This is a genomic window from Isoptericola sp. F-RaC21 (assembly GCF_038593535.1).
Taxonomy (GTDB): Bacteria; Actinomycetota; Actinomycetes; order Actinomycetales; family Cellulomonadaceae; genus Isoptericola.
In genome coordinates this window covers 563,269-675,767 of the sequence record NZ_JBCFYX010000004.1, presented here as the reverse complement: position 1 = coordinate 675,767, position 112,499 = coordinate 563,269, and the positions used below count along the sequence as shown (strand labels likewise).

At 74.3% G+C, this 112,499-nt stretch carries 103 protein-coding genes (2 of these 103 only partly in view); 58 read left to right on the top strand and 45 right to left on the bottom strand.

The features are described 5' to 3' along the window. On the bottom strand, positions 1 to 1,267 hold the 5' portion of the coding sequence (locus tag AAG589_RS17950) for a 5-oxoprolinase subunit B/C family protein (protein WP_430568639.1). The gene continues 497 nt to the left of window position 1, outside the view; only the first 1,267 of its 1,764 coding nucleotides appear in the window; the start codon lies at positions 1,265 to 1,267; its stop codon lies beyond the left edge, outside the window. Further along, positions 1,264 to 2,067, bottom strand: coding sequence for a LamB/YcsF family protein (locus AAG589_RS17945; RefSeq protein ID WP_430568638.1), 804 nt, complete (start codon positions 2,065 to 2,067; stop codon positions 1,264 to 1,266). The genes AAG589_RS17950 and AAG589_RS17945 overlap by 4 nt, the downstream gene beginning before the upstream one ends. Before the next feature lie 232 nt (positions 2,068 to 2,299). Between AAG589_RS17945 and AAG589_RS17940 the strand changes: the two genes are divergently transcribed. The 7 genes from AAG589_RS17940 to AAG589_RS17910 all read left to right on the top strand — a co-directional run bounded on the left by AAG589_RS17940 (position 2,300) and on the right by AAG589_RS17910 (position 10,099). Then, a complete protein-coding gene (locus AAG589_RS17940; protein ID WP_430568637.1) occupies positions 2,300 to 4,633 on the top strand; it encodes a PASTA domain-containing protein in 2,334 nt (777 codons plus the stop codon). Then, positions 4,630 to 5,190 carry an aminoacyl-tRNA deacylase gene (locus tag AAG589_RS17935; protein ID WP_430568636.1) on the top strand — a complete coding sequence of 187 codons (561 nt, stop codon included), beginning with the start codon at positions 4,630 to 4,632 and terminating at the stop codon, positions 5,188 to 5,190. Before AAG589_RS17940 ends, AAG589_RS17935 begins: the two co-directional genes overlap by 4 nt. A 120-nt stretch (positions 5,191 to 5,310) precedes the next feature. Next, a complete protein-coding gene (locus AAG589_RS17930; RefSeq protein ID WP_430568635.1) occupies positions 5,311 to 5,679 on the top strand; it encodes an STAS domain-containing protein in 369 nt (122 codons plus the stop codon). A 3-nt stretch (positions 5,680 to 5,682) separates the two neighbouring features. Then, entirely contained in the window at positions 5,683 to 6,840 is a 1,158-nt protein-coding gene (locus AAG589_RS17925) for a winged helix DNA-binding domain-containing protein (RefSeq protein WP_430568634.1), read from the top strand. Between the two features lie 104 nt (positions 6,841 to 6,944). Next, positions 6,945 to 8,228 (top strand): FAD-binding protein, encoded by a 1,284-nt coding sequence (locus tag AAG589_RS17920; RefSeq protein ID WP_430568633.1) that lies wholly within the window; start codon positions 6,945 to 6,947, stop codon positions 8,226 to 8,228. A gap of 120 nt (positions 8,229 to 8,348) precedes the next feature. After that, complete coding sequence (locus AAG589_RS17915; RefSeq protein WP_430568632.1) at positions 8,349 to 9,935, top strand: sodium-dependent transporter; 1,587 nt, start codon at positions 8,349 to 8,351, stop codon at positions 9,933 to 9,935. Continuing rightward, entirely contained in the window at positions 9,932 to 10,099 is a 168-nt protein-coding gene (locus AAG589_RS17910) for a methionine/alanine import family NSS transporter small subunit (protein ID WP_430568631.1), read from the top strand. Before AAG589_RS17915 ends, AAG589_RS17910 begins: the two co-directional genes overlap by 4 nt. A 129-nt stretch (positions 10,100 to 10,228) precedes the next feature. Here AAG589_RS17910 and AAG589_RS17905 read toward each other — a convergent pair whose 3' ends face one another. Further along, positions 10,229 to 10,651, bottom strand: coding sequence for a hypothetical protein (locus AAG589_RS17905; protein WP_430568630.1), 423 nt, complete (start codon positions 10,649 to 10,651; stop codon positions 10,229 to 10,231). 103 nt (positions 10,652 to 10,754) lie between these two features. Here AAG589_RS17905 and AAG589_RS17900 point away from each other — a divergent pair, with 103 nt between their 5' ends. Genes AAG589_RS17900 through AAG589_RS17875 form a run of 6 tightly spaced genes read left to right on the top strand, consistent with a single transcriptional unit; the run spans position 10,755 to position 15,480 of the window. Next, entirely contained in the window at positions 10,755 to 11,057 is a 303-nt protein-coding gene (locus AAG589_RS17900; RefSeq protein ID WP_430568629.1) for an urease subunit gamma, read from the top strand. Continuing rightward, positions 11,054 to 11,596, top strand: coding sequence for an urease subunit beta (locus tag AAG589_RS17895; protein ID WP_430568628.1), 543 nt, complete (start codon positions 11,054 to 11,056; stop codon positions 11,594 to 11,596). The genes AAG589_RS17900 and AAG589_RS17895 overlap by 4 nt, the downstream gene beginning before the upstream one ends. Next, positions 11,593 to 13,302, top strand: a complete 1,710-nt coding sequence (locus tag AAG589_RS17890) for an urease subunit alpha (RefSeq protein WP_430568627.1) — start codon at positions 11,593 to 11,595, stop codon at positions 13,300 to 13,302. The genes AAG589_RS17895 and AAG589_RS17890 overlap by 4 nt, the downstream gene beginning before the upstream one ends. After that, on the top strand, positions 13,303 to 13,995 hold the full coding sequence (locus AAG589_RS17885) for an urease accessory protein UreF (RefSeq protein WP_430568626.1): 693 nt from the start codon (positions 13,303 to 13,305) through the stop codon (positions 13,993 to 13,995). It begins immediately after the preceding gene. Next, on the top strand, positions 13,988 to 14,713 hold the full coding sequence (gene ureG, locus AAG589_RS17880) for an urease accessory protein UreG (protein ID WP_430568625.1): 726 nt from the start codon (positions 13,988 to 13,990) through the stop codon (positions 14,711 to 14,713). The genes AAG589_RS17885 and ureG overlap by 8 nt, the downstream gene beginning before the upstream one ends. Next, the gene (locus AAG589_RS17875; protein WP_430568624.1) at positions 14,710 to 15,480 is read left to right on the top strand and encodes an urease accessory protein UreD; all 771 of its coding nucleotides are present in this window, start codon (positions 14,710 to 14,712) and stop codon (positions 15,478 to 15,480) included. The genes ureG and AAG589_RS17875 overlap by 4 nt, the downstream gene beginning before the upstream one ends. A 7-nt stretch (positions 15,481 to 15,487) precedes the next feature. Here AAG589_RS17875 and AAG589_RS17870 read toward each other — a convergent pair whose 3' ends face one another. The 7 genes from AAG589_RS17870 to AAG589_RS17840 form a co-directional block, all read right to left on the bottom strand. Next, a complete protein-coding gene (locus tag AAG589_RS17870; RefSeq protein ID WP_430568623.1) occupies positions 15,488 to 16,357 on the bottom strand; it encodes an EamA family transporter in 870 nt (289 codons plus the stop codon). 36 nt (positions 16,358 to 16,393) lie between these two features. Beyond that, positions 16,394 to 16,825, bottom strand: a complete 432-nt coding sequence (locus AAG589_RS17865) for a hypothetical protein (protein WP_430568622.1) — start codon at positions 16,823 to 16,825, stop codon at positions 16,394 to 16,396. Between the two features lie 153 nt (positions 16,826 to 16,978). Continuing rightward, positions 16,979 to 17,245 carry a helix-turn-helix domain-containing protein gene (locus AAG589_RS17860; protein ID WP_430568621.1) on the bottom strand — a complete coding sequence of 89 codons (267 nt, stop codon included), beginning with the start codon at positions 17,243 to 17,245 and terminating at the stop codon, positions 16,979 to 16,981. Between the two features lie 72 nt (positions 17,246 to 17,317). Next, on the bottom strand, positions 17,318 to 17,992 hold the full coding sequence (locus tag AAG589_RS17855) for an ABC transporter ATP-binding protein (protein WP_430568620.1): 675 nt from the start codon (positions 17,990 to 17,992) through the stop codon (positions 17,318 to 17,320). Next, complete coding sequence (locus tag AAG589_RS17850) at positions 17,976 to 19,739, bottom strand: dipeptide/oligopeptide/nickel ABC transporter permease/ATP-binding protein (RefSeq protein ID WP_430568619.1); 1,764 nt, start codon at positions 19,737 to 19,739, stop codon at positions 17,976 to 17,978. The genes AAG589_RS17855 and AAG589_RS17850 overlap by 17 nt, the downstream gene beginning before the upstream one ends. Next, on the bottom strand, positions 19,732 to 20,730 hold the full coding sequence (locus AAG589_RS17845; protein ID WP_430568618.1) for an ABC transporter permease: 999 nt from the start codon (positions 20,728 to 20,730) through the stop codon (positions 19,732 to 19,734). Before AAG589_RS17845 ends, AAG589_RS17850 begins: the two co-directional genes overlap by 8 nt. 16 nt (positions 20,731 to 20,746) lie before the next feature. Continuing rightward, positions 20,747 to 22,411 carry an ABC transporter substrate-binding protein gene (locus AAG589_RS17840; RefSeq protein ID WP_430568617.1) on the bottom strand — a complete coding sequence of 555 codons (1,665 nt, stop codon included), beginning with the start codon at positions 22,409 to 22,411 and terminating at the stop codon, positions 20,747 to 20,749. Positions 22,412 to 22,659: 248 nt separating this feature from the next. On the opposite strand from AAG589_RS17840, the gene AAG589_RS17835 reads away from it, so the two are divergent. From AAG589_RS17835 to AAG589_RS17825, 3 genes are read left to right on the top strand one after another with little or no spacing between them, the layout of a single operon-like run. After that, entirely contained in the window at positions 22,660 to 23,589 is a 930-nt protein-coding gene (locus tag AAG589_RS17835; protein WP_430568616.1) for an ABC transporter substrate-binding protein, read from the top strand. A gap of 5 nt (positions 23,590 to 23,594) precedes the next feature. Next, positions 23,595 to 24,572 (top strand): amino acid ABC transporter permease, encoded by a 978-nt coding sequence (locus AAG589_RS17830; protein WP_430568615.1) that lies wholly within the window; start codon positions 23,595 to 23,597, stop codon positions 24,570 to 24,572. Further along, positions 24,569 to 25,378, top strand: a complete 810-nt coding sequence (locus AAG589_RS17825; RefSeq protein WP_446719759.1) for an amino acid ABC transporter ATP-binding protein — start codon at positions 24,569 to 24,571, stop codon at positions 25,376 to 25,378. The genes AAG589_RS17830 and AAG589_RS17825 overlap by 4 nt, the downstream gene beginning before the upstream one ends. Positions 25,379 to 25,477: 99 nt before the next feature. Here AAG589_RS17825 and AAG589_RS17820 read toward each other — a convergent pair whose 3' ends face one another. Continuing rightward, entirely contained in the window at positions 25,478 to 26,209 is a 732-nt protein-coding gene (locus AAG589_RS17820) for a hypothetical protein (protein WP_430568614.1), read from the bottom strand. 119 nt (positions 26,210 to 26,328) lie between these two features. Here AAG589_RS17820 and AAG589_RS17815 point away from each other — a divergent pair, with 119 nt between their 5' ends. Continuing rightward, entirely contained in the window at positions 26,329 to 26,862 is a 534-nt protein-coding gene (locus AAG589_RS17815; RefSeq protein WP_430568613.1) for an RNA polymerase sigma factor, read from the top strand. After that, a complete protein-coding gene (locus AAG589_RS17810; RefSeq protein WP_430568612.1) occupies positions 26,859 to 27,638 on the top strand; it encodes a hypothetical protein in 780 nt (259 codons plus the stop codon). The genes AAG589_RS17815 and AAG589_RS17810 overlap by 4 nt, the downstream gene beginning before the upstream one ends. An 18-nt stretch (positions 27,639 to 27,656) precedes the next feature. On the opposite strand, the gene AAG589_RS17805 is transcribed toward AAG589_RS17810, so the two are convergent. From AAG589_RS17805 to AAG589_RS17795, 3 genes are all read right to left on the bottom strand, one after another. Next, positions 27,657 to 28,694, bottom strand: a complete 1,038-nt coding sequence (locus AAG589_RS17805; protein WP_430568611.1) for an excalibur calcium-binding domain-containing protein — start codon at positions 28,692 to 28,694, stop codon at positions 27,657 to 27,659. Positions 28,695 to 28,788: 94 nt separating this feature from the next. Further along, the gene (locus AAG589_RS17800) at positions 28,789 to 29,979 is read right to left on the bottom strand and encodes an MFS transporter (RefSeq protein ID WP_430568610.1); all 1,191 of its coding nucleotides are present in this window, start codon (positions 29,977 to 29,979) and stop codon (positions 28,789 to 28,791) included. Further along, positions 29,976 to 30,635 carry a GntR family transcriptional regulator gene (locus tag AAG589_RS17795; RefSeq protein WP_430568609.1) on the bottom strand — a complete coding sequence of 220 codons (660 nt, stop codon included), beginning with the start codon at positions 30,633 to 30,635 and terminating at the stop codon, positions 29,976 to 29,978. Before AAG589_RS17795 ends, AAG589_RS17800 begins: the two co-directional genes overlap by 4 nt. Positions 30,636 to 30,787: 152 nt before the next feature. Here AAG589_RS17795 and AAG589_RS17790 point away from each other — a divergent pair, with 152 nt between their 5' ends. Beyond that, entirely contained in the window at positions 30,788 to 34,504 is a 3,717-nt protein-coding gene (locus tag AAG589_RS17790) for a TM0106 family RecB-like putative nuclease (protein ID WP_430568608.1), read from the top strand. Here the strand turns inward: AAG589_RS17790 and AAG589_RS17785 are convergent. Then, positions 34,501 to 35,280, bottom strand: a complete 780-nt coding sequence (locus AAG589_RS17785) for a hypothetical protein (protein ID WP_430568607.1) — start codon at positions 35,278 to 35,280, stop codon at positions 34,501 to 34,503. The genes AAG589_RS17790 and AAG589_RS17785 overlap by 4 nt on opposite strands. A 131-nt stretch (positions 35,281 to 35,411) precedes the next feature. Beyond that, positions 35,412 to 35,615: a transcription antiterminator/RNA stability regulator CspE gene (gene cspE, locus AAG589_RS17780; RefSeq protein ID WP_429734737.1), complete on the bottom strand. Its 204-nt coding sequence runs from the start codon at positions 35,613 to 35,615 to the stop codon at positions 35,412 to 35,414. A 281-nt stretch (positions 35,616 to 35,896) separates the two neighbouring features. On the opposite strand from cspE, the gene AAG589_RS17775 reads away from it, so the two are divergent. The 3 genes from AAG589_RS17775 to AAG589_RS17765 all read left to right on the top strand — a co-directional run bounded on the left by AAG589_RS17775 (position 35,897) and on the right by AAG589_RS17765 (position 39,444). Next, the gene (locus tag AAG589_RS17775) at positions 35,897 to 36,751 is read left to right on the top strand and encodes an aldo/keto reductase (protein ID WP_430568606.1); all 855 of its coding nucleotides are present in this window, start codon (positions 35,897 to 35,899) and stop codon (positions 36,749 to 36,751) included. Positions 36,752 to 36,912: 161 nt separating this feature from the next. Next, positions 36,913 to 38,202, top strand: a complete 1,290-nt coding sequence (locus AAG589_RS17770; protein WP_430568605.1) for an ABC transporter substrate-binding protein — start codon at positions 36,913 to 36,915, stop codon at positions 38,200 to 38,202. 354 nt (positions 38,203 to 38,556) lie between these two features. Beyond that, on the top strand, positions 38,557 to 39,444 hold the full coding sequence (locus AAG589_RS17765) for a hypothetical protein (RefSeq protein ID WP_430568604.1): 888 nt from the start codon (positions 38,557 to 38,559) through the stop codon (positions 39,442 to 39,444). Positions 39,445 to 39,692: 248 nt separating this feature from the next. Here the strand turns inward: AAG589_RS17765 and AAG589_RS17760 are convergent, their stop codons facing one another. The 4 genes from AAG589_RS17760 to AAG589_RS17745 are packed head-to-tail and all read right to left on the bottom strand — an operon-like array spanning position 39,693 to position 43,998. Further along, the gene (locus AAG589_RS17760) at positions 39,693 to 40,478 is read right to left on the bottom strand and encodes an ABC transporter ATP-binding protein (RefSeq protein WP_430568603.1); all 786 of its coding nucleotides are present in this window, start codon (positions 40,476 to 40,478) and stop codon (positions 39,693 to 39,695) included. Next, positions 40,475 to 41,473, bottom strand: coding sequence for an ABC transporter ATP-binding protein (locus AAG589_RS17755; RefSeq protein ID WP_446719758.1), 999 nt, complete (start codon positions 41,471 to 41,473; stop codon positions 40,475 to 40,477). Before AAG589_RS17755 ends, AAG589_RS17760 begins: the two co-directional genes overlap by 4 nt. A gap of 1 nt (position 41,474) precedes the next feature. After that, complete coding sequence (locus AAG589_RS17750) at positions 41,475 to 42,476, bottom strand: branched-chain amino acid ABC transporter permease (RefSeq protein ID WP_430568602.1); 1,002 nt, start codon at positions 42,474 to 42,476, stop codon at positions 41,475 to 41,477. A gap of 13 nt (positions 42,477 to 42,489) precedes the next feature. Beyond that, positions 42,490 to 43,998 (bottom strand): branched-chain amino acid ABC transporter permease, encoded by a 1,509-nt coding sequence (locus AAG589_RS17745; protein ID WP_430568601.1) that lies wholly within the window; start codon positions 43,996 to 43,998, stop codon positions 42,490 to 42,492. A 364-nt stretch (positions 43,999 to 44,362) separates the two neighbouring features. Between AAG589_RS17745 and AAG589_RS17740 the strand changes: the two genes are divergently transcribed. The 4 genes from AAG589_RS17740 to AAG589_RS17725 all read left to right on the top strand — a co-directional run bounded on the left by AAG589_RS17740 (position 44,363) and on the right by AAG589_RS17725 (position 51,501). Continuing rightward, positions 44,363 to 46,501 carry a S9 family peptidase gene (locus AAG589_RS17740; RefSeq protein ID WP_446719764.1) on the top strand — a complete coding sequence of 713 codons (2,139 nt, stop codon included), beginning with the start codon at positions 44,363 to 44,365 and terminating at the stop codon, positions 46,499 to 46,501. A gap of 151 nt (positions 46,502 to 46,652) precedes the next feature. After that, a complete protein-coding gene (locus AAG589_RS17735; protein WP_430568599.1) occupies positions 46,653 to 47,675 on the top strand; it encodes a 3-oxoacyl-ACP synthase III in 1,023 nt (340 codons plus the stop codon). Then, complete coding sequence (locus AAG589_RS17730; RefSeq protein WP_430568598.1) at positions 47,672 to 50,449, top strand: alpha/beta fold hydrolase; 2,778 nt, start codon at positions 47,672 to 47,674, stop codon at positions 50,447 to 50,449. The genes AAG589_RS17735 and AAG589_RS17730 overlap by 4 nt, the downstream gene beginning before the upstream one ends. Continuing rightward, positions 50,446 to 51,501: an NAD-dependent epimerase/dehydratase family protein gene (locus AAG589_RS17725; RefSeq protein ID WP_430568597.1), complete on the top strand. Its 1,056-nt coding sequence runs from the start codon at positions 50,446 to 50,448 to the stop codon at positions 51,499 to 51,501. Before AAG589_RS17730 ends, AAG589_RS17725 begins: the two co-directional genes overlap by 4 nt. Here AAG589_RS17725 and AAG589_RS17720 read toward each other — a convergent pair. Both AAG589_RS17720 and AAG589_RS17715 read right to left on the bottom strand, forming a co-directional pair. Beyond that, positions 51,481 to 52,398 carry a hypothetical protein gene (locus AAG589_RS17720; RefSeq protein ID WP_430568596.1) on the bottom strand — a complete coding sequence of 306 codons (918 nt, stop codon included), beginning with the start codon at positions 52,396 to 52,398 and terminating at the stop codon, positions 51,481 to 51,483. The genes AAG589_RS17725 and AAG589_RS17720 overlap by 21 nt on opposite strands. Positions 52,399 to 52,400: 2 nt before the next feature. Next, complete coding sequence (locus AAG589_RS17715; protein WP_430568595.1) at positions 52,401 to 53,432, bottom strand: SPFH domain-containing protein; 1,032 nt, start codon at positions 53,430 to 53,432, stop codon at positions 52,401 to 52,403. A gap of 164 nt (positions 53,433 to 53,596) precedes the next feature. On the opposite strand from AAG589_RS17715, the gene AAG589_RS17710 reads away from it, so the two are divergent. From AAG589_RS17710 to AAG589_RS17700, 3 genes are all read left to right on the top strand, one after another. Continuing rightward, on the top strand, positions 53,597 to 54,358 hold the full coding sequence (locus tag AAG589_RS17710) for an NUDIX hydrolase (RefSeq protein WP_430568711.1): 762 nt from the start codon (positions 53,597 to 53,599) through the stop codon (positions 54,356 to 54,358). 143 nt (positions 54,359 to 54,501) lie between these two features. After that, positions 54,502 to 55,773, top strand: a complete 1,272-nt coding sequence (locus tag AAG589_RS17705) for an inorganic phosphate transporter (RefSeq protein ID WP_430568594.1) — start codon at positions 54,502 to 54,504, stop codon at positions 55,771 to 55,773. Continuing rightward, a complete protein-coding gene (locus AAG589_RS17700; RefSeq protein ID WP_430568593.1) occupies positions 55,770 to 56,066 on the top strand; it encodes a hypothetical protein in 297 nt (98 codons plus the stop codon). The genes AAG589_RS17705 and AAG589_RS17700 overlap by 4 nt, the downstream gene beginning before the upstream one ends. Before the next feature lie 129 nt (positions 56,067 to 56,195). On the opposite strand, the gene AAG589_RS17695 is transcribed toward AAG589_RS17700, so the two are convergent. From AAG589_RS17695 to AAG589_RS17680, 4 genes are all read right to left on the bottom strand, one after another. Continuing rightward, the gene (locus tag AAG589_RS17695) at positions 56,196 to 57,014 is read right to left on the bottom strand and encodes a class I SAM-dependent methyltransferase (protein WP_430568592.1); all 819 of its coding nucleotides are present in this window, start codon (positions 57,012 to 57,014) and stop codon (positions 56,196 to 56,198) included. A 171-nt stretch (positions 57,015 to 57,185) separates the two neighbouring features. Continuing rightward, positions 57,186 to 58,409 (bottom strand): glycoside hydrolase family 3 N-terminal domain-containing protein, encoded by a 1,224-nt coding sequence (locus AAG589_RS17690; RefSeq protein WP_430568591.1) that lies wholly within the window; start codon positions 58,407 to 58,409, stop codon positions 57,186 to 57,188. Between the two features lie 77 nt (positions 58,410 to 58,486). Next, positions 58,487 to 58,960 (bottom strand): SRPBCC family protein, encoded by a 474-nt coding sequence (locus AAG589_RS17685; RefSeq protein WP_430568590.1) that lies wholly within the window; start codon positions 58,958 to 58,960, stop codon positions 58,487 to 58,489. A 40-nt stretch (positions 58,961 to 59,000) separates the two neighbouring features. Next, positions 59,001 to 59,897 carry a winged helix-turn-helix transcriptional regulator gene (locus tag AAG589_RS17680; RefSeq protein WP_430568589.1) on the bottom strand — a complete coding sequence of 299 codons (897 nt, stop codon included), beginning with the start codon at positions 59,895 to 59,897 and terminating at the stop codon, positions 59,001 to 59,003. A 179-nt stretch (positions 59,898 to 60,076) separates the two neighbouring features. Between AAG589_RS17680 and AAG589_RS17675 the strand changes: the two genes are divergently transcribed. Then, on the top strand, positions 60,077 to 61,330 hold the full coding sequence (locus AAG589_RS17675; protein ID WP_430568588.1) for an MFS transporter: 1,254 nt from the start codon (positions 60,077 to 60,079) through the stop codon (positions 61,328 to 61,330). 75 nt (positions 61,331 to 61,405) lie between these two features. On the opposite strand, the gene AAG589_RS17670 is transcribed toward AAG589_RS17675, so the two are convergent. Both AAG589_RS17670 and AAG589_RS17665 read right to left on the bottom strand, forming a co-directional pair. Continuing rightward, complete coding sequence (locus AAG589_RS17670) at positions 61,406 to 62,515, bottom strand: threonine aldolase family protein (protein WP_430568587.1); 1,110 nt, start codon at positions 62,513 to 62,515, stop codon at positions 61,406 to 61,408. A 46-nt stretch (positions 62,516 to 62,561) separates the two neighbouring features. Continuing rightward, positions 62,562 to 63,608, bottom strand: a complete 1,047-nt coding sequence (locus AAG589_RS17665; RefSeq protein WP_430568586.1) for a LacI family DNA-binding transcriptional regulator — start codon at positions 63,606 to 63,608, stop codon at positions 62,562 to 62,564. Between the two features lie 120 nt (positions 63,609 to 63,728). Between AAG589_RS17665 and AAG589_RS17660 the strand changes: the two genes are divergently transcribed. The 3 genes from AAG589_RS17660 (at position 63,729) to AAG589_RS17650 (ending at position 67,682) form a co-directional block, all read left to right on the top strand. Next, positions 63,729 to 64,883 (top strand): Gfo/Idh/MocA family protein, encoded by a 1,155-nt coding sequence (locus tag AAG589_RS17660; RefSeq protein WP_430568585.1) that lies wholly within the window; start codon positions 63,729 to 63,731, stop codon positions 64,881 to 64,883. 16 nt (positions 64,884 to 64,899) lie between these two features. Next, positions 64,900 to 65,994 carry a Gfo/Idh/MocA family protein gene (locus tag AAG589_RS17655; protein ID WP_430568584.1) on the top strand — a complete coding sequence of 365 codons (1,095 nt, stop codon included), beginning with the start codon at positions 64,900 to 64,902 and terminating at the stop codon, positions 65,992 to 65,994. 146 nt (positions 65,995 to 66,140) lie between these two features. Continuing rightward, positions 66,141 to 67,682, top strand: a complete 1,542-nt coding sequence (locus tag AAG589_RS17650) for an MFS transporter (protein WP_430568583.1) — start codon at positions 66,141 to 66,143, stop codon at positions 67,680 to 67,682. Between the two features lie 66 nt (positions 67,683 to 67,748). Here AAG589_RS17650 and AAG589_RS17645 read toward each other — a convergent pair whose 3' ends face one another. Both AAG589_RS17645 and AAG589_RS17640 read right to left on the bottom strand, forming a co-directional pair. Beyond that, positions 67,749 to 68,879, bottom strand: coding sequence for a ScyD/ScyE family protein (locus AAG589_RS17645; protein WP_430568582.1), 1,131 nt, complete (start codon positions 68,877 to 68,879; stop codon positions 67,749 to 67,751). Positions 68,880 to 68,989: 110 nt separating this feature from the next. Further along, a complete protein-coding gene (locus tag AAG589_RS17640; RefSeq protein ID WP_430568581.1) occupies positions 68,990 to 70,261 on the bottom strand; it encodes an endonuclease/exonuclease/phosphatase family protein in 1,272 nt (423 codons plus the stop codon). 111 nt (positions 70,262 to 70,372) lie between these two features. Here AAG589_RS17640 and AAG589_RS17635 point away from each other — a divergent pair, with 111 nt between their 5' ends. Next, on the top strand, positions 70,373 to 71,251 hold the full coding sequence (locus AAG589_RS17635) for a VOC family protein (RefSeq protein WP_430568580.1): 879 nt from the start codon (positions 70,373 to 70,375) through the stop codon (positions 71,249 to 71,251). 18 nt (positions 71,252 to 71,269) lie between these two features. Here AAG589_RS17635 and AAG589_RS17630 read toward each other — a convergent pair whose 3' ends face one another. Next, the gene (locus tag AAG589_RS17630; protein ID WP_430568579.1) at positions 71,270 to 72,049 is read right to left on the bottom strand and encodes a class I SAM-dependent methyltransferase; all 780 of its coding nucleotides are present in this window, start codon (positions 72,047 to 72,049) and stop codon (positions 71,270 to 71,272) included. 114 nt (positions 72,050 to 72,163) lie between these two features. Between AAG589_RS17630 and AAG589_RS17625 the strand changes: the two genes are divergently transcribed. The 5 genes from AAG589_RS17625 (at position 72,164) to AAG589_RS17605 (ending at position 76,494) form a co-directional block, all read left to right on the top strand. After that, the gene (locus AAG589_RS17625; RefSeq protein WP_430568578.1) at positions 72,164 to 73,372 is read left to right on the top strand and encodes a cobalamin-independent methionine synthase II family protein; all 1,209 of its coding nucleotides are present in this window, start codon (positions 72,164 to 72,166) and stop codon (positions 73,370 to 73,372) included. Between the two features lie 105 nt (positions 73,373 to 73,477). After that, positions 73,478 to 73,999, top strand: a complete 522-nt coding sequence (locus AAG589_RS17620) for a histidine kinase (RefSeq protein ID WP_430568577.1) — start codon at positions 73,478 to 73,480, stop codon at positions 73,997 to 73,999. Positions 74,000 to 74,075: 76 nt separating this feature from the next. Next, the gene (locus tag AAG589_RS17615) at positions 74,076 to 74,915 is read left to right on the top strand and encodes a DUF4097 family beta strand repeat-containing protein (protein ID WP_430568576.1); all 840 of its coding nucleotides are present in this window, start codon (positions 74,076 to 74,078) and stop codon (positions 74,913 to 74,915) included. Positions 74,916 to 74,944: 29 nt separating this feature from the next. Continuing rightward, the gene (locus AAG589_RS17610) at positions 74,945 to 75,730 is read left to right on the top strand and encodes an ABC transporter ATP-binding protein (RefSeq protein ID WP_430568575.1); all 786 of its coding nucleotides are present in this window, start codon (positions 74,945 to 74,947) and stop codon (positions 75,728 to 75,730) included. After that, entirely contained in the window at positions 75,730 to 76,494 is a 765-nt protein-coding gene (locus AAG589_RS17605; protein WP_430568574.1) for an ABC transporter permease, read from the top strand. The genes AAG589_RS17610 and AAG589_RS17605 overlap by 1 nt, the downstream gene beginning before the upstream one ends. Before the next feature lie 177 nt (positions 76,495 to 76,671). Here AAG589_RS17605 and AAG589_RS17600 read toward each other — a convergent pair whose 3' ends face one another. Next, positions 76,672 to 77,871, bottom strand: a complete 1,200-nt coding sequence (locus tag AAG589_RS17600) for an NAD(P)/FAD-dependent oxidoreductase (RefSeq protein ID WP_430568573.1) — start codon at positions 77,869 to 77,871, stop codon at positions 76,672 to 76,674. Positions 77,872 to 77,964: 93 nt separating this feature from the next. Between AAG589_RS17600 and AAG589_RS17595 the strand changes: the two genes are divergently transcribed. Then, positions 77,965 to 78,519 carry a nucleotidyltransferase family protein gene (locus AAG589_RS17595; protein ID WP_430568710.1) on the top strand — a complete coding sequence of 185 codons (555 nt, stop codon included), beginning with the start codon at positions 77,965 to 77,967 and terminating at the stop codon, positions 78,517 to 78,519. Between the two features lie 335 nt (positions 78,520 to 78,854). Here AAG589_RS17595 and AAG589_RS17590 read toward each other — a convergent pair whose 3' ends face one another. The 4 genes from AAG589_RS17590 to AAG589_RS17575 all read right to left on the bottom strand — a co-directional run bounded on the left by AAG589_RS17590 (position 78,855) and on the right by AAG589_RS17575 (position 83,870). Then, entirely contained in the window at positions 78,855 to 79,280 is a 426-nt protein-coding gene (locus tag AAG589_RS17590) for an Hsp20/alpha crystallin family protein (protein ID WP_430568572.1), read from the bottom strand. Positions 79,281 to 79,335: 55 nt separating this feature from the next. Then, positions 79,336 to 80,709: an APC family permease gene (locus AAG589_RS17585; protein ID WP_430568571.1), complete on the bottom strand. Its 1,374-nt coding sequence runs from the start codon at positions 80,707 to 80,709 to the stop codon at positions 79,336 to 79,338. Between the two features lie 43 nt (positions 80,710 to 80,752). Then, positions 80,753 to 82,222, bottom strand: a complete 1,470-nt coding sequence (locus AAG589_RS17580) for a pectate lyase family protein (RefSeq protein WP_430568570.1) — start codon at positions 82,220 to 82,222, stop codon at positions 80,753 to 80,755. A gap of 148 nt (positions 82,223 to 82,370) precedes the next feature. Then, entirely contained in the window at positions 82,371 to 83,870 is a 1,500-nt protein-coding gene (locus tag AAG589_RS17575) for a cellulose-binding domain-containing protein (protein WP_430568569.1), read from the bottom strand. A gap of 243 nt (positions 83,871 to 84,113) precedes the next feature. Between AAG589_RS17575 and AAG589_RS17570 the strand changes: the two genes are divergently transcribed. Beyond that, on the top strand, positions 84,114 to 85,283 hold the full coding sequence (locus tag AAG589_RS17570; RefSeq protein WP_430568568.1) for a DUF418 domain-containing protein: 1,170 nt from the start codon (positions 84,114 to 84,116) through the stop codon (positions 85,281 to 85,283). Positions 85,284 to 85,307: 24 nt separating this feature from the next. Here the strand turns inward: AAG589_RS17570 and AAG589_RS17565 are convergent, their stop codons facing one another. Together AAG589_RS17565 and AAG589_RS17560 are read right to left on the bottom strand one after the other, a co-directional pair. Beyond that, entirely contained in the window at positions 85,308 to 86,480 is a 1,173-nt protein-coding gene (locus tag AAG589_RS17565) for an FAD-dependent oxidoreductase (protein ID WP_430568567.1), read from the bottom strand. A 4-nt stretch (positions 86,481 to 86,484) separates the two neighbouring features. After that, the gene (locus AAG589_RS17560) at positions 86,485 to 86,787 is read right to left on the bottom strand and encodes a putative quinol monooxygenase (protein ID WP_430568566.1); all 303 of its coding nucleotides are present in this window, start codon (positions 86,785 to 86,787) and stop codon (positions 86,485 to 86,487) included. Positions 86,788 to 86,903: 116 nt separating this feature from the next. On the opposite strand from AAG589_RS17560, the gene AAG589_RS17555 reads away from it, so the two are divergent. Further along, positions 86,904 to 88,013, top strand: a complete 1,110-nt coding sequence (locus tag AAG589_RS17555) for an FAD-dependent oxidoreductase (RefSeq protein WP_430568709.1) — start codon at positions 86,904 to 86,906, stop codon at positions 88,011 to 88,013. On the opposite strand, the gene AAG589_RS17550 is transcribed toward AAG589_RS17555, so the two are convergent. The 3 genes from AAG589_RS17550 to AAG589_RS17540 all read right to left on the bottom strand — a co-directional run bounded on the left by AAG589_RS17550 (position 87,980) and on the right by AAG589_RS17540 (position 89,739). After that, entirely contained in the window at positions 87,980 to 88,876 is an 897-nt protein-coding gene (locus AAG589_RS17550) for an HNH endonuclease (protein WP_430568565.1), read from the bottom strand. The two genes, AAG589_RS17555 and AAG589_RS17550, sit on opposite strands and share 34 nt — an antisense overlap. 90 nt (positions 88,877 to 88,966) lie before the next feature. Continuing rightward, positions 88,967 to 89,305, bottom strand: coding sequence for a HepT-like ribonuclease domain-containing protein (locus AAG589_RS17545; RefSeq protein WP_430568564.1), 339 nt, complete (start codon positions 89,303 to 89,305; stop codon positions 88,967 to 88,969). Then, complete coding sequence (locus tag AAG589_RS17540) at positions 89,302 to 89,739, bottom strand: nucleotidyltransferase domain-containing protein (RefSeq protein ID WP_430568563.1); 438 nt, start codon at positions 89,737 to 89,739, stop codon at positions 89,302 to 89,304. Before AAG589_RS17540 ends, AAG589_RS17545 begins: the two co-directional genes overlap by 4 nt. Positions 89,740 to 89,855: 116 nt before the next feature. Between AAG589_RS17540 and AAG589_RS17535 the strand changes: the two genes are divergently transcribed. From AAG589_RS17535 to AAG589_RS17490, 10 genes are all read left to right on the top strand, one after another. Further along, positions 89,856 to 90,239 (top strand): nuclear transport factor 2 family protein, encoded by a 384-nt coding sequence (locus AAG589_RS17535; protein WP_430568562.1) that lies wholly within the window; start codon positions 89,856 to 89,858, stop codon positions 90,237 to 90,239. Between the two features lie 15 nt (positions 90,240 to 90,254). After that, positions 90,255 to 91,160, top strand: coding sequence for an oxygenase MpaB family protein (locus AAG589_RS17530; protein WP_430568561.1), 906 nt, complete (start codon positions 90,255 to 90,257; stop codon positions 91,158 to 91,160). Positions 91,161 to 91,310: 150 nt separating this feature from the next. Continuing rightward, positions 91,311 to 92,306: a carbohydrate ABC transporter permease gene (locus AAG589_RS17525; RefSeq protein ID WP_446719757.1), complete on the top strand. Its 996-nt coding sequence runs from the start codon at positions 91,311 to 91,313 to the stop codon at positions 92,304 to 92,306. Beyond that, positions 92,303 to 93,169, top strand: a complete 867-nt coding sequence (locus AAG589_RS17520) for a carbohydrate ABC transporter permease (protein ID WP_446719756.1) — start codon at positions 92,303 to 92,305, stop codon at positions 93,167 to 93,169. The genes AAG589_RS17525 and AAG589_RS17520 overlap by 4 nt, the downstream gene beginning before the upstream one ends. 47 nt (positions 93,170 to 93,216) lie before the next feature. After that, positions 93,217 to 94,560 carry an ABC transporter substrate-binding protein gene (locus tag AAG589_RS17515; RefSeq protein ID WP_430568560.1) on the top strand — a complete coding sequence of 448 codons (1,344 nt, stop codon included), beginning with the start codon at positions 93,217 to 93,219 and terminating at the stop codon, positions 94,558 to 94,560. Further along, on the top strand, positions 94,557 to 95,318 hold the full coding sequence (locus AAG589_RS17510) for a glycerophosphodiester phosphodiesterase (protein WP_430568559.1): 762 nt from the start codon (positions 94,557 to 94,559) through the stop codon (positions 95,316 to 95,318). Before AAG589_RS17515 ends, AAG589_RS17510 begins: the two co-directional genes overlap by 4 nt. 113 nt (positions 95,319 to 95,431) lie before the next feature. Further along, the gene (locus AAG589_RS17505; protein WP_430568558.1) at positions 95,432 to 97,510 is read left to right on the top strand and encodes a beta-galactosidase; all 2,079 of its coding nucleotides are present in this window, start codon (positions 95,432 to 95,434) and stop codon (positions 97,508 to 97,510) included. 135 nt (positions 97,511 to 97,645) lie between these two features. Next, positions 97,646 to 99,022, top strand: a complete 1,377-nt coding sequence (locus AAG589_RS17500) for a nucleobase:cation symporter-2 family protein (protein ID WP_430568557.1) — start codon at positions 97,646 to 97,648, stop codon at positions 99,020 to 99,022. Between the two features lie 126 nt (positions 99,023 to 99,148). Then, positions 99,149 to 99,718: an RNA polymerase sigma factor gene (locus AAG589_RS17495; RefSeq protein WP_430568556.1), complete on the top strand. Its 570-nt coding sequence runs from the start codon at positions 99,149 to 99,151 to the stop codon at positions 99,716 to 99,718. Then, a complete protein-coding gene (locus tag AAG589_RS17490; RefSeq protein ID WP_430568555.1) occupies positions 99,715 to 100,857 on the top strand; it encodes a hypothetical protein in 1,143 nt (380 codons plus the stop codon). Before AAG589_RS17495 ends, AAG589_RS17490 begins: the two co-directional genes overlap by 4 nt. Before the next feature lie 7 nt (positions 100,858 to 100,864). Here the strand turns inward: AAG589_RS17490 and AAG589_RS17485 are convergent, their stop codons facing one another. Further along, positions 100,865 to 101,260, bottom strand: a complete 396-nt coding sequence (locus tag AAG589_RS17485) for a YchJ family protein (protein ID WP_430568554.1) — start codon at positions 101,258 to 101,260, stop codon at positions 100,865 to 100,867. Positions 101,261 to 101,279: 19 nt separating this feature from the next. After that, entirely contained in the window at positions 101,280 to 102,491 is a 1,212-nt protein-coding gene (locus AAG589_RS17480) for an MFS transporter (RefSeq protein WP_430568553.1), read from the bottom strand. A 121-nt stretch (positions 102,492 to 102,612) separates the two neighbouring features. Here AAG589_RS17480 and AAG589_RS17475 point away from each other — a divergent pair, with 121 nt between their 5' ends. From AAG589_RS17475 to AAG589_RS17465, 3 genes are all read left to right on the top strand, one after another. After that, positions 102,613 to 103,581: a hypothetical protein gene (locus tag AAG589_RS17475; protein WP_430568552.1), complete on the top strand. Its 969-nt coding sequence runs from the start codon at positions 102,613 to 102,615 to the stop codon at positions 103,579 to 103,581. Between the two features lie 32 nt (positions 103,582 to 103,613). Continuing rightward, positions 103,614 to 104,243, top strand: coding sequence for a hypothetical protein (locus AAG589_RS17470; RefSeq protein WP_430568551.1), 630 nt, complete (start codon positions 103,614 to 103,616; stop codon positions 104,241 to 104,243). A gap of 179 nt (positions 104,244 to 104,422) precedes the next feature. Next, entirely contained in the window at positions 104,423 to 105,724 is a 1,302-nt protein-coding gene (locus tag AAG589_RS17465) for a serine hydrolase domain-containing protein (RefSeq protein WP_430568550.1), read from the top strand. Positions 105,725 to 105,827: 103 nt separating this feature from the next. On the opposite strand, the gene AAG589_RS17460 is transcribed toward AAG589_RS17465, so the two are convergent. Beyond that, entirely contained in the window at positions 105,828 to 107,414 is a 1,587-nt protein-coding gene (locus AAG589_RS17460) for a glycoside hydrolase family 53 protein (protein ID WP_430568549.1), read from the bottom strand. Positions 107,415 to 107,491: 77 nt separating this feature from the next. Next, positions 107,492 to 109,588, bottom strand: coding sequence for a beta-galactosidase (locus tag AAG589_RS17455; protein WP_430568548.1), 2,097 nt, complete (start codon positions 109,586 to 109,588; stop codon positions 107,492 to 107,494). 213 nt (positions 109,589 to 109,801) lie between these two features. On the opposite strand from AAG589_RS17455, the gene AAG589_RS17450 reads away from it, so the two are divergent. From AAG589_RS17450 to AAG589_RS17440, 3 genes are all read left to right on the top strand, one after another. Then, entirely contained in the window at positions 109,802 to 111,127 is a 1,326-nt protein-coding gene (locus AAG589_RS17450) for an ABC transporter substrate-binding protein (RefSeq protein WP_430568547.1), read from the top strand. Between the two features lie 93 nt (positions 111,128 to 111,220). Further along, on the top strand, positions 111,221 to 112,171 hold the full coding sequence (locus AAG589_RS17445; protein ID WP_430568546.1) for a carbohydrate ABC transporter permease: 951 nt from the start codon (positions 111,221 to 111,223) through the stop codon (positions 112,169 to 112,171). Positions 112,172 to 112,173: 2 nt separating this feature from the next. Further along, a protein-coding gene (locus AAG589_RS17440; protein ID WP_430568545.1) for a carbohydrate ABC transporter permease crosses the window boundary here: on the top strand, positions 112,174 to 112,499 show its 5' end (the start). The gene runs 604 nt beyond the window's last position; the window shows 326 of its 930 coding nt (coding positions 1–326); it begins with the start codon at positions 112,174 to 112,176; the stop codon falls past the right edge of the window.

Genomic DNA, 112,499 nt, shown 5'->3' with positions numbered 1-112,499 from the left:
GGGTGCCGGGGGCGAGGGGTGCCGGGCCCAGGCGGGCGAGGGTGTCGGTGGCGCGCGACCCGAGCATGGGCCCCGTGTCGATGCCGCCGCGGACGGCGAGACAGGTGCGCCACCCGCGGGCCGGGGCGCCCAGCGCGAGCTCGTCGCCGTCGCGCAGCCGGAACGCCCGGCCGAGCGGTGCGGCGCGGGCGTCGTCGGGGTCGCCCCCGCGGTGCACGACGGCGCCCGCGTCCGCCCCGGCCAGCGCGACGACGACGTCGCCGCGGGCGCGCAGCAGCAGCCCGCCGCCCACCGCCTCGATCGCGGCGGCGCCGACCGGGTTGCCCACCGCCCGGTTCGCGGCGCGCAGGCCGCGCGGGTCGGCGGCGCCCGACGCGGACACGCCCAGGTGCGCCAGCCCCGGGCGGCCGAGGTCCTGCACCAGCGCCTGCATCCCGGGCGTCACGACCTCGAGGAAGCCCGGTGATTGAGCCTGTCGAAATCCAGGGACCGAGGTTTCGACGGGCTCAACCAGCGGGGGGTGCGAGGTTTCGACGGGCTCAACCAGCGGGGGGTGCGAGGTTTCGACGGGCTCAACCAGCGGGGTGTTCCGTTGGTCGAGCTTGTCGAGACCCAGCGAGTTGCGCACCGCCCGGAACCGCACCCGGTCGCCGAGGGCCCACGGGGTGGGCGGGTCGCGGTCGGCGTCCCAGGTGACGACGTCGGTGCGCCCGACCAGCTGCCACCCGCCCGGGCTGGCGCGCGGATAGACGCCGGAGTACGGGCCGGCCAGCGCCACGGAGCCGGCGGGCACGCGGGTGCGGGGCGTCTCGCGCCGCGGCACGACGAGGCCGGCGTCGTCCCCGGTCAGGTACGCGAACCCCGGCGCGAAGCCGACGAACCCCACCACCCACGACGCCCCCGTGTGCCGCCGCACCACCGCCTCGGGGCTGCACCCGAGCAGCCGCGCGACGTCGGCGAGGTCCTCGCCGTCGTACACCGTGGGGATCTCGACGAGCGCCTCGGGCCGGTCGAGGCCCTCGGGACCCGGGGTTTCGACAGGCTCGACCAGCAGCCGGTCGCGCAGGACGGCAGCGAGGTGGCCGGGCGTGACGCGCCACGGGTCGAACGGGACCAGCAGCGTGCGCGCGCCGGGGACCGGCTGCCCGACGCCGGCCACCGGGTCGTCGCGCAGCGACGCGTCCAGCGCGAGCGCGTGCGTGAGGTCGTCGACCTCGACGAGCAGGGCGTCGTCGCGCGCGGGCAGCACGCGCATGCGTGCGGTCACGCCCCCGGGTCTCGGCGGGCTCGACCGGCGAGGGGCGTGGGCGGGGCGAACGCGGCGAGGGCGACGCCCGCGTCGTCGAACGCCGCGCGGACCCGGCGGGCCATCGCGACCGCGCCCGGTGTGTCGCCGTGCACGCACACGGAGTCGGCGGGCACCCGCACGACGCTGCCGTCGACCGCCTCGACCACGCCTTCGGTGACCAGGCGCAGCATCCGCCGCGCCACGACGTCCGGGTCGTGCAGGACGGCGCCCGGCTCGCTGCGGGGCACCAGCGTGCCGGCGGGCGTGTACGCGCGGTCGGCGAACGCCTCCGCCGCGGTGGGCAGGCCCGCGGCCTCCGCGGCGGCGAGCGAGAGGGTGCCGGGCAGCCCGAGCAGCACGAGGGACGGGTCGACGGCGGCCACGGCGGCGGCGACGTCGTCGGCCACGCGGCGGTCCACAGCCGCCCGGTTGTACAGGGCGCCGTGGGGCTTCACGTAGGTCACGCGGGTGCCCTCGGCCGCGGCCAGGGCCTGCAGCGCGCCGATCTGGTAGATCACGTCGGCGACGAGCTCGGCCGACGGGACGTCGATGTCGCGGCGGCCGAAGCCGGCCAGGTCGCGGTAGCCGACGTGCGCGCCGACGGCCACGCCGCGGGCGGCGGCCAGGCGCACGGTGCGGCGGATCGACGCGGGGTCACCGGCGTGGAAGCCGCACGCCACGTTGGCCGACGACACGACGTCGAGCATCGCCTCGTCGTCGCCCAGGGTCCAGCGGCCGAAGCCCTCGCCGAGGTCGCTGTTGAGGTCGACGGTGGTCATGCGCCCAGTCTGCCGCGCGGCGCCGGGGCCGGGGGACGTATCACGGTCCCGTGCGGCCGCTCCGGTCCTGGTGCGCGGATGAGCGTCGCGTGAACTCTTGTCGCAGGGGTGGCAGGAGCGTGGCGCGTGACGCACAGTGAAGGGACGGTCCTGTCGCCCGTGTCACACGACGACCCCAGGGTGTGGCAGGATCCGAGCGCCTGAGCAGTGCCGATGGGGGAGGTTCGTCGTCGTGAGGTCTCCGAAGGACACCGGCCGGCGCGTGCATGTCGGACGGGTGCTCGGCACCGTGACCGCCTCGTGCGTCCTCGCCGCGGGATTCCTCGCGGCTCCCGTGGCCGGCCTCCCGTGGAACGCCGGCACCTTCCAGAGCCTGGCCGCCGACCAGCACACCCCCGACGTCGGCCCGGGCAGCCGCGTGGGCGAGGGTGTCTCCGTGGGCGTGGTCGGGGCGTCGACGTCGACCGGCCCGACGACGCTCCAGGAGGTGCTGGGGGTCCTCGAGCGCGCGGAGCTCGCCGGCAAGGACGCGGGCCGCACGGTGACGCCCCGGGTGGAGCAGGCCGCCGCCGAGCTGGGCATGCTGCTCAGCACGTATCTCGCGCAGCAGGCGGCGTCGGCGCCCGACCGGCCCTTCGCGACCGCGGACGCCGAGGTGCCCGCGCCGGTCCTCCCGGCTCCCGAGACGACGACTCCGGCCCCGACGTCTCCCGTCCCGACCAGCCCCGACGACGCGCCGCCCGCGACCGTCGACGAGCCGGGGACCGTGGCCGTCTCGCGCGAGGTCGCGTTGGACCCCGCGGACCCCGAGCCCGCAGACCCCGACCCCGCGCCGACGACGCAGCAGCCGGCTACCGACCAGCCGGATGCCGACCAGCCCGAGAGCACGCACGACGGCGACGCGGTGACGTTCGACGACGTCGTCGTCGCCGCGACGCGCCTGGCGACGCTGCTGGACCCGGCGACCACGACGCTCGAGGCGGGCATCCTGCCCGCGGGGGCGGACGGGACGGTCGCGGCCCGCGCCACGCTGACGAAGGGCCTGCTCGCCGTGGTGGACCGGTACGGCGCGACCACGGCGGGCTACGCCAACGGCCGCATCCCCACGTCGGTGCTGTGCCCGCTCGACTTCGCCCCCGGCCACATGCTGCGCTGCGACGCCGCGGAGCAGCTCTCCGCGCTCAGCAAGGAGTACGAGAAGGAGTTCGGGGTGCCCATCCCGATGACCGACTCCTACCGCTCGCTGGACCTGCAGATCCGCGTCAAGGCCATCAAGGGGTGGCTCGCGGCGACGCCGGGCACGTCGAACCACGGCTGGGGTCTCGCCGTCGACCTGGGCTACCCGATCTCCACGTTCACGTCCGCCGAGCACGCGTGGATGCGCGTGCACGCCCCCGACTACGGCTGGGACAACCCGTCCTGGGCGCGCTCCACCGGTTCGAAGCCCGAGCCGTGGCACTTCGAGTTCTTCGCCGCGGGCCCGATCCCCGACCGGGCGTGGGACGCCGCCGACGTCGCGGGCGGCGGCGGCACCACGGACCGGGCCGAACAGGCCGGCAAGGGCGCCCACGACACGACGGGCGGCTCGCAGGCCACGGGCGGCAAGGACGGCACGGCGAAGGGCAAGGCCTCCGACAAGGCCTCCGACAAGGGCACGAAGGACAAGGGCACGAAGCCGTCCGGCTCCCCGTCCGACGGCGGGGCGAAGGGATCGGGCAAGGGTGGCGGCTCGTCCGAGCAGCCCGCCACGCCCGCGAAGGTCGCCGTGCCGGACGTCGCCGGCCAGAGCCTCGCCGCGGCGAAGAAGACGCTGCACGCGCTCGGCCTCGAGGTCCGCACGACCACGCGGGAGAGCGACAAGCCGAAGGGCCAGGTGCTCGCGACCCGCGACGCAGGCACGAAGGTCAGGAAGGGGACGACGGTCACCCTCGTCGTCGCGAGCGGCCCGAGGAGCCAGCCCGAGCCCACCCCGGAGCGGGTGGCGGTGCCGGCCGTGGCCGGCCAGGACGCCGGCGCGGCGGAGCAGGCGCTGCGTGACCTGGGGCTCGACGTGAAGGTCGTCAGGGAGCACAGCACGAAGCGGCCGGACGGCACCGCCCTGCGCACCGAGCCCGGCTCGGGCGCCACGGTGGACGTCGACTCGTCCGTGACCCTGGTCGTCTCGAGCGGGCCGGAGCAGGTGACCGTCCCGGACGTCACCGGGTGGACGGTGGCCGACGCGCGGGCGAAGCTCGAGGGCCTCGGGTTCGTGGTCGAGACGTCGGGCGACGTCGAGGACGACGACCTGGTCGTCGAGACCCAGGGTGCCGGCGACACGGTGGACAAGGGCTCCACCGTCCGCCTCACCGGCGGCGCGGCCGAGCCGGTGCCCGACGTCGCCGGAATGACCGTCGCCGCGGCCCGGGAGGAGCTCGAGGCGCTCGGCTTCGAGGTCGTGACCGAGGACGGCGTCGAGGACGACGCCGTGGTCTCGGAGACCGACGTCGCCGCGGGCCGGTCCGCGAGGCTCGGCAGCACCGTCACCCTCGTCGTCGAGACGGGCACCTCGACGGGCAAGGACGAGTGACCTCGCCCGCGCCGCCCGCGGAGACCCCCGGCGAGCGGCGGACGCGCGAGGTGCTGGAGGCGTCGGGCATCGCGTTCGAGATCGTCCGGCACGGCCCGGTGCGCTCGCTCGCCGAGGCGGCCGCGGCACGCGGCGTCGCGCCGGCGCAGGTGATCAAGACGATCGTGGTGCGCCGCGGGGACGGCGACTTCCTGTTCGTCCTGGTGCCCGGGGACCGCACCATCGCGTGGCCCCGGCTGCGCGCCCTGCTCGGGGTGTCGCGCCTGTCGATGCCCGACAAGGAGGTGGCGCGCGACGTCACCGGGTACGAGCGCGGCACCATCACGCCGTTCGGCTCGCTCACGCCCTGGCCCGTGGTCGCGGACTCACGGATCCCGGAGGCGGGGGCGGTGTCGGTCGGGGGCGGCGGGCACGGCGTGTCCGCGACGGTGGACGGGGGTGATCTTGCGCGCGTCCTCGACGCCCGGGTCGCGGACGTCACCGACCTGGACCACGCTGGACCGGCGGGCCCCGCCCGCACGACGCCAGCCGGGCCGGCGTCGACCCGCCAGGATTGATCGGATGCTGGACGAATCGGTCTGACGGGGGAACACTCGACGCGGGCCGTTCGCTGTACGGAGAGGACGCAGACCGCGTCCCGGGCAGCACGGCCCCACGCACGGGAGCATCACGAGCACATGGACATCGACAGCAGCAGCGACCCCGGGCCGAGCTCGGGGATCGCGTCCCGTACCACCGACGAGGCGACCGTCCTCACCCTGTGGGGCGAGGTCGACGCGGCGCTGCGCGAGGCGGCGAGCGACGCGATGGCGGCGCTCGCGGGGCGGGGGACCGCGCACCCCATCGTCCTGGACACCCGGGACGTCACGTTCATCGACTCCTCCGGCGTCGCGTTCATCCTGCAGGTGTACATGCTCGGCCAGGAGACGGGGACGTCCGTGAGCCTGTACCAGCCGTCCGAGGCGGTCGCGGAGGTGCTGGACATGGTCGGCATGGGGGGCCGCATCCCCCTGGCGGAGGCCGAGCCGGCCGGCCGGGCCGGCTGACGGTTGACCCACCTCCCGGCGCTCGACGGCGACGCCGTCCGGGCCGCCCGCCTCGCCGCCACGGGCCTGCGCGGCCCGCACCTGCCCGACGCGCCCGCCGTCGTCGACGCGCTCCTGGCGGTGCAGGGGCAGGAGCTGCAGCCCGCGCTGTGGGGTCTCTCGCGGCGCGTGGCGCCGTCGTCGCGACCCGGCCGCGCCGCCCTCAACTCGGCGCTCGCCGACGGCGAGCTGCTGCGCACCCATCTGCTGCGCCCGACCTGGCACCTGGTGCGGCCGCGCGACGCGCGCTGGCTGCTCGAGCTCACCGCGCCGCGCGTCGAGAAGCTCATGGCGTCGACGGAGAGGTCGTGGGCCCTCGGTGACCTCGGCCCCGGGACGGACGCCGTCGCCGCGGCCGTCGCGGACGGGCCGCGCACCCGCGCGGAGATCAAGGCCGAGCTGGTCGCCCGCGGCGTGCTCGACCCGGACGCGCCCGGGCTCGCGTTCACGCAGATGCTCATGCACGCGGAGCTGCAGCGGCTCGTCATCAGCGGGCCGCCGCCGGCGGGCCAGGAGCTCCGGCACCAGTCGTACGCGACCTTCGACGACCGCGTCCCGGCCGGCTACGGCCCGCTCGGCGAGCGGTTCGACGCCGAGGCCGCCGTCCTCGAGCTGTGGCGGCGCTACCTGCCCGGCCGCGCGTTCGCCACGGCGAACGACCTGCGTCAGTGGAGCGACGTCACGCTCCGCGACCTCAAGCCGGCACTGGCCGCCCTGGTCGACGGCGGCGAGGTGGTGCAGGTCCCGGGCGCCGGCGACCTCGAGGGCCTGACGCTCGTCGCGACCCCCGACGCGGCGGACGCCCGGTCGGACGCCGATCGCCAGCCCGACCGGGGGCACGGCAGCGGGCCCGAGGTCGACCTCCTGCAGGCGTACGACGAGCTGCTCGTGTCGTACCGCGAGACCCGTGGCGTGGTGCTCGACCCGGCGCTGTCGCCCCCGGACCGCGCCGGGGCGTACGTGCACCCGGTGGCGGTGGACGGCGTCGTCGCGGGCCGCTGGCGCTGGCCGTCGGGCCCCGGGCAGGGCGTCGACGTGCAGTGGCTGCGCGACCCGGCGCGCGCCGAGCGCACCGCGCTGGACGCCGCCGTCGCCGGCCTCGACGCCTACCTCGCCGGTTGAGCCTCTCGCCGCTGGTCGAGCCTGTCGAGACCCGGCCGCGTCTCGACAGGCTCGACCGACGAAATGCGGCGGGCTCCGGCCACGGGAGATGGCAGGGTGGTCCCGTGCATCGGAACTGGGCCGGGAACCTCACGTACTCCGCACGCTCCGTCGTGCGCCCCGCGTCGCTGGAGGAGCTCGCCGACGTCCTCGCGGGCGGCGGCCAGGTGCGCGCTCTGGGGTCGCGCCACTCGTTCAACGACGTCGCGGACACGGACGGCGTGCACGTCCAGGTGGACGGGCTGGACGACGGCCGCCCCGCCGTCGAGCCGCTGACGCCGGACGACGGGGACGAGGGCGACGTCGTCTCCGTCAACGCGGGCCTGCGCTACGGCGAGGTGTCCCGCGCCCTGCACGCGACCGGCCGCGCGCTGGGCAACCTGGCGTCCCTGCCGCACATCTCCGTGGCGGGCGCGGTCGCCACCGCCACGCACGGCTCCGGCGACACGAACCAGAGCCTCGCGAGCTCGGTCGAGGGCCTCGAGATCATGACGCCGGGCGGCGAGCTGCGGCGCATCACGCGCGCGAGCGACCCCGACGTCTTCCCCGGCACGGTCGTGTCGCTCGGGGCGCTGGGCGTCGTGACGCGCGTCGAGCTGCGCACCGTCCCGGCGTACGTGGTGCGCCAGGACGTCGCGGCCGACGTCCCGTGGGACACGTTCGTCGCGAGCTTCGACGCGATCACCTCCGCGGCGTACTCGGTGAGCGCCTTCACCAGCTGGGACGAGCCGGCGGTGCGGCACGTGTGGTTCAAGTCCGTGGCCCGGGCCGACCGGCCCCAGGTGCGCGGCCTGGCGCCCGACTTCCTGCGCTGGTCGGAGGTGCCGGTGCACCCCCTGCCGGGCGTGGACCCGTCCGCGACGACCGAGCAGCTCGGCGCCGACGGCCCGTGGCACGAGCGGCTGAGCCACTTCCGCCTGGAGTTCACGCCGTCGAACGGCGACGAGGTCCAGTCGGAGTACCTGCTGCCGCGCCGCCACGCCGCCGCCGCGATCGAGGCGATGCGCCGCCTCGGGCCGACCGTCGCGCCGCTGCTGCAGACCAGCGAGATCCGCACGGTCGCCGCCGACGACCTGTGGCTCAGCCCCTTCGACGAGCCGTCGGTGGCCTTCCACTTCACGTGGCTGCCGCGCGAGGACGACGTGCGGGCCGTGCTGCCCGCCGTCGAGCAGGCGCTGGTGCCGCTCGGGGCGCGCCCGCACTGGGGCAAGGTCAGCACGCTCGACGCGCGGACGACGGCGGCGCTCTTCCCCCGGTTCGACAACTTCCGGCGCCTGGCCGAGCGCTTCGACCCCGAGGGCCGCCTGCACGGCGGGCTGGTGGGGCGGCTGCTCGACGCCGGTAGCTGAGCTCGTGGGTTGAGCCTGTCGAAACCGGGGTCTCGACAGGCTCGACCGCCGGAGTTGAGGCAGCATCGAGGGGTGAGACACGTTTGACGTGACGCCCCTCACCGTGGAGGTTCGACGCCCGTGAGCACTACCACCACTGACACCTCGCCTCCCCGGGAGCAGTTCACGGGGCAGGTCGGATTCATCCTGTCCGCGATCGGCTCCGCCGTCGGGCTGGGCAACATCTGGCGCTTCCCCGGCGTCGCGTACGAGAACGGCGGCGGCGCCTTCCTGGTGCCCTACGTGATCGCGCTGCTGACCGCGGGCATCCCGATCCTCTTCCTCGACTACGCCCTGGGCCACCGCTTCCGCGGCGGGCCGCCCACCGTGTTCCGCCGCGTCAAGAAGTGGCTGGAGACCCTGGGCTGGTTCCAGGTGATGATCTGCTTCGTCATCGCGATCTACTACGCGGCGATCATCGGCTGGGCGCTGAGCTTCTTCGTCTACTCCTTCACGCTGAAGTGGGGCGACGACACCGCCGCCTTCTTCACGGGCGACTACCTCCAGCTCTCCGACACGGCGAACGGCGGGGCCTGGTTCACGCTCGACTTCGTGCCGGCCGTGCTGATCCCGCTGCTGCTGGTGTGGGTCGCGACCATCGTCGTCCTGGCGGGCGGCGTCGCGAAGGGCATCGAGAAGGCGAACGTCGTCTTCCTGCCGCTGCTCGTGATCGCGTTCGCGGTGCTGGTGGTGCGCGCGGTCTTCCTCGACGGCGCGACGGACGGCCTCAACGCCCTGTTCACGCCCGACTGGTCGGCGCTGGGCGACATGAACGTGTGGATCGCCGCCTACGGGCAGATCTTCTTCTCGCTCTCGGTCGCGTTCGGCATCATGATCACCTACTCGTCGTACCGGAAGCGCCGGGCGAACCTCACGTCGCCGGGCCTCGTGGTGGCGTTCTCCAACTCGGGGTTCGAGATGCTGGCGGGCATCGGCGTGTTCGCCGCCCTCGGCTTCCTCGCGAACGAGCAGGGCGTGGCCGTCGGGGACCTCGAGGGGATCTCCGGGCCGATCCTGTCCTTCGTGACGTTCCCCGCCGTCGTCTCGCAGATGCCGGCCGGGCCGCTGTTCGGCGCCCTGTTCTTCGGGTCGCTGGCGATGGCCGGCTTCACGTCGCTCATCTCGATCCTGCAGGTCGTGTCGGCGGGCTTCCAGGAGAAGTTCGGCCTCACGCGCCGCAAGGCGGTGCTGTGGATCGGCGTCGTCGCGGCCGTGCTGTCCGTGGTCGGCTTCTCGACGACGACGGGGCTCATCGCCCTGGACACGATCGACAACTGGTCCAACAACGTCGGCATCGTGGCGTCCGCCGTGCTCATGTGCGTGTTCCTGGTCTGGCTGCTGCGCACCAGCCCCGAGCTGCGCTACCACCTCAACGCCGTCTCGACGTTCCAGGTGGGCCGCTGGTGGTACGTGTGCGTCGGCGCGATCGTGCCGGCCGTGCTGCTGTACATGCTGATCTCGCGCATCGTCGACCTGGCCCGGAACGGGTACGAGGGCTATGACGAGACGTACCTGCTGTACGCCGGCTGGGGCACGCTGGTGTTCCTCGTCGTCGGGGCGGTCGTGCTGACGCTGCCGCGCTGGCGCCGCAGCCCGGACGACTTCGTCGCCTGGCCGACGTACCCGCCGGTCATGGCCGCGACGACCTCGAAGGGGGCGAACCGATGAACGGCTCCGCGATCATGCTGATGGTCCTGTCGCTGCTGATCGTGTGGGGCGGGCTGCTGGTGAGCATCCTCGCCCTGCGCGCCCGTCCCGAGCGGGCCGACTTCCCCGAGGGTGGCGTCGACGACCACCGCGAGGACGACGCCATCACCGAGCGCGACACCTGACCCTGTCGCCGAGGTAGTTCGAAATCGGCCGAGGTAGTTCGAGGGGCGGCCCGCACTGGTTGCGGGCCGCCCCTCGAACTACCTCGGCCGATTTCGAACTACCTCGGCGAGTCGTGAACTGCCTCGGCGCTACTCGTCCCTGTTCTCGCGGACCTTCTCCACGCCCTCCTTGAGCAGCCAGAGCGGCAGGAGGAACGCCGCCAGCATGCCCGCCAGCCACACGACGACCGGGCCGATGATCCACCCGGCGACGCCGCCGACCTCGAGCCCGTCGGTGAAGACCACGGCGACGAGGAGCGCGACGAACGTCGACAGCAGGCCCACCCCGCCGACCAGGGCCGGCGCGCTGTTGCGGGCCACCTTCGCGAAGAACGGCGAGATGATCGCCTGCGCCAGCGCGAAGACCACGATGGCCAGGATGAAGCCGAGCGGCTCCGACCAGTTGACGGAGAACGTCTCGAGGTCGAAGGCCGCGAAGATCCACGCGGCGATGAGCACGCCCACCGCCGCCGCCAGCAGGTAGACGGCCATCCGGAGCAGGAACCTGATCATCTTCGGAGCATAGGGAGACGCTGGCCACACGGCACCTCGGGGGTTTGGTCGGGCGCTTCCCGGCGGTGTATGAGAGGGGGAGCGAACTCCAGAGAGGTGATTGATGCAGCTGTTGCCGTCCGACACGGAAAAGCTCCTCCTCAGCGTCGCGGGCATGGTGGCCCGCGACCGCCGGGAGCGAGGGGTCCTCCTGAACCACCCGGAGGCCGTGTCGTTGTTGTCCTGCTGGGTGATCGAGCGCGCTCGGGAGGGCGCACGGGTCGCCGACCTGATGAACGACGGCCGCAGCGTGCTCGGCCGCCGCGAGGTGATGGACGGGGTCCCGGAGATGATCCCCAACCTCCAGGTCGAGGCCACCTTCCCCGACGGGCGCAAGCTCGTGACGATCACGGAGCCGATCCAGTGATCCCCGGCGAGATCCGCACCCGCCCCGAGCCGCTGGAGCTGAACGCCGGCCGCGAGCGCCAGAGCGTGGTGATCCTCAACGGCGGCGACCGCCCCATCCAGATCGGCTCCCACCTCCACCTGCCGGACGCCAACCCGGCCCTGCGCTTCGACCGCGAGGCCACCCGCGGCTTCCGCCTCGACGTGCCCGCGGGGACGTCGGTGCGCCTCGAGCCCGGCGTGAGCCGCACGGTGCAGCTCGTCGCCCTCGGGGGCCGGCGCTTCGTGCCCGGCCTGCAGATCCGTGACCTGGCGCGCGAGCCGGAGTCGGTCGAGCGCGAGCCGCGCCCGGTGGTGCCGTTCGGCACGCCCGGCGTGGACGTGCCGGAGCCGCTCAACGCGTCGGCCGCGCCGATGCGGGTCGGCGAGGTCGAGGCGCACGACGGCGACCCGGCCGACGTCGAGCCGTCCGACCCCGGCTCGAGCCCGCCCACGCACCCGACGAGCCGCCAGACCAGCAGCGAGACCAGCAGCCAGACGAGCAGGGAGGGGGACCGGTGACCCAGATCGACCGGCGCGCGTACGCGCAGCTCTACGGCCCGACGACGGGCGACCAGGTCCGCCTCGCGGACACGGACCTGTGGATCGAGGTCGAGCAGGACCTCACCGCGGGCGGCGACGAGGCGACGTTCGGCGGCGGCAAGACGATCCGCGAGTCGATGGGCCAGGGCACCACCCTGCGCTCGGAGGGCGCCCCGGACCTGGTGATCACCAACGTGGTGGTCCTCGACCACTGGGGCATCGTGCGGGCCGACGTCGGCGTGCGCGACGGGCGGATCGTCGCGATCGGCAAGGCCGGCAACCCCGACGTCATGGACGGCGTCCACCCGGACCTGCGGATCGGGCCGAGCACGGACGTGATCGCGGGCGAGGGCAAGATCCTCACCGCGGGCGCCGTCGACACGCACGTGCACTTCCTCAGCGAGATCGAGATGCGCGAGGCGCTCGTCACCGGCACGACGACGGTGGTCGGCGGCGGCACCGGCCCGACCGAGGGGTCCAAGGCCACCACGGTGACGCCGGGCGCCCGGTCGCTGACGATGATGCACCGCGCCCTGGACGACCTGCCGCTCAACGTGCTGCTGTTCGGCAAGGGCAGCACGGTGTCGCAGGACGCGCTGGCCGAGGAGGCGCTGGCGGGTGCCGGCGGCTACAAGGTGCACGAGGACTGGGGCGCCACGCCCGCGGCGATCGACTCCGCGTTGCGTGCCGCGGACGAGTTCGGGCTGCAGGTGGCCCTGCACGCCGACAGCCTCAACGAGACCGGGTACGTGCAGCACACGCTGGAGGCGATCGGCGGGCGCGGCATCCACGTGTTCCACGCCGAGGGCGCCGGCGGCGGGCACGCCCCCGACATCATCGTCACGGCGGGGGAGCGCAACATCCTGCCGGCGTCGACCAACCCGACCCTGCCGTTCACCGTGAACACGGTGGACGAGCACCTCGACATGCTGCTGGTGGTGCACCACCTCAACCCGCGCGTGCCGGAGGACCTTGCGTTCGCCGAGTCGCGGATCCGCGCGTCGACGATGGCGGCCGAGGACGTGCTGCAGGACATGGGCGCCCTGTCGATCACGTCGACGGACGCGCAGGCCATGGGCCGCATCGGCGAGCTGATCTGCCGCACCTGGCAGGTGGCGCACGTGATGAAGAACCGCTTCGGCACGCTGGGCTCCAGCCTGCCGGCCGACAACGAGCGGGCCCGCCGGTACGTCGCGAAGTACACGATCTGCCCGGCCGTCGCGCACGGCATCGACCACGAGGTCGGCTCCGTGGAGGCGGGCAAGCTGGCCGACCTGGTGCTCTGGGACCCGGCGTTCTTCGGCATCCGCCCGGCCGCCGTCGTCAAGGGCGGCGCGATCGTCGCCGCACCGCTGGGGGACCCGAACGGCGCGGTGCCCGCGCCGCAGCCGGTGTTCATGCGGCCGGCGCTCGCCGCGCAGGCGTCGTCGGCGCCCGGCCTGGCCGTGTCGTTCGTCGCGCAGGCCGCGCTCGACGACGGCCTCGAGGAGCGGCTGGGCCTGCGGCGACGGCTCGTGGGCATCCGGCCCACCCGCGACGTCACGAAGCTCGACATGCCGAACAACACGGCGCTGCCGCGCATCGACGTCGACCCGGAGACGTTCGCCATCAGCATCGAGGGGGAGCCCGTGCGGGCGCAGCCCGTGGACGTGGTGCCGCTCGCGCAGCGGTACTCGATGTTCTAGATGACGGCCGGACAGGCCGGCCTCGGCGCGCTGCTGCTCGCCGACGGCCGGCTCCCGGTGGGCGGCCTCGTGTACTCGGCGGGCCTCGAGCCCGGACTCGCGGACGGCATGACGCCGGCCGACGTGCCCCGGTACCTGCGCGCCCGGCTCCGCACGGCTGGGCTCGTGGACGCCGCGACGGCGGTGCTCGCGCACCGCGCCGCCATGCCAGACGCCAGGCCGGACGCCGGGTTCGGGCTGGACGACGTGCAGGAGGCGCTCGCGGCCCGGACCCCGAGCGCGCCGCTGCGCGACGCGCAGGCCGTGCTCGGCCGCGGCCTCGCCCGCCTCGCCGAGCGGCTGCGGCCCGACCACCCGGCGACCGTCGCCCTGCGCGGGCTGGGCCGGGCGCCGTTGCGCCCCGTCGCGCTCGGGTGCGCGGCCGCCGCCCTCGGCGTCGACGAGGAGGCGACGGCCCGCGCGAGCCTCTACGACGACGCGCAGGCCGTGGCGTCCGCGGCGCTCAAGCTGTCCCCGGGCGACCCGGCGGACGCGGCGGGCTGGGTGCTCGCCGCCGAGCCCGACGTCGCGGCCCTGGTGCGCTCCGCCGTCGCCGTCCGGCACCCCGACGACCTTCCCGCGACCACCGCCCCCCAGGCGGAGGGCTGGTCGCTCACCCATCAGCACAGAACCAGGAGAATCTTCGTTGCCTGAGAACCACACCCACGACCACACCCACGCCGCGCCGACCCGCGCCCTGCGCCTCGGCGTCGCCGGCCCGGTCGGTGTCGGCAAGTCCACCATCCTCGCCACGCTGTGCCGCGAGCTCGCGGACGAGCTGAGCATGGCCGTCGTCACCAACGACATCTACACGGACGAGGACGCGCGCTACCTGCGGTCGGCGGGCGTGCTGCCGGTCGAGCGCATCCACGCGGTCGAGACGGGCGCCTGCCCGCACACCGCCATCCGCGACGACGTCACGCCCAACCTGCTCGCCGTCGAGGACCTCGAGGACCGGTTCGCGCCGCTCGACCTCGTCGTCGTGGAGAGCGGCGGCGACAACCTCACCGCCACGTTCAGCCCGGCGCTGGTGGACGCGCAGATCTTCGTGCTCGACGTCGCGGGCGGCGGCGACGTGGCCCGCAAGGGCGGCCCCGGCATCGAGCGCGCCGACCTGCTCGTGGTGAACAAGACCGACCTCGCGCCGTACGTCGGCGTGGACGCCGAGCAGATGGTCGCCGACGCGACGTCGGCCCGCGACGGGCGCCCGGTGCTGGCCCTCAGCCAGCGCGACCCGGAGTCCGTGTCCCGCCTGGGCGACTGGGCGCGCGAGGTGCTGCGCACCTTCCGCGCGGGGCAGCACGTGGCACAGGACCCGGGCCCGATGGCGCCCCACACGCACGCCGACGGCACCACGCACGCGCACGCGTGAGCACGTCGACCGGCACCGACCGCGACTCTGCGGGGGTCTCGGCGGGAACCGCGCGGGTCACCGTCGAGCTCGTGGACGGGCGCGCCCGCCTCGTCGAGCTCGTCGGCAGCGTGCACCTGCGCCCGCGGCCGGTGCTGGTCGACGGCCCGCTCGCCCGCGTGGCGCTGGTCGGCACGTTCGCCCTGCTGCTCGCGGGGGACGACGTGCGCGTCGAGCTGTGCGTGGGCGCGGGCGTCGTGCTCGAGCTCATCGAGCCGTCCGGCGTCGTCGCGTACGACGTGCGCGGCGGCGACGGCGCGTCCTGGGCCGTGCACGCGACGGTCGCCGAGGGCGGCGCGCTCGTGTGGAAGGGCGCGCCGTTCGTCGTCACGGCGGGGGCCGACGTCGAGCGCAGCACCGCCGTCGAGCTCGCCGCGGGCGCCCGCGCGCTGATCAGCGAGACGCTGGTGCTCGGGCGCGCGGACGAGCCCGGCGGCGGGCCCCTGCGGTCCCGGTTCTCCGCGCGGCTCGAGGGCCGCCCGCTGCTGGTCGAGGACCTCGACCTGCGCGACCCGTGGCTCGCGACGTCCCCCGGCGTCGTCGGCGCCCACCGCGTGGTGGCGTCCGTCATGCTGCTGGGCGTGCCGCCCGACGTCGCCGACGGGCCGGGGGAGACGCCGCTCGCCGGGCCGGGCGCGCTGGGCCGGATGCTCGCGGCGCACGCGCACGAGGCGGACGCCGTCGTCGACGCGACGTGGGCGCGGTGGCGGCCGCTCCTGCCGCGCTGACGCGGCGTCAGAGCGCGAGCAGCGCGATGCCCGCCACGACGACGAGCGACCCGACGATCTTCACCGCCGGCCGCGGCTCCTTGAACAGCCACCACGCCAGCAGCGTGCCCACGACGATGCTCGACTCGCGGGCCGGCGCCACCAGCGCGACCGGCGACGTCTGCATCGCCACCAGCACGAGGATGTAGCCCAGCGGCGACAGCACGGCGACCAGGGCGATCTCCCGCACGTGCCGCCGGCCCATCCGGACGGCCTCCGCGCGGCGGCCGCGGTCGCGCAGGATCGGCGCCAGCGTGAGCGACTGCCACACGGCGTTGCACGCGAAGTAGGCCACCGGGTCGAGGGCGAGCGTCGTGACGGCGTGCCCGTCCCACAGCGTGTACGCGGCGATGGCGGCGCCCGTGGCCAAGCCCCAGCGCACCCCGACGAGGCCGCGCGACGGGTCGATGCCGGACGCGCCCGAGCTCGCGACCACCGCCACGCCCGCGATCACCACGAGGCCGCCCACCACGTTGACCGCGTCCACGTGCTCGCCCAGCACGGCCAGCGCCACGAGCATCGTGAGCAGCGGCCCGGTGCCGCGCGCCGTCGGGTAGACGACCCCCAGGTCCGCCCGCGCGTAGCCGGTGTTGAGGGCCACGCCGTAGAGGTTGTGCAGCACGCCGGAGACGGCACCCGCCAGCAGCAGCGAGCCCAGGTCCGGCCAGCCCTCGCGGGCGAGGATCACCAGGCCCACCGGCACCCACAGCACCGCCGACGCCGTGGCGTAGAGCCAGACGAAGACCCGCGAGTCACCGGTGACGCGCTTGGCGGCGACGTTCCAGACGGCGTGCAGCACCGCCGCGGTCAGCACGAGGGCGACGGATGCCGAGGTCACCGGCCTGACCGTACCCCCGGCGCGGCCGGTCCGGGATCAGTTCTCACCCCTCGCCGACGCAGCGATCGACGTCCCTCGGGCGCGGATGGCGGCGGGCACCGCCTCGGGGATGCCGCCCGCGTCATGCGCATCGACGGCTTCGACGAGGGCCTCGGCGGTGCGGACCACGCAGTCCACCGCCTGCCCGCGCCCCCACCCCCAGGACATCGCCTCCCCGACGAGATCGGCGCCCGTGATGAGGTCGAGGCGGTTCTTGCCGATCACGGCCATGCCGGACTGTCGGTAGGCGGGCGAGACGACGAAGACCGGCGCGGTGTCGTAGAGCGGCGCGATGCGGTAGGAGGCCTCGGGAGAGGCCATGCGTGCCACGGCGGCGAGCCGCCCCGGTGAGACGCCGGAGCGTTCGTACTTGTCGGCCGCAGCCAGGCCGAGCGCCTGGGCAAGGTCCTCCTGGTGAACCCTGCGCACGGCGCTCGGTGAGCGGCAGGGAGAGCGACAGCGGCTTGGCCCCCTCGCCCCAACGGTCGAGCGCGCTCTCGTCGTAGGCGAGCCGAAGGCGACCGTTCCGCAGCCGGCGGACCTCGGCGATCCGCGTGCCGCGAAGGAACAGGGTGAGCTCGCTCATGCGGGGGCGCCGTCCGTCGAAGCGACGGTCACCCGCGCACCGCGCGGCACGAGCACGATCTCGTAGCCGCAGGCGGTGGCGAGGTCGATGACCGTGCCGCTCGCGATCGAGGAGCCGCGCTCCGCCCTGGAGACCGTGGGGCGTGACGTCTCGGCCTGCTGGGCGAGCATCTCCTGGCTGAGGCCGGACACCTCGCGCGCGCGCCGCAGGGCGGTGCCGAGGGCTTCGGGAGTCCGTGCGCGGAACCAGCGCCGTGTGCTCATATCTGATTCATCCCATCGGCGGAGGTCGTTTGCATCAGAAATGATGCATCCGGTCCTCGGGGAACGAATGCGTCAGATATGAGCGGCGCGAAGGGAGTCCAGGTCGAGGCGCTCGTCGGCGAGCGCGTCGACGAGCGGGTGGTCGTGGGAGACCAGCAGGACGCCGGCCCCGTCGGCGGCGAGGTCGCGGAGCACCTGCGCGACGGCGGCGGTGGTGGCGGCGTCGAGCATGGCGGTCGGCTCGTCGGCGACGAGGTACCGCGGCCCCGCGAGCAGGGCACGTGCCAGGCACGCTCGCTGCAGCTGGCCGTCGGACACCTGGGCCGGGAGCCGGGTCAGCAGGTCGGGGGTCAGGCCGACGCGCAGGGCGGCCTCGGCGACCCGCCCTCGGCCGGCGGCACCGCCACGCTCCCGGCGCGGCAACGGTTCGGCGACGATGGCGCCGAGCGTCAGCCGGGGGCTCGTCGCCGCCCGCGGCGACTGGTGCAGCAGCCCGATGACGCCGGTCATGCGCCCGCGCCAGGTCGGCACGGGCTCGCCGTCGACGAGGACCGCGCCCTCCTGCGCCGGTTGCAGCCCGCACAGGATGCGCCCGAGCGACGACTTCCCCACGCCCGAGGGGCCCGTCAGCCCCACGATCCGGCCGGGCTCGACCGCGAGGCTCACGCGGTCCAGCACCAGGCCGCCGTCCGGGCGCGGGGCGCCCGCCGGGTACCAGCAGCTCACGCCGTCAGCGACGAGCGCCATCCGCCACCTCCTCGACGACCCGTGCGCCGCGACCGGAGCCCCTGAGCCGGTCGGCGAACGACGTCGCCGGGTCGAGGTCGCTCAGCTCGGGCGGGGTGCCGGGGATCGGCGCGAGCCCGCGCGAGGGCAGCGCACCGAGCAGCGCGGCCGTGTAGTCGTGGCGGGGCGCGCGCAGCACGGCGTCCGCGTCGCCCTGCTCGACGATCCGGCCCGCGTACATCACGGCGAGCCGGTCCGCGACGCCCGACGTCTCCAGCGCCTGCAGGTCGTGGGTGACGAGCAGGACGGCGGTGCCGGCGTCGGCGACGTCGCGCAGCAGCCGCAGCACCTGCGCCGTGAGCTCGGGGTCGAGGCCGGCGGTGGGCTCGTCGGCGAGCAGCACGGCGGGGTCGCCCGCGAGCGCCCCGGCGAGGGCGGCGCGCTGCGCCATCCCGCCGGAGAGCTCGTGCGGGTACCGGTCGCCGTCGTCGGGCCGGAGCCCGACCCGGCCGAGGAGGTCGGGCACCGACGAGGTCGAGCCGAGCGCCGCGAGCGTCTCGGCGAGCTGCGCCCCCACCGTGCGCACGGGCGTGAACGACGCCGCCGCCGACTGCAGCGACAGCCCCACCACCCGGCCGCGCAGGGGACGCCAGCGCCGTTCGGGGGCGCCGAGCAGCTCGTCGCCGTGCACCAGGACGGACCCCGTGGCGCGGGTGCCGGGCGGCAGCAGGCCGCACAGCGCGGACGCGAGCACCGACTTGCCGCACCCCGCCTCGCCCACGAGCGCGGTGACCTCGCCGGCGCGCAGCGCGAGGTCGACGCCGGTGGCCGCGTGCACCCACCGGCCGCCCGCGGGCAGCCGCAGCGTCAGCCCGCGCACCTCGACGACGTCGCCCCCGCCGTCCGCCGCCCCCGAGCTGCTGTGAGCGGGCGTCTGGCCCCCTCGTGGCGTGAAAACGGGGCCCAACGCCCGCTCACAGCGGGGGGCGGGGCGGCGCGTGGCGCGGGCGACGCCGGACACGGCCAGCGTGGTCAGCACCAGCGCCGCGGCGGGGAACGCGAGCGTCCACCAGGCGCCGGTGAGCACGTCGCCGCGGGCGATCTCGAGGAGGGTGCCGAGGCTGGCGCGGTCGGGCGGCAGGCCCAGGCCGAGGAAGCTCAGCGTGGCCTCGTGCCAGACGGCGTGCGGCACCAGCATGACCAGCGCGACCAGCGCCTGCGGGGCCGCCGCGGGCACGAGGTGCTCACGGGCCACCTGCCGGCGGGTCGCGCCCGCGAGGTAGGCGGCGTCGACGTACGCCGACGACCGCACCGCGAGCATCTCGGCCCGCACGACGCGCGCCACCTGCGGCCAGTGCGTCACCGCGATCGACGCCATGATCGCGACCAGCGAGCCGGGGAAGAACGCCACCACGACGATGCCGAGCAGCAGGTGCGGCAGCGCGTTCACGCCGTCCGTCAGCCGCATCACGACGGCGTCGACGAGGCCGCCGCGCGCCGCGGCGACGGTCCCGACGGCCGTGCCCACGGCGACGGCGACGACGGCGCAGCCGAGCGCGACGACCAGCGACACGCGCAGCCCCTGGGCCACGCGCACGAAGAGGTCGTGGCCGGAGTGGTCCGTGCCGAACGGGTGCGCGAGGCTCGGCGGCCGCAGCGCGGCGCCGAAGTCGACGGTCGTCGGGCCCGCGACCAGCGGCACCAGGACGGCGTAGAGGACGAGGACGCCCAGGCCGAGGGCGGCCAGGAGCCGGCGGGCGTCACGCATCGACGACCACCCGCGGGTCGAGGAGCAGCTGCGCGACGTCGGCCAGGTACGAGCCGAGCAGCACGGCCGCCGTCGTCACGACCGTCAGCGCGGCGAGCAGCGCCAGGTCCAGCGCCCGGGCGGAGGACACGACGGCGCCGGCGATGCCGGGCCAGCCGAAGACCTCCTCGACCAGCACGGCCCCGACCGCGAGCTCCGGCACCCGGGCGCCCACGACCATGACGAGCGGGCCGAGCGACACGGGCAGCACGTGCCGGGTCACCACCGCGCGCGGGGACAGGCCCCGGGCGCGGGCGCCGCGCACGGCGTCGGACGCCGCGGCGCGGGCGGCCGCGGTGCGCACGCCGAGCAGCATCCACGGCAGCATCGTCGCGGCGAGCACCGTGGCCGGGAGCGCGAGGTGCGCGGCCACCCCGGCGGCGGTGGGCGGGGCGCCCGGCTCGGCCACCCCCGCCACGGGCGCCACCTGCAGCGTGACGGCGAAGACCAGCACGGCGCCCAGCGCGACGACGAACGGCGGCACCGACTGCAGCAGCACGGCCAGCCCGCTCAGCGCGGCGTCGAGCCGCCCGCCGGGTCGTGCCCCGGCCAGCAGCCCGAGCGCCACCCCCACGACGAGGGCGATCGCCAGCGCCGTGCCGGACAGCAGCAGCGTCCACCCGACCCGCTGCGCGAACACGTCCGTGACCGGCATCGTGAACACGCGCGACCAGCCCAGGTCGCCGTGCAGCAGGTCGCCGGCCCACGCCAGCCAGCCCCGCCACCACGGCGCGTCGAGGCCGAGCGTCGCGCTCAGGGCCGCCCGGTCGGCGGCCGACGTGTCCTGGTAGCGCGCGCCGAGGTACGCGGCGAGCGGGTCCAGCGGCGAGTGCTCGGCCAGCACGAACACCAGCGCGGAGACGGCGAGCAGCACCGGCACCCCGAACGCGACGGCGCGCAGCGTGACGCGGCGCAGGTCGCCCCGGCGCCGTGCGAGGGCCCCGGCGCTCACCGCGGGCTCCGGCCGCTCACCGCCGCCAGCCGGCGACGTGCCACCACGGCCCCCACGAGACGCCGTGCGCGTGCGGCTCCAGCACCAGCGGGCCGCGGTCCCAGCCGGCGGTGTCGCCGTCGGGGCGCGTCACGTACGTGTGCTCGACGAACGCGAGGAACACGTGCGTCGGGTGCTGCACGTACGCCTCCTGCACGGCCCGGTACGCGGCGGTGCGCTCGTCGGCGTCGAGGCTGGCGCGGGCGCGGTCGAGCCGCGCGTCGACGCCGGGGATCTCGACGTCGCCCGGGTTGTCGTACGGCGAGGTGTCGTCGGCGCGGGTGTGCAGCACGTCGAACAGCTGGGTGTCGAGGTCGTACGGGCGCTCGCCGCCGCCGAGCAGGACGGCGGAGTCGGTGAGGTGGGTGTCCATCTCCGGCCAGTCGGCGCCGCGCAGCGTCACCTCGACGCCGATCGTCGCCATGTCGGCGGCGAACGCGGCCGCCATGTCGCGGCGCAGGCTGTCGGACGCCAGGTAGTAGAGGTCGAAGGCCGCACGCTCGCCGTCCTTGGCCCGCACGCCGTCGGCCGCGACGCGCCAGCCCGCGTCGTCGAGCAGACGCCCCGCGGCCTCCCGGTCGAAGGGGAACGTCGCGTCGGCGGCGAAGGCGTCGCCGTAGACGGCGCTCACGGGCGTCGCGGCGGGGCTGCCGTGCCCCGCGAGCACGCCGTCCACGATCGTGCCCCGGTCGACGGCGAGGTTCATCGCCTCGCGCGCGGCGGGGTCGCTCGCGAACGCGTTCTCGATCGGCAGCGAGACGCCGCGCCAGTCGGCGGTGTGCACCGACTGCACCCGCAGCCCGTCCTGGCCCTCGAACGACGCGGCCAGCACGGGTGGCAGCACCGTGCCGTCGACGTCGCCCGCCCGCACCCGCTGGGCGCGGGCGTTGTCGTCGGGCAGGTACAGGGTGACGAGCTCGGCGACCTGGGGCGCGCCGCCCCAGTAGTCGGGGTTGGCGGTGAAGACGGCCTGGTCGGCGTCGAGCCGGGCGAGGCGGTACGGGCCGGTGCCCACGGGCTCCGTGTTGAGCGCGGAGTCCCGGGCCGGGCCGCCGTCGAGCCGCTCCGATGGCGCGATCCCCAGCGTGAGGCGCGACGCGAACGCCGAGTACGGGTGCGTCAGGGTGAACCGGACGTGCCGGTCGTCGGTCGCCGTGACGGACTCGATCATCCGGTACGCCCCCGCGACCTCCGACGCCGACGCCGGGTCGAGCACCGCCTCGTACGTCGCGACCACGTCCGCGGCGTCGAGCGTCGTGCCGTCGGAGAACGTCACGCCCGCGCGGAGCGTCACGTCCCACACCGTGCTGTCGTCGCTCACGGCCGGCGGCTCGGCGGCCAGCGCGGGCTCCAGGTCCGGCAGCCGGTCGTCACCCGACGACGCGGGCCGCAGCAGCCCGTCGTACAGCGGGGAGACTCCCAGCTCGCCGTACCCGTTGACCGGGTTGTACCCGCCCAGCGGCTGCGCGTCGGCGAGCACCACGCGCGTGCTGCCGGTTCCCTCGGCCGCCCCGCCCCCGGCCGACGTCGCGCAGCCCGACAGGCAGACGGCGAGGGCGAGGCCCACGATCCCCGCGGCGGCGGGCCTCGTGATGCGCTCCGCGGCGGGCACGGCGAAGGACGACGGACGGGTACGCGGCATGCATCACTCCTCGGGCGGCGGGACGGGTGGGCCGCGTCGGTGCGGCCGGGTGCGCACCCGCTCGACCGGCGACGTCGCGGGTCCGGACCGCGCAGGAGGCGGGCGCCGGGGTGCGGTCCGAGTGTAAGGGTGGAGGCATGTCCCGGAACGGGCCCCGCGAGTCGGGTTCGTCACCAGGCGGTTTGGAGAATAATTCCTCGGGCTGCATACTCATGCATCGACCCCTCGCACGATCCTCGGAGCCCACCATGCGCACCCGCCACGCCCTCGCCGCGACCGTCGTCACCACGGCCGTCGCCGCTCTCGCTCTCACCGGCTGCACCACGGCCTCGCAGGACACCGGCTCGTCGCCGACCGCGTCCGGCAGCAGCACGGCCGACGCCGTCGACCTCGACGCGATCCAGAAGGACGACGCCGTCGCGGCGCTGGTGCCGGACGCCGTCGCCGAGGACGGCACGCTCACGCTCGGCTCCAACCTGCAGTACGCGCCGGTGGAGTTCCTCGACGCGGACGGCAAGACGCCCGTGGGCATCGACATCGACATCGCCACCGCGCTCGCCAAGACGATGGGCCTGGAGCTGAAGGTCGAGAACGCCGGCTTCGACTCGATCATCCCGGCCATCGGCAGCAAGTACGAGGCGGGCATGTCGGCGTTCTCCGTCACGCCCGAGCGCCTGAAGACGGTGAACATGGTCAGCTACTTCACCGCGGGCTCGCAGTACGCCGTGGCGAAGGGCAACCCCGACGGCATCTCGCCCGACGACCTGTGCGGCGTCAGCGTCGGCGTGCAGACCGGCACCATCCAGCAGGACGAGCTCGCCGAGCTCAGCAAGACCTGCACCGACGAGGGCAAGGACGCGGTCGACGTGCTGCCCTACGACTCGCAGTCCGACGTCACGACCAACCTCGCGGGCGGCAAGCTGCAGGCGATGTACGCGGACTCGCCGATCATCGCCTACGCCGTCGAGCAGACCGGCGGCTCCGTCGAGGCGCTGGGCGAGATCACGGACGCCGCGCCGTACGGCGTCGTCGTCGCCAAGGACGACGAGGAGCTCGCGAAGGCCGTCCAGGCCGGGCTGCAGAAGCTCATGGACGACGGCGTGCTCGCCCAGGTCGCCGACACCTGGGGCTCCGGCGCCGCCGTGCTCGACACGGCGGAGCTGAACCCGGCAGGCTGACCCGCATGGAAGACCGATCGTCCGGCCAGCTGCCGGAACCCCTGCACGCCCGGCCGGTGCCCCGGCCGGGCAGGTGGGTGTCGGCCGTGATCGTCCTCGTCCTCGTGGCGATGGCCGTCAACGCGCTCGTCACCAACCCCAACTTCCGCTGGGACACCGTCTGGCTGTACCTGCGCGACGTCCTCGTCGTGCGGGGCGTGGGCTGGACGCTGGTCCTCACCTTCGGGTCGATGGCGATCGCGATCGTGCTCGCCATCCTGCTCGCCGTCATGCGCCGCAGCGACAACCCGGTGATGCGCTGGGTGTCGTGGTTCTGGATCTGGTTCTTCCGGGGCACGCCGATCTACACGCAGCTGGTCTTCTGGGGCCTGATCTCGGTGCTCTACCCGCGGCTGAGCCTCGGCGTCCCGTTCGGGCCGGAGTTCTGGACGTTCACCACGAAGGACGTCATCACGGCGTTCTGGGCGGCGCTGATCGGCCTCGCGTTCAACGAGTCCGCGTACCTCGCGGAGATCGTGCGCGCGGGCCTGTCGTCGGTGGACCCGGGGCAGACGGAGGCCGCGAAGGCGCTCGGCATGAAGGACGGCAAGATCCTGCGCCGCATCGTCCTGCCGCAGGCCATGCGCGTCATCGTGCCCCCCACGGGCAACGAGACCATCTCCATGCTCAAGACGACGTCGCTGGTGCTGGCGATCCCGTTCACCTTCGAGCTCACGTACGTCACCAACCAGATCGGGTCGCGCATCTTCCAGCCGATCCCGCTGCTCATCGTCGCGGCGCTCTGGTACCTGCTCATCACGTCGATCCTCATGGTCGGCCAGCACTACCTGGAGCGGTACTACGGCCGCGGGTTCGACGGCGGCCGCACCGGCCGGGGGCGCGGCCGCGGGCCGCGCGGCGGGCGCGGCAAGCCGAGCAAGCAGGACCTCATCGGCGCGTCCGGCACCACCAAGGACGACCCCTTCCTGGAGGTGACGCCATGAGCGCGCAGCCCACGACCCCCGCCACCGAGACCGACGCGATGGTCCAGGTCCACGACGTGCACAAGGTGTTCGGCCGTGGGCACGACGGCGTGCACGTGCTCAAGGGCGTCTCCCTCGACGTCCCGCGGGGGTCGGTGACCGTCGTGCTCGGGCCGTCCGGCTCCGGCAAGTCCACGCTGCTGCGCTGCGTCAACGAGCTCGAGGAGATCACGGCCGGGTCGATCCACGTCGACGGCGACCTCATGGGCTACCGCCGCGACGACAAGGGCGTGCTGCACCGCCTGCACCCCAAGGTGATCGCGAAGCAGCGCTCGCGGATCGGGATGGTCTTCCAGCGCTTCCACCTGTTCCCCCACATGACGGCGCTGGAGAACGTCATGGAGGCGCCCATGCAGGTGCGGGGGCTGTCCAAGGCGCAGGCGCGGCAACGCGCGCTGCAGCTCCTGGAGCGGGTCGGGCTGTCCGACCGCGTCGAGCACTACCCGGCCCAGCTGTCCGGCGGCCAGCAGCAGCGCGTCGCCATCGCGCGGGCGCTCGCCATGGACCCCGAGCTCATGCTCTTCGACGAGCCGACCTCCGCGCTCGACCCCGAGCTCGTGGGCGAGGTGCTCGCCGTCATGCAGGACCTCGCGCGCTCCGGCATGACGATGATCGTCGTGACGCACGAGATCGGCTTCGCCCGCGAGGTCGCCGACCGCGTCGTCTTCATGGACGACGGCGTCATCGTCGAGCAGGGCGCGCCCGGCGACGTGCTGGACAACCCGTCCGAGCCGCGGCTGCGGGACTTCCTGGCCCACGTGCTCTGACCGGTTCCTCGCTGGTTGAGCCTGTCGAAACCCGGCCACGTGGGTTGAGCCGGTCGAAACCGCGACCCGGGGTTCGACCGGCTCAACCCACGGCCGGGGTCACAGCACCGAGCAGACGCCGCCCCAGTCGGTGTGGCCGATGGTGACCTTCTTCCAGATGTGCGCGGAGTAGCCGCCGGCCGACGTGCGGGTCTTGGAGATCGTGCGGGTGTCGCCGTTGCGCCACGTGCTGCTGCCGCCGGTCAGCCAGGTGGTGCCGGTCGGGCAGCCGCTGGCGCCGGACGAGACCCGGTAGATGCGCAGGAACCCGGACACGGATCCGGAACCCCGGTACTGCCACGAGGCGTAGATGCGCCCGCTGCTCTTGGACAGGCACATCGTGCCCGGGCCCGAGGTGGAGGCGCACCGGTTGCCGGACGGCAGCGCCAGGGTGCTCGCCTCGGACGTCGCGGCCCGGGACGCGGTGTCGGCGGCCGCGGCGTCGCCGCAGTCCTCGAGGAGGTCGACGCGGTGCGTCGCGAGGTCGGCGGGCGCGCCCATCGCGAGGTTGTAGTCGCGGTCGACCTCCTCGGAGATGGTCACGTCCTCGAGGGTGCAGCCGCGGGCCGCGGAGTCGGCCTCCCAGTCGGTGGCCTCGGCGTCGGCGCGCTCCTGCGCGGCCCACGACTCCCACTCGCTCGCGGGGCTGCCGGGCGCGGGCACGCCGGGCAGGTTCTCCTCCGTGGTCGCCGCCTGCGACGGGGCCACCGCCGTGAGGGTCGCCCCCAGCGCGAGGGCGGCCACGCCCAGGCCTGCGGCGATGGTCTTCCTGACGGTCCTGCCTCGGCTCATGTCGCTCCTCGGGTGGGGTCCGGCGCGCGGTGGTCGCGTCGTCGTCGACTCTCGCGGTGACTACCGTGTAGCACTCGGGGGGTTGCCGGCAACTCCAGTGGTAGACGAAAGGTTTCATCGTGGACGACGCCCACGCCCGTGAGCTGCTGACGCAGATGTGGGTGGAGCAGCACGAGGTGGTCACACGATTCGTGGCGCGTCGGGTGGAGGCGGGGCTGGTGGACGACGTCGTGTCGGAGACGTTCCTGGTCGCCTGGCGCCGTCTCGCCGACGTGCCGGACGACCCCAAGCCGTGGCTGCTGGGCGTCGCCCGCAACGTGCTCGCGACCCACCTGCGCACCCACGGCCGCTGGCGCGCCCTGGGCGTCCGCCTCGAGCGGGAGCCGGAGGCCGGCAAGGAGGGCACCGACGACCTGGCCGCCGACCGCACCGACCTGCGGCGGGCCTGGGAGATGCTCTCCGACGCCGACCGCGAGGTCATCGCGCTGGTGGCGTGGGACGGGCTCACCGCGGTCGAGGGCGCCAAGGTCCTCGGCATCCGGCCGTCCACGTTCTCCGTCCGTCTGACCCGGGCCCGGAAGCGGCTGCTGGCCTACTCGGGCCTGAAGTCCGACACCGCCGACGTGCTGCGCAACCTCCAGGAGGCGCGATGAAGTCCCCGATGCTGGCCGACCTCGCCGACCTCGACCCGGCGCGCGACCTGCGCGCACCCGGCCGTCCCGACGACGAGGCGCTCCAGGCCATCCTCGGCACCGCGCGGCGGGCCACCCCGATCCGCCGCTCCGCGCGCCCCGCCGTCCTGGCGGGTGCCGCGGCCGCCGCCGTGGTGGCGGTGGCCGGCGTCGCCACGGTGTGGTGGCCGACGTCGCAGCCGGCGTACGCGTCGTGGACCGCCGTCCCCACGGGCCTGACGGCGTCCGAGGTGTCGGCCCGGGCCGGGGCCTGCCCCGCGGCGGCGCACGGCATCACCCAGGGCGACGACGGCCCGCAGGTCGACGACGTGCCGATCGGCCCCGTCCTCGCCGAGCAGCGCGGCGACTACACCTACGTGCTGCTCACCGGCGACGGCGCGGCGGGCGAGTGCCTGGTCACCGTGCAGGCCTCCGGCGCGACCGACGTCGTCGCGGGCGACGCCGTGCTGAACGCCGCGCCCGCCGTGCCCGGGCCCCGAGACGTCACGACCCTGCAGTCCGGCACCGCCTCGTGGTCCGAGGGCGACACCGGCGACGGCGCGCTCACGTCCGCCTACGGGCGCGCGGGCGCCGACGTCGCGTCCGTCTCGCTCACGCTCACCTCCGGCGAGCGGGTCGAGGCCACCGTGCAGGACGGCTGGTGGGCCGTCTGGGCGCCGGGGGAGGCGTCGCTGCGCAGCACCGCGGAGGTCACGCTCACCGACGGCGCGACGGCGGAGGTCGCGCTGAGCCGGTGACGTACGGCGGGGTCGCCGCTACTCGCCGTCCTCGCAGGCGACGCCGTTGCCGTTGGGGTCGAGCGCGCCGCGGTAGGCGGGCTGGCCGTTCTGGATGGGCGCAGCGCCGGCCTCGCGCGCGGCGTTGCAGTCCCAGTAGAACCAGGCCGAGTCCTGCTGCTGTTGCTGCTCGGCCTGCTGCTGCGCCTGGGCCTGCTGGTCCTGGGCCTGCTGGTCCTGGAACGCCTTCTGCTGGCTCGCGAGCTCGGTCTCCTTGGCCTCCGCGGCCTTCTCGCGCTCCTTCAGCGCCTGCTCGCGCTTCTGCAGGTCCTTGCTCCGGTCGCTGATGTCCTGACGCGCCTGGTCCACCTCGGCCTGGGCCTGCTCGGCCGCGGCCTCCTTGCGGTCGGCGTCCACGAGGGCCTGCGCGGCGTCCGAGCTGCGCATCATCGAGATGGACACGCCGAGGATGCAGCCGAGGGCCAGGCACGCGACGGCGACGCCCGCGATCAGCGGCCCGCCCCGCCGCGCCCGCCCGCGCGGGCCGGAGCGGGGGCGCGCGGGCGCGGCCTCGGCGGCCGCGGCCTGGTCGGCGGCCTGGCGTGCCGCGCGGCGGCCGCTGCTGGTGCGGATCCGGTCGCCGACCGTGCGCAGCGCCGCGGAGACGGTCGCGACCGCCCCGCGGTCGTCCTCGGCCCCGAGGGGGCCGGGCGGGGGCGTGGTGGCGGGGATCGCCGCGGGCGGTGGCGGGGGCGGGGAGGAGACGGTCGCCACGGGGGCGCCGTAGGTCGCGGCGGGCGGCGCGGGGGGCTGCGGGGGCAGCGGAGGCAGCGGAGGCATGGCGTTGACGGTCGTCGTCGCGGCGGGTGCGACGGCGCTCGCCGGGACGGGCGCCATGACCGTGGTCGCCTCGGCCGGCGACTCGGGCCGTGACGGGCGCGCCGACGCCGCGTCGTCCACCCAGTACTCCCAGCCCTGGGGCGCAGGCGGCCACGCGGGGTCGGGGACCCACCCGGCGTCGGGGCGGAACCCCGGGGGCACCCGCCACCCCGGGGGCGGGTTGAATCGCACAGCCATGACACTCCTCCGTCGTCGAGCGGCCCCCACTATGGCGGAAACCGGGCGATCCGGTCCACGTCCGTCCTGGTCGCGGACGGTCGCGGACGACGGCTCAGGCGCTCGGGAGGTGCTTGCGGTAGTGCGCGACGACCACTCCGGTGGACACGACGCCGAGCGCCACGAGGACGACGAAGAGCTGCGTCGTCGTGAACGGGGGAGTGATGGCCGCCATGATCGCGGGCGTGAGGAACCCGGCGTACGCGACCGCGTAGAACACGCCGGTGAGGCCGGCGAGGTGGCGCGGCCCGGCGATGCGCTGCACCTCCAGGAGGCCCGACGACAGGCCGATCCCCATGCCCGCGCCGCCCACGACGGCGGCGCCGATCCCCCACCAGGGCGAGCCCGACGTCACGACCAGCCCGACGCACGCCACCGCGAGGGTGAGCGCGCCGGCGGCGACCGCCAGGCCCCGCGCCGAGTCGACGGCGTCGAGCCGCTTGGCGGCGGGCTGCACCACGGCGGCCACGCCGAGCGCGACCACGGTGAGCAGCGTGGCGTACGCCACGCCGAAGCCCTGCGTCTGGTCGCGCAGCAGGACGGGCGCGTACCCGTAGGTGAGCGCCGCGACGACGAAGATCCACGGCGCCACCACCGCGACGACGCGCGTGAACCTCCGGTGCCCCGCCGGGGGCACCCGCAGCCCGCGCCACCACGGCCCGGCCTCGCCGCCGAACGCGTTCGACTCCGGCGTGCGCAGCACGACCAGGAGGAACGGCGCCGTGACGACCAGGTGGACGACGAACGGCAGCACCTCCGGCCACGGGCCCCACTGCGCGAGGCCGCCCGCGACGAGCGCGCCCAGCGCCGAGCCCAGGGTGAACGCGAGGGACGCGCGGCGCGCCCCCGACCCGGCGTCCGCCTCGCGGTCGTACGGGACCTGCGAGAGCTCCTTGATCCAGCTGGTGCCGACCGACGTCGCCGTCCCGACCGTGATCCCCGCGAGCAGCCGCCCCACGAAGATGGGGACGGGGCCGAGCGCGCCGAACGCCAGCACGGCGCTGGCGGCCATGCCGATCGCCGTGCCCGCGAGCATCACGGGGCGGCGCCCGAACCGGTCGGACAGCGTCCCGGCGACCAGCAGCGCCGGCGCCAGGCCGAGCACGTACACGCCGAGGAATGCGTTGACCGTGGCGTCGCCGTAGCCCTGCACCTCCTCGTACATGAGGAGCACGGGGGTGAACTGGTTGCCGGCCCACGAGGACACGAACAGCGCGGCGAACGCGCCCAGCCACGGGCGCCTCACAGGATGCCCCGGTGGCGGCGGACGTGGTCGTGCACGAGGCCGCACAGGGCGTCCGCGTCGCCGCGCTCGACGGCGGCGAGCATCGCCTCGTGGTCGGCGAGGGACGACGCGACCTGGTCGGCCCCGACGTGCAGCAGCTGGGCGCGCAGCCGGTGCTGCTTGTCGCGCAGCAGGTCGTAGAGCTGGACGGCGGTCTGGTTGCGCGACGCCGCCACGAGCAGGGCGTGGAACTCGCCGTCGGCCCGGACGAACGCGTCGACGTCGCCGGCCGCGGCGGCCGCGCGCTGGGCGTCGACGTTGGCGCGCAGGGGCTCGAGGACGGTGTCCGCGGGCGCGCCGTGCGCCAGCGCCCGCCGGGCGGTGGACAGCTCGATCGCCTCGCGCATCTCGAGGACGTCGCGCGCCTCGTCGGGGGCCATGGGCAGGACGGCGGCCCCGCGCCGCGGCGCGACGGCGAGCAGGCGCTCCGCGTCGAGGCGCAGGAACGCCTCGTGCACGGGGGTACGGCTGATGCCGAGCTCGGCCGCGACGTCGCCCTCGGACAGCAGGCGGCCGCCCGCGACCTCGCCCGAGAGGATCTTCGCCTTGGTGTGCTGGTACGCGCGCTCGGCGGCGCTGAGGGGCGACGGCGGCGGAGGTGTCGAGGGGACGGTCACCCGGGGCAACTTACGTTGCATCCAATCTTGCATGCAAGCCGCCCGGCCTTCCACCAAGCGATCCCTCGCGGCACAGGCGGCGTTGCCGCGAGAGATCGCTTGGTGGAAGGCCCGGGGGCAGGGGTGTCGGTCGCCGCTGGTAGACCGGGGTCATGTTCCTCCTCGACCCGGCCCGGCCGACCGACCCGCCCACGGTGGTGCACTCCGCGAGCGACCTGGTCGTGGCCGCGGAGTGCGAGTTCCGGCTGCTGCGACGGCTCGACGAGCTGCTCGGCCGGGTCCCGCGACGCGAGCAGGAGGCCGACGTCATGCTCGAGCGGACCGCCGCCCTCGGGGACGCGCACGAGCGCCGGGTGCTCGACGAGTACGTCGCCCGCTTCGGGCGTTCCGACGGCGGGCCGGGCGGCGTCGTCGAGGTCGAGCCGGCGGCTCGGCTCACCCGCGAGGCGTTGGAGGCGGCGCACGGCGCGACCCTCGCCGCCGTCGAGGCGGGGGCCGACGTCGTCGCGCAGGCGTCGTTCTTCGACGGCGAGTTCCACGGCCGGGCCGACTTCCTCGTGCGCGACCCGCTCGGCGACCCCGACGTCGGCCCCGGCCGCCCGGGGGAGCACGCCGTCGCGCCGCTGCCGCGCTACGCCGTGCTCGACACCAAGCTCGCCCGGCGCGCCAAGGTGACCGCGCTGCTGCAGCTCGCGGCGTACGCCGACCAGCTCGCGGCGGCACACGTCGACCCGACCGACGCCGTGCACCTGGTGCTCGGTACCCGCGTCACGACCTCCCACCGGCTCGCGGAGCTGCTGCCCGTCTTCCGGCAGCGGCGCGCACGGCTGCACGACGTCGTCGCCGTGCACCGCGCCGACGACGGGCCTCTGGTCTGGGGCGACGAGCGCTTCGTCGCCTGCGGCCGCTGCGCCGCCTGCGCCGAGCAGGCCGCCGCGCACCGCGACGTCCTGCTCGTGGGCGGCGTGTACGAGCAGCAGCGCGCGCGGCTCGTCGCGGGCGGCATCACGACGATCGACGAGCTCGCGAAGGCCGAGCAGCCGCCCGCCGGGATGCCCGCCCGCAGCTTCGAGCGCGTGCGCGACCAGGCCCGGCTGCAGCTCGGCACCGGCTCGTGGGGCGAGGACTGGGACGGCGAGGTCGCCTACGACGACCACGGCGAGCCCGCCGTCATCCGGTGGCAGCTGCCGGACACCTCCGCCGTGCGGCGGCTGCCCGCGCCCAGCCCGGGCGACGTCTTCTTCGACTTCGAGGGCGACCCCCTGTGGTCCGACCCGCAGGGCGAGCAGTGGGGTCAGCAGACCGGCCTCGACTACCTGTTCGGCCTGGTCGAGCGGCCCGGCGCCGAGGGGGAGGCCCCGCCGTTCCGAGCGTTCTGGGCGCACGACCTGGCCCAGGAGCGACAGGCGCTCGTCGACTTCGTCGACTACCTCACGGAGCGCCGGCGCCGGTATCCGGACCTGCACGTGTACCACTACGCGTCGTACGAGCGCGTGCACCTGCTGTCCATCGCCGCCCGCCACGGCGTCTACGAGGAGGAGGTGGACCAGCTGCTGCGCGACGGCGTGCTGGTGGACCTCTACGCCGTGGTGCGGTCGTCGCTGCGGATCTCCGACCGCTCCAAGTCGATCAAGAAGCTCGAGCCGCTGTACATGGGCGACGAGCTGCGGACGGGGGACGTCACCACCGCGGCGGCGTCCATCGTCGCGTATGCCGAGTACACCGCCCTGCGCGACGGCGGCCGGGGCGACGAGGCCGACGCGCTGCTGCGCGACATCGCCGACTACAACCGGTACGACTGCGTCTCCACCCTGCGGCTGCTCGACTGGCTGCGCGGGGCGGCCGACGTCGTGGACGGGGGGACGACGGTCGAGGGCGCGGAGTCCGGGTCTCGACAGGCTCGACAAGCGGAGACGGCGGTCGAGCCGGTCGAGACCCCGCGGCAGGCGGTGGCTCGCGAGGCGCGCGAGCGGCGGCTGGCGCTGGAGGCCCAGGTGCGCGAGCGGGTCGGCGAGGACCGCGGCGCCCGCGACGACGAGGCGCAGGCGCTCGCGATGATCGGTGCGTCGCTCGGGTACTGGCGCCGGGAGAGCAAGCCGTTCTGGCACGAGCACTACTCGCGGCTCGAGCTGCCGCCGGACGAGTGGCAGGGGCGGCGGAACACGTTTCACGTGGAACGCGCGACCGTCGTCCAGGACTGGCTCGTCGAGGACGGCCGGCGCGCGCCGGCGCGGGTGCTGGAGCTGGTGGGCCGGCTGTCGGAGGGTTCGGAGCTCGGCGCCGGCGCGGTGCCGTTCGTCCTGTACGACGACCCCGCGCCCGACGCGGTGACCGTGCCGGCGAACGCGGTGCGCGGCTTCCACGGCGGCGCGACGATCGTCGACGCGGTGCGGCGCGAGACGGAGGCGGGGGAGCGGGACGTCCTGCTGCTGCGGGAGCAGGTGCGCGTCGGGGCCGAGACGTTCGACGCGCTGCCGATGGCGCTCACCCCCTCCAGCGGGCCGCGCGCCGACCCGCAGGAGCAGGCGCTCGAGGACGTGGCGCGCCGAGCGCTGGCGGCCTGGGACGCCGACCGCACGCTGCCCGACGGCCCCGCCGCGGACCTGCTGCGCCGCCGTCCGCCGCGGCTGGCCGGGGGAGCATCGCTGCCCGACGTCACGGGCGGTGACTTCACCGCCGCCGTGCTCGCCGCGACACGCGACCTCGACCGGTCGTACCTCGCGGTCCAGGGCCCGCCCGGCACCGGCAAGACGCACGTCGGCTCGCACGTGATCGCCGCGCTGGTCGCGGAGGGCTGGCGCATCGGCGTGGTCGCGCAGTCGCATGCCGCCGTGGAGAACATGCTGCGCGCCGTCGTGGAGAAGGCGGGCGTCCCCGCCGAACGCGTCGCCAAGAAGCGGCAGGCGGACGCCGCGTCGCACGCCCCGTCGTCCGGCGCCGTGTGCGCCGAGCTGTCGGGGGACGACCTGGCCGAGTTCTCCCGCCGCGGCCCCGGCGTCGTCGGCGGCACGGCCTGGGACTTCGCCCACCCCGGCCGTTGGCCGGACGACGACCTCGACCTGCTGGTCGTGGACGAGGCCGGGCAGTTCTCGCTCGCGTCCACGATCGCGGTCTCCCGCTCCGCGCGTCGCCTGCTGCTCCTGGGCGACCCGCAGCAGCTGCCCCAGGTCAGCCGGGGGCGGCACCCGGAGCCCGTGGACCGGTCTGCCCTCGGCTGGCTGGCGGACGGCCGCGACGTGCTGCCGCCGGGGCTCGGCTACTTCCTGGCGCGGTCGTGGCGCACGCACCCGGCCCTGTGCGAGGCGGTGTCCCAGCTCGCGTACGAGGGCCGGCTGCAGGCCCACGAGACCGCGGCCGCGCGGCGGCTCGACGGCGTCGCTCCGGGCGTGCACCACGTGCCCGTGCGGCACGAGGGCCGCGGCGTCGCCTCGCCCGAGGAGGCGCAGGAGGTGGTGCGCCAGGCGGCCGCCGTCGTCGGACGGGCCTGGACCCCGGGCGTCGGACAGCCCCCGCGCCCGCTGGAGCCGCGCGACGTCGTCGTGCTCGCGGCCTACAACGCCCAGGTCTGGGCGGTGCGGCGCGCGCTCGACGCCGCCGGGCTCGGCGGCGTCCGGGTGGGCACGGTCGACCGGTTCCAGGGCACCGAGGCGCCGGTCGCGATCGTCACGCTCGCCGCGTCGTCGCCCCACGACGTCCCCCGCGGCACCGGGTTCCTGCTGTCCCGGCACCGGATCAACGTGGCCGTCTCCCGCGGGCAGTGGTGCGCCATCGTCGTGCGGTCGCCCGAGCTGACCGACTACCTGCCGCACAGCCCCGAGGGGCTCGGCCGCCTGGGCGCCTTCCTCGGGCTGTGCGAGCGGGCGGTCTAGAACCCGCCGAAGTCGCCGCCGCCGAAGTCGCCCCCGAAGTCACCGAACCCGCCCATGTCGCCACCGGCGTCGCCGCCGTACCCCGGGTCGGCGCCCGCGGCCTCGGTGGTCCCGCCGTCGCCGGCGGCGTCCGAGCCGCCGTCCGATCCCGCGTCCGCACCGGCGTCGCCTCCCTCGGCGCCGGCGTCACCGGCGAAGTCCTGGGACGGGTCGCCGAACGCCGGGCCGAAGAGGGCGTTCGCGACCGCCGAGCCGATGACGACGCCCGCCACGGTCCCGAGCAGGCTCCCGCCGACCATCGACCCGAAGCCCGGGCCGCGCGCGCCGGCGCCGTACCCGCCCTGCCCGCGGAAGCTCTGCTCCAGCGTGCCGGGGTTGCGCATCTCGGCACGGGTGGCCATGCGGGCGAGGGACTGCGGGTCGTCGGAGGTCGCGCGCTCGGCGGGCGGGAGGCCGGAGCCGAGCTCGTCGAGCACGCGGCGGCGCTGCTCGGGCGTCAGGCGGGCGAACGCCTCGGCGTGCGCCTGCTCGACGGCGTCCGGCGGGGCCGTGCGCAGCAGGTAGCGGTAGCGCTCGACGGCCACGTCGTCGGGGTCGCGGTGCGCGGCGGGGACCCCGGCCCCCGGGCGCCCGGCGGGCTGCTCGCCGGGGTACGGCGCGTAGCCGAGCTTGCCCGGCGCCTCGCCGGTGCCGGGCCGGACGTCGGGCCGCCCGGGGACGCCGTGGTACGTGCGCTGGTCGGGTGTTCTGCCGAGAAGTCGGTCGAGGAATCCCATGAACGTCCAACGACCGCCGGGGAGCCCGCGTTCCCGGGAACGGCGACGGCCCGCACCCCGACGAACGGGATGCGGGCCGTGCGACTCACTGCTGACTCACACAGTCGGCGTCAGCCGACCGAGCAAGAAGATCAGAGCGGGCGGACGTTCTCCGCCTGCGGGCCCTTCGGGCCCTGCGTCACGTCGAACTCGACGCGCTGCTCCTCGTCCAGGGACCGGTAGCCCTGGGTCTGGATGGCGGAGAAGTGGACGAACACGTCGGCCGAGCCGTCCTCGGGGGCGATGAAGCCGTAGCCCTTCTCGCTGTTGAACCACTTCACGGTTCCGGTGGCCATGCTTACTCCTTCAAGAGGTGTCGACGACCTCGACCGTCGAGATCGCGCATCACGGTGAATCGTCGTCAACTCTTGAAACCAAGGTCCGCCGGGGTGACCGCATCAGTCCTTCCGACGCGATCGCCGTGGCGCGGACGGAGACCGTCCGGATCGAGCGAGGCACTGCAACGGGCACAACGGTACGCGAGCGCGAGCACGCGCACCAGTGTTCCCGCCCGGCCTGTCCACAGGGTGAGCACCCGGGTGGACGCGGGGTCGGCGGGGGCCGATACAAAGGAGTCATGACCACTTCCTCCGTTCCTTCCCTGCCCCTGTCCGACGGCGTCGCGATCCCCCAGGTCGGTCTCGGCGTCTTCCAGGTGCCCGACGACGGCACCCAGGCCAACGTGGAGCAGGCGCTCGAGCTCGGGTACCGGCACGTCGACACCGCCGCGGGCTATTACAACGAGGCGGGCGTCGGTGCGGCGCTGCGCGCGTCCGGCCTGCCGCGCGAGGACGTCTTCGTCACCACCAAGCTCCGCAACGGCGACCAGGGGTTCGAGCAGGCCATGCGCGCCTTCGACGACTCCCGCCGGGCGCTCGGCGTCGACCAGGTGGACCTGTACCTCATCCACTGGCCCGTGCCGAGCAAGGATCTGTACGTCGAGACGTGGCGCGCGTTCGAGAAGCTGCTCTCCGAGGGCGCCGTGCGGGCGATCGGCGTGTCGAACTTCCTGGTCGAGCACCTCGACCGGCTCGTCGCGGAGACCGACGTCGTGCCCGCCGTGAACCAGATCGAGGTGCATCCCACCTTCCAGCAGGTCGAGCTGCAGCGGCGCTGCCGCGAGCTCGGCATCGCCGTCGAGGCGTACTCGCCGCTCGGCCGTGGCGGCGACCTCGACGCGCCGGCCGTCGTCGCGGCGGCGACGGACCTGGGCGTGACGCCGGCGCAGGTCGTGCTGCGCTGGGCCGTACAGCAGGGGCGGATCGTCATCCCCAAGTCGCTGTCGGCGGAGCGGCAGGCCACGAACCTCGACCTCTTCTCCTTCGAGCTGTCGGCCGAGCAGCTGGCGTCGATCGACGCCCTGGAGTCGGGGGTCGAGGGGCGCACCGGGGCGGATCCGGCCACGGCGTCGTTCACGCAGTTCCGCGCCTGACGAGGGCCTCCGGAGGGCCGAGTGTGACGCAGGTAACAGGTTCGTCACGATCTGCAGGGAGTGACCCGCGCGACACGTCGGCGACATACAGTCTCGCTACGTTCAGCGGCACTGAATGCGGTGTTGAGCCGCGAATGTCCTACCTCCAAAAGGGGAACAGCATGATCCGACGCACCACGGCCGCCAAGGGCTTGGCCCTCGCGGCAGTCCTCAGCCTCGGCCTCGCAGCATGCGCCTCGTCCGACGGCGGGAGCGGCGAGAGCAGCGAGGGTGGCGGCGGCTCGACCGAGCCGCTGAAGATCGGCACGATCCTGCCGGTCACGGGCACCCTCGCCTTCCTCGGCCCGCCGGAGATCGCCGGCGTCGGTCTTGCGGTCGACGACATCAACGCCGCCGGCGGGGTCCTCGGCAACGACGTCACCGTCGAGGCGGGCGACTCCGGCGACAGCACCGACCTCTCGGTGGCGAAGAGCACCGCGACCGACCTCATCAGCAAGGGCGTGTCCGTGGTCATCGGCGCCGCGTCGTCCGCCGTCACGCTCGGTGTGGTGGACACGTTCGAGGAGGCGGGGGTCATGGAGATCTCGCCCGCGAACACGGCGCAGGACCTCTCCGGCTACGGGCCGTTCTTCGCCCGGACCGCCCCGCCGGACACGGTGCAGGGCGCGGCGCACGGCTCGCTCATCCTCGACGACGGCCACTGCAAGATCGGCTTCCTCGTCCAGAACGAGGCGTACGGGACGGGCCTGCGCGACGTCATCGAGGACACAGTGAAGAAGGGCGGCTGCGAGGTCGTCTACGGCGGCAAGGGCGCGGGCAACGAGTTCGCCCCGGGCGAGACCAACTTCGGCGCCCAGGTGACCGAGCTGCTCGCGCAGAAGCCCGACGCCATCTCGATCGTCGCGTTCGAGGAGACCGTCGCCATCGTCAACGAGCTCGTGGCGCAGGGCTGGGACTTCAACGGCACCACCTACTTCGTGGACGGCAACCTCTCGAACTACGGCAAGAAGTTCGACAAGGGCACCCTCGAGGGGGTGCAGGGCACGCTGCCCGGCGCGCAGGCCGACGACGCCTTCCGCGAGCAGCTCACGACCTGGTACTCCGAGAACGAGAGCGGCGACCTCGAGGACTTCTCGTACTCCGCCGAGTCGTACGACGCCACGGTCCTCGCGGCCCTCGCGGCGATCAAGGGTGGCGGCACGGACGGCGAGACCATCTCGAAGAACATCCGTGCGGTGTCCGGCGCGAACGGCGGCACCGAGGTGAAGACCTTCGAGGAGGGCGCCAAGGCTCTCGAGGCCGGCGACGACATCAACTACGTCGGCAAGTCCGGCATCGGGCCGCTCAACGAGTCCAACGACCCGACGTCCGCCTTCATCGGCATCTACAAGTACGGCGCCGACAACACCTACACCTACCAGCGCCAGATCGAGGGCAAGATCGAGGAGTGATCCTCGACCGCTGACCTGACCGCGGTCACAGCCCGTGAACATCGGGCCGACCCCCGTGAACGACGGCCCGGACGCTCGTGCAGAGCGGCCGGGCCGTCGTCGCGCCGAGGTAGTCCAGCCCCCCGCGAGGTAGTTCGGACCGTGCCGAGGTAGTCCAGGTCGTGCCGAGGTAGTTCGCGGACGCCGTCCCGGACTCCTGCTGCTCAGAGCCTGCCCGCAGGTGAGGGTTCTCCACAGACATTCGATCCCGGGGCTCGATCCCGCCGATCGACACGAGCGCCGCGCGACGGTTGTCCCATGAGAGAGGCCGAACACCTTCCCGCGATCAGGCGCATCACAGGGATCCTCGACGACATGAACGCTCCCGACTCGCCGTTGCGCGGGATGCTCTCGGCGGACGCCGCGCACCCGCCCCTCGTGCCGGACGCGCTCGAGCTCGCCACGGACGACGTCGTCGTGCCGCCCTCCCACGAGGAGACGATCCTCGCCCTGGTGCGCGAGGTGGCCGACGGCACGGCGGCGCCGTTGTGGTTCAGCCACGAGACGGCCGCCATGCTGCACGGAGCGTGGACGTATCGCACGCCGCAGCTGGTGCATCTGACCCGGGAGTGGAACCCCCGTGTGGACGGGGAGGGCGAGCCGCTGGTGCGCCGGCATCACACGCCGATGCCGCCGTCGGACCGGGCGGAGGTCCGCGACATCCCCGTGACGTCGCTCGCCCGGACGCTGGTCGACTGCATCCGCACTCTGCCGCGCGACGGCGCGCTCGTCGCGTGCGACTCGCTGTTCCGGCTCGGCGCCGACCCGGCGGAGGTCTCCCGCATCATGTCCGCGTCCCGGGGCAAGCGGGGCGTCGTCCAGGCGCGCGAGATCCTCGACCTGTGCGACCCGCGGTCCGGGTCTCCCGGAGAGACGGTGACCAGGCTCGCCGCGGCGGACGTCGGGCTCCCGCGGCCCGAGTGTCAGCTCGCGGTGCCCACCGCGCGGGGCACGTGCTACGTCGACCTGGGGTGGGCGGGCGTCCGCCTCGCGGTGGAGTTCGACGGACTGGTCAAGTACGAGGACGACGCCGAGTCAGCGCTCCACGACGAGGCGGCACGGCAGCGCGCGCTCGAGGCCGCCGGGTGGGTGGTCGTCCGCGTCCGGTGGGAGGAGCTGGGAGACCTCGCGGCGCTGGAGCAGCGGCTGCGCCGCGCCTACCTCGCGGCACGGCGTCGTGCCCTGCTCGGGCTGACGGCCTGAGCGGACCGACTCGTCCTGCCCCCACACGACGGCGGCGGCTGCTCTGCGGAGCGGCCGCCGCCGTCGTCGTGCGCCCGTCGCCCGACCTGAACTACCTCGCCGGGAACCGGACTACCTCGCCGGGAACCGGACTACCTCGCCGGGAACCGGACTACCTCGCCGGGAACCGGACTACCTCGCCGGGATGTGAACTACCTCGGCACGATTGGGACTACCTCGGCAGGGGTTGGACCACCTCGGCGGGGGTGCTACTTCGTGTCCTCCGCGAGGGAGCCGAGGTAGAGGGAGATGACCTTCGGGTCGGACTGCAGCTCGCGGCCGGTGCCGGTGTACGCGTCCTTGCCCTGGTCGAGCACGTAGCCGCGGTCGCAGATCTGCAGGCAGCGGCGGGCGTTCTGCTCCACCATGATGATCGACACGCCGGCCTTGTTGATCATGCGGGTGCGCAGGAACGTCTCGTCCTGGCGCACCGGCGACAGGCCGGCGGACGGCTCGTCGAGCAGCAGCACGGACGGGTTCATCATGAGCGCCCGGGCCATGGCGACCATCTGCCGCTCGCCGCCGGACATGGCCCCGGCGCGCTGGGTGCGCCGCTCGTGCAGCACGGGGAACAGGTCGCGGATGAACGACCAGCGCTCGTCGAACACCTTCGGGCGCAGGTACACGCCCATGCGCATGTTCTCCTCGACGGACAGCGACGGGAACACGTTGTTGGTCTGCGGCACGAACCCGACGCCGCGCGCCACGAGGGCGTTCGCCTTCATGCCGGTGATGTCGTCGCCGCCGAGCGTGACGGTGCCGGAGTGGATCTTCACCAGCCCGAACAGCGCCTTGAGCAGCGTGGACTTGCCGGCGCCGTTGGGGCCGATGATGCCGACCAGCTCGCCCTTGCCCACCTCGATCGAGCAGCCGTCGAGGATGTGCACCCCGGGGATGTAGCCGGCCACGAGGTTGTCGGCGCGCAGCAGGAGCTCCTTGCCCTCGGGCACGCCGCCCGGGTGCGCCTTCGTGGTCAGGGTCGCGCTCTCGGTCATCGCTTCTCCTCCTCGGCCTCGAGGCGGGCCAGGATCTCGGGGTCGAGCAGGGAGTCGTCGCCCAGGTCGGTGTCGTGGTGGGCGCCCAGGTAGGCGTCGACCACGGCCTGGTCCTGCATGACCGACGTCGGCGGGCCCTCGGCCACGATCCGGCCCTCCGCCATGACGACCACCCAGTCGGAGATGTGCCGCACGGCGTGCATGTCGTGCTCGACGAACAGCACGGTCATGCCCTCGTCGCGCAGCGCCTGCACGTGGCCCAGCAGCGACTGCACGAGGGCGGGGTTCACGCCCGCCATCGGCTCGTCGAGCATGATCATCGTCGGGTCGGTCATGAGGGCGCGCGCCATCTCCAGCAGCTTGCGCTGCCCGCCGGACAGCGACCCGGCGAAGTCGCCGGCCTTCGCGTCCAGCTTGAACCGGGCGAGGATCTCCATCGCCTTCTCGGTGGCCGCCTTCTCGTGCGCCCGCCAGGTGAACGGGAGCCAGGAGAGCCAGAACCGCTCGCCGGGGTTCTTCGGCGACGCGAGCAGCATGTTCTGCAGCACGGTGAGCCGCGACAGGGCCTTGGTGAGCTGGAACGTGCGGACCATGCCGGCCTGGGCGACGCGCGCGCCGCTCTTGCCGGCGAGCGAGTTCCCCTCGAAGCTCCAGCGCCCGCTCTGCGGGGTGTCGAAGCCGGTGAGCAGGTTGAAGAACGTCGTCTTCCCGGCGCCGTTGGGGCCGATGAGCGCCGTGATGGCGCCCCGCTGCACCTCGAGGTGGTCGACGTCGACCGCCGTCATGCCGCCGAAGCGGCGCACGACGTCGTCGGCCACGAGGATCGCGTCCGGCTTGGGCGCCCCGACGACGGGCTCGACCTGCGCGAGGTCGTCGCGGGCCTCGGCGGCGACGGCGGAGGTGGGGGCGACGGCGGCCGAGGCCGCCGCGTCGACGACGGACTCGGGCTGGTCGGCCGTGCCGCCGGTCTGGCCGGCCGTGGTCTCTTCGGACATGTCAGCGGACATTGAAGGCCAGCTCCTTCTTGTTCCCGAGGATGCCCTGGGGCCTGAAGATCACGAGGAGCATGAGCGTGATACCCACCAGCATGCCGCCGATCTGCTCCACGTTGGTGGTGCTGATGATGTCGCCCACGCCCGTGTTCTCCGACAGGGCGCGCATCCCGGTCCGCATGAACATGTAGGCGCCGAAGAAGATCATCGCCCCCAGCACCGGCCCGAAGACGGTGGCGGCGCCGCCGAGCAGCAGCACGGTCCACGCGAAGAACGTCATGGTGCGGCCCATCGCGTCGGGCGCGATCGTCAGCGGCAGCACGTAGACGACACCGCCGAGGGAGCCGAGCACGCCGCCCAGCACCAGGGACTGCAGCTTGTACGAGTAGACGTTCTTGCCGAGGGCGCGCACGGCGTCCTCGTCCTCGCGGATGCCCTTGAGCACGCGACCCCACGGGCTGCGCGTGATGAGCCAGACGAACAGCAGCGCCAGCGCGACGAGGCCCCACGCGAAGATCCGGGTCCACCACGAGTCGGAGCCCGTGTTGATGTACTCGAGTGGGCCGATCGACGTGCGCCCGTCCGGCAGCGGCGACAGGTCCTGGAAGGTGCCCTTGAAGTCACGGCCCTGCAGACCGGAGGCGCCGCCGGTCCACTCCTGCAGCCAGGTGGACCGCCCCACCCAGCGGATGATCTCCGCGGCGGAGATGGTGACGATCGCGAGGTAGTCGCCGCGCAGCTGCAGGGTCGGGATGCCGAGCAGCAGCGCGAAGAGCAGCCCCGCGGCCATCGCGACCAGGAGCGCGACGAAGAACGGGGCGCCGGCGATGGTCGCGATGCCGAAGCCGTACGCGCCCAGCAGCATGAAGCCCGCCTGCCCCATGTTGAGCAGGCCCGTGTACCCGAAGTGCAGGTTGAGGCCGATCGCCGCGATGGCGTACGCCGCCGTCGTGGGGGCGATGATCTCGGCGAGCGACTGGGTGAGGATTCTGAGGAACTCGTCCATGGTCGGTCTCCCTTCAGCCGATCCGCTCGCGGCGGCCGAGGATGCCCTGCGGCCTGATCAGGAGCACGAGGATGAGGATCACGAGCGCCGACGCGTACCGCAGGTCGCTCTGGATCACGAGGTTGGACAGCTCGACGACGAGGCCGATGAGGATCGAGCCGACGAGGGCCCCGAACGCGGTGCCGAGGCCGCCGAGCGTGACGGCCGCGAACATCAGCAGCAGGAGCTGCACGCCGAGCTGCCAGTTGAACGACCCGTACGAGATGCCCCACATGAGCCCGGCGAGCGCGGCGAACCCGGTGGCGAGGATCCACACGACGCGGACCACCTTGTCGGGGTCGATGCCGGTGGCCGAGGCGAGCGCCGGGTTGTCCGACACGGCGCGCGTGGCCCGGCCCAGGCGGGTGCGGGTGAGGAACAGCGCGAAGCCGATCAGGCACACCAGCGCGACGACCATCGAGATCCACGACGTGGTGCTGAGCGTGATCCCCAGCAGGGTCAGGGGCCGCGGGTTGGCCGACAGGATGCGCTCCGACCCGCCGCCGATGAGGAGCTGGATCACGTACTGCAGCGTGATCGACAGGCCGATCGACACGATCATCAGCTGCATCACCGGGGTGCCCCTGCGCCGCAGGGGGCGCCAGATCGCGGCGTCCTGCCCGAGGCCGGTGAGGGCGCAGACGGCGATCGTCAGCAGCCCGCCCACCCAGATCGACATGCCCATCTGGTTGATCGTGATGAAGCCGAGCGCGGCGCCGAGGGCGAACTGCTCGCCGTGGGCGAAGTTCGACAGCCCGGTCGTGCCGAAGACGAGGTTCAGCCCGATGGACGCGAGGGCGAGCAGCAGGCCGAAGCGGATGCCCGAGCCGAACTGCTGCCACACCTGGCCCCACGAGAAGGCGCGCTGCGAGGCGTCGCCCTCCGGCGCCGTGGCGACGTCCCCTCCCTCGGTGGTGCCGGTCCCCGTGTCGGAGTCGGCGCCGGTGTCCGCGCCGGGCGCCGGCGTCGTGGCCTCCTCGGAGGGTGCGGTCGTGGCCGCCGCCTCGCCGCCGACCTCGAAGGCGACGCGCCCGGTGCCGCCGGTCTGGGCGGTGACCTCGAGCTCGGTCTCCGCGCCCGCGGGGAGCTTGTCGTCGGCGGGCAGCGACGCCGGGTCGATCGCGACGGTGTACCGGCCGACCTCGGGGACCGCCACCGAGGTGGGGGCGTCGGCCGAGGTGGTGACCGTTTCGTCGAAGCCGCCCGGCCCGGTGATGGTCACCTCGGCGTCGGCGATGCGGTCGCCCGCGTCGTTCATGACGACGACGGCGACGCAGGCGGTCGAGTCGTCGGGCTTGCAGTCCGTCGCGACGTCGGTCGCGACGGTGGTGCCGGTGGCGGCGCTGGTGGTGTGCGCCGTCGTGTCCGTCCCCGGTGTCGCCTGCGCGGGTGGCGAGGCGAGCACTGCGGGTGCGAGGGCGATCGCGAGCGCTGCCACCGTGCGGCGCAGCGCGATCGCCCTGGTCGGTCGGTCCGTCGTCATCGGCCGGGTCCTCCGTAGGTCGGTGTCGTTCCCCGGGCGAGCCCGGGGTACCTACCCGCTCGCCCCGTCGATGCAGGGACACTAAAGGCCCCATGTATCCGCGGAGTTTCGCGAGCGTGCCGCGAGTGTAGCGAGCCCGATGTGACGTAGATGACAGATCTAGGTCACAGTCGTGCATCACGCGGCCGGGATCCGCGCCCCGCCCGCGCCGACCTAGGCTGGCCGGGTGCCCGACGACCTGACCGCCCCCGCAGACCCCGCCACCGCCACCCACCAGGACAGCCACGAGGACAGCCACCAGGACGACGGCGCCGCTCCCGCGCCGGCGCCCGAGCGAGCCCCCGTCGCGGAGCGCCGCCCGACCGTGCGCCGGCACCACGGCGACGAGTTCGTCGACGACTACGAGTGGCTGCGCGACAAGGACTCGCCCGAGGTGCTGGCGCACCTGGAGGCGGAGAACGCGTGGACGCAGGCACAGCTGGCGCACCTGGCACCGCTGCGGCAGGAGGTCTTCGACGAGATCAAGGCGCGCACGCAGGAGTCCGACCTGTCGGTGCCGGTGCGGATGGGCGGGTCCTGGTACTACACGCGCACCGAGGAGGGGCGGCAGTACCCGCTGCACGCCCGCGTGCCCGCCGCGGGGGAGTGGGCGCCGCCGCGCATCGAGCCGGGCACCGTCCCGGCGGGCGAGCAGGTGCTGCTCGACCAGAACGTGGCCGCCGCGGGGCACGACTTCTTCTCGCTCGGCTCGTTCGACGTCTCCGACGACGGCGCGCGGCTCGCGTACGCGGTCGACACCCAGGGCGACGAGCGGTTCACCCTGCGCGTGCGCGACCTGGCCACGGGCGAGGACCTGCCCGACGTCGTCGAGGACACCTTCCCGGGCGCCGTCCTGACCCCCGACGGGCGGTACGTGTTCTACCCGACCGTCGACGAGGCCTGGCGGCCGTACCGGATCTGGCGGCACGAGGTCGGCACCCCGGCGTCCGAGGACGTCCTGGTGCTCGAGGAGCCCGACGAGCGGTTCTGGATCGGCGTCGGGCTCACGCGCTCGCGCCGCTACCTGGTGATCGAGGCGGGCTCGAAGACGACCAGCGAGGCGCGCGTCCTCGAGGCCGACGACCCGACGGGCGACTTCCGCGTCGTCTGGGAGCGGCGCGACGACGTCGAGTACACGGTGGAGCACGCCGTGCTCGACGACACCGACGGCACGCCTCGCGACACGCTGCTCGTGCTGCACAACGACGGCGCGGAGAACTTCGCGCTCGTCGTCACGGACGTCCCGGCGGGCGCCGGCGAGGACGGCGCCGGCCCCGTCGACCCGGCGGCGGCCCGCGTCGTCGTGCCGCACGACCCGGACGTGCGCCTCGAGGGCGTGGACGCGTTCGCCCACCACGTGGTGCTGAGCCTGCGGCGCGAGGCGCTGCCGCGGGTCGCCGTCGTCGACCTGGCCCGCACCACCCCCGACCAGCCCTGGACGGCGCGCGAGATCGACGTCGACGAGCCGCTGTTCTCCATGGCCCTCGACGCCAACCCCGCCTGGGAGCAGCCGCTGCTGCGCGTGCAGCACACGTCGTTCGTCACGCCGACGACGGTGGTGGACGTCGACCTCGCCACCGGCGAGCGGCACGTGCGCAAGCAGCAGCCCGTGCTCGGCGGGTACGACCCGGCCGACTACGCGCAGCACCGCGAGTGGGCGACGGCCGAGGACGGCACGCGGGTGCCGATCAGCCTGGTCTGGCGGCGCGACGCGGTGACGCTCGACGGGTCCGGCACGCGCGCCGAGCCCGCGCCGCTGCTGCTCTACTCCTACGGCGCGTACGAGACGAGCATCGACCCCTACTTCTCCGTGCCGCGCCTCAGCCTGTTGGACCGCGGCGTCGTGTTCGCCGTCGCGCACGTGCGCGGCGGCGGCGAGCTGGGCCGGCGCTGGTACGACGACGGCAAGCTCGCCGCCAAGGAGCACACCTTCAGCGACCTCGTCGCGTGCGGGCGGCACCTCGTCGAGACGGGGTGGACGGCGCCCGAGCGGATGGTGGCCGACGGCGCCAGCGCGGGCGGTCTCACCGTGGGCGCCGCCCTCAACCTGGCGCCCGAGCTGTTCGCGGGCGTGCTCGCCGGGGTCCCGTTCGCCGACGCGCTCACCTCGATGCTCGACCCGACGCTGCCGCTCACCGTCGTCGAGTGGGACGAGTGGGGCGACCCGCTGCACGACCCGGAGGCGTACGCCCGGATGAAGGGCTACACGCCGTACGAGAACGTGCCCGACGACGCGTCGGCGTACCCGCGCGTCCTGGCCACCACCTCGCTGCACGACACCCGCGTGCTGTACGTGGAGCCCGCCAAGTGGGTGGCGCGCCTGCGGGCCGCCGGCGCGCCCGCGCTGCTGAAGATCGAGATGTCCGCAGGTCACGGCGGCGTCTCCGGGCGGTACGCGCGCTGGGAGGAGATCGCGTTCGAGCACGCGTGGACGCTCGACGTGCTCGGCGCGGCCCGCGGGTGAGATCGGGCGTGGCCGATCCCACATCGCGTCGTTGGAACGGCGGGCTCGCCCCGGACGTCGTAACGTCGCGGGGCCGGGGTCGCACGGCCCCGCCTACTCGTCGCTGAGCCGGCTCCGTGCGGGCTCGCACGACCGGCCGTCTGGAGCTCGTGTGTCAGGGAACGCCACCACCAGGTTCGCCAACGTCGCACTGCTGGCCGTGACCAGCAGGATCCCGGCAGGGGTGCGGACCTCCGCCGCGGTGCAGGAGCGGCTCGCGCCCGCCCTGCGGCGCCTCCGGCTGCCCACCACGCTGCTGGAACGGGTCGCCGGCGTGCGGGAGCGGCGCGCTTGGGCCGCGGACGAGGACGTGGACGACGCCACGGTCGCCGCCGGGCGGGAGGCGCTCGCGGTCGCGGGCGTCGAGGCCGCCGACGTCGGCCTGCTCATCAACACCTCGGTGACGCGCAAGCACCTCGAGCCGTCCGTCGCGGTGCGCCTGCACCACGGGCTGGGGCTGCCGTCGTCGGCCGTGAACTTCGACGTCGCGAACGCCTGCCTGGGCTTCATCAACGGCATGAGTCTCGCCGCGGGCATGATCGACTCCGGTCAGGTCCGGTACGCCGTCGTCGTCGACGGCGAGGACGCCGACATCATCCACGACCGCACGATCGAGCGGCTGCTGCGCGAGGACCGCAGCCGCGACGACTTCATGCAGGAGTTCGCGTCGCTCACGCTCGGCTCGGGCTCCGCCGCGGCGGTGCTGGGGCGCGCGGACGAGCACCCGGCCGGGCACCGCGTGCTCGGCGGCGTCACGCGCGCCGCGACGCGGTTCCACGACCTGTGCGTCGGCAGCACCGAGGGCATGTTCACCGACGCGAAGGCGCTGCTCGACGGCGGCCTGGAGCTCGTCGTCGACGCCTGGAAGGACGCCGTCGCCGACTGGGACTGGGCGCGGATGGACCGGTACGTCACCCACCAGGTCTCCCGCGTGCACACGGAGGCCATCGTCGAGGCCGTCGGCCTGGACCGCGCCAAGGTGCCCACCACCTACGAGCGGCTCGGGAACGTGGGCCCCGCGTCCGTGCCGATCACGCTCGTGGAGCAGCAGGACTCGCTGAGCGACGGCGACCGCGTGCTGCTCATGGGCGTCGGCTCGGGCATCAACACCGCGATGCTGGAGCTCGCCTGGTGACGGGACGGACCGCCCCCGTGAACGCCCGCCGCCCCGCCGACACCGTGCCCCCCGGCCTGCCCGGCCTCGACCCGCGGTACAGCCACGTGCTGACCGACGCCACCGGTGCGTCGTGGCACTACCTCGACAACGGCCCCGAGCTCGCCGCGCGCGGGTTCGAGCCCGTCGGCACCGTGCTCGCCGTGCACGGCAACCCCACCTGGTCGTACCTGTGGCGGCGGCTGGTCACCGGCGCCGTGGACGCGGCGGCCGACGGCGGGCCGGCGTGGCGCGTCGTCGCCGTCGACCAGCTCGAGATGGGCCTGTCGCAGCGCACCGGAGAGCATCGGCCGCTCGCCCGCCGCGTCGCCGACCTCGGCGCGTTCACCGACGCGCTCGGGCTGACGGGGCCGGTCGTGACGCTCGGCCACGACTGGGGCGGCGTCGTCTCCCTCGGCTGGGCCGTCGACCACCCCGACCGGCTCGCCGGCGTCGCGCTGCTCAACACCGCCGTGCACCAGCCCGACGACGCGCCGATCCCCGCGCCGCTGCGCCTCGCCCTCGCCGGCCCCGTGCACCGCCTGGGCACGCGCACCACCCGCGCCTTCCTGGACACCACGCTCGCGCTCGCCCGCCCGCGGCTGGCCGCCGACGTCGCCGCCGCCTACCGTCTGCCGTACCTCACCGCCGACGAGCGCGACGGCATCGAGGGCTTCGTCGCCGACATCCCCGTCGATGGCGCGCACCCCAGCGCGGACGAGCTGGACCGCGTCGCGGCCGGCGTCGCCGGGCTGAAGGTCCCCGCCGTCCTGCTGTGGGGGCCGCACGACCCGATCTTCTCCGACCGGTACCTCGACGACCTCGTCCGCCGGCTGCCGCACGCGCACGTGCACCGGTTCGCGGACGCCGGTCACCTGATCGCGGAGGACGCGGACTGGACTCCGCCGGTGCTGTCGTGGTTGTCCTCGCTGTCGGGGGTGCGGCCTGGGGTGCTGTCGGCGGAGGGGTCGGCAACCTCGGGCACGGATGCGTTCACGGGCCCCAGGGGGCCCTCCACTTCGGGACTTCTGACATCCGTGCCCGAGGTTCCCGACCCCTCCGCCTCGCGCATCACCTCGCCGTCCGCGGGGAAGGGGGCTACGGCGTCGTCCGGGTTCGTCCCCCTGTGGGCGGCGCTGGACGGGCGGGCCGACGACGCCGCGCCGGCCGTGCTGGACATGACGACGACGGGCGCGGACGGCGGGCCGTTCACCGCGAGCTGGCGGGCGCTGGACCGGCAGGTGCGGCGCATCGCGGCCGGGCTGCACGGGATCGGCGTGCGCCGGGGCGACCGGGTGTCGCTGCTCGTGGAGCCGGGCCCGACGCTGACCGCCGTGGTGTACGCCTGCCTGCGGATCGGCGCAGTCGTGGTGGTGGCCGACGCCGGGCTCGGTGTGCGCGGGCTGACGCGCGCGCAGCGGGGCGCGTGGCCGCGGTTCGTCGTCGCGCAGCGCAAGGGCCTGGCGGCGGCGCGGGCGCTCGGCTGGCCGGGGGTGCGGATCTCCGCCGAGCCGCTGGCCCCCTCCGTGCGCCGGGCGCTGGGCGTGACCCACGAGCTGGTCGACGTCGCCCGGGCGGGCGAGGGGCGGCCGCTGCCGACGGAGCCCGGCCCGCACGACGAGGCGGCCGTGCTGTTCACGTCCGGGTCGACCGGCCCGGCCAAGGGTGTCGTCTACCGGCACGCCGAGCTGTCCGCGCTGCGCGACGCGCTCGCCGCCCACTTCGACGTCGGCCCGGAGACGGGCCTGGTCACCGGGTTCGCGCCCTTCGCCCTGCTGGGGCCCGCCCTCGGCACGCGGTCCGTGACCCCGGTGATGGACGTGTCCTCCCCGGCGACGCTGACCGCGCGGGCGGTGGCCGACGCCGTGCGGGCGTCCGACGCGCGCATCGTCTTCCTGTCCCCGGCGGCGATCCTCAACGTCGTCGCCACGGCGGACGCCATGGATGACGCCGACCGCGCGGCCCTCGCCCGGGTGGACACGTTCCTGTCGACCGGGGCGCCGATCTCGGCCGAGCTGCTGGGCTCGGCCGCCGAGCTGATGCCCGCCGCGACCGCGCACACGCCGTACGGGATGACGGAGTGCCTGCTCGTCACCGACATCACGCTCGACGGCATCCGCGAGGCCGCCGCGGCGCCCGACGCCGGCGTCTGCGTGGGCCGACCCGTCGGCGGCGGCGAGGTGCTGGTCAGCGCGCTCGACGACGACGGCGCCGCGACCGGGGCGCCGTCCGCGGCCCCCGGGGTGCTCGGCGAGGTGCTGGTGCGTGCCGGACACCTCAAGGAGCGCTACGACCGGCTGTGGCTCACGGACCTCGCCGCCGAGCGCGACACCCCGCCCGGCCGCTGGCACCGCACGGGCGACGTCGGTCACCTGGACGACCGGGGCCGCCTGTGGATCGAGGGGCGCCTGGCGCACGTGCTGCGCACCGCCGACGGGCCGCTCGCCCCCGTGGGGCCGGAGCAGCACGTGGAGCGGGTGCGGCAGGTCCGCCGCGCCGCCGTCGTCGGGGTCGGGCCGGCGGGCGTGCAGCAGCCGGTGGCCGTCGCCGAGACCGTCGAGGGCACGCACGGCCCCGGCCTCGCGCCCGACGGCCTCGCCTCCGCCGTGCGCGCCGCGTCGCCCGTTCGCCTCGCGGCCGTGCTCGTGGTGGGGCGCATGCCCACCGACGTGCGGCACAACTCCAAGATCGACCGCACGCGGCTGGCCGCCTGGGCCGACCGCGTGCTCACCGGCGGACGGGTGGGGCGGCCGTGACGGCCGTCCTGGTGACCGGGGCGTCCGGGCTGCTCGGCAGCGCGGTGGCCCGCGCGCTGGTGGCCCGCGGTAGCGACGTGCGCACGCTGCAGCGGCGGCCGTCGGGCGTCGCCGGCGCGGCGGACGTGCTCGGCTCCGTCACCGACGCGGACGTCGTCGCGCGCGCCGTCGCCGGGGCCGACGTCGTCGTGCACCTCGCGGCCAAGGTCTCGCTGGCCGGGGAGCCGGCCGAGTTCGAGGCCGTGAACGTCGGCGGCACGCGGACCCTGCTGGACGCGGCGGCGCGCGCAGGCGTCCGCCGGTTCGTGCAGGTGTCGTCCCCGTCGGTCGCGCACCTGGGGACGTCGCTGGTCGGCGTCCCCGCCACGGCGGCCGACCCCGAGCACGCCCGCGGGGAGTACGCGCGCACCAAGGCCGCGGGCGAGCTGCTGGCACTGGGCCGCGACGGCGCGGGCGCTCCCGGCGGGGACGGCGACGGCGTCGGGCCGCGCGTCGTCGCCGTCCGGCCGCACCTGGTGTGGGGGCCGGGGGACACGCAGCTCGTGGAGCGCGTCGTCGACCGCGCCGCCCGCGGCCGCCTGCCCCTGCTGGGCCACGGCGCGGCGCTCATCGACACCCTCTACGTGGACAACGCCGCCGACGGCATCCTCGCGGCCCTCGACCGGCTGGGCGACGCGCCCGACGTCGTCGGCGGGCGCGCGTACGTGCTGACCAACGGCGAGCCGCGCACCGTGGCCGACCTGCTGTCCGGCATCTGCCGGGCGGCGGGGGTGGAGCCGCCGGCGTGGCGGGTGCCCGCCGGGCTGGCGCGGGCGGCCGGCGGCCTCGTGGAGGCGCTGTGGCGGGTGCGGCCCGGCGTCGACGAGCCGCCCATGACCCGCTTCCTGGCCGAGCAGCTGTCCACCGCGCACTGGTTCGACCAGCGCGCCACGCGGCGCGACCTGCGCTGGACGCCCGCGGTGGGCGTCGACGAGGGGCTGCGGCGCCTGGCGGTGCACTACGGCGGCACGGCACCGGCCGCGGCGGAGGGCTCAGGGCCGGACGAGGCGTAGCGGCTCCCCGCCGGCCCGCACCGTGACGGTCTGGCCCCAGGTCGCCACCAGCCGGTCGTCCTCCATGCCGTCGCCGAAGACGACGAGCCGGTCGGAGGCGACCGTGAGCGCGACGTCGTCGCCCGGCTCCACCGTGCCCTCGGTGAGCGATGTCCCGGTGCCGGGGGACGGCCACGCCTCGCGGACGAACCAGCCGAGCCGGTCGTCCGTCCGCCCGGGCGCGGCCCGCCCGCCGCGGTCGTGCGCGAGCGACGCCCACCAGCCGGTGGCGCCCGTCCCGGTCGCCACGAGCAGCCCCGACGACGACTGCCGCTCCTCGCCCGCCGCGCATCGCAGCGCGTACCGCGCGCTCTGGTGGGACGGGTGGCCCACGAAGACCTCGTTGAGCGCGGTGAGGCGCTGGCCGTCGTCGAGCTCGGCGCGCACCGTCGTGAGCGCGTCGACCGGCAGCACGGCCGCCCGGTCGGGCGCGCCGCCGGGCGCGGGACCGTCGAGGTCGCCCAGGAGCCGCGCGGCCGCCGCGACCGAGTGCCGCACCAGCACGCCGGGGTTGGTGCCCGGCTCGGGGTCGACGCCGAGCACCGGCTGGCCGTGCAGGTACTTGGCCGCGTTCGCCACCAGCCCGTCCTGGCCCACCACCACGACGACGTCCTCCGGCGCGACGAGGAACCGCGACAGGTCGGCGCGCTCCACGTCCGCCCGCGCCCAGGAGGCCGGTAGCGCGGACACGACGGCGTCGCGCGCGGCGGCCAGCGCGTCGTGCCGCTGCTGCACCTCGGCGAGCGTGCGGCCCCGGGAGCGCAGGAAGAACTCGGCCTGCCCGCGCGTGCCGTGCCGGTCCAGCAGCTCGTCGAGCTCGGTGCGGCGGTGCACGACGACCGCCCGTCGGCGCAGCACGGTCAGGCCGCCTTCCCGGTCGGGGCGCCGCCGCCCAGCGCGCCCTGCACCAGGCCGCCCAGCGCCCCGGTGAGCAGGTCGGGCGTGATGGTGAGGTGCTGCACGTCGGGCAGCGAGCGGGCGGCGTCGCGCAGGGCGAGGGCGACCAGCGTGCCCTGGCCCGCCTCGGTGTACACGGCCATCCGGGCGCTCTCCGCCGCGGCCTCGGCCTCGCCGACGGCGCGCACCTGCTCGGCCCGCGCGTCGGTCTCCAGCGTCGAGCGCTCGGCGCGAGCGCGGGCCTCGACCATCGCCGCGGCCGCCTGCTCCTCCGCCTCCCGGCGCGCGTTCGCGCCGTCCTGGGCGACGAGGCGCTCGCGGCGGGTGGCGAGCTCGATCTTGCTCGCCAGCTCGTTCTCGGCGACGGCGCGCTCCCGCTCGACGGCGAGCGCGCGGCGCTCGTACGTGGCGCGGTCGGCCTCGGCCTGGATCTGCTCGCGGGCCGGGGTCTGCAGGGCGCGCTCGACGTCCTTCTCGGGCCGGACGGCGAGGACCTGGACGCCGACGACGGCGATGCCGGTCGCGACCAGCCGCGGGTCGGCGGGCAGCGCCTCGGTGAGCAGGGCGCGGACGCGCGGCACGCCCGCGGTCATGGCCTCGGCGAGGCTCATCCCGGCGAGCACGTCGGTGGCGTGGCTCTGGGCGAGCTGGCCGACGATGGTCGTGACCTGGTCGCGGCCGTCGGTGCTGGTGGCGCCGTCGTGCGGGTCGACGGCGAAGTCGAGCCGCTGCGAGGCGGTCACCGGGTCGGCGAACCGGTAGGTGACGTTGGCCTGGACGGTGACGTCCTGGTGGTCGGTCGTGACGGCGTGGAAGAAGACGGGCAGCTCCTGGTCGTCCACGGGGACCTCGCTGAGCACCGAGGTGGTGGGCCGGAACCAGAAGGCCTGGCCGACGCCCTGGTGCGCGACGCGGCCGTGTCGCAGGTGCACGACGTGCCCGGTCGGGCTGCCGAGGAAGTGCCGGGTCCAGGGGTAGGTGCGGATGGTGGCCATGATGCCCTCCGATTCTCGTCATGATGACGATTAATTGATGTCAGAGTGACGATAACCAGGTTCGGAGATTCTCGTCAACCTGACAGCAAGGCGGGTAGGGTGGCCGGGTGGCACGAACGGACGAGACGAGGGGCAGCGCGGCCGGGGCCGACGGCGGCGGACCCGTGGGCGTGCCGCCCGACGCCGCGCTCCTGCCCGTGACGGTGGACGTGGTCGCCCTCACCGTGCGCGACGACGCGCTCCAGGTGCTCCTCGTCGAGCGCGGGGTCGAGCCGTTCCGCGGGGCGCTCGCCCTGCCGGGCGGCTTCGTGCTGCCGGGCGAGGGGCTCACGGCCGCCGCGACGCGCGAGCTCGCCGAGGAGACCGGCGTCGCACCGCCCGGCCATCTGGAGCAGCTCGGCACCTACGGGCCGCTGGGGCGTGACCCGCGCGGTCCCGTGCTGTCCGTGGCGCACCTGCTGCTCGCGCCGGACTTCGGCGTCGTGCGTCCCGGCTCCGACGCCGGCGCCGTCGCCTGGCACCCGGCGACCGACGTGCTCGAGGCCGTCGGCGAGGATGCGGCGCTCGCGTTCGACCACGCGCGCATCCTGGCTGACGGAGTCGAGCGCGCCCGGTCCAAGCTCGAGTACTCCCCGCTCGCCACCGCCTTCTGCGGGCCCGAGTTCACGGTCGCGGAGCTCCGGCGCGTGTACGAGGCGGTCTGGGGCGTGCGCCTCGACCCGCGGAACTTCTCGCGCAAGGCCACCGGCACGCCCGGCCTCCTCGAGGAGACGGGCCGCGTCACCTCGGGCGGCGCAGGGCGGCCCGCCGCGCTCTACCGGGCTGCCGCGCCGGCGCCCCCCGGGGGGCGCGAGGAGCGGGCCGGCGACGGGCCCGCCGTCGTCCGCGCCGTGATCGACCCACCGCTCCTGCGCCCGCGGGCCTGAGCCGCCCTCCCGCCCCGCGGCGCGCCACGCGAAGAGCGACACGCCGCCGCCAGATGAACAGCAGGTGAACAGTCCCGGAACAGTTCACCGAACGGCCCACCGGCGGTCGAATCCCCTCAGGTTCACCCTTCACGATGGGTGCCGTGACCGAGACGCTTCTGCTCGCGCTCGTCGTCGTGACCGCCCTCGCATTCGACTTCACGAACGGGTTCCACGACACGGGCAACGCGATGGCCACCTCCATCGCCACCCGAGCCCTCAAGCCCCGGACCGCCGTCGCGCTGTCCGCCGTCCTCAACCTCGTCGGCGCGTTCCTCTCCCTCGCCGTCGCCGCCACGATCGCCAAGGGCATCGTCGACGCCGGGGTGATCACCCTGCCCGTCGTGCTCGCCGGCCTGGTCGGCGGCATCGTCTGGAACCTCATCACCTGGCTGTTCGGCATCCCGTCCAGCTCCTCGCACGCCCTCGTGGGCGGCATGGTGGGCGCCGTGCTCGCCGCCGTCGGCACGTCGGGCGTGCTGTGGTCGGGCGTCATCGCCAAGGTGCTCGTACCCGCGCTCATCGCGCCGGTCGTCGCCATCGCGGTGGCCGGCCTGGGCACGTGGCTCGTGGCCCGCCTGACCCGCGGCGTGCCGCAGGACGTGACGAACCGCGGCTTCCGCTGGGGCCAGATCGGCTCCGCGTCGCTCGTCTCCCTGGCGCACGGCACCAACGACGCGCAGAAGTCGATGGGCATCATCCTGCTCGCTCTCATCGCGGGCGGCGCCGTGCCGGCCGACTCGAACGTGCCGTTCTGGGTCATCCTGTCCTGCGCGCTCGCGATGGCGCTCGGCACCTACCTGGGCGGCTGGCGCGTCATCCGCACCCTCGGCAAGGGGCTCGTCGAGATCGACACCCGCCAGGGCATGGCCGCCGAGACGTCGTCCGCCGCCGTCATCCTGCTGTCCAGCCACTTCGGCTTCTCGCTCTCCACGACGCACGTCGCCACCGGCTCCGTGCTCGGCTCGGGCGTCGGCATGCCGGGCGCGAAGGTGCGGTGGAGCGTCGCGGGCCGCATGTTCGTGGCCTGGATGGTCACCCTCCCCGCCGCCGGCCTGGTCGGCGCCCTGTGCCACTGGCTCGAGTCGTCCATCGGCGGGGCCGCCGGCACGATCGCGGTCTTCGCGCTGCTGGTCGTCGTCTCCGCGGCGATCTGGCTGGTGTCGCGCCGCAAGCCGGTCGACCACACCAACGTCAACGAGGCGTGGGACGAGGAGAAGGGCGCGTCCCTCGAGCCCGTCGCCGCCACGACCGGCGAGGCCGGAGGCGAGCGCGTCGGGCCCGTGCCCGCCGTCGCCACCGCGTCCTCCGTCGCTCCCGCCGTCGGCGCCGTGGGCTCCGTCAGTGCCCCGTCGAACCCGAAGGTGGACGCATGAACGTCATCGAGTGGGGCGCCCTGGGCCAGGTCCTCGTGGCCGGCCTGATCGTGGGCGCCGGCATCCCCGCGCTGTTCGCGCTCGGCCTGCGGCTGCTGGCCGGGACGACCTCGGCCGACGCCGCGGCCGCGCCGGTGGTGCGGTCGGGGGACGCGGACGACGCGCCCTCGTCGCGCGTCGTCGCCATCCCGCGCCCGACGCCGGCCCGCCTCGCCGGCGCCATCGCCTGCATGGGCGTCGTGGTCGGCGCGATCGCCTTCGGCCTGGTCTTCCTGGTGTCCGGCGGCCACTGACCAGTTCCCGCTGGTCGAGCTTGTCGAACCTTCCCGCTGGTCGAGCTTGTCGAACCTTCCCGCTGGTCGAGCTTGTCGAACCTTCCCGCTGGTTGAGCTTGTCGAAACCCGGCGAAGGTTTCGACAGGCTCAACCAGCGGAGGCGGCGTGCAGCGTGAGCGTGAACCCCTGCTGCACGAAGCTGCCGCCGGCGGCGTCGATCGCGGCGCCGAGGCCCTCGAGCAGGGCGCCGAGCTGCGCGGCCGGCAGCCGCGTGGCGACGCCGGTGGTCGGCACCAGCGACAGCCACTCGTCGCGGGTGTACGTGCGCTCCCAGGTGTCGCGGCGCTCGCGCGGCTCGGCGAACTGCCCCGTGCGCCGGATGCCGTCGGCCGCCGTCGCGAGCATCTGCCGGTAGGCCGTCTCCGCCGACGCCGTCCCCGTGGCGGCCAGCGGCGACCCGGGCAGCACGTCCCGGTACACCTTGGCGAACGCAACGGCCAGGTCGTGCGGCGGGTCGCCCGCGTTCCAGAACACGGTGAGCGCGCCGCCGGGGCGCAGCGCCTCGGCGGCGCGGGCCGCGCCGGCGTCAGGGTCCACCCAGTGCCAGGTCTGGCCGGCGGTGACGGCGTCGAACGCGCGGCCCGCCGGGTCCCACTCCTCGAACGGCGACACCTCGACGTCGACGCCGTCGCGCCGCGCCACCTCGGCCATGCGCTCGTCGACGTCCACCCCGAGCACGGTGCAGCCGGCCGCGCGCAGCTGCCGCGCCACGATGCCGGTGCCGACGCCGACGTCCAGCACCCGCGGCGTCGGGCCGGTCGCGCCGTCGCGCGCGGCGTCCGCGATCGCCGCGACCAGCGCGTCGGGGTAGCGCGGGCGGGCGCGGTCGTAGGCGGCGGCGTCGACGCCGAACGACGACGCGACCTTGCGGAGCTCTTCGGGATCCAGGGCGGGCGGGGTGCTCATGCCGTCAGACAAGACCCGCGATGCCGGCCAGGGCAACGCCGTTCGCGATCGGCGGAGCCCGGCAGGGCCTGAACTACCTCGCGGGGGCCTGGACTACCTCGCCGAGCTTCGGACTACCTCGCGGGGACCTGAACTACCTCGCGGGGATCTGGGCTACCTCGGCGGGGGCGGTCAGCCGGCGAGGTCGGCCTTGGCGGCCAGGACCCGGCGGGCGGAGGCGTCCACCTTCGCGGCGAAGTCGGGGTCCTTGCGCGCCTTCGCGACGAGGGCGTCCGCCATCGCGGGCGCGACGGACGGGTCGGCCGACGCGAGCACGAGGTCCACCCCGGCGTCCACGGCGTCGACGGCGCGCTCGCCGGGAGAACGGTCCTGCACCTGCGCGGCGGCCGACAGGTCGTCGGTCATGACGACGCCGTCGAACCCGAGGTCGCCGCGCAGCAGGTCGTCGACGACGACGGGGGAGAAGGCGGCGGGGATGTCGGGGTCGATGCGCTCGTAGACGGCGGTGGACATCATCACGTACCGCGCCCCGGCCTCGATCCCGCGCGCGAAGACGCGGACGGACGGGTCGTCGCGGGTGGTGACGTCGTCGGTCACGTCCGCGTCGGTGTCGGTGTTGGCGGTGACCCGCCCGAGGCCCGGGAAGTGCTTGATGACCGGCTCGACGCCGGCCGCGCGCTGCCCGGCGCTGAACGCGTTCGCCGAGCGCACCACCGACCGCGGGGTGAAGCCGTAGCTCCGCCCGAAGTAGCCGATGGGCGGGTTGTCGGCGGCGGCGTCCTCGTCGACCAGGTCCATGACCGGCGCCAGGTTGAGGTTGACGCCGGCGGCGGCGAGCTCGTCGCCCCACCCCTCGGCGCGGTCCTGCAGCGTGGCGGGCTTCCACGTGGCCTGCTCGGTGGCCTTCGGGATGTCGGAGAAGCCGGGGCCGCGGAGCACCTGGACCAGGCCGCCCTCCTGGTCGGTGGCCACGAGCAGCGGAGTGCCGTGCGTCGAGCGGCGGGAGACCAGCGCCGTGTACTCGTCGACCAGCTCGCGGGTCGCGTCGAGGCCGGCCTCGCTGCGGCCGTGCAGGAACACGTTGCCCACGTGGTCGTCGCGGATCGAGGTGGCGCTCACCGCGGCGGGGTCGCTCACCGACACGCCGACCATGAGGAGCTGCCCGACTTTCTGCTCGAGGCTCCAGCCGGCGAGCACGTCGTCGGGGCTCTCCGGGCTCGCGGTGCTGCCCGTGCTGCCGGTGGGCCCGGGCTCCGACGTCGTCGGGGTCGGCGAGACCGACGGGCTCGCCGACGACGTGGGCGAGGCCGAGGCCGGCGGCACGGACGAGGCCGACGACGCCGGGCCGGGCGACGGCTCGGTGCCGGCGCCGGAGCAGGCGGAGAGGAGCAGCACGGCAGCGAGTGCGATCGTTCGCCGGTGGAGCTTGTCGAAGCCGGGTCTCGCCAGGCTCGAGGGACGACTGCGGGGGGTCACGCGCGCCAGGCAGGCGCACCGTCGCGGTGGGCGAGGGTGGCGAGCGCGTCCTGCCAGTGCGCCTGCGAGTTCGTCGCGTGCTGGGCCGTGTCGATGTTCTCCTGCCTCACGGACACGACCGTACCCGTTTCGTCCGGTTCGAGGGTGATGCGAATGTCGTGATAGTTGTCCTCGAGGTCCGCGAGCTCCGCCAGGGGCGAGAAGTGGCTGAAGTGCAGCAGCCGGGGCCGCTCGACGGCGATCACCACGCCCTTGTCGGCGAACTGGCGGCCGAAGAAGTGTCCCTCGAACGTGATCGGGCTGCCCGGTCGGAAGTCCGACTCGATGTTCGCCCCCAGCATCCAGCGGGCCCCCGGGTGCATGAGCTCGGCCCACACCCTCTCGGGCGGCTGGGCCACGTGGATCGACGCCTCGGCGACGTGCGGGTAGCGGTGCTCGGACGTGCTCGAAGGGCTGGTCGGGCTGGTCATGGTGGAGATTCCTTCCGCCGGCGCCGGGTTCGTTCCGACCCTAACGCCGGGCCCTCGCCGCCGCCGTCCCCGCCAGGTCGCGCACGAGGTCGAGCACGTCGTCGACCGACTGCGCGGGGTCGGTGACCGGCGCCTGCACGTGCCGCACGACGCCGTCCGGGCCCACCAGCAGCGTGACGCGCTTGAGCCGGTCGGAGCCGCCCGCGCGGAAGACGGGGAGCCGCAGGGCGGAGGCCGCGAGCCCGTCCTGGTCGGAGGCCAGCAGGTACGGCAGGTCTGCGTGCGCGGCGAATGCCGCCTGCTGCTCCGGATGCTGCGTGCTCACGCCGAGCACCCGCGCGCCGGCGGCCTCGAGGTCGGCGTGCCGGCGGCCGTAGGTGACGCACTCGAGGGTGCAGCCGGCCGTGCCGGGTACGTCGCCCCAGCGCGGCGGGTAGCCGTGGGTGCCGGGGGCGTAGGCGCCGGGGAAGAAGAACAGCGCCGTCCACCGGTCGGGGTCGACGAGCCGCACCGTGGAGCCGTCGTGCGCCGCGAGCGCGACGTCGGGCACCCGGGAGCCCTCCAGCGCGCGGGCCCGCGCGAGGTCGCCGTCGCCCAGGGCGCCGCTGACCTCGCCGTCGCCCAGGACGAACCGCGTGCCCCACTCCTGCAGCGCGAGCAGCACGGGCAGCAGGCCCTCGCCCCGCGCGGTGAGCCGGTAGTCGTGGCGCGGAGGGCGCTCGGAGTACGGCACCTTCTCCAGGACGCCGTGCTCCACGAGGCCGCCCAACCGCTCGGTGAGGGCGCGGCGCGACAGCCCGAGCTCGCGGGCGAAGCCCTCGAACCGCGTGACGCCCGCGGCGGCCTCGCGCACGATCAGCAGGCTCTGCCAGTCGCCGACGACGCCGAGGGACTGCGCGATGCCGCAGTCGCTGTCGGCAAGGTCCTCGCGGCGCATGGGGGCCATCCTCTCGCCGGGCCGGGGTGTGCGTCCATCCAGTGCCGTCATATAAGTTCCAATTTGGAACTTACTACGGATCGTCGTTGTGAGCGGGCGTTCGGCCCTGTTCGCGGCGTCGAACAGGGCCAAACGCCCGCTCACAGCGCCCGGGAGGGCGCGGGACGAGGAGGTGGCCGGTGGCCACGAGTGCACGGCCGTTCTGGACCTACTGGGCCGCGAGCACCACCAGCGGCGTCGGCACCGCCGTCACGACCGTCGCGCTGCCGCTGGCGGCGGTGACCGTGCTCGACGCCGGCTCGGTCGAGACGGGCCTGCTGGCCGCGTCGTCGTACCTCGCCTGGGTGGTGCTCGGCCTGCCGGCCGGCGCGATCGTGCACCGGCTGCCGCTGCGCGCCACGCAGGTGGCGGCCGACCTGGTGCGCGCCGCCGTGATCCTCGCCGTCCCGCTGGTCTGGTGGCTGGGGGAGCTGCGCCTGGTCCACCTGGTGCTGGCGGCCCTCGCGGTCAACGTGGCCGAGGTGTTCTTCTTCACCGCCAACACGACGTTCCTGCCCACGGTGGTGCCGAAGCACGAGCTGACCAGCCGCAACAGCCTGGTCTCCGGCACGCAGGCGGCCACGCAGCTCGGCGGGCCGTCGGTGGCGGGGCTGCTGGTGCAGGCGGTCGGCGCCGTGCCCGCGCTGCTCGTCGACGCCGCGTCGTACGTCGTGTCCGCCCTGCTGCTGCGGCGCCTCCCCGAGCGGCGGGAGCCCGCCCTCGGGGAGGGCGAGGCGCGGCCCGGGATGGGGATGATCGCGGAGGGCTGGCGCTTCGTCGTGCGGCACCCCGTGATGGCGCCGGCGACCTGGTGGGCGTGCGTCGTGAACCTCGTGTGCGGCGTGCAGGCCGGGCTCTTCGCGCTGTACCTGGTGCGCGACCTCGACGCCCCGCCCGCCATGGTGGGCGTGCTCCTCGCCGCCGACGGCGTGGGGTCGCTCCTCGCCGCGACGGCCACGCCGTGGCTCGTGCGGCGGTTCGGCTCCGCGCGGGTGCTGCTGCTCGACGGCCTGGTCGGGTTTGCGGGCGCCCTGCTGATCCCGCTGGGCGCCGGGGCCGCGGGCTGGCTCTGCTTCGCCGTCGGCACGATGGTGTTCGGGGCGTCCGTGGTGCCGGGCAGCGTCGTGACGCGCACCTACCGGCAGGTGGCCAGCCCGCCCGAGCTGCTGTCGCGCGTCATGGCCACCGTGCGGTTCGTGTCGTGGAGCATGATCCCGCTCGGGTCGCTCGCGGCGGGCGTGCTCGCCGCGCACGTGGGCAACCGGGCCGTGCTGCTCGGCTCCGCGTTCGTGCTGCTGCTCGGCCCCGTCATCGTCGGGCTCAGCCCCGTGCGGCGGCTGCGGAACCTCGAGGACTACGACGCCCGGCTCGTCGAGACGCCGCTCGCTGGTTGAGCCTGTCGAAACCCGCCCCGCTGGTGGAGCGCGTCGAAACCCGGACCGGATTTCGACGAGCTCAACCAGCGGTGGTCAGCGGACGTGCTCGGCCGCCGCGGCGACGAACGCGTCGACCGTCTCCGGCGCGGTGTCCCAGGCGCACATGAGTCGCACCTCGACGCGGTCCGGCGACTCGCCGTCGGCCCAGTCGTAGAAGCGGGCGACGGCGCGCAGCCGGTCGGCGGCCACCCGGGGCAGCGTCGCGAAGACGGCGTTGGCCTCCGTGGGGCGCGTGATCCGCACCGCGGGCGCGAGGTCTGACAGCCCGGTGCGGAGCCGTGCGGCCGCGGCGTTCGCCTGCGCGGCGTTGCGGTGCCAGAGCGGCTCGTCGTCGCCGGCCTCGCCCAGCAGCGCGAGGAGCTGCGCGGACACGTAGCGCGTCTTGGACGCGAGCTGCATCGTCGCCTTGCGCAGGAACGGCACGGCGGCCGACGCCGCCTCCCGGGCGCGGGCGGACGCGGGGTCGGGCGCGTCGTCGGGCCCGAGCACGAGCACGGCCTCGCCGAGCATGCCGCCGTTCTTCGCGGCCCCGAGGGAGACGACGTCGACCCCGGCGTCGGTGGTGAGCGCCCGCAGCGAGCAGCCGAGCGACGCGGCGGCGTTGGCCAGGCGCGAGCCGTCCACGTGCACCGCCATGCCCAGGTCGTGCGCGACGCGGGTCAGCGCGCGCAGGTCCTCCAGCGGGTACACGGTGCCGAGCTCCGTGGACTGCGTGAGGGACAGCACCGCGGGGTGCGCGCGGTGCACGTCGTCGCGCTGCCCCGCCCAGCGCGCGACGTCGTCGGGCGTGATCCGGCCGTCCACCGACGGGCAGGCGAGCAGCTTGAGGCCGCCCACCCGCTCGGGCGCGCCGTTCTCGTCGGTGTTGACGTGCGCGACGTCGGAGACGACGACGCCGCCCCAGCGCGGGGAGAGCGCGGTGAGCGACACGACGTTCGCGCCCGTGCCGTTGAGCACCGGGAACGCCAGCGCGCCGGCGCCGAACACCTCGCGCACGCGCTCGTCGAGACGTGCCGTCCACGGGTCGTCGCCGTACGCGACGGCGTACCCGTCGTTCGCGGCCGCGACGGCGGCGAGGACCTCCGGGTGCGCGGGGGCGTAGTTGTCGGAGGCGAACGGCGGGAGGGTGCGGGGCTCGGTCACGCCGATCAGGGTAGGCCGGGTTTCGACGGGCTCAACCACCGGGTGGTCACCGGGCGTCCGTCGACGCGCCGCCGGCCAGGTCGCCGGTGGACTCGCGCCACACGACGCGGTGGATCGGCGCGCCGGGGCCGGGGCGCGGCTCGCCCCGCACGGTGGCAACCAGCCGCCGCATCGCGGTGCGGCCGGCCTCGGGGAAGTCGACGTCGACGGTGGTGAGGGAGGGCATCATCAGCGCGCCCATCTCGAAGTTGTCCCAGCCGGTGACGACCAGGTCGCCCGGGACCGACCAGCCGCGCTCGGCGGCGCCCCGCACCACGCCGGCGGCGAGGTAGTCGTTCGCGGCGATCACGGCCAGGGGCGGCGCGTCGGCGGGGATCTCCGCGACCGCACGACGCGCGACGTCGCCGGACCAGGAGCCGCCGAGGACGCCGAGCGACACGACGTCCGCCGTGGCCGGGTCCGCCGCCGCCCGGGCGACGGCCGCCAGGTACACGTCCCGGCGCGCGCGGGCGGACGCGTACTGCTGGTCGCCGCCGACGTGCACGAACCGGCGGTACCCGGCGGCGACCAGCGTCTCGACGAAGGCCGCCACGGCGCTCGCGTCGGCGAGGTCGCCGAGGGTGCGCATCTGCTCGTCGAACGTCGCCTCGGCCACGACCGGCGTCGCGCCGTCGCGCTCCCCGGCCGGCCCCGTCAGCGCCTCCGGCCGCACGGGCACCAGGGTCAGGATGCCCTCGTACTGGCGGCTCGCGGCGAGGTCCCGCACGCGGGCGGTGCGCTGCTCCACCGTGCCGTCGACGGTGTGGGTCTCCATGGCGAACCCCGCGGCCTCCGCCACCTCGCCGGCGCCGGCGAGCAGCCGCAGCTGGTTGTCGAGCGTCGCGCCCGTGACCACGGCCAGGCGCCCGGACCGTCGCGTGCGCATGGAGCGCGCCGCGAGGTTGGGCCGGTAGCCGAGGGAGTCGGCCACCCGGAGCACGTGCTCGCGCGTGGTCGCCGAGATCGTGCCGCGGCCGGTCAGGGCGTAGGAGACGGTGGTCTGCGAGACCCCGGCGGCACGCGCGACGTCGCGGCTCGTGGGAGGGTTCGGCACCGCCACAGTATGACCTCCCTCACCCCTCGCCTTGACAGGACCGCGGCCCGGGAGTCACTGTGACACCCGCCGCATGATACGTATCATGCCGTATCGCCAGCTCGTTCCACCGGAGGAACCATGCTCAGAATCGGGATCGTCGGCACGGGCGGGATCGCCCGGGCGCACATCGACGGCTACCAGCGTTTCAGCACGGAGTGCGAGATCGTCGCGCTGTGCGACCCGGCCCCCGGCCGCGCCGAGGCCCTGCGCGCGGAGCTCGGGCTCGAGCCCGCCCGCGTCTACACCGACGCCGCCGAGCTGCTCGCCGCGGAGAACCTCGACCTCGTCAGCGTCGCGACACCGCCGTCCACCCACGCCGCCCTGTCGATCCAGGCCCTGGAGGCCGGCGTCGACGTGCTCGTCGAGAAGCCCATGGCGCCGTCGCTCGAGGAGTGCGACGCGATGATCGCGGCCGCCAAGGACAACGGCCGGCTGCTGTCCGTCGTCGCGCAGAACCGCTTCCGCGACGACATCGCGACGCTCAAGGAGGTGCTCGACTCCGGCCTCGCCGGCCCCGTCACCCACGCCCAGGTCAGCTCCGCCTGGTGGCGCGGCACGGAGTACTACGACCTGTGGTGGCGCGGCACCTGGGAGCGCGAGGGCGGCGGCTGCACGCTCAACCACGCCATCCACCACCTCGACATGACCCTGTGGATGCTCGGCTCCCCGAAGGCCGTCACGTCGGTGCTCACCAACGCCGCCCACGAGAACGCCGAGGTCGAGGACCTGTCCGTGAGCGTGCTGCAGTACGACCGCGCGCTCGCCGAGGTCACCGCCTCGGTCGTGAGCCACGGCGAGGAGCAGGCCATCGTCGTGCAGGGCCGCAACGCGCGCGTCTCGCAGCCGTGGAAGGTCGAGGCGAACCTCGCCAACCCCAACGGCTTCCCCGCCGACGAGGACGACACGGAGCGCGTCGCGCAGATCGAGGCCGTCGCGGCGGCGCACCGCCCGCTGGAGCACACCGGCCACGCAGGGCAGATCGCCGACATGCTCGACGCCGTGCGCGAGCGCCGTCGTCCCGCCGTCGACGGCGAGGACGGGCGCCGCGCGATCGAGCTGGTCACGGCGATCTACGAGGCGGGCATCGAGCGCCGCACGGTCGACCTGCCGCTGTCGCCCGACGACCCGTTCTACCGCACGGGCACGCTCGTGGAGCGGGCACCGCACTTCTTCGAGAAGTCGGCGTCGGTGGGCGAGCTGCCGGGCGCGATCACGGTGAGGGCCAAGGCATGAACGCGAGGAGCAAGGCATGAGCGCCCCCATCAGCGCGGCGAGCACCGCGAGCGGCGCCGCGTACGCGCCGAACCCGGTGCCGGACCCGGTCGTCGAGCCGGGCGAGTTCGTGTTCGCGGCGACCAGCCTCGACCACGGCCACGTGTTCGGCATGTGCGAGGGCCTGGCGGGCGCCGGCGGCACGCTGAAGTGGGTCTACGACCCCGACCCGGCCAAGGTCGAGGTGATGCGCAGCAAGTTCCCGGACGTGCGGGTCGCGCGGAGCGAGGCGGAGATCCTCGACGACGCCGAGGTGCGCCTCGTCGCGGGCGCCGCCGTGACGTCCGAGCGGGCGCCGCTCGGCCTGCGCGTCATCGAGGCGGGCAAGGACTACTTCACCGACAAGGCGCCGCTGACGACGCTCGACCAGCTCGCCGCCGCGCGCGAGGCCACGGCCCGCACCGGCCAGAAGTACGCCGTCTACTACTCCGAGCGGATCCACGTCGAGGCGGCCGTGCTCGCGGAGCAGCTGATCGACCGCGGGGCGATCGGCCGCGTGCTGCAGGTGATGGGCCTGGGGCCGCACCGCCTCGGCACCGGCCGCCCGGACTGGTTCTACGAGAAGGAGAAGTACGGCGGCATCCTGTGCGACATCGGGAGCCACAACTTCGACCAGATGCTGCACTACGCGGGAGCCAAGGACGCGGAGATCAGCCACGCGGCCATCGCGAACTACCACCACCCGGACCACCCGGAGCTGGACGACTTCGGCGAGGCCGGCATCGTCATGGACAACGGCGCCACCGGGTACGTGCGGGTGGACTGGTTCACGCCGGACGGCCTGAGCACCTGGGGCGACGGGCGCACGATCATCCTCGGCACCGAGGGGTACATCGAGCTGCGCAAGTACGTCAACGTCGGCACCGGCGAGGGCGGCGGGCACGTGTTCCTCGTCGACGGCGAGGGCGAGCACCACCTCGTCGCGGACGGCCAGGTCGGCTTCCCCTACTTCGGGCAGCTCATCCTCGACTGCCTGGAGCGCACCGAGAACGCGATGACGCAGGAGCACGCGTTCAAGGCCGCCGAGCTGAGCGTCCTCGCCCAGCAGCAGGCACGGGTCCTCACCCCCTGACCTGCTCCGCCGGTGGTTGAGCCTGTCGAAACCGGGGTTCGTGGTTTCGACGGGCTCAACCACCGGGCGGGACAGACCGATCCGCGACGCCGCGGCTCTCGCGGAGCGAGTTCGAGCAACGACGCAAGAACCGAAAGGCACCACCCATGCACGACGAGCACCGGCACCGCCGGATCTACACCCCGCGCGGCCGGATCGGCGTCGGGCGGGCGATCACGTTCGGGATGACCGACCTGGTGGGCGGGGGAGCGCTCGCCATCATCGGCGCCTGGCTCCTGTTCTTCCTCACGACGTACGGCGGGCTCAACGCCGTCCAGGCGGCGTCCATCCTCGCGATCGCCAAGGTCGTCGACGCCGTCGTCAGCCTCGTCCTGGGGCACCTCACCGACGAGCTCTACCGCACGCGGCTGGGGCAGCGGTTCGGCCGCCGGCACCTGCTCATGCTGGTGGGCGCGCCGCTGATGGTGACGTTCGCGCTGCTGTGGGTGGCCGGCATGGGGTACTGGTACTACCTCGCGGTCTACCTGATGTTCGAGCTGGTCCTGGCGCTCGTCCTCATCCCGTGGGAGACGCTGCCCAACGAGATGACGACCGACTACGACGAGCGCACCAAGATGTCGACGGCGCGTCTCGTGATCTCGGGCCTCGCGACGTTCCTCGCGACCTTCGTGCCGGCCGAGCTGTTCAAGGCCCTGGGCGAGGACTCGCCCGTCCCGTTCCTCGTCAACGGGATCATCTTCGCCGCCGTCTTCGTCGCCGCCATCCTCGTCAGCTGGGGGACCACGTGGGAGACGTTCGTCTCCCGCGACCGCGAGCCCGCCGCGGCGCGCGAGCCGATCAGCCTGGTCTCCGTGCTGCGCCAGTACCTCTCGACGCTGCGCGTCAAGACCTTCCGCAAGCACCTCGCGATCTACCTGCTGTCGTTCACCGCCATGGACACCTGGAGCACGGTGTTCGTGTACTACGTGGTGTCCGTCGTCGGGCTGACGGCCGCCGCGGCCGGCACGATCCAGTCGATGAGCCTGGTCGGCATCCTCGTGACCGTCCTCGCCGGTTGGCTGATCACGCGGATCAGCCCGCGGTCGCTGTGGACGGTCGGCTTCTCGATCGTCCTCGTGACGTCGTTGGGCTGGTACGTGGTCGCGACCCTCTCGCCGGCGAACCCGCTGGTGTGGCTCACCGTGCTCGGCGTCGTCTACCAGGTGGGCCGTGCCGTGTTCGTGTTCGTGCCGTGGAACGTGTTCCCGTTCGTCCCGGACATCGACGAGATCGTGACGGGCAGGAAGCGCGCGGGCGTCTTCGCCGCGGTGATGACGTTCGTGCGCAAGTCCACGGTGGCCGTCGCGACGATGATCGCCGGCGTGCTCCTCGAGGCGTCGGGCTACGTCGACGGCCAGACGGCGCAGCCCGCCGGCGCGCAGGCGATGATCGTCGCGATCCTCTCCCTCGGCGTCGCGCTGCTCATCGGCGCCGCCCTGGTGGTGGCGCGCACCTTCCGGCTCACCCGGCAGACCCACGCGGCGCTCGTGGACGAGCTCGACCGGCTGCGGGCGGGCGGCGACCCCGCCGAGGCGACGCCGGCCGCGCGCGACGTCGTCCGGCAGCTGTCGGGGGTGGACTACGACGACATCCGCGTGTGGGATGCCGCGCGGCGGGAGCAGCCTGTCGAGACCCGCGTCGCTGGTTGAGCCTGTCGAAACCCGGGGTTTCGACAGGCTCGACCAGCGGGACTTCACTGGCTCGACCGGCGAGGCCTACCAGCGCGGCAGGTCGATCCGCACGAGATGGCCGTCGGGCGGCGTCGTGTCGTCGGCGGGCAGCACGTTGGTGGTGGCCAGCAGGTCACCGTGGTCCCACTCGAGGCCGGCCGGGAGCGGCGTCTCGAGGACGGTGCGGTGGCCGCGGTGCGTCGCCTGCGTGATCGCGCCGCCGAACAGCTCGGCCACGTACACCTCGCCGTGCGGGGAGACCGCGACGTTGGTGGCGCCGAGGAAGCCGGACGCGACCTGGCGCACCGAGCCCCATCGCGGGTCGACGGTGTAGACGGCGCCGCGCGCCCCGAGGTTGGCGTCCTCCGGGCCGCCGGGCAGCGTGGTGACGTAGAGCTTTCCGCGCGGGCCCACCTCGACGTCCGTCGGGACCGGCTCGAACCAGTACGTCCGGCCGACGGCGCAGTCGGGCAGGCCGTTCGCCGCCGCGGCCTGGGCCGTGACGCGGACCGGCTGCGCGGGCAGCACCGCCACGGCGCGCACGCGGCCGCGGTCGCTCACCGACACGACGGCGTTCATGCCGGCGTCGGCCACGTAGGTGGTGCCGTGCCGCGTCGTCGTGGCGTACGGGTGGGAGTCCTGGACGCCGGTGTACCGGCCGGGCATCTCGGCGGGGAACTGGTCCAGGCAGGACTGCGGCGCGTGGCGCAGGCCGTACGTGACGTTCCCGTCGGGGTTGTGGGCGTTCTCCCAGGCCCGCAGGTCCACGAGCGTGCGCGCCGGCCCGGCGGGGGCGCCGTTCCGGTCCACCCGCAGCGTCTTGACCATGGAGTCGATGGGCTCGGGCTGCTCCCCCTCCGCGAGGACGGTCTCGGTGAACGTCACGGTGCGTCCGGAGAACGACACCCCGCCGACGTCGTTGCCGGCCCCGCCGGTGTACAGGACCCTGGTGGCGCCGTCGCGGCCGACGGACGTGAGCAGGCTGGCGAAGTTCTGCGTCACGAACGTGGTGCCGCGGGGGCCCGCGGCGAGGGTGAGCGGCGAGACCAGCCCGTCGGCGATGTCGGTGACGGTCGGCGGCTTCGGGGTGGGCCTGCCGCCGTGCGCGGTGGCGGGGGTCGCGGCGAGCAGCAGCGCCGTCGCTGCTGCTGCGGCCACGGTGAGGGCGCGTCTCATGGGATCTCCAGGGCTCGAGGGTGAAGGACAGCACCTTCGAGCGTGCGAGCGCGCAGGCCCGCTCGCCACTGCCCCGGGGCCCGGCCGCGGGGTGAACTCTCCGCCCGCGGTCAGCGGACCGCGACGTCCACCCACACGAGCCGGTGGTCGCTGGACGGGAACGGGTAGACGCCCGTCAGCCGTGACAGCGGGTCGGCCTGCGCCGGCCAGAACACCCCGGCGTCGCGCACCCGCAGGTTCTTCGACGGCAGCACGTAGTCGGCCCGCAGGTTGCCCGGCGCGGTGTCGGCGAAGTCGGCCGTGTCGAGCGCGGGGTCGCCGCGGTGGGTCGCGTTGGCGCCGCCCTGCAGGGCGGCCGCCTCGACGGCACCGTCCGACGTCGGCCGCGGGTCCGTGATCCGCGGGTGGTCGAGCAGCTGGTCGACCGCCGCGTCCACCGAGTCGCCGTCGAGCGGGTCGGCGTTCTGGTCGCCCAGGATCACGAACCGCGCGCCCGGCGTCAGCCCGCCGCGCCGCCCCTCGTCGTCGTACACGTAGCGCGAGGCCTTGCCGGGCGTCACGTAGTCGGCCCAGAACCGGATCTCGTCGTGGTTGCGCCGCCCGTTGCGGTCCTCGGGGCCGTCGAACGTGGGCGGGGTGGGGTGCGCGGCGAGCACGTGCACGGTCTCGCGGCCCACCCGGACCGGCACGTCCCAGTGCGACTTGCTGGACAGCCGCACGACGTCGAGCTCCTCCGGCGAGAACCAGTCCGCGGGCTCGGGGGTGGCCGGGTCGTCCGGCAGCAGCGCGCCCGGCATGTCCTTCCACAGGAAGTGCTGGAACGTGCGCACGTGACGGGTGTCGATCGGGTACTTCGAGAGCACGACCATGCCGTACTGACCTTCGAACTCGCCGAAGCCGAAGGCGTCGTCCCCGCCGCCCACCGTGCCGTCGTCGTTCAGGTCGAAGCCGCTGGGGACCCCGGTGTTCGACGGCGCGGTGTACGCGTAGCGGTAGCGCACCGGGTCGGCGCCGCCCTGGGGCACCTCGAGGTAGTTCTCGCGGAACGCGTCCACGCTCGCGCGGGCGCCGTCGTAGTCGAACTCGTTGAGCAGGACGACGTCCGGGTCCGCGCGCTGGATGACCTCCGCGACCGTGCGGGCCTGCGGGTCGTCGCCCGTGGCCAGGTCGGCGCGGAGCTCGCCCTCCGTGGCGCGGTTCAGCGAGAGGTTGTACGTCGCGACGCGCAGCGTCCGGTCGTGCCCGTGCCCGCCCCCGCGCGCGTCGTCGTGGCCAGGACGGGCGCTGGCGGCGAGCGGGGCCGCCGCGAGGCCCGCGCCGAGCGCGAGGGCGGCCGTGAGGGCGACGGCGGGGTGCCGGAGGGCACGAGGGCGAACGGTCATGACGTCACGGTAGGGAGCGGGGAGCGCGCTGGGAAGGGGGTCGGGGCGACCTGTGGATGAACGGTCGGTGTCGCCCTGCGAGGTGTCGGTGGGCCGGTGCACGCTGGCGGGATGACGCAGCACACGTACCCGCACGGGGTCCCGAGCTGGATCGACCTGGAGACGACGGAGGTCGACGCCGCCCTCGCCTTCTACGGCGCGCTGTTCGGCTGGCGGTTCGACGAGAAGCTGCCGCCCGCGGCGCCGGGGCGGTACGCCGTGGCGTCGTGGGACGGCACCGACGCCACGGCGATCGCGGCGATCGCCACGCCCGACCCGGGGTACGACGGCGAGCCCGCGTGGCACACCTACCTCGCCGTGGACGACGTCGACGCCGCCGCGGCCCGCGTCACGGACCTGGGCGGAGTCGTGAGCTCGCCCCCGCAGGACGTCGGCCCGCCGGGGCGCCCCGCCGGCCGGATGGCCCGGATCGTCGACCCGGAGGGCGCGCCCAGCCGGCTGTGGCAGGCGGGCACGCGGCTCGGGGCGCAGCGGGTCAACGAGGCCGGCACCTGGAACTTCAGCAACCTGCTCACGCCCGACGTCGACGGCGCGCTGCGGTTCTACGGGCCGCTGCTCGGCTGGGAGCGCAGCGACGACCTGGCCGTCGGCATGGCCCGCGTCCCCGGGTACGGCGACCACCTGGCCCGCACCGTGGACCCGGGCATCCACGAGCGGCAGCAGCACGTGCCGCCGGGGTTCGCCGACGCCGTCGCGGGCGTGCTGCCCGCGGACCGGCCGGCGCGCTGGTCGGTCGTGTTCGCCGTGGCCGACCGCGACGCCGCCGCCGAGGCCGCCGAGCGCGCCGGCGGTGTCGTGCACGCGTCCCAGGACACCGCGTGGACGCGGGAGGCGACGATCCGCGACCCGTTCGGTGCCGACCTGGTGCTCTCGCAGTTCGCCCCGCCGCCGGAGTTCGTCGCCGCCGAGGAGGCCGCCGGGCGCTCCTGAGCGGGCGCCGGTGGGGTGTCAGGGGCGGCGCGCCTGCACCCACAGCACGGGCGTGTCCAGGAACGTGGCGCGCGCGGCCTCCCGCGCGTCCGCCAGGCCGGCGTCCGCCAGCAGCCGCTGGATGCCGCCGTCGGCGTTGTCCTCGCGGTGCTGGTTCGCGCCGATCTCCCGATGCCCGCCGTGCCGGTGCGCGTCGTGGCCGCCGTGCCCCTGTCCGTGCCCGCCGTGGCCCCCGCCGTCGTGCGCCGGCGCGTCGAGGTCGGCGATGGTCACGCGGCCGCCGGGCCGCAGCACGCGTGCCACCTCGGCGGCGAAGCGCCGCTTCTCGTCCATCGGCACGTGGTGCAGAGCCAGCGACGACAGCACGTGGTCGACGCTCGCGTCCGCGGCGGGCAGCCGGTCGGCGAAGCCCCGCACGAGCGTGAGCGAGCCGCGAGGCCTCGACCGGCTCGACCAGCGGAGGCGGCGTCGAGCCTTGCGCGCCGCCCGGCTCAGTGCTGCGCCGTCGGGGTCGAGGGCGGTCACGTCGGCGTCCGGCACCTCGCGCAGCACGGTCAGCGCCAGGTTGCCCGTGCCGCTGCCGACGTCGAGCACGTGCTGGCCGGAGGTGATCCCGGCGAGCTCGACGGTGCGGCGGTGCAGCCGCCCGGCGCGCTGCCACCAGCTCAGCACGTCGTACCAGGGCATCTTCCACGCGCTGCTCATGCCGGGCAGGTAGGCGCGGTCCCGCTCGTCGGCACGCACGTCGTCGAACGTCCGCACCCCCGTGCGCGGGGCCCCGCCGGCGTCACGTGTCATGGTCGCGAGGCTACTCGAGCCCACCCGAGGGAGCGTGAGACGTGCCTCCGGTCCGCGAGGCCGTCGTGCGACGATCGGCCCGACCTCCACCCTGCGACACGAGAGACGGATGCCGTGCTGACCAGCCAGGACCGTATCGAGACCACCCACGCCGGCTCGCTGCCGCGCACGCCCGAGCTGCTCGCGGCGAACGCTGCGCGCGAGGAGGGCGGCGACACCACGGGCTTCGACACCCTCCTGCGGGGAGCGGTCGAGGACGTGGTGCGGCGCCAGAAGGACGCCGGCATCACCGTGGTGAACGACGGCGAGTACGGCAAGTCGATGTCGTCGCCGGTGGACTACGGCGCGTGGTGGTCGTACTCCTTCCAGCGCACCAGCGGGCTCGAGCTCGACGACGACGCGTCGTGGATGACGACGGACGTGCAGTCCGCGCCCGGCGACGTGCGCCTCACCGGGTTCGGGCACCGCCGCGACCGCGCCCGGTTCGCCGAGGCGTACGGCGACCCGGACTCCGGCATCTACACGCGCAAGAAGCCGGGCTCCTTCCCCAAGGTGACCGGGCCGATCGCGTACACCGGGCAGGCCGCCGTCGCCCAGGACGCCGCGAACCTCAAGGCCGCCGCCGACGCCGCGGGCGTGAGCGACGCCTTCATCACGTCGATCGCGCCGGGCTCGGCGACCCGCATCGTCAACGAGCACTACGCCACGCACGAGGAGTACGCGTACGCGTGGGCGGACGTGCTGCGCGAGGAGTACCGGGCGATCATCGACGCCGGGCTGATCCTGCAGATCGACGACCCGGGCCTGGCGGAGTCGTGGGACCAGATCACGCCGGAGCCGAGCGTCGAGGACTACGTCGCGTGGTCGCGGGTGCACGTCGAGGCGCTCAACCACGCGCTGCGCGGCCTGCCGACCGACCGGATCCGGTACCACCTGTGCTGGGGGTCGTGGCACGGCCCGCACACCACCGACCTGCCGATGCGCGACATCGTGCGCCTGATGCTCGACATCGACGCCGGCGCCTACTCCTTCGAGGCCGGCAACGTGCGCCACGAGCACGAGTTCACCGTGTGGGACGACGTGACGCTGCCCGAGGGCAAGCTCATCCTGCCGGGCGTGGTGTCGCACGCGACCAACGTCGTCGAGCACCCGGAGCTGGTGGCGCAGCGCATCGAGCGGTTCGCCGCGCGCGTCGGGCGCGAGAACGTGCTGGCCTCCACCGACTGCGGCCTGGGCGGGCGCATCCACCCGCAGATCGCCTGGGCGAAGCTGGAGACCCTCGCGGCCGGCGCGCGGCTCGCGTCGGAGCGGCTCTGGCGCTGACACCACGGTTGCCTGACGCGCCCGAGAGGGCGCACCGAGGGTGTGGCGTCAAAGATGACGCCACACCCTCTTGCGTTGACACCACGGTGGTGTCATAGTGGAGCCATGGACATCACGCGACACGTCGACGACCTCCAGCGCCAGCTCGCCACCGCGGCCGCCGCCGGCGGGGACGAGGCGCGGGAGCTGGCCTCCCGCCTGACGGCCCCGCTCGACGCCGCCGCCCGGCTCGTCCTCCTCGAGGCTCTGTCGGACGCGGCGGGGGAGATCTCCGCCGAGCTGGCCCCCGGCTCGGTCGACATCCGCCTCCGCGGAGGCTCGCCCGAGTTCGTCGTCGTGGTGCCCGCCCGCCCGGCCGCCCCGGAGGCGCCCGCCCCCGCGGCGGACCAGGCCGTGCAGCCGCCCGCCGTGGAAGCGGAGAGCGGCGCCACCACCCGCACCACCCTGCGCCTGCCGGACCACCTCAAGACGCAGGTCGAGACCGCCGCCGCCCGCGACGGCATCTCCGTCAACACCTGGCTCGTGCGCGCGGTCGCCGCGGCGCTCGAGCAGTCCACCGGACGCCCGGCCGCGCAGGCCCGTCCGCAGCAGCGCGGCTCCGCCCGCGTCACCGGCTGGGTGCGCTGACCGTCTCGTCCGTCACCGCGCCGCACCGCCCTCGTCCTCCCTGACACCACACCGACACCACTGTTGGAGCCCCGTCATGCCCACTTTCCCTGCACCCCAGCCCGTCCGCGTCCTCGTCGACGTGCCGTTCGCCAACGTGCACGCGGTCGCCGGCGAGCGTGACGACGTCGTCGTCACCGTGCTGCCCACCAACGCCAAGTCCGGCAGCGCACGCGCCGCCGAGGCGGTCCGCGTCGACCGCGACGGCGACGCCGTCTCGATCACCTACCCCGGCTCGTGGAAGCAGTACGTGCTCCCGTTCGCGGCCGGCACCGCCGACATCACCGTCGAGCTGCCCGAGGGCTCGTCGCTGAGCGGCAAGGCCGGCTCGCTCTACGCCGAAGGCACGCTCGGCGCCGTCGACATGACCCTGTCGGCCGGCAACGTCCGCGTCGACGACGTCGACCGGCTCGACGTCAAGGTCTCCGCGGGAACGGCGACCGCCGGTCGCGTCACCGGCTCCCTCGACGTCAAGGTGAGCGCCGGGTCCGTCTTCGTGGACGAGGTGTCCGGCGACGGCGCGATCCGCGCGAGCAACGGCACCACGACCGTCGGCTCCGTCACCGGCACCCTCGAGGTGCACGGGGCGCACGGCGACATCGCCGTGAGCCGCGTGCGCGGCACCCTCACGGCCAAGTCCGCCCACGCCAGCATCCGGGTGGGCAGCCTCGAGACCGGCGCCGCCACGCTCACGTCCTCCTTCGGCTCGATCGAGGTCGGGGTGCCCGAGGGCACCGCCGCCTACCTCGACCTCTCGTCGGAGAACGGCTCCGTCCGCAACCAGCTGACCCCCACCGAGGGGCCGGTCGAGGACGAGGCCACCGCAGAGATCCACGCCAGCACCGGCTTCGGCGACGTCATCGTCCGCCGGCCGTGAACCACCGCCCAGGAATCGGAGTACCGGACATGAGCACAGCACTGTCCCCCCAGCCCGCGATCCGGGTGCAGGGCATCGAGAAGTCGTTCGGCGAGCTGCAGGTGCTGCGAGGCGTCGACCTCGACGTCGCCCGCGGCAGCATCTTCGCCCTCCTCGGCTCCAACGGAGCCGGCAAGACCACCCTCGTGCGGATCCTGTCGACGCTCCTCAAGGCCGACGCGGGCACCGCCGTCGTCCACGGGTACGACGTCGCGGCGAAGCCCGGCGACGTGCGCGAGTCGATCAGCCTCACGGGCCAGTTCGCCGCGGTCGACGAGATCCTCACCGGCCGCGAGAACCTCGTCCTCGTCGCCAGGCTGCGCCACCTGAAGGACCCGGGCGCCGTCGCGGACGAGCTGCTCGACCGCTTCTCGCTCACCGAGGCGGGCGGGCGGCGCGCCGGCACCTACTCCGGCGGCATGCGGCGTCGGCTCGACATCGCGATGAGCCTCATCGGCGACCCGCCGATCATCTTCCTCGACGAGCCCACGACCGGCCTCGACCCGCAGGCGCGGATCGAGGTGTGGGACACCGTCAAGAAGCTGGCCCAGGGCGGCACCACCGTGCTGCTCACGACGCAGTACCTCGACGAGGCCGAGCAGCTCGCCGACCGGATCGCCATCCTGCACGAGGGCACGATCATCCAGAACGGGACCCTCGCCGAGCTCAAGCAGCTCCTCCCGCCCGCCCAGGTCGAGTACGTCGAGAAGCAGCCGTCCCTCGAGGACGTCTTCCTCTCGCTCGTCGGTGCGACCGGTACCGAGAAGGAATCCTGATGACCACCCACGCCCTCGCCGACACCGGCACGCTCACCGGCCGGTCGCTGCGTCACATCCTGCGGAGCCCGGACACCATCATCACCACCGCGGTCACGCCGATCGCGCTGATGCTCATCTTCGTCTACGTCTTCGGCGGGGCAATCGACACCGGGACCGGCGACTCGTACATCAACTACATGCTGCCCGGCATCCTGCTGATCACCGTGGCGTCCGGCATCTCGTACACCGCCTACCGGCTGTTCCTCGACATGCAGGGCGGCATCTTCGAGCGGTTCCAGTCGATGCCGATCGCGCGGTCGAGCGTGCTGTGGGGCCACGTCCTCACGTCGCTCGTGGCGAACCTGGTCTCGCTCGCGATCGTCTTCGGCGTCGCGTTCCTCATGGGCTTCCGCACCGGGGCGTCCTTCGGGGCATGGCTCGCCGTCGCCGGCATCCTCGTCCTGTTCACCCTGGCCCTCACCTGGCTCGCGGTGATCGCCGGCCTCTCGGCGAAGACGGTCGACGGCGCGAGCGCCTTCAGCTACCCGCTGATCTTCCTGCCGTTCATCAGCTCGGCGTTCGTGCCCACCGACACGATGCCCGGCCCGGTCGCCTGGTTCGCCGAGAACCAGCCCGTGACGTCCATCGTCAACTCCATCCGGGCCCTGTTCGCCGAACAGCCCGTCGGCAACGACATCTGGATCGCCCTCGCCTGGCTGGTCGGCATCTTCGTGGTCGCCTACGCCTTCGCGGTGGCCGCCTACCGCCGCCGGGTCAGCTGACCCGACATCGTCGCTGGTTGAGCCTGTCGAAACCTCGCCTCGCTGGTTGAGCCTGTCGAAACCCCGCAACTGTGGGTTTCGACAGGCTCAACCGGCGATCGGGCGGTTTCGACAGGCTCAACCGGCGATCGGGTGGTTTCGACAGGCTCAACCGGCGATCGGGTGGTCTCGACAGGCTCAACCGGCGATCGCGGCCGTGCGGCGGGGGCGCAGGTCCTCGCGGCGACGCGGGTCGGTGACGAACGACGGGTATCGGAGGATGCCGGGCCGGCGCGCCTCCCAGGCCAGGCCTCGGACGCTGCTGTCGCACGCGAGCTCCTTGAGCCACGCGCCGGCGCGGGCCCCCAGGCGGCCACCGAGGTACGCCGGACGAGCGACGTCGTCCCGGCCCGCGAGCTGGAACAGGCCTGCCCCGCGGCCGAGGCTGAGGCACTGGCCGACGAAACCGACCCGGGCCGGTGCGGGCTCGGTCCCGGCGATCCGCGCCAGCACGGTGTTCGCCGCCAGGCCGCCCAGCTGGCCGGCGGCCTGGCAGCTCATCCGGTACGGCCGGTCCGACGGCGCGCCCGCGTCGCCGGCGGCGACGATGCGGTCGTCGTCCACGCTGGTCAGGGTCTCGTCGGTCAGCAGGCGGCCCGCGGCGTCGGTGCTCAGGCCGCTGCGGGCGGCGAGGTCCGGGACGGCGAACCCGGCCGTCCAGATCGTCACGTCGCTGGGGAGGTCGCGCCCATCGGCGAGCTGGACGGCGTCCGCCGTCACCGCCGTCACGGTGGCGCCCGGCCCGGCGAGGACCTCCACGCCGAGGCGCGCGAGCGCCGCCGCGACCGCCCGCCGTCCCCGTGGGTGCAGGTACGGGCCGAGCACGTCGCCGCAGGCCAGCGTCACCGCGCGGCCCTGCTCGGCCAGCTCGGACGCCGTCTCGATGCCGGTCGGGCCCGCGCCCACCACGGTGACGCGCGCCGTCGGGCCCGCGGCCAGCTCCGGAGCCAGCCGGTCGGCGTCCTCCAGGCTCGCCAGCGCGAACGCGTGGTCCGCGGCCCCCGGCACGGAGGGTGCCGCGCTGGTGCTGCCCACCGCGTACACGAGGTAGTCGTACGCGAGGGTGCCGCCGTCGGCGAGCTCCAGCCGCCGCGCGCCGGCGTCGATCCGCTCCACGGTCGCGACCTCCAGCCGCACCGCGTCGGCCAGCACGTCCCGGTACTCCACCAGGGCGCCGTGCGTGCCCGCCACCCGCTGGTGCAGCCGGATCCGCTCCACGAACGTGGGGCGGGGGTTCACCAGCGTCACCGCGACGTCGTCCCGCGCCGTCAGGCGGTTCGCCGCCATCACCCCGGCGTAGCCGCCGCCCACCACCATGACCTGTGTCTTGCGAGCCATCTCGTTCTCCTTCGTCGTCCCGTGCCACAGCGACGGGACGGGCTCTGGCGATGTGACATCACCTCCCGATAGCATCTGTTATCGGAGGTGTTCATGGAAGAACGAGACGACCACGGGTCGGCTGTCGAGCGTGCGTTCGCCGCCTACCTCGACGGCCTGGCGCGGACGGCAGACGCCCTCCGTGCCGAAGCCAGGGCTGCCCTCGAGACAGGTGCGCGACAAGCGCGAGACCTCGGTTGGAGCCAGCGCCGCATCGCGCACGCTCTCGGTCGGAGCCAGCCCGAGGTCAAGCGTCTGCTGGATCGCTCCGCCGCTCGCGCGGTGCTGCCCGCGTCGCACGCGCCCCGGGGCGACGGGCAGCCCTCGGTCCTGGACGACGTGCTCAGGGTCCATCGGGACGAGATCGTCGCGACGGCAGCGCGGCACGGTGCGCGTCATGTGCGGGTCTTCGGCTCCGTCGCCGCGGGAACGTCTGGCGAGGGCTCGGACGTCGACCTGCTCGTCGATGTCGACCACGGCGTCGGCCTCTTCGCGTTGAGTGCCCTCGAGGCCGAGCTCGAACGTCTGCTGGGACGTCCTGTCGACGTCGTCCCCGAGCGATCGCTTCGCCCTGCCGTGCGCGACTCCGTCCAGGCCATCACGCTGTGAGGTGATCGCACGTCGAGCTGGCACGCGAGTCTCTGGAGCATCTTCTCCACGTTCGGTACGGATCCTGCGCAGCACGGTCGAGCACGACCTGCCCGCGTTCCGATCGGCGTTGGAGAAGCTTGTGGGGTCGCGCGAGGGCTGAGGTCCCCCAAGGCGCGGCCGGCGTCGTGGCCCCTGTCCCGCAGGGTGCGACGGCGCCCGGTCGCGGGTGCGACCGGGCGCCGTCGTTCGGACCTGAGCGATCAGGCGGCGGTGTCTTCTGCCGCCTGAGTCTGCAGTTCCGCTGTGGGCGAGCGCCTCGTTCCTCGGCGCTCACCCTGCGCTGCGCCTCCGCCTCAGGCGGAGGTGACCTCGATGCGCTGCGGCGTCGTGCCGGCGAAGACGCCGGCGACGGTGACCGTGAGGACGCCCGCGTCGTAGGACGCGGTCACGGCGTCGCCGTCCACGGCCTTCGGCAGGGTGACGACGCGGCGGAAGGCGCCGAAGCGGACCTCCGAGAGGCGCCGGCCCTCGGACTCCTCCGAGCGCTGGTCCTTGCGCTCGCCGCGCACGACGAGCTTGCGGCCCTCGACCTCGACGGTGACGTCCTCGGCCGGGTTCACGCCCGGCAGGTCGAGGCGGGCGACGAGGTCCTCGCCGTCGCGGTACACGTCCGCGGCGGGGACGGGGCCCTCGGTCCGGGCGAGGTCGGTGAGGCGCGGGGTCCACAGGTCGCGGAGCCAGGCGTCGGCGAACGGGGTGCGGGTCAGGGTGGTGGTCATGCTGTCCTCCTCCAGGTGAGTGCTGCTGACCCGGTACAACTTGAGCCACCCCGACTCAATTTCCGGGTTCGCCGACGGCGGACGCGCCGTGTCGCGTGCCGCGCACGAGCATCACGACCAGCCCCAGGACGAGCCAGCCGGCCGCGACCTCCAGGGCCAGGTGGCTGGCCAGGACGAGCACGGTGACGACGATCGCCAGGCCGACGACGGGCACGACCGTGTGCAGGACGGGGCGGTCGGTGCGCCCGCCGACCACGTAGTACCCGATCACCGCGACGTGCAGGAACACGAACGCGGTCAGGGCGCCGACGGTGACCATCGAGGACAGCAGGTCGAGCCCGTCGGGCTTGATCGCGGCCGCGACGGCGATGATCAGCGTCGCGACCGCCGAGACGAGGATCGCGAGGCGGGGGACACCGGTCCGCGGGCTCACGGACCCGAGCCGGGCCGGCAGCTGCCCGTCGCGGGCCATGCCGTACATGAGGCGGCTGACGGCGGCCTGCGCGACGAGCGCGGAGAGCACGGGGCCGATCGCTCGGGCCGTGGTGACGGTCGTGCCGAGCCACCCTCCGATCGAGTCGCTGATCATGGTGTAGAAGACGGTGCCCTGGTCGTCGGGGTGCGCGGCCAGCTCCGTCGGGGTCGTCGTCGTCAGCAGCGCGCCCAGGTACGTCTGGAGGACGAAGAGGGCCCCGGCGAGCACGAGGCAGAAGATCAGGGCCCGGCCGATCTGCCGCGGCGAGCCGGTGCTCTCCTCCGCGAACGTGGCGATCGCGTCGAACCCCAGGAACGCGAGGGCCGCCACCGAGACCGCCCCGAGCGTGCCGACGAGCGTGAACCCGTCGAGCCCGGTGAGCGGGGACAGCCACGGCCGGGCCGGGCCCTCGTGCACCAGCACGACGACGGCACCCACGCAGAAGGCGGCGAGCACCAGGATCTCCACGGCCAGGGCGACGAACCCCACCGTCGCCGCGAGCTTCACCCCGCCGAGGTTGAGCGCCGTGATGAGCAGCACCGCCGCCACGGTGAACACCCAGACCGGCACGCCGGGGAACAGGGCGTGGCTGGCGATGCCGCAGAACAGCGCGGCCAGGCTCGGGATGAACAGGTAGTCCAGGCCGATCATCCAGCCGGCCATGAACCCCGGCCGTCGCCCCAGCCCCGCGGTGGCGTACGCCGAGACCGACCCCGCCTTCGGGACCGCGACGGACATGCGGGCGTACGACCAGGCGGTGAACGACATCGCCACTGTCGCGATGATGAAGACGAGCGCCACCGCGCCGTTGCTGCGCGCGTCCAGCACGCCGAAGGTGCCCATCGGCGCGGTCGGGCCGATGAACAGCAGGCCGTAGACGATGAGGTGCCGCAGGGACAGGCTCCGGTGGAGGTGTCCCTGCGGCGCCGCAGGTGCGGGGGCGTCCGTCGTCATCCCACCGAGACTGTCACTCCCGCGGGGATACGGCCCATCGAGGCTATGGCGCGGGGACGGTGAGGACCCCGGCGCCGGTCTGGGTCCGGGCGTGCCGCTCCACCTGGGCCGCGGTGCGCAGCGGCTCGTACTCGTAGGGCGGGGTCCAGTCGACCGTCGGTGTGAAGCCGGCGGTGGCCCAGTCGGGCAGGGGCTCCCCGGTCTCGGCGGCCGCCGCCGTCTCCTCGGCCACCCGCGCGTCGTACTGGTCGGCGGCGATCGCCTCCAGGTCGACCGGCCGCTGCTTGAACCACGACCCCTCGTCGGCGAACCGGGTCGCGTTCCACACGTTGACGGCGACCGTGGCGTCCGCGCCCGGGCCCGTGTAGTCGAACGAGTTGCGCTCGGAGAACACCTGCGACTCGTAGCCGAGCCCGATGAAGTAGTCGTACCCGCCCTCGACGGCGGCCGCGCTGGTCATCGGATTCTCGGGGTCGTTCACCCGGCCGAGGAAGTAGTTGTTCACCACGTGCACCCGCCCGAACCGGACGCGGGGCGAACGCTGCCCCACGCCGTCGAAGAAGTTGCCGATGTAGCTGACGTTGAGGTGCCCGCGCTCCTTGTCGCCGTGCTCGTCGCCGGAGGCGAGCATCATCGCCTTGTCGTGGTCCGTGACCAGCGAGTTGCTGACGGTGATGAAGTCCGAGCTGTCCTCGATGTCGAACAGACCGTCGTGCCGGTTGGCCGGCTCGCCGTCCGGGCCGAGCGGGGCCTCGCGGTCGGGGAACTTTCCGTCCGTGAGGGTGACGTGGTCCACCCAGATGTTGGTGGAGGTGACGGCGGAGACGGCGTCGAACCGCGCGTCCCAGGTGCTGCCGGGCTGGTCCCACCAGGTGAACCAGTCGACCGGGGCCTCGACGGTGACGTTGCGGATCACCACGTCGTGCGCCAGGTGCAGCATGAGCGTGGCCTGGTCGAACCCGGCGTCGTCGCCGAGGCCGACGATCGTCGTGTTGCTGGGGATCTTCAGCTCGGTCTGCGCCTTCATCGCCCGGCTGCCGGTGACGCGCAGGCGCCGCTGGTCGCCGCAGTAGTCGTGCAGCGCGTCGCTCCAGCCCTCCGGACCGAAGCAGCTGAGGAACTTGTCGAAGTCGTAGCCGGGCGCGAAGTCCTGCTCGCCCAGCAGGGCGCCGTCGTCGGTCTCGTTGCCGTGGACGGTGCCCGAGACGTAGACGATCTTCGGCTCGTCCCGCGCGCCGCCGTTGTCGAGGGCGGCGAGCAGCTCCTGGCGGTTGCTGACGGTGTACGTGGACCCGGCGTCGGCGCCGGCCCCACCGTCCGTGCCGCCGTTCTGCGAGGCCCAGCCGGGCGCGGTGTCGGTGGTGCGGAAGACCGTGTCGACGGCAGCGCTGCCGGCGGCGTCGTCGGGACCCGCGACGGCGGCGGGCGCGACGGCCAGGGGGACGGTGGCGGTCGCGGCGGCCAGGGTGAGGGCACCGAGGGTGGTGCCGAGCCTGCGGCGGGTGAGCGTCATGGTGGACCTTTCGCGTCGTCGAGAAGGGTTCCGTCACCGCTGCGACCGGTCCTCGTCCATGAGAAACCGGTTACCGGGATGAGCGTGACAGCACGATACGCGACGGGCCGGGTCGGCGCGCCGCCGACCCGGCCGTGTCGTCAGCTCGTCAGGCCGCGGAGCAGGGGAACCCGTTCAGCGTGACCGTCGAGGGTGCGGCGGTGCCGGACGTCGTGCGCCCGACGAACCCGAACGTCGTGCGGTCGCCCGGCGCGAGCGAGGCGTTCCACCGGGCGGCGGTGGCGCGGACGACGTCCCCGCCCTGCTCGGTCTCGACGCCCCAGGAGTGGTCGATCGTCTCGCCCGACCCGAACCGCCAGGCGGCCGTCCAACCGCTCACCGGTGCGGTGCCCGTGTTGCGCACCCGCACCTGCGTGGTGAACCCGCGCGGCCAGGTGCCGTGCACGGCGTAGTCGACGGTGCACGTGCGGGCCAGCTCGGCCTGCGTGGCGGGTGCGAACGGCGCCTCGGCGTCGCCCGTCCAGCGCACCAGCCGCAGGTCGGCGGTCTGCGCACCCGTCGTGCCCGAGTTGGTCGCGAGGTAGAAGAACCCGTGGCCCAGCGGCTGCAGGCCGACGTCCGACTTCTGCTCCCAGCCGCGGATGCCGGTCTCCGGGTCGAGGGTGCCGTCGTCGTCGGCCAGGGCGAGGAGCAGGCCGCGCTCCGTGCCCTCGCCGTCCGGGCCGGGCACGCCCACCAGGTCGCCCTCGACCGGCCGGGTGGCGGCGTCGACGGCAAACATCAGGTAGTTGGGGAACTGCGGCTTGGTGCCGCGGTACACGCCCAGGAACCAGCGCTGCTGAACGGCGTCGTAGGCCAGGTTCTGCACCCCGTACGTGGTGTTGCCGGTGCGCACGAAGTACTTGCCGTCCGTCTCCGCGGGGCCGGCGTGGTGCGGGTCGCTCTCGGTCAGGGGCCGCTCGTACCGCGCCCAGTCGGAGACGTCGTACTGGAGCAGCACCTGGTGGTCGTTGTCCGTGCGCGACGTGTTCGCGTAGATGCCGTACGCGACGGTGAGGAGCCGCTCGCCGCCGGTCGTGCCGAACGCGGGGCCGAAGCTCACGCCGTCGATGCCGGAGCTGCCGTACCGGTGGTCGGCGGTGTCGCCGACGTTGCCGTCGAACTTCCCGTCGCCGTCCATGTCGGCGGCGTAGTCGTCGTGCACCTCCGGGAGGTACACGGTGGAGAAGACGTCGGAGGTCTGGGCGTCGATGCCGATCTCGTCCACCTCGGTGCCGTCGATCACCGCGATGTAGAAGGCCTCGTCCGCCTTGTACTCGAGCGAGCCGTACACACGGCCGGACTCCGGGTCGAGGTCCAGGTCGCCGAGGTGGCCGGTGAAGCCCTCGACCGTGCCCACGAGGTTGCCCTCGAAGTCGTACTTCGCCAGCAGCGTCGTGAACGAGTAGTAGATGTAGCCGCGCGCCTGGTCGACGGCGATGCCCTGTACGTGGCTCGTGGGCCAAGTGCCGCCGTTCTGCTCGAGCGGAAGGCTCGCCACGGCCGGCGGTGCGACGTCGTCGCTCGCCGACGCCGTCGTGGCCGCGAGCGGCACGGCCAGGAGTGCCGCGAGCGCGGCGGTCGCGCGCCGGATCCAGGAGCGGTGCATGGGTGCCTCCAGTGGGGGAGCGGTCGGGGGCTGAGTCTCTGCTGGTCAGAGCCCCGGCGGTCGCCCACAGCCCATCGGGTCCGGCTGACGGGGACTCGGCGGCGGGCCGAACGAGGGGTGAGCGGAGGATGAACGACGCCTGCGCGCAGGCGTGACGCCCGGCAGAAGAACCGACCACCGACGGACCCCGCGTCGTCCGGGTGGCCGATGCGCAGGTCCGAGCCGGCGCGCTGCAATGGCACCGTGACTGCGACGACCGCCGCCCCCGCCGGCCCGACCCGCCTGACCGCCCGCGCGCTCGGCCCCGACCTGGCGCGCGGCGTCATGCTGCTGTGCATCGCCCTGGCGAACTCGCACTACTTCCTGCGCGGCGACCGGTACCTGGGCGGGTTCCCGCTCGACGGCTCGCCGGTCGACTCGGCGGTCTCGTGGCTGATCGTGACGTGCGTGGACGGACGCGCGTTCCCGATGTTCGGGCTGCTGTTCGGGTACGGCGTCGCCCGCATCGTCGAGCGGAACCAGGCGGCCGGGCACCCCGCCGTCCGACGACTGCTGTGGCGGCGCGCGGCGGTGCTGATCGGGATCGGCGTGCTGCACGGGCTGCTGCTGTTCGCGGGCGACATCCTCGCGATGTACGGCGTGCTGCTGCTCGTCGGTGCGCTGGCCGTGTTCTGGCGCGACGGCTGGGTGCTCGCCGTCGCGGCCCTGTTCTTCGTCCTGACGGCGCTGCCGGCGGCGGGCACGGGTGTCGAGGCGCTGGCCGGCCCCGGCACCGACCTGCTGCCGCCGGACCTCGGCGGCATGGTCGTCGACCGCGCCCCGTCGGTCGCCGTCGTCGCGCTGCTCGGGCCGATCGGGTTCGCCTGCCCGTTCCTGCTGGGCCTGTGGGCGGGACGGCGGCGTGTGCTGGAGCAGCCGGCGCGCTACCGGGCGGCGCTGACGGTGACGGCCGTCGCGGGGATCGCGGCCGCCGTCCTGGGCGCGCAACCGATGGCGCTGCCGGTCGCCGGCGTCGTCCCCGTGCCCGACGCCGCGACGCTCGACGGCGCCGTCGCGCTGCACACCGCCAGCGGCACGCTGGGCGGGCTCGGGTACGCGGCGCTCGTCGTGCTGCTGGCGGCCCGGCTCGAGCGCCGGTACGACGGGCGGCGCGGGCCGGTCGTGGAGGCGCTCGCCGCACTCGGTCAGCGGTCGATGACGTGCTACCTGGCGCAGTCCGTGGTCTGGGCGGTCGTGTTCACGCCGTTCCTGCTGGACCTCTCCGGCGTCCTGGGCGTGACGGGTACCGCCGCCCTCGCCGTCGCGACCTGGCTCGCGACCCTGCTGCTCGCCGACCGGATGCGCCGGGCCGGGCGGCGCGGGCCGTTCGAGACCCTGGTGCGGCGGGTGACCTATCGCCGGGCGATGGGCTGACGCGACGCCCAGGTGGGACTCGCCTCAGCCTGTCGGCGGCCGCCACGCCATGACCGGGCGCAGGGCGCGCCCGCCAAGCGCCTCGGTCCATCGGCCGACGGCGCGCATCCCGGCGTCGCGGGCGGACGTGGCGGCCCGCGACGTCCACAGGGTCGGGACGGCGACCCGCGCCGACATGCGCATCACCTGCCCTACGCGGGGCCGGCGCTCCGCGGACCAGCGCTGCAGCGCGGCGGCGATGTCGTCGTCCGGGCGCACCCGCACCCCGAGCACGACGCCGTCCTCGAGCGCCTGACACCCGCCCTGGCCGAGGTTCGGCAGCATCGCGTGCGCGGCGTCGCCGACGAGCGCGACCCGGCCGGTCGTGAGCGAGGCCGGGGGAGCGGGCAGGTGCCGCAGCTCGTGCCGCAGCGCCGTGGCGTCGTCGACGGACGCGAGCAGGGCGGGGATCGGGTCGTGCCAGTCGGCGAGGAGGGCGCGCAGCTCGTCGAGGTCGCGGGGGACGCCGACGCCGGCGGCCACCGAGACGTACGCGTACACCCGTCCGTCGGCCAGCGGCATGACGCCGGCGATGATCCCGCGTCCCCAGATCTCGGAGCCGACGACGCCCGGCACCGGCGGGGCGACGAAGCGCCACGCCGTCGACCCGCCCGACACCGGAGCGGGCGCGCTCGGCATCCACCGGGTGCGCGTGGCGGAGCCGATGCCGTCCGCCGCGACGACGAGGTCGGCGTCGAGGTCGCCGTCCGGTGTACGGACGCGCGCCGGCCGCGACGTGGTGCCCGGGTCGACGACGTCGGCGCTCGTCGCGAGCCGCAGCGACCCCGCGGGCAGCGCGTCCGCGAGCAGCCCGACCAGCTGCGCGCGGTGCAGCATCAGCGTGCGGTCGCCGAACAGCGACGCCGTGCCGTCCGCGCGGCCGCGGAGCAGCCACCGCCCGTCGGGGCGACGAATGCCGAGCTCGCCCTGCAGCGCGGCCAGGTGTCGGGTCGCGTCGCCCACGCCGAGCGAGTCGAGCGAGCGCACCGCGTTCGGCGCGACGACGATCCCCGCGCCCACCGGGTCCAGCGACGTCGCGCGCTCCACCACGGTGACGTCCCACCCGTGCCGGGCCAGCGCCACGCCCGACGCCAGGCCGCCGATGCCGCCGCCGATCACGACGGCCGTGCGGGTCGTGCGTGCCTCCGCCGGTGTCACCGCGTCAGCCTCGGAGCGGAGAGCCGACGACGGTGAAGTCGAACCCGCCGAACTCCCCCGACAGCAGCGGCCGCGCCGCCGCGATGGACGCCTGCACGGCCGGGAGCTGCAACGACGCGCGGTGCGCCTCCGCCGACGTCCACAGCTCGGCCACGAACACGGTGTCCGGGCGGTCGTCGCTGACGCCGACCTCGTAGAGCAGGCAGCCCGCGTCCGCGAGCTCCGTGCTGTGCTGCGTGAGGTGGGCGACGAGCTCGTCGCGCCGTCCGGGGGTCGTGCCCAGCGTGCCGACGTTGGCGTAGGTCATGGGTCGTGACGCTAGCGCCGGCCGCGGACATCGGCACAGGTGCGACGTGCCACAGGTCGCCCCGGAATCCCGTCCGCGTGCCGCACGTTCCTCGAGACGTGACGACGACCGAGGCCATGCCGCAGACGGCGGACGTCGTCGTGATCGGCGCGGGTCAGGCGGGCCTGTCGGCGGCGTACCACCTGCGGCGCCGGGGGTTCGTGCCCGCGACCTTGCCGGCGCCGGGTGCACGCACCTACGTCGTCCTCGACGCCGAGGACGGGCCCGGCGGAGCGTGGCGGCACCGGTGGCGCTCGCTGCGGATGAGCACGGTGAACGGCATCCACGACCTGCCCGGCATCGAGCAGCCCGACGTGGAGCCGGAGGCGGCGAGCGTCGACGTGCTGCCCGCCTACTTCGGCGACTACGAGCGGGAGCTCGGCCTTGCCGTCGTCCGGCCGGTGCGCGTGCGTCGGGTGGAGGCGGCCGACGACGACCCGGCGGGCGCCCTGCTCGTCCGCTGGGAGGGCGGCGGCCGCTCGGGCACGATCGTCGCCCGGGCGATCGTCAACGCGACGGGCACGTGGTCCAAGCCGTTCTGGCCCGCCTACCCGGGGCAGGAGACGTTCCGCGGCCGCCAGCTGCACACCGCCGACTACACGCGCGCGGAGGACTTCGCCGGGCAGCGCGTCGCCGTCGTCGGCGGCGGGATCTCCGCCGTCCAGCTGCTCGAGGAGATCTCGCACGTGGCGCAGACCTTCTGGTTCACGCGCCGGGAGCCCGTGTGGCGCGACTCCTTCGACTCCCAGGACGGCGCGCGCGCCGTCGCGATGGTCGCCGACCGCGTGCGCGAGGGCCTGCCGCCGCAGAGCGTCGTGTCCGTCACCGGCCTGATCAAGACCCCGACGCTGCTCGCCGCCGAGGCCCGCGGCGTGCTCGACCGGCGGCCGATGTTCACGCGCATCGTGCCCGACGGCGTCGTCACGCCCGACGGCGAGACGATCCCCGTCGACGTCATCTTCTGGAACACCGGCTTCCGCGCAGCTCTCGACCACCTGCGGCCGCTGCACCTGCGCGCCGCGGGCGGTGGCATCCGCATGGACGGCACGCAGGTGGACGGCGAGCCGCGGGTGCACCTCATCGGCTATGGGCCGTCCGCGTCCACCGTCGGCGCTAACCGCGCCGGCCGTGACGCCGTCGTGCGGATCATGCGCTACCTCGACGCGGCTTCGGCGAAGCGTTCGTAGCGCCACGCCAGGTGGTCGCGATCGGGGCGATCGGCCCGCCGGCGCGGTAAGGAGAGCTGCCGCCCGTGCATCTCCTGCAGGCCGTGCTTGAGCATGGGCCCGTCGATCTCCTCGAGCAGCCGGAAGGCGATGCGCACCTCGTGGTCCGGCGTCACCCCCAGCATGTTCTGGTCGTAGGCGGCGTGGTGGATCTTGCACAGGGCTAGGCCGTTGTTCACCGTCGGGGCGCCGAGCTCGTGCCCGTCCGGGACGATGTGCGCGGCGTCGAGCAGGGACCCGTGCTTGAGCTCGCAGATCGCGCACCGGGTCTCGTACGCGACGAGGACGCGGGTGCGGAACGCAGGCTGGTGCAGGCGCTGCTTCGCGAGGCGCCGGGCGTACTCCCGCTGCGGCTCGCTCAGGTGCGCGGGATCGTGGATGAAGCGGAACGCCTCGTCCAGGGCGACGAGGAACTGCCGGTTCTGTGGCTCGTCGTCGACGACGTAGACCGGGAAGACCGGCGTGTAGATGTTCGCGATCTCCTTGCGGAACAGGATGAGCGGCATGCCGGTGCGCATCGCCTCCCGCAGCTTGCGGTTGTCGCCCGACCACGGGTCGCCCTTGCGGTACGCGTAGTGCAGCAGCCCGTCCTCGGACTCGGTGTCGTCGTACGGGCCGTCGGCGGCGCTGACGATCGAGAGTGTCGAGCCGAACGATGCGGGGTTGCGGATGCCCCGGGAGTAGTCGATGACGGGCAGCTTCTCGCCGTCGAGGTGGAAGTCGAGCAGCTCGTCGCGGCGGAGGAAGCCGCCGTTGGCCTCCGCCCGCTCGCCGACCCACGCCATGATCTGCCTGCGCAGCTCCGCCTCGACCGCTGATTCCACGCGATGAGCTCACCATCGCGCCGGCCCCGCCGCAAGGGTTCGTGGGAGCAACTCTCCTGGTGGCGGGGGAATTCACCCGACCGGCCCGCGTCAGCCGAGGAGTCGGGCGACCCGGGCGGCGACCTGAGGGATGTTGGTCGACAGGATCGCCCACAGCAGCTCGGAGTCGACGGCGTCGTCGCCGTGCGCGACGACGTTGCGCGCGTCCTTGAGGCGGCGGAGCTCCAGGTCCGCATGGGCGTCGACGAACCCCGGATCGTCGCGGTCGATGCGGCTCACGCACTCGCCGAGACGGATGAGCAGGTCCTCGGCGGCGTAGCGGAGCATCTCGTCGGCGTCGAACGCCGCCTTGCCGCGGGCGACGAGTCGGTCGACGGCGGCCGCATGGTCGACCAGGTCGTGCAGCCAGCGCCTCGTGCGGCCGTTCACAGCGGGACGGCCTCGTCGATGATGTCTCGGTGCTTGGCGCGCAGCCCGCGTTCGGTGACGACGTCGACGTGGACGCCGAGCAGCTCGGACAGCTCCCGCGGGGTGGAGACGAAGCGCCACGCGTCCTCGGGGCGGACGTCGACGACGATGTCGACGTCGCTCGCGGGGGTGTCCTCGCCGCGCGCCACGGAGCCGAAGAGGCGCGGGTTCGTGCCGCCGTTGCGCGCGATGATCGTGAGGACCTCGTCGCGCTTCTCGCGGAGCCGGTCGGACGGCCGGACCATCGCTCCTCGGATGCGCTCGATCATCGCCGCCGACACGGGGCGCTTGCCGGACTCGTACGCCGACAGGTTGGACGGCGCGATCCCGGCGAGCTCGGCCAGTCGGGCCTGGGTCAGGCCCGCGCGTTCACGCTCCACTCGAAGATCGACCACGGGTTCGAGGTTATCAGTGATATCCCCGGAAGAGCGTTGATCGCGGTCGTGCTGTGGGCGGCCGCGCGTACGGTCGAGCTGATCGACCGACAGCTCACGCGAGGAGGCGACGAGAGATGACGACCGACCGCACGGACGCGCCGGACACCGTGGCCGCGGAGTTCTTCGACCGCTACCGGCAGGCGCTGCTGGACCGAGACGAGGCGGCGGTGGCGGACCTGTACGCGGTGCCCGCGCTGATCCTGTTTCCGGGCCAGTCGCTGCCGGTGACGAGCCGGGCGCAGACGGAGCAGTTCTTCGGGGCGTCGTGGGCGCAGTACGAGGGCGTCACGGGCATGACGTCCGACATCCGGGTCGTGGCGGCCACCGCGCACAGCGTGTGGGCCGACGTGACCTGGCACCACGAGGGCGCCGACGACAACACGGAACGGTTCGTGTACCAGCTGGTGCGCACGGACGACGGGTGGCGCATCGCCGTGCTCACGCCGATGGACGTGTGAGCGGATACTGGCGGCATGACGACGGCGACGAACCCGGTCGAGCGGCTGCGGCTGCGCCTGGGCGACGTGCTGTTCGAGAAGGTGTCGGGCGCGGACGGGGTGGCGGTCCGCGACCGGATCCACCTGACGCCGGGGCCGCGGTGGTTCGCGCCGGACAGCCCGGTCGGGCGGGTGCACGCGGACGCGTCGATGTTCGTGGGCGGGCTGCGGGCGCTGCTGCTGCAGTCGCTGCACCCGCTGGCGATGGCGGGCGTGGCGGGGCACTCGGGCTACCGCGGCGACCCGTGGGGCCGTCTGGAGCGCACGGCGACGTTCATCGCGACGACGACGTTCGGCACCGCCGACGACGCGCAGGTGATGATCGACCGGGTCCGCGCGGTGCACGAGCGGGTGCGCGGCAAGGCGCCGGACGGGCGGCCGTACCGGGCGGGCGACCCGCACCTGCTCACCTGGGTGCACGCGGCGGAGGCGGACTCGTTCCTCACCGCGCACCAGCGGTTCGGGGAGCGGCCGCTCACTGACAGTGAAGCCGACGAGTACGTGGCGCAGGCGGCGCGGGTGGCGCGGGCGCTGGGCGCCGTCGTCGTGCCCGAGACGGTGGCCGAGCTGCGCGAAACGATCGAGGCGTACCGGCCGGAGCTGGAGGCGTCGCCGGCGGCGCTGGACACGGTGCGGTTCCTGCTGCGCGAGCCGCCGCTGCCGCGCGCGGCCCGGCCGCCGTACGGTCTGCTCGCGGCCGGCGCGGTGTCGACGCTGCCGGCGTGGGCGCGGGACGAGCTCGGCGTCGGCACCTGGTTCCGCCGCACCCTCGGCGGGCCCGCCGGCACGCTCGCCACCCGCGCCGTGCGGTGGGGGATGGGCACCTCCGAGAAGACCCGTGCCTACCCCCGCGCGGGTGTCCCCGAGACGACGCCCGGCTGACGCCCGCCTGACGTCGCGTCGACGGCCGCGTGGCCGGCACGGAGCGCCCGTGACCAGCGGGGACCGCCCCGATGAACGTTGCCCGAACCCTTCGGCGGGCCACCCGCCGATCCGGACATCTCGGGCAGGGCGGTTCCTAGAGTCGCGGCCGTGACCACCGTCGTGACCCCACGGCCGTCCGGTCCCCCGGACGCCCCGTCGGCCCGGGCGGGCACCCCGCCCGGCCGGCCATCCGCCCCTCGCACCCGCCCCCGCAGCCGCCTCGGCGCGCGCCGTCGCCGGAACGCCCTGCTGTGGGCGCTGCTGTTGGCGGGCCCCAACGTGCTGCTGATCCTCGTCTTCGTCTACCGCCCGCTGCTGCAGAGCCTGTACCTGTCGACGCTGCAGTGGAACCTCGGCTCCCCGTCGGCCCGTTTCGTGGGGTTCGGCAACTACGCCGAGTGGTTCGCCGCCCCGACGACCGGCCGCATCGTCACCACGACGCTCGTCTTCACGGTCGCGACCGTCGGCGGCGCGATGGTGCTGGGCCTGGGCCTCGCGCTGCTGCTGAACCGGCGGCTGCGCGGGCGCGGCGTCGCCCGCACGGTCGCGTTCGCGCCCTACGTGCTCAGCGGCTTCGCCGTCGGCATCCTCTGGCTCTTCATGTTCGACCCGCGCTACGGCCTGGTCCAGGAGGTGCTCGGCTGGGTCGGCCTCGGCTCGCCTGCCTGGTACACCGACCGCCCGTGGCCGCTGGTCATGGTGACCGTCGTCTACCTGTGGAAGAACCTCGGGTACGTCGCCCTCATCTACCTGGCCGGCCTGCAGGCGGTGCCGCAGGACCTGCGCGACGCCGCCGCGCTCGACGGCGCGTCGTCGGCCCGCACGCTGCGCTCGATCGTGCTGCCGCTGCTGACGCCGACCACGTTCTTCCTGCTGGTCACGATGATGCTCGCGTCGCTGCAGTCCTTCGACATCATCAAGGCGATGACCCAGGGCGGCCCCCTGGGCTCCACGACGACGCTCATGTACTCGATCTACGAGGAGAGCTTCGTGAACGGCCGCGCCGGGTACGCGTCCGCCGTCGCCACCGTCCTGTTCCTCGTGCTGCTGGCCGTCACCGCGGTGCAGATGCGGTACGTCCAGCGGAAGGTGCACTACGCATGAGCGCGGTCATGATCGACCGGCGGATCCCCGGTCGCCCGGCACGACGACGGCCGCCGCAGCTCGGCGGCTACGTCACGATGCTCTTCGCGACCGTCGTGCTCGGCCTGCCGCTGGTGTGGCTGCTCCTCGCGAGCCTCAAGACGCCCGAGGAGCTGTACCAGGTGCCGCTGGCGTGGCTGCCCGGGTCGCCCAGCCTCGACAACTACGCGCAGGCGGCCGGCGCGATCCCGCTCGGGCGGCTGCTGGCGAACAGCATCGGCCTGACGGTGGTCGGCGCGGGGCTCAAGGTCGCGCTGGGCCTCGCCTGCGCGTACGCGCTCGTCTTCCTCGACTTCCCGTTCAAGAAGCTCGTGTTCGGGCTGGTCATCGCGACGCTCATGATCCCGCCGCAGATCACGATCATCCCCAACTACACGCTGGTCGCGAGCCTCGGCTGGCTCAACACCTACCAGGGGATCCTCGTGCCCGGCCTGGCCAGCGCGTTCGGCACCTTCCTGTTCCGGCAGCACTTCCTCACCCTGCCGTCGTCGATCCTCGAGGCCGCCGAGCTCGACGGCGCCGGGCACTGGCGCAAGCTGTGGAGGTTCGTCGTGCCGATGAGCACGCCCACCCTCGCGGCCGTCGCGCTGGTGTCGGTCGTGACGGAGTGGAACGACTACCTGTGGCCGTTCCTCGTCGTCGACCACGCGGACAAGATGACGCTCCCCGTGGGCCTCACCCTGCTGCAGAACACCGACGGCATGTCGAACTGGGGCGTGCTGCTGGCCGCGACCGTCGTCGTGACGCTGCCCATCCTGCTCGTCTTCCTCATCCTCCAGCGACGCCTCGTCGCCGGCCTCACCGCGGGCGCGGTGACGGGTTGAGCCCGGTCGCCCGCCCGCCTGCCACCTCATCGAACCAAGGAGCACGTGTGTCCCACCGTCCCGCCCGCACCGCCGCCGCGGCGCTCGCCGCGGCCTCGGCCCTCGCCCTCACGGCGTGCGCCGGCCCGAGCGTCGGCGCCACGTCGTCCGGCGACGCCACGTCCGAGGCCGTCGACTGGTCCCAGGTCGAGCCCGCGAAGCAGATCACCTGGTGGAGCAACCACCCGGGCCAGTCGCAGGAGCTCGAGCAGCAGCTCATCGACGACTTCACCGCCGAGACCGGCATCGAGGTCGACCTCGTGACCGCCGGCGCCGACTACGACGAGGTCGCCCAGCGCTTCCAGGCCGCGTCGCAGACCGACGAGCTGCCCGACCTCGTCATCGCCTCCGACGTGTGGTGGTTCCGGTACCACCTCAACGACCAGATCATGCCCGTGGACGACGTCATGGAGTTCCTCGACGCCGACGCGGACGACTTCCAGCCCGCCCTGTACGCGGACTACGAGTACGACGACCAGCACTGGGCGGTGCCGTACGCCCGCAGCACGCCGCTCTTCTACTACAACAAGGACCTCTGGGCGAAGGCCGGCCTGCCCGACCGCGGTCCCGAGACGTGGGACGAGCTCGTCGAGTGGGACGCGAAGCTCAAGGGCGAGGTGCCCGACGGCGGCTCGACGCTCGGCCTGACCACCGGCCCCTCCTGGGGCGCGTGGTGGTTCGAGAACATGATCTGGGGGCAGGACGGGGCGTACTCGGACGGCTTCGACCTGACGCTCGACACCCCGGAGGCGGTCGCCGGCGGCGAGTTCGTGCGCGACCTGTTCCACGGCTCCGGCGTCGCGACGCTGTCGGCCGACGACGCGATGGCGGACTTCTCCTCCGGCCTGATCGCCTCGACGATCGGCTCCACCGGCTCGCTCAAGGGCGCGCTCGACGCCGCGTCGTTCGAGGTCGGCACGGCGTACCTGCCCGACGGCCCGCAGGGCGGCGGCACGCCGACCGGCGGCACCGGCCTCGCCATCCCGTCGTCGAAGACGCCGGAGGAGCAGCTCGCCGCGGCGATGTTCCTCGAGTTCCTCACGAACACCGAGAACACCGCGACGTTCTCGCAGGCCACGGGCTACATGCCCGTGCGCACCTCCGCGGTCGAGAGCGACGAGATGAAAAAGGTCTACGCGCAGACGCCGCAGTTCCGCACCGCCGTGGACCAGCTCGCCGACAAGGCCCGGGTGCAGGACGACGTGCGCGTCTTCGTGCCCGGCGCCGACGCGCTGCTCAACGAGGCGCTGGAGCAGATCGTCATCTCCGGCGCCGACCCGAAGGCGGCGTTCGACGCGATCACCCCGCGCATCGAGACGGCGTACTCCGAGAACGTGGAGCCGTACCTGTGACCGGGCCGCTCACGGGGCCGGTCGCCCGGCCGCGCGTCGTCGCGCACCGCGGCAACAGCGCCGTCGCGCCGCAGAACACGCTCGCCGCGTTCGAGGCCGCGGCGCGCGCCGGGGCCGACGCCCTGGAGATCGACGTGCGCCTCACCGCGGACGGCGAGGTCGTCGTCCTGCACGACGACACGGTGGACGCGACGACGAACGGCAGCGGCAAGCTCGCCGACCTCGAGCTGCGCGAGGTGCGGCTCCTGGACGCCGGGTCGTGGTTCTCGCCCGCGTTCGCGGGGCAGCGGGTGCCGACGTTCGGCGAGGTGATCGACCTGCTGCGTGCCCACAAGGGACTGGACCTGCTGCTCGAGGTCAAGGGCCCGTGGACGGCGCAGGAGGTGCGGCGGGTCACCGAGCCGCTGCGCGCGGCCGGCCTCGCCGACCGGACGGTGGCGCAGAGCTTCTGGCCCGAGACGGTGGCCGCGCTGCGCGACGCCGACCCGGGGCTGCGCCGAGGCCTGCTCGTCACGACGACGCCGGACGACCTCGTCGAACGCTGCCGCGAGCTCGGCGTCGTCATGTGCAACCCGATGGGCACCGTGCTGCGCGACGCCCCCGACGCCGTCGCCTGGCTGCACGACGCCGGCCTCGCCACCGCCGTCTGGACGCTGAACGAGCCCGAGCACTGGGCCGCCGCCGTCGCGCTCGGCGTGGACGAGATCATCACCGACCGGCCCGACCGCCTCGCGGGCTGGCTGGCCGGCCGCGACTGACCGCGTTGTCAGGGCCAGGGGCGCGTATACGCGGCCCTGGCCCTGACAAGTCGTGGAGCACTAGGCTGGCGCGCGCATCGAAGCGCTTCGACGGTCCACGGGGGTATCGCGGCATGACGGTTGGTCTGGCACGGCTCACGGACGAGCTGGGCCTCCTGTACGGCGGGGACTACAACCCCGAGCAGTGGGACCCCGCCGTGTGGCGCGAGGACGTCGCGCTGATGCGGGAGGCGGGGGTCAACCTCGTCACGGTCGGCGTCTTCAGCTGGTCGCACCTCGAGCCGCGGCCGGGGGAGTACCGCTTCGGCTGGCTCGACGAGGTGCTCGACCTGCTGCACGACGCCGGCATCGCCGTCGACCTCGCCACCCCGGTCGCCTCCCCGCCGCCGTGGTTGGGCCACCGGCACCCGGAGTCCCTCCCGACGACGGCCGACGGCACGGTGCTGAGCTACGGGTCGCGCAACCAGTTCTGCCCGTCGTCGGACGCCTACCGGTCCGCGGCCGCGGCGATCGCCGAGCAGGTGGCCGCCCGCTACGCCGGCCACCCCGCCGTCCGGATGTGGCACGCGGGCAACGAGTACGGGCAGTTCTGCTTCTGCGACCGCTGCGCGGAGCGCTTCCGCGACTGGCTGCGCGCCCGGTACGGCAGCCTCGACGCGCTCAACGCGGCGTGGGCCACGACCGTCTGGTCGCAGGAGTACGGCGACTGGGCCGAGATCCTGCCGCCCCGCGTCGCGCCGTACCACCGCAACCCGTCGCAGGAGCTCGACTTCCGCCGCTTCGGCTCCGACCTCCTGCTCGAGCTCTACCGCGAGCAGAAGGCCGTGATCCGGCGGCACGACCCCGATCGCCCGGTGACGACCAACCTCATGGGGTTCTTCGGCGGCGTCGACCCGCACGAGTGGCGCGGCGACCTCGACGTGATCGCCGACGACGCGTACCCGGACCCGGCCTCGCCGGACGCGGCCGCCGACGCCGCCCTCGTCAACCACCTCGCCCGCGGGCTCGCGGACGGCGGGTCGTGGCTGCGGATGGAGCAGGCCGCGAGCGCGGTGAGCTGGCGCGAGCACAACCTCACGAAGTCGCCGGCCCGGCTGCGCGCCGAGGTGCTGCAGGCCCTCGCGCACGGGTGCGACGGCGCCCTGTTCTTCCAGTGGCGCCAGGCGCGCTCCGGGCCCGAGCGCTTCCACTCGGCGATGCTCCCGGTCGCCGGCGCGGACACGGCGGTGCACGAGGGGATCCGCGCCCTGGGGGCCGAGCTGCGCGCGCTGCGCGCCGTCGTCGGTGAGCCCGTCCACCGCCGCGTCGCCCTGCTGTGGGACTGGCCGTCGTGGTGGGCGGCCACCCAGGTCGCGCTCCCCACCGCGCGGCTCGACCCGCTCGCCACGCTGCAGGCCTGGCACCGGGAGCTGTGGCGGCTCGGCGTGGTCGTGGACGTCGTCGCGCCCGGCGACGCGCTGGCGGGCTACGACCTGGTGCTCGCGCCGGCCCTGACCGTGCTGGAGCAGCCGGCCGCGGACCGACTCGACGCCTACGTCGCCGGCGGAGGCCACCTCGTCTGGGGGCCGTTCGGCGGCGTCGCGGACGCGCTCGCGCACCTGCACCTCGGGCGGTCGCCGGCGCCGTTGCGGCACGTGCTGGGCGTCTCGGCGGAGGAGTGGGTGCCCCTGCCCGACGGCGGCAGCGTCGTGGCCTGGGGTGACGAGGGCCGTGGCACCGCCGCCGTGCTGGGCGAGCGCGCCCGGTCCGACGGGGCGGAGGTGCTCGCGACGTACGACGACGGGCCGCTGGCCGGCAGCGTCGCCGTCGCCCGCCACGCGCACGGGGCGGGCGTCGCCTGGTACGTCGGGTGCGACCTGACGGGGCCCGACGGCGGCCTGGGCGTCGTGCTCCGCGCGGCGCTGGCCGCGGCGGGCGTGCCGCACGGCGGCCAGGAGGCCGACGTCGAGACGGTGTGGCGGGGCGACACCCTGGTCGCGATCAACCACGCGGACCGGTCGGCGCGGCTCGACGTCGACGCGGCGCTCGCGGAGGGGCCGGCCGGCGTGCGGGAGGCGACCGCTCGCAGCGGGGTGCTCACCGACCTGCTGACCGGTGCCCGGCACGGCGTCGCCGCGACCCCCGCCGACGTCCCGGGCGCCGCCACGCTGCCGCTCGCGCCGCACGACGTCGTCGTCCTCGCTGCCCGATGACGCGGGCGGGCCCGACAGGTTCATCCGAGAAGATTTCACGCCCCGGAAACTCTGTTTGATCCCACGGAAACGGTTGCTCCCTACCGTCGTCCCCGACGCGCCGACCGGGCGCCCGGTGACGGAAGGGGACGACCGATGTCCGAGGCATCACCCAGCACCACCGCGAGGCATCCCGTCGACCAGGTGCCGCGGCTCGCGCGGCTCTTCCCGCTGGGCCTGCAGCACGTGCTCGCGATGTACGCGGGCGCCGTGGCGGTGCCGCTCATCGTGGGCGGCGCGCTCGGCTACTCCGCCGGCGACCTGGCGTTCCTCATCAGCGCCGACCTGTTCGTCGCGGGCATCGCGACGATCATCCAGTCCCTGGGGTTCTGGCGGTTCGGCGTGCGCCTGCCGATCATGCAGGGGGTGACGTTCGCCGCCGTCGGCCCGATGATCACCATCGGCACGACGTACGACATCACCGCCGTCTTCGGCGCCACCATCGCGTGCGGGCTGTTCATGATCCTCGTGGCGCCGTTCTTCTCCGCGCTGCTGCGGTTCTTCCCGCCGATCGTCACCGGCACGGTCATCCTGATCATCGGCGTCTCGCTCATGGACGTCGCCGCCGGGTGGATCACCGACAACGGGCCCTCCGCCGCGCCGTCCGACCTGGCGCTCGCCGCCGGGACCCTGCTGTTCATCGTGCTGGTCGAGCGGTTCGCGCCCGCGGGGCTGGCGCGCGTCTCGGTGCTGCTGGGCCTGGCCCTCGGCACGCTCGTCGCGCTCCCCATGGGCAAGGTCGACTGGTCGGGCGTGGGCGACGCCGGGTGGTTCGCCGTCGTGACGCCGTTCCACTTCGGCCTGCCGACCTTCCCGATCGCCGCCGTGGCGTCGATGCTCGTGGTCGGCCTGGTGATCATGACCGAGACGACGGGCGACATGATCGCCGTCGGCGAGATCACCGGCCGGCCGGTGACGAAGCAGCGCCTCGGCGACGGCCTGCGCGCCGACGGCCTGTCCACCCTGCTCGGCGGCGCGTTCAACACCTTCCCGTACACGGCGTTCGCGCAGAACGTGGGGCTCGTCAGCCTCACCGGCGTCGGGTCGCGGTACGTCGCGACGATGGCGGGCGGCATCCTCGTGGTGCTCGGCCTGGTGCCCAAGGTCGGCGCGGTGGTCGAGGGCGTGCCGAGCGCCGTGCTGGGCGGCGCCGGGATCGCCCTGTTCGGCATGGTCGCGGCGTCGGGCGTCCGCTCGCTCACCAAGGTGACGTTCACCAGCAAGAACATCCTCGTGGTCGCCGTCTCCCTCGGCGTCGCGATGCTCCCGACCGTGCGCCCGGAGATCTACGCCGAGTTCCCGACGTGGTTCCAGCTGATCTTCGACTCCGGCATCAGCGCCGGCGCGATCAGCGCCATCCTGCTCAACCTGCTGCTCAACGGCGACCAGCTCCGCCGGGAGCGTGCCGCCGCGCCCGCGGAGCCGGAGCTCGAGCCGGCAGGCGCGCAGGCCTCGACGTCGCCGTCCGCGTAGCGCGGGCGTCGTCGAGGGGCTGAACCCGCGAGGGCTGAACCGACCTGTCATCCTGGGCCCGCTGCCGGACATATCCAGGTAGGGCGCCGACTCCGGCGCGCACGACACGGATCGGAGCGGTCACCGATGACACCAGCGCCGGTGGAGGACGGCCAGGAGCGCCTCGACCGCCTGTTCCGCGATCACTCCGAGACCGTCTACCGGTGCGCGCGGCAGCGGCTGGCGCCGCACGACGCCGAGGACGTCGTGTGCGAGGTCTTCGTAGTCGCCTGGCGGCGCATCACCGAGATCCCGCCGCACGAGCTGGGCTGGCTGCTGCGGGTGACGCGCAACCTCATGGCGAACCACCTGCGGGCGGGCAGTCGGCGGGCGGCGCTCGCGGCCCGGGTGCTGCACGCCACGCCGGCCGCGGTGCCCGACCATGCCGGCACGCTCGCCGGCCGCGACGCCGCCCAGCACCTGCTGTCCCGGCTGCCCGAGCGGGACGCGGAGGTGCTGCGGCTCCTGGTGCTCGAGGACCTGTCGGTCCCCGAGCTCGCCGCGGCGCTCGGCTGCCGCCCCAACACCGCTTCGGTCCGGGTGCGGCGGGCGAAGGCGCGACTCGCCCGCCTCTACGCGGAGGACGACGAGGGCGGTGACCCCGCGCGGGACCGGGCCCCGGTGGCGCACGGACGAGAGACGGGAGCGACGGCATGAGCGGCACCGACCCGGTGGAGCGGCTGCGCGCGCAGGCACGCGCGTCGGACGGTCCCGAGACCGGCGCGGCGCGCGACGACCGCCTGGACGGCGACGCGGTGCGCGCGGAGGTCGCCCGCCGGACGGCGGGCACCCGCCCCGGCGCGGAGACGGCCCGGCGGCGACGTCTGCGGGCGGGTGCCGTCGGCGTCGCGCTGGTGGCGGCCGGTGTCGCGGCGGTCGTGCTGCTGCCCGGGCTGCTGCCGCCCGGCGATGCCGCGGCACCCGTCGCCGCCCCGTCGGCGTCGTCGGCCGTCCCGACCCCGAGCGAGTCCCCCGCGGCGGACGAGGGCGCGACGCCCACCGTCGTCATGGCGGCCTACGTGGCGGACGCGCGCGAGGCCGTCGACGCCGAGGCGGCCGCGCGCGCCTACGTGCTGCGCGAGGACGAGACGTACCGGATCAAGCATCCGGGCGAGGCGTGGGACTCGACGGTCGACCGCAACATCACCCTGGGCGACGGCACGGCCACCCGGTATGTCAGCGTCAAGGACTTCGACACGGCGGTCGGCGCCTCCAGCGTCGGTCACGAGGAGATCAAACAGGTCGACCCCGAGGGCCCGAAGGGGCAGATGACCTACTGGTGGCTGAGCCCGGCCGACGGGATCTACACCCGCTTCCCGCTCTCGCCCGAGGAGTACGTCTCCACGGACGAGCAGTTCCCCGTGGACCCCGTGCAGGACCAGATCGTGGCGCGGCTCGACGAGCTGCGCGGCACCCTCGACGCCGTCGAGGCACTGGCGAGGACGCCCGGCGTGACCGTCGGCGCACCGTCGACATGGGAGCGCGACGGCCTGACCGCCACCTGCATCACGCTGTCGGGGGGGAAGCCCGAGCAGGACGTGGGCTTCGGCTGGGCCATCGAGGACACGGTCGACTGGGAGCGGCGGGTCTGCTTCGACGACGCGACCGAGCTGCCGGTGCTCGACGAGCGGTCGCAGCACTACCTGCTCGAGCCGGGCGCGGAGGCGAGCCAGGAGCGCAACACCTTCGAGTACCGCTGGCTCCCGCTCGACGACGCGTCCCGCCGCCTCGTGGAGCCCGACGTCGACGGGCTCACCGAGGTGGACGAGGACACGTACGTGGCGCGGACCTCGTGAGCGACGCCTACGGGCCGACGTCGCCGTCAACGTAGGACCAGCGCCCGCCCTCGCGGACGAACCGGCTCACCTCGTGCAGCCGGCCGCGCTCGCCCGTCGCGGCGGACCGGTACTGCGCGACGAACTCCACCTCGCCGCCGTCGTCGAACGGGCCGCCCGCGTGGGTGGCGAGCACGACCAGCCGCCGCCACTGCTGGTCGTCGTCGAGCTCCAGCGACGACGGCCGGGTGCGCGGGTGCCACGTCGCGCGCAGGTACGCGGCGTCGCCGACGGCGAACGCGGTGTAGCGCGAGCGCATCAGCGCCTCCGCGGTGGGGGCGGGGCGGTCGCCGCGCAGCAGCGGGCCGCAGCACGCGCCGTAGGTGTCACCGGAGCCGCAGGGGCAGCGGTCGTCGTCGAGCACGAGGTCCTCCTGTCGGGGGTCAGCGGGCGCCGGGCAGACGCGGGTTGAACCGCTCCTCGCCGAGGGCGACGAGCAGCGCGAGCAGCACGACGACGGCGCTCGCGAGCGGCACGACGCGCACGTCGACGGCCGCGACCAACGCCGCGCCGAGCCCCGACCCGGCGGCGATGCCGACGTTGAACATGGACGACGAGATCGCCACCCCCATGTTGGTCGACCCGGGGGACACGAGCATCACCCGGTGCGACAGGGCGGGCGGCACGCTCGAGAACGAGAAGCCGAACAGCGCCAGGGCCGCGACCGCGACGACGGGCTGCTCGCCGAACGACCACAGGCCCACGAGGGCCACGGTCAGCACCGCCAGCGCCACGAGCAGCACCGCGACGGGCCGCGCGTCAATGAACCGGCCCACGACGATCGCGCCCACCACGCCGGCCGCGCCCTGGAGGAGCAGCAGGCGCGGCATGTCCGACTGCGCGAACCCGGTGACCTCGATGAAGTACTGGGTGACGAACGTGATGACGCCGAACGCGCCGGTCAGCACCAGGCCGGTCGTGATCATCTGGAACACGAACCGGCGGGAGCTGGGGTGCGGGGCCCGGCTCGCGCCGCCCTCGCCCGGCGCCATCGTGGGGAACAGGGCGAGCACGACGAACGTCACGACCAGCGACAGGGCCGCGACGGCGGCGAACGTCCACCGCCACGACGTGTGCTCGCCGAGCCACGTGCCCGCGGGCACGCCGAGCACCGGCGCCAGCGAGTTGCCGAGCGCGAGCCGCGCCATCGCCTTGCCGCGCACCACGGGCCGGAACAGGCCCGTCGTCGCGGGCACCACCGCCACCCAGAACAGCGCCTGGGCCGTCGCCGTCACCAGGCGGGCGGCGAGGAGCTGCTCGTAGCTCGGCGCGAGCGCCGCCCACAGGGTCGCGACGGCGGCCACGCCCGCGCACGCGGACAGCACCCAGCGGCGGGGCACGCGTCGTGCCCAGTGCGCCAACGGCACGGTCGTGACCAGCACCACGAGCGCGTAGCCCGTGACCAGCAGGCCGATCTCGGAGGTGGAGCGGCCCAGGTCGGGGGCCATGAGGGTGAGCAGGCCGGACGGCAGCGACTCGACGGTGACGAACAGGAACGTCGACAGCGCCATCGCCAGCAGGATGATCGTGGCGCGGCGCTCGTCGACGGGTGGCGTGATGGCGGACGCCGGCGCGGCAGGAAGGTTCTCTGTCATGGGGATCGCACCGATCCTAGGCACGAGTTGTCAGGGCCAGCGCCCCGTATACCTCGCGCAGGCCCTGACGGCTCGGGCGGGTGAGGTTGCGGCGGCGGGCGGGGTTCTCGATCCTCGGAGGGTGCCCACGCTGGCGGAGGTGCTGACCGAGGTCGCCGGGCAGCTCTACGCCCTCGATCCCGCCGGCTTCGTGCCCGCGCGCGACGCCCGCGCCGCCGCCCTGCGCGCCGACGGCGAGGACGAGGCGGCCGACCGGGTGAAGCGGCTGCGTAAGCCGTCGACGGCGGCGTGGGTGGTCAACCACCTCGCCCGCGCCGACGCTCAGCAGGTGGAGCAGGTGGTCGAGCTCGGCGCCGCGTTCCGGGAGGCGCAGGACGACCTCGACGGCAAGCGCCTGCGCGAGCTCACCCGGCAGCGGCGGCAGCTCGTCGCGGCCGTCGCGGCACGGGCGCGGTCCCTCGCCGCGGAGTCGGGCGTCGCGGTGTCCGGGGCCGTCCTCACCCAGGTCGAGGCCACCCTCACCGCCGCGATGATCGACGCCGACGCCGGTCGCGCCGTCCGCAGCGGGCTGCTCGTCGGCCCGCTGGAGGCCACCGGCATCGGGCGCGCCGACGTCGCGTCCGCCGTCGCCGTCCCCGACGCGCTCGGCATCGCGCCCGTCGACGACGACGAGGCGCCGGGCCGCCACCTGCACGCCGTGCCCGACCTGCCGGGCGCGCGGCGGGGCGGGCGCCGACGCGGTGCGGCCGGCAGGTCCGACGACGCCGCGGCGCGGGCCGCGGACGAGGAGCGGGAGGCGGCGCGGCAGGAGGCGCAGCGGGCGCTCGCGGACGCCGAGGACGACGTCGCCGCCGCGCGCGAGGCCGGCAGCAAGGCCGCCGCGGAGGTGGGACGCATCGAGGCCGCGGCGCACCGCACCGAGGCCGAGGTCGACGCCGCCCGCCGCCGGCTCGCCGAGCTGGAGGACGAGGCCGCCGCCGTCGACGCCGAGCTGCGCGGCGCCGTCGTCGCCCGCCAGCGCGCCGAGCGCACGCTCGCCGACGCCACCCGCCGCCGAGACGAGGCCGCCGGGCGTCTTCGCGACCTGTGATCGCCCCCACCAAGCCGTGAGAACGTAGGTGCGTGACGGCGAGCGACATGGCCCCCGCGGAGGGCGAGGTCCGGCTGTGGGCCGTTCCGCGTGACCGCGTGTGGCTGCACTGCCCACGGTGCGACGGGCCGGCGTTCTTCGCCCGTGGCCGGCTGAGCTGCCGGCGGTGCCCGTACGTCCACGACGGGACCCCCGGCGCGTGGTGCAGCTGCTGCCACCGGTGGGAGGGAGACGTCCCGGTGCTGGGGGAGCGCGTCGTGCGGGCCACCCTGCGGTGCGGCGTGTGCGGGCGACGGCGCGAGGCGGAGCAGCGCGTCACCGGCGCCACGGGGCTCGCGCCGGTGCGTTGCGAGTGCGGTGCGGCGATGACGGTGGTGAGCAGCTGGGCCGAGCGGGCCGCCGGTTTCGACGACGGCGTCGACCCGATCTTCGGCCTTCGCTACTACCTCGCCCGGCCGTGCGCCGGTCACCTGTTGTGGGTCGCGAACCGGGAGCACCTGGACTATCTCGCGCGGTTCGTCGCGGCGGGCGTGCGCCCGGGGCCGCAGAACGAGATGGGCAACCGGCTCCCGCGATGGATGCTGACCGCCAAGCACCGCGCCGCCGTGCTCGCGGGGCTGGGTCGGCTCCGGCAGCGGTGCGACGAGCTCGAGAGCGCATAGCCCCCTCGTCCCCACCTCCACGAGCGGTGTCCGAGCCTCGGGCGCCACGACGCGGGGGTCCGGCGACGGACGGAGGGCCGACGGCGGATCTCCGTCGTCCGACGGATCCGCCGGCGCGTCCGGGCTGCGAGGGTGGTGGCACCGACCTCGAAGGCGAAGGAGACACCATGCGTCGCCGCATGCGCACGACCCTGACCGTCACGACCGCCGCAGCGCTCGCGCTGCCGCTGACCGTCGGCGCCCTGCCTGCCGGTGCCGACGAGCCGCCCGCGCCGCAGGCGCCGGCCGCCCTGGACGAGGACCGCGCGTCCGTCTCCCGAGCCGTGGCCGACGCCGTCGCGGAGGCGGAGCGGCAGGCGCAGGCCCGCACGTTCAGCGCCCCGAGCGACGCTCCGGCAGCGCGCGGCGAGGTGCAGGACGCGCTCGACCGGGCGCTCGCGGACACCGCGGCGGGCGTCCCGGTCGGCGTCGTCGGACGGGTCGACGCGCCGGGCCTGCACTGGAGCGGCGCGGACGGCACGCGCCGCCTCGACGGCCGCGGCCCCGCGCACCCCCAGGACCGGTTCCGCGCGGCGAGCAACACCAAGATGATGGTCTCGACGCTGGTGCTCCAGGAGGTCGAGCAGGGCACGTGGACGCTCGACACCCCGGTGGTCGACGTCGTGCCCGAGGCGGCCGCCGTCGTCCCCGACGCCTACGAGGACGACGTGACGCTCGAGCTGCTGCTCACGCACCGCTCGGGCCTGCCCGACCACCTGACCGCGCTCGCCGCGAGCCGCATGGCCGACACGGAGGACTACGACGAGTTCTTCGACGTGCTCGGCGAGGAGTACACGACGGCCGACCACCTCGCCGCGATGGACGACCAGCCGTGGCTGTTCGAGCCCGGCACCGACGCCTCGTACTCCAACGCCGGCTACGTGCTGCTGGGCCTCGCGCTCGAGCACGCGACCGGGCAGAGCGTGGAGCGGCTGCTCGAGAAGCGGGTCTTCGCCCCCGCCGGGATGCGGCACTCGGCGTACCCCGACGACCCGGGGTACCGCGGCCCGTTCCTGCGCGAGGCGGCGTACACGGGCGGCCTCGGCGCGGGCTGGTACCCGCTCGACGGCTTCGACCCGAGCCTGTTCGGGTCGGCCGGCGCCGTCACCAGCACCACCGCGGACCTGCAGCGGTTCACCGAGGCGCTCGTGACCGGCGACCTGCTCGCGCCGGAGACCGTGACGGACGTGCTCACGCCGCGCACCGTCGGCAGCCAGACCCTGCCCGACTACGGCCTCGGCGTGTACCGCCTGCCCGACCCGTGCGAGGAGGGCGCGTGGCTGTACGGGCACGACGGCGCGTCGTTCGGCACGCTGAGCATCACGCTGACCTCGCCCGACGCCGAGCGCCAGGTGACCGTCGCCCTCACCGGCCGCGACCTGACGACGCTCGAGTCCGACCTCAACACGGCCCTCGTGCCCGCGCTGCTCGCGACCTGCTGAGCCCGCTGGTCGAGCCTGTCGAGACCCGCGAAGGGGTTTCGACAGGCTCAACCAGCGAGCGTGGCGGCGGCCGACTCAACCAGCGAGCGTGGCGGCGGCCGACTCAACCAGCGAGCGTGGCGGCGACGGGCGCGAGCAGGCGCCCGTCGTGGTCGAACATCGCCTGGTTCTCCCACGCGTTGCCGGACGCCGGGTCCGCGGGGTCCCAGCCGTTGCCCTCGACGGACGTCCAGGCCGGCTCCCAGTAGACGACGCCGAGGCCGCGACCGCCGGGCGCGGCGGCGACGGTGTCCTGCACGGCGCGGAAAGCCGCCGCCTGGCCCTCGGGGGTGGCGGGGTAGCCGTCGACGAGCTGGTCCTCGGTCGCGATGACGTTCTCGTACGCCGGGTCGTCGTCCTCGAGCGTGAACGGGTAGGCGGTCTCGACCACCATGACGTCGCGGTCGTAGCGCGCCGACAGGGTGCTCACGGCGCCCTGCAGGTCGGCGAGCGACCCGTGCCAGTAGCCGTAGTAGCTCAGCCCGATCAGGTCGAACGGCACGTCGCGGGCGGTCACCTCGTCGAACCACCAGGTGAGGCCGTCGATCCCGTCGTTGATGTTGGTCAGGTGCAGGATCGTCTGCGTCGACGGGGACACGGCCTTCACCGCGTCGTGGCCCGCGGTGAGGAAGCCCGCCAGCGCGTCCCACTGCGCGCCGTCGACGCCGTCGTCCGGGTCCACGTCCCAGGTCTGGCCGTACGGCCACAGCATGCCGGGGTTGATCTCGTTGCCCACCTGCGCGTACGCGACGTCGACGCCCGCGTCGACGAGGGCGGTCATCACCTCACGGGTGTGCGCGGCGAGCTGGTCGGTCATGGCCTCCACGCCCGAGCCGGCCCAGGCCGCCGGCACGCTCTGCTGTCCGGGGTCGGTCCACTTGTCGGAGTAGTGGAAGTCGACCATCACGTCCATGCCGGCGGCCTGGATGCGCTTCGCGCTCTCGACGACATGCGTCACCTCGTTGTACCCGTCGGCCGGGTCCACCCAGACCTTGAGCCGGCCCAGGTTCATGCCGTGGTCGGCCAGGATCTCCACCGGGTCGCCGGGCGTGCCGTCGACGTCGGCGTACGTGGCGCCGTGGTCCTCGTTCTTCGCCAGGCCGGACAGGTCGCCGCCGCGCACGTCGCGCGTCACCCGCCCGCGCTCGACGGCGACGTCGTCGACGCTCGCCCACGCGCCGCCCGCGTCGTCCGACGTCGCCACGGCGAGCTCGCAGTCCCCGCCGCGGCTCTTCGCGGAGACGGCGACGCGCACCCAGGCGTCGTCCTGCAGCGTCTGCGGCAGGGTGACGGTGCCGGTGGTGCCGCCCGCGCAGGTCAGGGACAGCGTCGAGGCGCCCAGGCCGCCGGACTTCACCCAGGCGCTCGCCGTCCACCAGCCCGTGCCGACGCCGGTGAGGCGCTGGGACGTCGTGACCTCGTAGGGCGCGTCCGACCAGTGGGTCAGCCGGTCGCCGGTGCGGCCGCCGGGCTCCGCCTTCGCGGCGGCGGCGTCGCCGGTGACGGTCCAGCCGTCCAGGCCGGCGAACCCCGCGTTGGAGGGCTCGACGGCGGAGCGCCCGCCCGGGGCGGCTCCCGCGGGTGCGGCGAGGGCGGCCGTCAGGCCTGCGGCGAGCAGGATCGTGCTGATCGTGCGGGTGCGGTGCGACATCATCGTCCTTTCGCGTCGGCGAGCTGTCAGGACCAGTGCACGGGATACCCGGCGCTCGCCCTGACAACTCCGGTGGGTCAGCGCGGCGTGCGCAGCACGCGCGCCCCGCCGGCGGGGACGACGACGAAGCCTGCGACGTCCTCCCCGGTGAGCAGGTCGGTGGAGCCCGGCGCGACGTCGGGCAGCTTCGCGTCGGCGTCGGCGTGGTTGAGCGCCACGGTGAAGACGGCGTCGTCCCCGTGCCGCCGCACGACCTCGAGCTCCGCGGGCAGGCCGGCGGGCGCGAGGCCGGCGTCGTCGTACACCCGGGCCATGAGCGGCGCGAGCGCGTCGACGTCGAGCCGGGTCGAGACGTACCAGCCGGTGCCGGCCCCGAGAGAGTTCCGCGTCACCGCCGCGGCGCCGGGCCGCGGGCCGCCGTCGTACGTGGCGACGACCTCCGCGCCGTCGAGCGCCAGCTCGTCGGCCCACACGTCGCCGGTCAGCACGCCGTCCGACAGGCCGACGACGCCGAGCGTCTCGCCCTCCCGCAGCGGCAGGAACTCCTCGACGGTCAGCCCGAGCGCGCGCCGCAGCGGCGCGCCGTACCCGCCCTCGTGCACGCGGTCGTGCTCGTCCACGACCGCGCTGAAGTAGCTCACCAGCAGCGTGCCTCCGCCCTCGACGTACCGGGTGAGGTTGTCGGCGGCCGCGGCCGTGAGCAGGTACGACGCCGGCGCGACGACGAGGCGGTAGCCCGACAGGTCCTGCTCGGGGTGCGCCATGTCGACCGTGAGCCCGTCGCGCCACAGCCGGTCGTAGAAGGCCTCGGTGCGCTCGCGGTGCGAGGCGTCGACGCTGGGCCGCCACTCGAGCTCCTGCGCCCAGTGCGACTCGTAGTCCCACAGCAGCGCGACGTCGGCCCGCACGCGCGAGCCGCGCACCTCGCCGAGGCGCCCGAGCTCGGCCCCCAGCGCGCACACCTCGCGGAAGACGCGGCTGCCCGTCCCGGCGTGGGGCAGCATCGCCGAGTGGAACTTCTCCGCGCCGCTGCGCGAGGCCCGCCACTGGAAGAACAGGATCCCGTCGGCGCCGCGGCCCAGGTGCGACAGGGCGTTGCGCCGCTCCTCGCCGGGCCGCTTCGCCACGTTGCGCGGCTGCCAGTTCACCGCGGACGACGAGTGCTCCAGCAGCAGCCAGGGCTTGCCGCCCGCGACCGACCGGGTGAGGTCCGCGGCCATCGCGAGGCCGACATGCCCGCGCGGGTCGGCCGCGGTGAGGTAGTGGTCGTCCGAGACGACGTCGACCTCGCGCGCCCACGCCCACAGGTCGGTGGACGGGCACGCGGCGGCCATGAAGTTCGTGGTGATCGGGACGTCGGAGCGGGCGCGGATGGCGTCGCGCTCGGCCACGAAGCACTCGCGCAGCATCGCGTCGGTGAACCGCGCGTAGTCGAGGCGCATGGCCGGGTTGGCCACGGTCGGGGTGGCCGACGGCGCGACGACGTGCTCCCACTCGCCGTAGACCTGGCCCCAGAAGCGGGTGCCCCACGCGGCGTTGAGCGCGTCGAGCGTGCCGTACCGGGCGCGCAGCCACAGCCGCCAGGCGCGCTGCGCGTGGTCGGAGTAGTCGTCCGAGACGGGGGCGCCGTACTCGTTGTGCACGTGCCACAGCACGACGGCGGGGTGGGAGCCGTAGCGCTCCGCCAGCGCGCCGGCGATCCGGGTGGCGGCCCGGCGGTAGGCGGGCGACGACGGCGCGGCGGCGCCGCGGGAGCCGAACTCGAGCACGGTGCCGTCGCGTGTCACGACCCGCGAGTCCGGGTAGGTGCGGAAGAACCACGCCGGCGGCGACGCCGTCGGGGTGCCGAGGTCGACGCGGATGCCGGCCGAGTGCAGCAGGTCGAGCAGCCGGTCGAGCCAGCCGAAGTCGTACTCGCCCTCGCGCGGCTCCAGCATCGCCCAGCTCCAGATGCCGACGCTCACCAGGTTGACGCCGGCCTCCCGCATGAGCGCGGCGTCCTGCGCCCACACCTCCTCCGGCCACTGCTCCGGGTTGTAGTCGCCGCCGTAGCAGATCCCGTCGACGCCGGGCAGCCAGCCGTCGAAGTCCGGGCCGGGCCGGAACGGCGTCGTCCGGGCGGCGGCGCCGTCGGGCAGGTCGAGGGGCAGGTCGAGGGGCGTGGCGTCGGGCATGGAAGAGGCTCCTCGCGTCGGTGCTGTGCTCGGCATGCTGTGCGCGGTCACAGGCGTCGTGGCCGGGCAACGACTAGGTAACACCACGAAACCCGAAGTTGACAATCCCGGGAGCCGTGTCGCTACTGTGACCGTGCACAGCCACACTGTCGTGAGTCGCCCAGCGCTCCCTGCCTGACGCGGCGGTGCGATGGTCCTTGACGAGGAGGAGTCATGCGCCTGACCACAGGCACCCGGATCGCGGCCCTCGCCGCCGCCACCGCGCTGCTCGCGTCCGCCTGCTCCGGCGGGGGCGACGACGCCGGCTCGGACGACGGCGGGTCCGCCGCCGGCCCCGTCGAGCTCACCTTCTGGACGTGGACGCCCAACATGGAGAAGGTCGTCGACCTCTGGAACGCCGAGCACCCCGACATCACGGTCACGGTGAACAAGCAGGACGGCGGCGACCCGGCGATCACCAAGCTGCTCACCGCGATCAAGGCGGGCTCGGGCGCGCCGGACATCATGCAGGCCGAGTACCAGAAGATCCCGCAGCTCGTGTCCTCGGACGCGCTCGCGGACCTGTCCGGCACGATCGGCGACGACGTCGCCGGGCACTTCGCCGACGGGGTGTGGGACGCCGTCACGCTCGGGTCCGACGCCGTCTACGCGGTGCCGCAGGACTCCGGGCCGATGCAGTTCTACTACCGGGCCGACGTCTTCGAGAAGCTCGGCATCGACGTACCGACCACCTGGGACGAGTACGCCGACGCCGCGCGGACGGTGCACGAGGCCGACCCGAAGGCCTACCTCGGCACGTTCTCCGCGAACGACGCGGGCTGGTTCTCCGGCCTCACCCAGCAGGCCGGCGCCTCCTGGTACGGGATCGACGGCGACGCCTGGTCGGTGGACATCGACTCCGACGCCACCACGAAGGTCGCCGAGTACTGGGGTGACCTCGTGGAGGAGGGCGTCATCGACAACAAGCCGATGTACACGCCCGAGTGGAACGCCGGCCTCAACGACGGCACCCAGGTCGGCTGGCTGTCGGCGATCTGGGCGCCCGGCGTCCTCGAGGGCAACGCCGCCGACACCGCCGGCAAGTGGAAGATGGCGCCGATGCCGCAGTGGGACGCCGACGCGCCCGCCACCGGCGCCTGGGGCGGCTCGGCCACCGCGGTGACGTCGCAGTCGGAGCACCCGGAGCAGGCCGCCGAGTTCATCACCTGGCTCAACACCGACCCGGAGGCCGTGCAGGCGCTCGTCGACGACGCGGGGATCTATCCGGCCGACGTCCCGGCGAGCACCGAGGCGCTGTCCGACCCGCCGGAGTTCTTCTCCAACCAGCCCGACTTCTACGAGGTCGCGGCGCAGACGGCGCAGACGGTGCAGCCCTTCACCTACGGCCCGAACATCAACGTTGCCTACTCGGCGTACAACGACGAGTTCGCCAAGGCCACCAAGGCCAAGAAGGCCGACGCGTTCGTCGACGCCGTCGGCGCGATGCAGCAGATCACGCTCGACGACCTGAAGAACCAGGGCTTCAACGTCAGCGAGTGACGACACGGGCCGCCCGGGGCCGGGAGATTCCCCCGGGCGGCCCGACCCACGTCGTCGACCACGATCCGTGCAGATCCGAGAGGGACGCCTGAGATGACCACGACCACCGCCGCGCCGCCGGCCCGCGCGACCGGGCCCAGTACGTCCGGCCGACGCCGGCTCGCCCCGTGGGGCTTCCTCGCGCCGGCGATCGTGCTCTTCGTCCTCTTCCTGGCGCTGCCGATCGCGTACGCGGTCTACCTCTCCTTCCGCACGGAGAAGGTGAGCGGGCTGGGGCTGGGGTCCGGCTCGCGCACCGAGGTGTGGGCGGGTCTGTCCAACTACGCGGCCGCGCTGGGGGACCCGGAGTTCCTCGCGTCCGTGGGGCGCGTCGCGCTGTACGGGCTGATCGTCGTGCCGACGATGCTGGGTCTGGCGCTGCTGTTCGCCCTGCTGCTCGACTCACGGCGGGCGCGGACGCGCACGTTCTCGCGCACGGCGATCTTCCTGCCCTACGCGGTGCCGGCCGTGATCTCGTCGCTGCTGTGGGGCTTCCTCTACCTGCCCGGCGTCAGCCCGTTCTACGACCTGTTCGAGCGGTTCGGCTGGGACGTGCCGTCGCTGTTCGAGGGCGACCTCGTGATGTTCGCCGTCGCGAACATCGCCGTCTGGGGCGGCACGGGGTTCAACATGATCGTCATCTACACCGCGCTCAAGGCGGTGCCGTCGGAGCTGTACGAGGCGGCGGAGCTCGACGGCGCGTCGCAGGTGGCGGTGGCGTGGCGCATCAAGATCCCGATCGTCACGCCGTCGATCATCATGACGGCGGTCTTCTCGATGATCGCGACGCTCCAGGTGTTCGCCGAGCCGACCACGCTGCGCCCGCTGAGCAACGCCATCTCGACCACCTGGACCCCGCTGATGAAGGTGTACCGCGACGCGTTCACGCGCGGCGACCTCTACTCGGCCGCCGCGACGTCGGTGATCATCGCCGCGGCGACGTTCGTGCTCTCGTTCGGCTTCCTGCGCCTCGTGCAGGGCCGCGCCTTCGGCCAGGAGAAGTGACCATGACGACGCTGACCAGCCCGCTGCCCGCCGACGCCCCGCCGGCGCGCGACGCCGCGCGCCGTCCCGCCCGCGGAGGACGCCGCGCCTGGCGCGGCGCCGGCGAACGGCCGTCCGCCGTGGCCACCGCCGTCCTGCTGGTGGGGGCCCTGTACTGCCTGCTGCCCGTGGTGTGGGTGGTGGTGGCCTCGACCAAGTCCGGCGCCGAGCTGTTCTCCACCTTCACCTTCGCGCCGTCCACCCACCTGGCGGACAACGTGGCCGACCTGTCGGGCTACCGGGGCGGGCTGTTCTGGCGGTGGATGCTCAACACCGCCCTGTACGCCGG

Excerpts from the sequence above, each read along its gene's own strand:
- AAG589_RS17775 (WP_430568606.1), top strand. The coding sequence starts at position 35,897 with ATGACCACTTCCTCCGTTCCTTCCCTGCCCCTGTCCGACGGCGTCGCG.
- AAG589_RS17600 (WP_430568573.1), bottom strand. The coding sequence starts at position 77,871 with ATGGCTCGCAAGACACAGGTCATGGTGGTGGGCGGCGGCTACGCCGGG.
- AAG589_RS17445 (WP_430568546.1), top strand. The coding sequence starts at position 111,221 with ATGACCACGACCACCGCCGCGCCGCCGGCCCGCGCGACCGGGCCCAGT.
- AAG589_RS17760 (WP_430568603.1), bottom strand. The coding sequence starts at position 40,478 with ATGACCGAGAGCGCGACCCTGACCACGAAGGCGCACCCGGGCGGCGTG.
- AAG589_RS17530 (WP_430568561.1), top strand. The coding sequence starts at position 90,255 with ATGACGACGGCGACGAACCCGGTCGAGCGGCTGCGGCTGCGCCTGGGC.
- AAG589_RS17695 (WP_430568592.1), bottom strand. The coding sequence starts at position 57,014 with ATGAGCACCCCGCCCGCCCTGGATCCCGAAGAGCTCCGCAAGGTCGCG.
- AAG589_RS17860 (WP_430568621.1), bottom strand. The coding sequence starts at position 17,245 with ATGAGCACACGGCGCTGGTTCCGCGCACGGACTCCCGAAGCCCTCGGC.
- AAG589_RS17645 (WP_430568582.1), bottom strand. The coding sequence starts at position 68,879 with ATGAGACGCGCCCTCACCGTGGCCGCAGCAGCAGCGACGGCGCTGCTG.
- AAG589_RS17535 (WP_430568562.1), top strand. The coding sequence starts at position 89,856 with ATGACGACCGACCGCACGGACGCGCCGGACACCGTGGCCGCGGAGTTC.
- AAG589_RS17585 (WP_430568571.1), bottom strand. The coding sequence starts at position 80,709 with ATGACGACGGACGCCCCCGCACCTGCGGCGCCGCAGGGACACCTCCAC.
- AAG589_RS17450 (WP_430568547.1), top strand. The coding sequence starts at position 109,802 with ATGCGCCTGACCACAGGCACCCGGATCGCGGCCCTCGCCGCCGCCACC.
- AAG589_RS17905 (WP_430568630.1), bottom strand. The coding sequence starts at position 10,651 with ATGATCAGGTTCCTGCTCCGGATGGCCGTCTACCTGCTGGCGGCGGCG.
- AAG589_RS17650 (WP_430568583.1), top strand. The coding sequence starts at position 66,141 with ATGCACGACGAGCACCGGCACCGCCGGATCTACACCCCGCGCGGCCGG.
- AAG589_RS17825 (WP_446719759.1), top strand. The coding sequence starts at position 24,569 with ATGAGCGCGCAGCCCACGACCCCCGCCACCGAGACCGACGCGATGGTC.
- AAG589_RS17750 (WP_430568602.1), bottom strand. The coding sequence starts at position 42,476 with ATGGACGAGTTCCTCAGAATCCTCACCCAGTCGCTCGCCGAGATCATC.
- cspE (WP_429734737.1), bottom strand. The coding sequence starts at position 35,615 with ATGGCCACCGGAACCGTGAAGTGGTTCAACAGCGAGAAGGGCTACGGC.
- AAG589_RS17595 (WP_430568710.1), top strand. The coding sequence starts at position 77,965 with ATGGAAGAACGAGACGACCACGGGTCGGCTGTCGAGCGTGCGTTCGCC.
- AAG589_RS17630 (WP_430568579.1), bottom strand. The coding sequence starts at position 72,049 with ATGACACGTGACGCCGGCGGGGCCCCGCGCACGGGGGTGCGGACGTTC.
- AAG589_RS17945 (WP_430568638.1), bottom strand. The coding sequence starts at position 2,067 with ATGACCACCGTCGACCTCAACAGCGACCTCGGCGAGGGCTTCGGCCGC.
- AAG589_RS17460 (WP_430568549.1), bottom strand. The coding sequence starts at position 107,414 with ATGTCGCACCGCACCCGCACGATCAGCACGATCCTGCTCGCCGCAGGC.
- AAG589_RS17855 (WP_430568620.1), bottom strand. The coding sequence starts at position 17,992 with ATGGCGCTCGTCGCTGACGGCGTGAGCTGCTGGTACCCGGCGGGCGCC.
- AAG589_RS17765 (WP_430568604.1), top strand. The coding sequence starts at position 38,557 with ATGAACGCTCCCGACTCGCCGTTGCGCGGGATGCTCTCGGCGGACGCC.
- AAG589_RS17520 (WP_446719756.1), top strand. The coding sequence starts at position 92,303 with ATGAGCGCGGTCATGATCGACCGGCGGATCCCCGGTCGCCCGGCACGA.
- AAG589_RS17590 (WP_430568572.1), bottom strand. The coding sequence starts at position 79,280 with ATGACCACCACCCTGACCCGCACCCCGTTCGCCGACGCCTGGCTCCGC.
- AAG589_RS17655 (WP_430568584.1), top strand. The coding sequence starts at position 64,900 with ATGAGCGCCCCCATCAGCGCGGCGAGCACCGCGAGCGGCGCCGCGTAC.
- AAG589_RS17555 (WP_430568709.1), top strand. The coding sequence starts at position 86,904 with ATGCCGCAGACGGCGGACGTCGTCGTGATCGGCGCGGGTCAGGCGGGC.
- AAG589_RS17820 (WP_430568614.1), bottom strand. The coding sequence starts at position 26,209 with ATGAGCCGAGGCAGGACCGTCAGGAAGACCATCGCCGCAGGCCTGGGC.
- AAG589_RS17785 (WP_430568607.1), bottom strand. The coding sequence starts at position 35,280 with ATGGGATTCCTCGACCGACTTCTCGGCAGAACACCCGACCAGCGCACG.
- AAG589_RS17615 (WP_430568576.1), top strand. The coding sequence starts at position 74,076 with ATGCCCACTTTCCCTGCACCCCAGCCCGTCCGCGTCCTCGTCGACGTG.
- AAG589_RS17505 (WP_430568558.1), top strand. The coding sequence starts at position 95,432 with ATGACGGTTGGTCTGGCACGGCTCACGGACGAGCTGGGCCTCCTGTAC.
- AAG589_RS17840 (WP_430568617.1), bottom strand. The coding sequence starts at position 22,411 with ATGCCGCGTACCCGTCCGTCGTCCTTCGCCGTGCCCGCCGCGGAGCGC.
- AAG589_RS17560 (WP_430568566.1), bottom strand. The coding sequence starts at position 86,787 with ATGACCTACGCCAACGTCGGCACGCTGGGCACGACCCCCGGACGGCGC.
- AAG589_RS17455 (WP_430568548.1), bottom strand. The coding sequence starts at position 109,588 with ATGCCCGACGCCACGCCCCTCGACCTGCCCCTCGACCTGCCCGACGGC.
- AAG589_RS17910 (WP_430568631.1), top strand. The coding sequence starts at position 9,932 with ATGAACGGCTCCGCGATCATGCTGATGGTCCTGTCGCTGCTGATCGTG.
- AAG589_RS17810 (WP_430568612.1), top strand. The coding sequence starts at position 26,859 with ATGAAGTCCCCGATGCTGGCCGACCTCGCCGACCTCGACCCGGCGCGC.
- AAG589_RS17885 (WP_430568626.1), top strand. The coding sequence starts at position 13,303 with ATGACGGCCGGACAGGCCGGCCTCGGCGCGCTGCTGCTCGCCGACGGC.
- AAG589_RS17610 (WP_430568575.1), top strand. The coding sequence starts at position 74,945 with ATGAGCACAGCACTGTCCCCCCAGCCCGCGATCCGGGTGCAGGGCATC.
- AAG589_RS17635 (WP_430568580.1), top strand. The coding sequence starts at position 70,373 with ATGACGCAGCACACGTACCCGCACGGGGTCCCGAGCTGGATCGACCTG.
- AAG589_RS17605 (WP_430568574.1), top strand. The coding sequence starts at position 75,730 with ATGACCACCCACGCCCTCGCCGACACCGGCACGCTCACCGGCCGGTCG.
- AAG589_RS17480 (WP_430568553.1), bottom strand. The coding sequence starts at position 102,491 with ATGACAGAGAACCTTCCTGCCGCGCCGGCGTCCGCCATCACGCCACCC.
- AAG589_RS17930 (WP_430568635.1), top strand. The coding sequence starts at position 5,311 with ATGGACATCGACAGCAGCAGCGACCCCGGGCCGAGCTCGGGGATCGCG.
- AAG589_RS17755 (WP_446719758.1), bottom strand. The coding sequence starts at position 41,473 with ATGTCCGAAGAGACCACGGCCGGCCAGACCGGCGGCACGGCCGACCAG.
- AAG589_RS17745 (WP_430568601.1), bottom strand. The coding sequence starts at position 43,998 with ATGACGACGGACCGACCGACCAGGGCGATCGCGCTGCGCCGCACGGTG.
- AAG589_RS17495 (WP_430568556.1), top strand. The coding sequence starts at position 99,149 with ATGACACCAGCGCCGGTGGAGGACGGCCAGGAGCGCCTCGACCGCCTG.
- AAG589_RS17575 (WP_430568569.1), bottom strand. The coding sequence starts at position 83,870 with ATGCACCGCTCCTGGATCCGGCGCGCGACCGCCGCGCTCGCGGCACTC.
- AAG589_RS17790 (WP_430568608.1), top strand. The coding sequence starts at position 30,788 with ATGTTCCTCCTCGACCCGGCCCGGCCGACCGACCCGCCCACGGTGGTG.
- AAG589_RS17700 (WP_430568593.1), top strand. The coding sequence starts at position 55,770 with ATGAACGTCATCGAGTGGGGCGCCCTGGGCCAGGTCCTCGTGGCCGGC.
- AAG589_RS17660 (WP_430568585.1), top strand. The coding sequence starts at position 63,729 with ATGCTCAGAATCGGGATCGTCGGCACGGGCGGGATCGCCCGGGCGCAC.
- AAG589_RS17770 (WP_430568605.1), top strand. The coding sequence starts at position 36,913 with ATGATCCGACGCACCACGGCCGCCAAGGGCTTGGCCCTCGCGGCAGTC.
- AAG589_RS17805 (WP_430568611.1), bottom strand. The coding sequence starts at position 28,694 with ATGGCTGTGCGATTCAACCCGCCCCCGGGGTGGCGGGTGCCCCCGGGG.
- AAG589_RS17580 (WP_430568570.1), bottom strand. The coding sequence starts at position 82,222 with ATGACGCTCACCCGCCGCAGGCTCGGCACCACCCTCGGTGCCCTCACC.
- AAG589_RS17835 (WP_430568616.1), top strand. The coding sequence starts at position 22,660 with ATGCGCACCCGCCACGCCCTCGCCGCGACCGTCGTCACCACGGCCGTC.
- AAG589_RS17830 (WP_430568615.1), top strand. The coding sequence starts at position 23,595 with ATGGAAGACCGATCGTCCGGCCAGCTGCCGGAACCCCTGCACGCCCGG.
- AAG589_RS17500 (WP_430568557.1), top strand. The coding sequence starts at position 97,646 with ATGTCCGAGGCATCACCCAGCACCACCGCGAGGCATCCCGTCGACCAG.
- AAG589_RS17620 (WP_430568577.1), top strand. The coding sequence starts at position 73,478 with ATGGACATCACGCGACACGTCGACGACCTCCAGCGCCAGCTCGCCACC.
- AAG589_RS17900 (WP_430568629.1), top strand. The coding sequence starts at position 10,755 with ATGCAGCTGTTGCCGTCCGACACGGAAAAGCTCCTCCTCAGCGTCGCG.
- AAG589_RS17680 (WP_430568589.1), bottom strand. The coding sequence starts at position 59,897 with ATGCGCCGCGAGGACCTTGCCGACAGCGACTGCGGCATCGCGCAGTCC.
- AAG589_RS17850 (WP_430568619.1), bottom strand. The coding sequence starts at position 19,739 with ATGCGTGACGCCCGCCGGCTCCTGGCCGCCCTCGGCCTGGGCGTCCTC.
- AAG589_RS17715 (WP_430568595.1), bottom strand. The coding sequence starts at position 53,432 with ATGGCCACCATCCGCACCTACCCCTGGACCCGGCACTTCCTCGGCAGC.
- AAG589_RS17685 (WP_430568590.1), bottom strand. The coding sequence starts at position 58,960 with ATGACCAGCCCGACCAGCCCTTCGAGCACGTCCGAGCACCGCTACCCG.
- AAG589_RS17465 (WP_430568550.1), top strand. The coding sequence starts at position 104,423 with ATGCGCACGACCCTGACCGTCACGACCGCCGCAGCGCTCGCGCTGCCG.
- AAG589_RS17490 (WP_430568555.1), top strand. The coding sequence starts at position 99,715 with ATGAGCGGCACCGACCCGGTGGAGCGGCTGCGCGCGCAGGCACGCGCG.
- AAG589_RS17640 (WP_430568581.1), bottom strand. The coding sequence starts at position 70,261 with ATGACCGTTCGCCCTCGTGCCCTCCGGCACCCCGCCGTCGCCCTCACG.